This is a genomic window from Allobosea sp. Root670, from assembly GCF_001429415.1.
Lineage (GTDB): Bacteria > Pseudomonadota > Alphaproteobacteria > Rhizobiales > Beijerinckiaceae > Allobosea > Allobosea robiniae.
The window spans coordinates 208,991-323,566 of sequence record NZ_LMJU01000016.1; the positions used below are offsets into that span (position 1 = coordinate 208,991).

At 66.2% G+C, this 114,576-nt stretch carries 97 protein-coding genes and 1 riboswitch (1 of these 98 running past the window's edge); of the genes, 51 read left to right on the forward strand and 46 right to left on the reverse strand.

Annotation, left to right across the window (positions count from 1 at the left end; genetic code table 11):
• Nucleotides 1-21: 21 nt before the first annotated feature.
• Both ASE61_RS27425 and ASE61_RS16425 read left to right on the forward strand, forming a co-directional pair.
• On the forward strand, nt 22-156 hold the full coding sequence (locus ASE61_RS27425) for a hypothetical protein (RefSeq protein WP_274532877.1): 135 nt from the start codon (nt 22-24) through the stop codon (nt 154-156).
• A gap of 14 nt (nt 157-170) precedes the next feature.
• Nucleotides 171-1,085, forward strand: a complete 915-nt coding sequence (locus ASE61_RS16425) for an MBL fold metallo-hydrolase (protein WP_061968658.1) — start codon at nt 171-173, stop codon at nt 1,083-1,085.
• Nucleotides 1,086-1,146: 61 nt separating this feature from the next.
• Here ASE61_RS16425 and ASE61_RS16430 read toward each other — a convergent pair whose 3' ends face one another.
• The gene (locus tag ASE61_RS16430) at nt 1,147-1,923 is read right to left on the reverse strand and encodes a DUF1499 domain-containing protein (protein WP_061968660.1); all 777 of its coding nucleotides are present in this window, start codon (nt 1,921-1,923) and stop codon (nt 1,147-1,149) included.
• A 1,073-nt stretch (nt 1,924-2,996) separates the two neighbouring features.
• On the opposite strand from ASE61_RS16430, the gene ASE61_RS27600 reads away from it, so the two are divergent.
• Nucleotides 2,997-4,300 (forward strand): methyl-accepting chemotaxis protein (locus tag ASE61_RS27600; protein ID WP_413813545.1); only part of this gene is annotated, 1,304 nt, incomplete at its 3' end.
• A gap of 474 nt (nt 4,301-4,774) precedes the next feature.
• Here the strand turns inward: ASE61_RS27600 and ASE61_RS16440 are convergent.
• The gene (locus ASE61_RS16440) at nt 4,775-6,403 is read right to left on the reverse strand and encodes a long-chain-fatty-acid--CoA ligase (protein WP_061968663.1); all 1,629 of its coding nucleotides are present in this window, start codon (nt 6,401-6,403) and stop codon (nt 4,775-4,777) included.
• Between the two features lie 134 nt (nt 6,404-6,537).
• On the opposite strand from ASE61_RS16440, the gene ASE61_RS16445 reads away from it, so the two are divergent.
• The 3 genes from ASE61_RS16445 to ASE61_RS16455 all read left to right on the forward strand — a co-directional run bounded on the left by ASE61_RS16445 (nt 6,538) and on the right by ASE61_RS16455 (nt 10,005).
• Nucleotides 6,538-7,002 carry a MarR family winged helix-turn-helix transcriptional regulator gene (locus ASE61_RS16445; RefSeq protein ID WP_061968665.1) on the forward strand — a complete coding sequence of 155 codons (465 nt, stop codon included), beginning with the start codon at nt 6,538-6,540 and terminating at the stop codon, nt 7,000-7,002.
• 6 nt (nt 7,003-7,008) lie between these two features.
• Nucleotides 7,009-8,472, forward strand: coding sequence for an amidase (locus ASE61_RS16450; RefSeq protein WP_061968667.1), 1,464 nt, complete (start codon nt 7,009-7,011; stop codon nt 8,470-8,472).
• 156 nt (nt 8,473-8,628) lie between these two features.
• Complete coding sequence (locus tag ASE61_RS16455; RefSeq protein ID WP_061968668.1) at nt 8,629-10,005, forward strand: aspartate aminotransferase family protein; 1,377 nt, start codon at nt 8,629-8,631, stop codon at nt 10,003-10,005.
• 544 nt (nt 10,006-10,549) lie between these two features.
• Here ASE61_RS16455 and ASE61_RS16460 read toward each other — a convergent pair.
• Complete coding sequence (locus ASE61_RS16460; protein ID WP_061968670.1) at nt 10,550-11,146, reverse strand: L,D-transpeptidase; 597 nt, start codon at nt 11,144-11,146, stop codon at nt 10,550-10,552.
• A gap of 222 nt (nt 11,147-11,368) precedes the next feature.
• Between ASE61_RS16460 and ASE61_RS16465 the strand changes: the two genes are divergently transcribed.
• On the forward strand, nt 11,369-12,298 hold the full coding sequence (locus ASE61_RS16465; protein WP_061968672.1) for a histone deacetylase family protein: 930 nt from the start codon (nt 11,369-11,371) through the stop codon (nt 12,296-12,298).
• 16 nt (nt 12,299-12,314) lie between these two features.
• Here the strand turns inward: ASE61_RS16465 and ribB are convergent, their stop codons facing one another.
• Entirely contained in the window at nt 12,315-13,595 is a 1,281-nt protein-coding gene (gene ribB, locus ASE61_RS16470) for a 3,4-dihydroxy-2-butanone-4-phosphate synthase (protein WP_061968673.1), read from the reverse strand.
• Between the two features lie 104 nt (nt 13,596-13,699).
• The gene (aroC, locus tag ASE61_RS16475) at nt 13,700-14,818 is read right to left on the reverse strand and encodes a chorismate synthase (RefSeq protein WP_061968675.1); all 1,119 of its coding nucleotides are present in this window, start codon (nt 14,816-14,818) and stop codon (nt 13,700-13,702) included.
• 376 nt (nt 14,819-15,194) lie between these two features.
• Here aroC and ASE61_RS16480 point away from each other — a divergent pair, with 376 nt between their 5' ends.
• Nucleotides 15,195-15,980 (forward strand): pseudouridine synthase, encoded by a 786-nt coding sequence (locus ASE61_RS16480; protein WP_061968676.1) that lies wholly within the window; start codon nt 15,195-15,197, stop codon nt 15,978-15,980.
• Between the two features lie 13 nt (nt 15,981-15,993).
• Here the strand turns inward: ASE61_RS16480 and ASE61_RS16485 are convergent, their stop codons facing one another.
• Both ASE61_RS16485 and ASE61_RS16490 read right to left on the reverse strand, forming a co-directional pair.
• Entirely contained in the window at nt 15,994-20,004 is a 4,011-nt protein-coding gene (locus ASE61_RS16485; protein WP_200959649.1) for a Pls/PosA family non-ribosomal peptide synthetase, read from the reverse strand.
• Between the two features lie 248 nt (nt 20,005-20,252).
• Nucleotides 20,253-20,849, reverse strand: a complete 597-nt coding sequence (locus tag ASE61_RS16490; RefSeq protein WP_061968679.1) for a histidine phosphatase family protein — start codon at nt 20,847-20,849, stop codon at nt 20,253-20,255.
• Between the two features lie 150 nt (nt 20,850-20,999).
• Here ASE61_RS16490 and folP point away from each other — a divergent pair, with 150 nt between their 5' ends.
• The 3 genes from folP to folK are packed head-to-tail and all read left to right on the forward strand — an operon-like array spanning nt 21,000 to nt 22,718.
• The gene (folP, locus tag ASE61_RS16495; protein ID WP_061968681.1) at nt 21,000-21,842 is read left to right on the forward strand and encodes a dihydropteroate synthase; all 843 of its coding nucleotides are present in this window, start codon (nt 21,000-21,002) and stop codon (nt 21,840-21,842) included.
• Nucleotides 21,839-22,213, forward strand: a complete 375-nt coding sequence (gene folB, locus ASE61_RS16500) for a dihydroneopterin aldolase (protein WP_061968682.1) — start codon at nt 21,839-21,841, stop codon at nt 22,211-22,213. The genes folP and folB overlap by 4 nt, the downstream gene beginning before the upstream one ends.
• On the forward strand, nt 22,203-22,718 hold the full coding sequence (gene folK / locus ASE61_RS16505; protein ID WP_061968684.1) for a 2-amino-4-hydroxy-6-hydroxymethyldihydropteridine diphosphokinase: 516 nt from the start codon (nt 22,203-22,205) through the stop codon (nt 22,716-22,718). The genes folB and folK overlap by 11 nt, the downstream gene beginning before the upstream one ends.
• Before the next feature lie 53 nt (nt 22,719-22,771).
• Here the strand turns inward: folK and fabI are convergent, their stop codons facing one another.
• The 3 genes from fabI to ASE61_RS16520 form a co-directional block, all read right to left on the reverse strand.
• Nucleotides 22,772-23,611 carry an enoyl-ACP reductase FabI gene (gene fabI / locus ASE61_RS16510; RefSeq protein WP_061968686.1) on the reverse strand — a complete coding sequence of 280 codons (840 nt, stop codon included), beginning with the start codon at nt 23,609-23,611 and terminating at the stop codon, nt 22,772-22,774.
• Between the two features lie 150 nt (nt 23,612-23,761).
• On the reverse strand, nt 23,762-24,700 hold the full coding sequence (locus ASE61_RS16515; protein WP_061968687.1) for a DnaJ C-terminal domain-containing protein: 939 nt from the start codon (nt 24,698-24,700) through the stop codon (nt 23,762-23,764).
• Nucleotides 24,701-24,852: 152 nt separating this feature from the next.
• Nucleotides 24,853-25,323, reverse strand: coding sequence for an RT0821/Lpp0805 family surface protein (locus ASE61_RS16520; protein ID WP_082617482.1), 471 nt, complete (start codon nt 25,321-25,323; stop codon nt 24,853-24,855).
• A 124-nt stretch (nt 25,324-25,447) separates the two neighbouring features.
• On the opposite strand from ASE61_RS16520, the gene pdxH reads away from it, so the two are divergent.
• From pdxH to ASE61_RS16545, 5 genes are all read left to right on the forward strand, one after another.
• Nucleotides 25,448-26,062, forward strand: a complete 615-nt coding sequence (pdxH, locus tag ASE61_RS16525) for a pyridoxamine 5'-phosphate oxidase (protein WP_061968689.1) — start codon at nt 25,448-25,450, stop codon at nt 26,060-26,062.
• 67 nt (nt 26,063-26,129) lie between these two features.
• Nucleotides 26,130-26,852 carry an SDR family NAD(P)-dependent oxidoreductase gene (locus tag ASE61_RS16530; RefSeq protein WP_082617531.1) on the forward strand — a complete coding sequence of 241 codons (723 nt, stop codon included), beginning with the start codon at nt 26,130-26,132 and terminating at the stop codon, nt 26,850-26,852.
• 16 nt (nt 26,853-26,868) lie between these two features.
• Nucleotides 26,869-27,351, forward strand: a complete 483-nt coding sequence (locus ASE61_RS16535) for an NUDIX hydrolase (RefSeq protein WP_274532878.1) — start codon at nt 26,869-26,871, stop codon at nt 27,349-27,351.
• Nucleotides 27,348-27,791, forward strand: coding sequence for a TIGR02301 family protein (locus ASE61_RS16540; protein WP_061968692.1), 444 nt, complete (start codon nt 27,348-27,350; stop codon nt 27,789-27,791). Before ASE61_RS16535 ends, ASE61_RS16540 begins: the two co-directional genes overlap by 4 nt.
• 183 nt (nt 27,792-27,974) lie before the next feature.
• Nucleotides 27,975-28,244, forward strand: a complete 270-nt coding sequence (locus ASE61_RS16545; RefSeq protein ID WP_348521636.1) for a hypothetical protein — start codon at nt 27,975-27,977, stop codon at nt 28,242-28,244.
• A 9-nt stretch (nt 28,245-28,253) separates the two neighbouring features.
• Here the strand turns inward: ASE61_RS16545 and ASE61_RS16550 are convergent, their stop codons facing one another.
• Together ASE61_RS16550 and ggt are read right to left on the reverse strand one after the other, a co-directional pair.
• A complete protein-coding gene (locus ASE61_RS16550) occupies nt 28,254-29,267 on the reverse strand; it encodes a Gfo/Idh/MocA family protein (protein ID WP_061969141.1) in 1,014 nt (337 codons plus the stop codon).
• An 89-nt stretch (nt 29,268-29,356) separates the two neighbouring features.
• Nucleotides 29,357-30,952, reverse strand: a complete 1,596-nt coding sequence (ggt, locus tag ASE61_RS16555) for a gamma-glutamyltransferase (protein WP_061968694.1) — start codon at nt 30,950-30,952, stop codon at nt 29,357-29,359.
• A 190-nt stretch (nt 30,953-31,142) separates the two neighbouring features.
• On the opposite strand from ggt, the gene ilvA reads away from it, so the two are divergent.
• The gene (ilvA, locus tag ASE61_RS16560) at nt 31,143-32,669 is read left to right on the forward strand and encodes a threonine ammonia-lyase, biosynthetic (RefSeq protein ID WP_061969142.1); all 1,527 of its coding nucleotides are present in this window, start codon (nt 31,143-31,145) and stop codon (nt 32,667-32,669) included.
• A 22-nt stretch (nt 32,670-32,691) separates the two neighbouring features.
• Nucleotides 32,692-33,570, forward strand: coding sequence for a LysR substrate-binding domain-containing protein (locus tag ASE61_RS16565; RefSeq protein WP_061968696.1), 879 nt, complete (start codon nt 32,692-32,694; stop codon nt 33,568-33,570).
• Between the two features lie 3 nt (nt 33,571-33,573).
• Here the strand turns inward: ASE61_RS16565 and ASE61_RS16570 are convergent, their stop codons facing one another.
• On the reverse strand, nt 33,574-34,632 hold the full coding sequence (locus tag ASE61_RS16570; RefSeq protein ID WP_061968697.1) for an ornithine cyclodeaminase: 1,059 nt from the start codon (nt 34,630-34,632) through the stop codon (nt 33,574-33,576).
• Nucleotides 34,633-34,760: 128 nt separating this feature from the next.
• Between ASE61_RS16570 and ASE61_RS16575 the strand changes: the two genes are divergently transcribed.
• From ASE61_RS16575 to mgrA, 3 genes are all read left to right on the forward strand, one after another.
• Nucleotides 34,761-35,198 carry an Lrp/AsnC family transcriptional regulator gene (locus tag ASE61_RS16575; RefSeq protein ID WP_061968699.1) on the forward strand — a complete coding sequence of 146 codons (438 nt, stop codon included), beginning with the start codon at nt 34,761-34,763 and terminating at the stop codon, nt 35,196-35,198.
• Nucleotides 35,199-35,447: 249 nt separating this feature from the next.
• Nucleotides 35,448-36,878, forward strand: a complete 1,431-nt coding sequence (locus tag ASE61_RS16580) for an aldehyde dehydrogenase family protein (protein ID WP_061968701.1) — start codon at nt 35,448-35,450, stop codon at nt 36,876-36,878.
• 95 nt (nt 36,879-36,973) lie between these two features.
• On the forward strand, nt 36,974-37,996 hold the full coding sequence (gene mgrA, locus ASE61_RS16585; protein WP_061968702.1) for an L-glyceraldehyde 3-phosphate reductase: 1,023 nt from the start codon (nt 36,974-36,976) through the stop codon (nt 37,994-37,996).
• A 14-nt stretch (nt 37,997-38,010) separates the two neighbouring features.
• On the opposite strand, the gene ASE61_RS16590 is transcribed toward mgrA, so the two are convergent.
• On the reverse strand, nt 38,011-38,499 hold the full coding sequence (locus ASE61_RS16590; protein WP_061968704.1) for an Lrp/AsnC family transcriptional regulator: 489 nt from the start codon (nt 38,497-38,499) through the stop codon (nt 38,011-38,013).
• A gap of 169 nt (nt 38,500-38,668) precedes the next feature.
• Here ASE61_RS16590 and ASE61_RS16595 point away from each other — a divergent pair, with 169 nt between their 5' ends.
• Nucleotides 38,669-40,030 (forward strand): PLP-dependent aminotransferase family protein, encoded by a 1,362-nt coding sequence (locus tag ASE61_RS16595; protein ID WP_061968705.1) that lies wholly within the window; start codon nt 38,669-38,671, stop codon nt 40,028-40,030.
• 13 nt (nt 40,031-40,043) lie between these two features.
• On the opposite strand, the gene ASE61_RS16600 is transcribed toward ASE61_RS16595, so the two are convergent.
• From ASE61_RS16600 to ASE61_RS16620, 5 genes are all read right to left on the reverse strand, one after another.
• A complete protein-coding gene (locus ASE61_RS16600; protein WP_061968707.1) occupies nt 40,044-40,451 on the reverse strand; it encodes a DUF983 domain-containing protein in 408 nt (135 codons plus the stop codon).
• Between the two features lie 122 nt (nt 40,452-40,573).
• Complete coding sequence (lpdA, locus tag ASE61_RS16605; protein ID WP_061968709.1) at nt 40,574-41,971, reverse strand: dihydrolipoyl dehydrogenase; 1,398 nt, start codon at nt 41,969-41,971, stop codon at nt 40,574-40,576.
• 10 nt (nt 41,972-41,981) lie between these two features.
• A complete protein-coding gene (locus ASE61_RS16610) occupies nt 41,982-43,286 on the reverse strand; it encodes a dihydrolipoamide acetyltransferase family protein (RefSeq protein ID WP_061968711.1) in 1,305 nt (434 codons plus the stop codon).
• Entirely contained in the window at nt 43,286-44,302 is a 1,017-nt protein-coding gene (locus ASE61_RS16615) for an alpha-ketoacid dehydrogenase subunit beta (RefSeq protein ID WP_061968713.1), read from the reverse strand. Before ASE61_RS16615 ends, ASE61_RS16610 begins: the two co-directional genes overlap by 1 nt.
• A gap of 4 nt (nt 44,303-44,306) precedes the next feature.
• Nucleotides 44,307-45,566, reverse strand: a complete 1,260-nt coding sequence (locus ASE61_RS16620; RefSeq protein WP_061969144.1) for a 3-methyl-2-oxobutanoate dehydrogenase (2-methylpropanoyl-transferring) subunit alpha — start codon at nt 45,564-45,566, stop codon at nt 44,307-44,309.
• Between the two features lie 230 nt (nt 45,567-45,796).
• Between ASE61_RS16620 and ASE61_RS16625 the strand changes: the two genes are divergently transcribed.
• Nucleotides 45,797-46,294, forward strand: coding sequence for an Lrp/AsnC family transcriptional regulator (locus ASE61_RS16625; protein ID WP_061968714.1), 498 nt, complete (start codon nt 45,797-45,799; stop codon nt 46,292-46,294).
• Nucleotides 46,295-46,420: 126 nt separating this feature from the next.
• On the opposite strand, the gene ASE61_RS16630 is transcribed toward ASE61_RS16625, so the two are convergent.
• Nucleotides 46,421-47,452: an LLM class flavin-dependent oxidoreductase gene (locus ASE61_RS16630; protein WP_061969146.1), complete on the reverse strand. Its 1,032-nt coding sequence runs from the start codon at nt 47,450-47,452 to the stop codon at nt 46,421-46,423.
• A 209-nt stretch (nt 47,453-47,661) separates the two neighbouring features.
• Between ASE61_RS16630 and ASE61_RS16635 the strand changes: the two genes are divergently transcribed.
• From ASE61_RS16635 to ASE61_RS16665, 7 genes are all read left to right on the forward strand, one after another.
• Complete coding sequence (locus ASE61_RS16635) at nt 47,662-48,576, forward strand: LysR substrate-binding domain-containing protein (RefSeq protein WP_244492883.1); 915 nt, start codon at nt 47,662-47,664, stop codon at nt 48,574-48,576.
• Nucleotides 48,577-48,803: 227 nt separating this feature from the next.
• Nucleotides 48,804-49,280, forward strand: coding sequence for an NAD(P)H-dependent oxidoreductase subunit E (locus tag ASE61_RS16640; RefSeq protein WP_061968716.1), 477 nt, complete (start codon nt 48,804-48,806; stop codon nt 49,278-49,280).
• Nucleotides 49,277-50,857, forward strand: coding sequence for a formate dehydrogenase beta subunit (locus ASE61_RS16645; RefSeq protein WP_061968717.1), 1,581 nt, complete (start codon nt 49,277-49,279; stop codon nt 50,855-50,857). Before ASE61_RS16640 ends, ASE61_RS16645 begins: the two co-directional genes overlap by 4 nt.
• Before the next feature lie 10 nt (nt 50,858-50,867).
• Nucleotides 50,868-53,750, forward strand: a complete 2,883-nt coding sequence (gene fdhF, locus ASE61_RS16650) for a formate dehydrogenase subunit alpha (RefSeq protein WP_061968719.1) — start codon at nt 50,868-50,870, stop codon at nt 53,748-53,750.
• Nucleotides 53,737-54,579: a formate dehydrogenase accessory sulfurtransferase FdhD gene (gene fdhD, locus ASE61_RS16655; RefSeq protein WP_061968721.1), complete on the forward strand. Its 843-nt coding sequence runs from the start codon at nt 53,737-53,739 to the stop codon at nt 54,577-54,579. Before fdhF ends, fdhD begins: the two co-directional genes overlap by 14 nt.
• Nucleotides 54,576-54,848 (forward strand): formate dehydrogenase subunit delta, encoded by a 273-nt coding sequence (locus ASE61_RS16660; RefSeq protein ID WP_061968723.1) that lies wholly within the window; start codon nt 54,576-54,578, stop codon nt 54,846-54,848. The genes fdhD and ASE61_RS16660 overlap by 4 nt, the downstream gene beginning before the upstream one ends.
• Nucleotides 54,849-54,945: 97 nt before the next feature.
• On the forward strand, nt 54,946-56,604 hold the full coding sequence (locus ASE61_RS16665) for an OFA family MFS transporter (RefSeq protein ID WP_061968724.1): 1,659 nt from the start codon (nt 54,946-54,948) through the stop codon (nt 56,602-56,604).
• 89 nt (nt 56,605-56,693) lie between these two features.
• On the opposite strand, the gene ASE61_RS16670 is transcribed toward ASE61_RS16665, so the two are convergent.
• Nucleotides 56,694-56,990, reverse strand: a complete 297-nt coding sequence (locus ASE61_RS16670; protein WP_061968726.1) for an antibiotic biosynthesis monooxygenase — start codon at nt 56,988-56,990, stop codon at nt 56,694-56,696.
• A gap of 158 nt (nt 56,991-57,148) precedes the next feature.
• Between ASE61_RS16670 and ASE61_RS16675 the strand changes: the two genes are divergently transcribed.
• Nucleotides 57,149-57,580 (forward strand): OsmC family protein, encoded by a 432-nt coding sequence (locus ASE61_RS16675; protein WP_061968728.1) that lies wholly within the window; start codon nt 57,149-57,151, stop codon nt 57,578-57,580.
• 4 nt (nt 57,581-57,584) lie between these two features.
• Here ASE61_RS16675 and ASE61_RS16680 read toward each other — a convergent pair whose 3' ends face one another.
• The 7 genes from ASE61_RS16680 to ASE61_RS16710 form a co-directional block, all read right to left on the reverse strand.
• On the reverse strand, nt 57,585-58,589 hold the full coding sequence (locus tag ASE61_RS16680; RefSeq protein WP_082617483.1) for an ABC transporter ATP-binding protein: 1,005 nt from the start codon (nt 58,587-58,589) through the stop codon (nt 57,585-57,587).
• Nucleotides 58,582-59,571 carry an ABC transporter ATP-binding protein gene (locus ASE61_RS16685; protein WP_061968730.1) on the reverse strand — a complete coding sequence of 330 codons (990 nt, stop codon included), beginning with the start codon at nt 59,569-59,571 and terminating at the stop codon, nt 58,582-58,584. The genes ASE61_RS16680 and ASE61_RS16685 overlap by 8 nt, the downstream gene beginning before the upstream one ends.
• A complete protein-coding gene (locus ASE61_RS16690) occupies nt 59,568-61,031 on the reverse strand; it encodes an amidohydrolase family protein (protein WP_061969152.1) in 1,464 nt (487 codons plus the stop codon). Before ASE61_RS16690 ends, ASE61_RS16685 begins: the two co-directional genes overlap by 4 nt.
• 38 nt (nt 61,032-61,069) lie before the next feature.
• Nucleotides 61,070-62,266 (reverse strand): amidohydrolase family protein, encoded by a 1,197-nt coding sequence (locus tag ASE61_RS16695; protein WP_061968732.1) that lies wholly within the window; start codon nt 62,264-62,266, stop codon nt 61,070-61,072.
• A 32-nt stretch (nt 62,267-62,298) separates the two neighbouring features.
• Nucleotides 62,299-63,234, reverse strand: coding sequence for an ABC transporter permease (locus tag ASE61_RS16700; RefSeq protein ID WP_061968734.1), 936 nt, complete (start codon nt 63,232-63,234; stop codon nt 62,299-62,301).
• A complete protein-coding gene (locus tag ASE61_RS16705; protein ID WP_061968735.1) occupies nt 63,224-64,216 on the reverse strand; it encodes an ABC transporter permease in 993 nt (330 codons plus the stop codon). The genes ASE61_RS16700 and ASE61_RS16705 overlap by 11 nt, the downstream gene beginning before the upstream one ends.
• A gap of 131 nt (nt 64,217-64,347) precedes the next feature.
• Nucleotides 64,348-65,916, reverse strand: a complete 1,569-nt coding sequence (locus ASE61_RS16710) for an ABC transporter substrate-binding protein (protein ID WP_061968737.1) — start codon at nt 65,914-65,916, stop codon at nt 64,348-64,350.
• A gap of 243 nt (nt 65,917-66,159) precedes the next feature.
• Between ASE61_RS16710 and ASE61_RS16715 the strand changes: the two genes are divergently transcribed.
• The 5 genes from ASE61_RS16715 (at nt 66,160) to ASE61_RS16735 (ending at nt 70,403) form a co-directional block, all read left to right on the forward strand.
• Nucleotides 66,160-66,867, forward strand: coding sequence for a GntR family transcriptional regulator (locus ASE61_RS16715; protein ID WP_061968739.1), 708 nt, complete (start codon nt 66,160-66,162; stop codon nt 66,865-66,867).
• 269 nt (nt 66,868-67,136) lie between these two features.
• The gene (locus ASE61_RS16720; RefSeq protein WP_091858355.1) at nt 67,137-67,952 is read left to right on the forward strand and encodes an alpha/beta fold hydrolase; all 816 of its coding nucleotides are present in this window, start codon (nt 67,137-67,139) and stop codon (nt 67,950-67,952) included.
• Between the two features lie 133 nt (nt 67,953-68,085).
• Entirely contained in the window at nt 68,086-68,472 is a 387-nt protein-coding gene (locus tag ASE61_RS16725; protein WP_200959650.1) for a c-type cytochrome, read from the forward strand.
• 82 nt (nt 68,473-68,554) lie between these two features.
• Nucleotides 68,555-69,751, forward strand: coding sequence for a Na+/H+ antiporter NhaA (gene nhaA / locus ASE61_RS16730; protein WP_061968742.1), 1,197 nt, complete (start codon nt 68,555-68,557; stop codon nt 69,749-69,751).
• Nucleotides 69,752-69,953: 202 nt separating this feature from the next.
• Nucleotides 69,954-70,403, forward strand: coding sequence for an NUDIX hydrolase (locus ASE61_RS16735; RefSeq protein ID WP_061968744.1), 450 nt, complete (start codon nt 69,954-69,956; stop codon nt 70,401-70,403).
• On the opposite strand, the gene ASE61_RS16740 is transcribed toward ASE61_RS16735, so the two are convergent.
• Both ASE61_RS16740 and ASE61_RS16745 read right to left on the reverse strand, forming a co-directional pair.
• Nucleotides 70,400-70,873, reverse strand: coding sequence for a DUF6644 family protein (locus ASE61_RS16740; protein ID WP_061968745.1), 474 nt, complete (start codon nt 70,871-70,873; stop codon nt 70,400-70,402). The genes ASE61_RS16735 and ASE61_RS16740 overlap by 4 nt on opposite strands.
• Nucleotides 70,874-70,875: 2 nt before the next feature.
• Nucleotides 70,876-71,262: a DUF6152 family protein gene (locus ASE61_RS16745; RefSeq protein ID WP_061968747.1), complete on the reverse strand. Its 387-nt coding sequence runs from the start codon at nt 71,260-71,262 to the stop codon at nt 70,876-70,878.
• Nucleotides 71,263-71,874: 612 nt separating this feature from the next.
• Between ASE61_RS16745 and ASE61_RS16750 the strand changes: the two genes are divergently transcribed.
• The gene (locus tag ASE61_RS16750; RefSeq protein WP_061968749.1) at nt 71,875-72,372 is read left to right on the forward strand and encodes a GNAT family N-acetyltransferase; all 498 of its coding nucleotides are present in this window, start codon (nt 71,875-71,877) and stop codon (nt 72,370-72,372) included.
• A gap of 3 nt (nt 72,373-72,375) precedes the next feature.
• Here the strand turns inward: ASE61_RS16750 and ASE61_RS16755 are convergent, their stop codons facing one another.
• The 3 genes from ASE61_RS16755 to uvrB form a co-directional block, all read right to left on the reverse strand.
• Entirely contained in the window at nt 72,376-72,795 is a 420-nt protein-coding gene (locus ASE61_RS16755) for a DUF2267 domain-containing protein (protein ID WP_061968750.1), read from the reverse strand.
• A 17-nt stretch (nt 72,796-72,812) separates the two neighbouring features.
• Nucleotides 72,813-73,622: a DUF2971 domain-containing protein gene (locus ASE61_RS26035; RefSeq protein WP_162260111.1), complete on the reverse strand. Its 810-nt coding sequence runs from the start codon at nt 73,620-73,622 to the stop codon at nt 72,813-72,815.
• A 125-nt stretch (nt 73,623-73,747) separates the two neighbouring features.
• Entirely contained in the window at nt 73,748-76,450 is a 2,703-nt protein-coding gene (gene uvrB / locus ASE61_RS16760; protein WP_082617485.1) for an excinuclease ABC subunit UvrB, read from the reverse strand.
• Nucleotides 76,451-76,592: 142 nt separating this feature from the next.
• On the opposite strand from uvrB, the gene ASE61_RS16765 reads away from it, so the two are divergent.
• A complete protein-coding gene (locus ASE61_RS16765; protein ID WP_061968752.1) occupies nt 76,593-80,009 on the forward strand; it encodes a class I SAM-dependent DNA methyltransferase in 3,417 nt (1,138 codons plus the stop codon).
• Nucleotides 80,010-80,076: 67 nt separating this feature from the next.
• Here ASE61_RS16765 and ASE61_RS16770 read toward each other — a convergent pair whose 3' ends face one another.
• A complete protein-coding gene (locus ASE61_RS16770; RefSeq protein ID WP_156407145.1) occupies nt 80,077-81,300 on the reverse strand; it encodes an NAD(P)/FAD-dependent oxidoreductase in 1,224 nt (407 codons plus the stop codon).
• 195 nt (nt 81,301-81,495) lie between these two features.
• Here ASE61_RS16770 and ASE61_RS16775 point away from each other — a divergent pair, with 195 nt between their 5' ends.
• Nucleotides 81,496-81,816, forward strand: a complete 321-nt coding sequence (locus ASE61_RS16775; RefSeq protein ID WP_061968754.1) for a YnfA family protein — start codon at nt 81,496-81,498, stop codon at nt 81,814-81,816.
• A 9-nt stretch (nt 81,817-81,825) separates the two neighbouring features.
• Here ASE61_RS16775 and ASE61_RS16780 read toward each other — a convergent pair whose 3' ends face one another.
• From ASE61_RS16780 to ASE61_RS16810, 7 genes are all read right to left on the reverse strand, one after another.
• A complete protein-coding gene (locus ASE61_RS16780) occupies nt 81,826-83,547 on the reverse strand; it encodes a Na/Pi cotransporter family protein (protein ID WP_061968756.1) in 1,722 nt (573 codons plus the stop codon).
• Between the two features lie 168 nt (nt 83,548-83,715).
• Nucleotides 83,716-84,783, reverse strand: a complete 1,068-nt coding sequence (locus ASE61_RS16785; protein ID WP_061968757.1) for an ABC transporter ATP-binding protein — start codon at nt 84,781-84,783, stop codon at nt 83,716-83,718.
• 15 nt (nt 84,784-84,798) lie between these two features.
• Nucleotides 84,799-87,006 (reverse strand): ABC transporter permease, encoded by a 2,208-nt coding sequence (locus ASE61_RS16790; RefSeq protein ID WP_061968759.1) that lies wholly within the window; start codon nt 87,004-87,006, stop codon nt 84,799-84,801.
• A gap of 232 nt (nt 87,007-87,238) precedes the next feature.
• Nucleotides 87,239-88,276 (reverse strand): ABC transporter substrate-binding protein, encoded by a 1,038-nt coding sequence (locus ASE61_RS16795; protein WP_061968761.1) that lies wholly within the window; start codon nt 88,274-88,276, stop codon nt 87,239-87,241.
• Nucleotides 88,277-88,366: 90 nt separating this feature from the next.
• Complete coding sequence (locus ASE61_RS16800) at nt 88,367-89,149, reverse strand: inositol monophosphatase family protein (protein WP_061968762.1); 783 nt, start codon at nt 89,147-89,149, stop codon at nt 88,367-88,369.
• Nucleotides 89,149-90,159 (reverse strand): inositol 2-dehydrogenase, encoded by a 1,011-nt coding sequence (iolG, locus tag ASE61_RS16805; protein WP_244492885.1) that lies wholly within the window; start codon nt 90,157-90,159, stop codon nt 89,149-89,151. The genes ASE61_RS16800 and iolG overlap by 1 nt, the downstream gene beginning before the upstream one ends.
• A gap of 62 nt (nt 90,160-90,221) precedes the next feature.
• Complete coding sequence (locus tag ASE61_RS16810; RefSeq protein ID WP_061968764.1) at nt 90,222-91,022, reverse strand: SDR family oxidoreductase; 801 nt, start codon at nt 91,020-91,022, stop codon at nt 90,222-90,224.
• Nucleotides 91,023-91,466: 444 nt separating this feature from the next.
• Between ASE61_RS16810 and ASE61_RS16815 the strand changes: the two genes are divergently transcribed.
• The 4 genes from ASE61_RS16815 to ASE61_RS16830 all read left to right on the forward strand — a co-directional run bounded on the left by ASE61_RS16815 (nt 91,467) and on the right by ASE61_RS16830 (nt 97,137).
• Nucleotides 91,467-93,254, forward strand: coding sequence for a peptide ABC transporter substrate-binding protein (locus ASE61_RS16815; protein ID WP_061968766.1), 1,788 nt, complete (start codon nt 91,467-91,469; stop codon nt 93,252-93,254).
• Nucleotides 93,255-93,401: 147 nt separating this feature from the next.
• Nucleotides 93,402-94,361 (forward strand): ABC transporter permease, encoded by a 960-nt coding sequence (locus ASE61_RS16820; protein WP_061968767.1) that lies wholly within the window; start codon nt 93,402-93,404, stop codon nt 94,359-94,361.
• Nucleotides 94,327-95,268, forward strand: coding sequence for an ABC transporter permease (locus ASE61_RS16825; RefSeq protein ID WP_061968769.1), 942 nt, complete (start codon nt 94,327-94,329; stop codon nt 95,266-95,268). The genes ASE61_RS16820 and ASE61_RS16825 overlap by 35 nt, the downstream gene beginning before the upstream one ends.
• Before the next feature lie 18 nt (nt 95,269-95,286).
• Complete coding sequence (locus ASE61_RS16830; RefSeq protein ID WP_091858411.1) at nt 95,287-97,137, forward strand: ABC transporter ATP-binding protein; 1,851 nt, start codon at nt 95,287-95,289, stop codon at nt 97,135-97,137.
• 125 nt (nt 97,138-97,262) lie between these two features.
• Here ASE61_RS16830 and ASE61_RS16835 read toward each other — a convergent pair whose 3' ends face one another.
• From ASE61_RS16835 to ASE61_RS26565, 4 genes are all read right to left on the reverse strand, one after another.
• Nucleotides 97,263-97,697, reverse strand: coding sequence for a 6,7-dimethyl-8-ribityllumazine synthase (locus ASE61_RS16835; RefSeq protein ID WP_061968771.1), 435 nt, complete (start codon nt 97,695-97,697; stop codon nt 97,263-97,265).
• A 76-nt stretch (nt 97,698-97,773) separates the two neighbouring features.
• A riboswitch (FMN riboswitch) is annotated at nt 97,774-97,918 on the reverse strand.
• A 45-nt stretch (nt 97,919-97,963) separates the two neighbouring features.
• Nucleotides 97,964-100,003 carry an NAD(+) synthase gene (locus tag ASE61_RS16840; protein ID WP_082617533.1) on the reverse strand — a complete coding sequence of 680 codons (2,040 nt, stop codon included), beginning with the start codon at nt 100,001-100,003 and terminating at the stop codon, nt 97,964-97,966.
• Between the two features lie 109 nt (nt 100,004-100,112).
• Entirely contained in the window at nt 100,113-101,177 is a 1,065-nt protein-coding gene (locus tag ASE61_RS16845) for an NAD-dependent epimerase/dehydratase family protein (RefSeq protein ID WP_061968774.1), read from the reverse strand.
• A gap of 807 nt (nt 101,178-101,984) precedes the next feature.
• Entirely contained in the window at nt 101,985-102,185 is a 201-nt protein-coding gene (locus tag ASE61_RS26565) for a hypothetical protein (protein WP_156407133.1), read from the reverse strand.
• On the opposite strand from ASE61_RS26565, the gene ASE61_RS16850 reads away from it, so the two are divergent.
• From ASE61_RS16850 to ASE61_RS16875, 6 genes are all read left to right on the forward strand, one after another.
• On the forward strand, nt 102,184-103,554 hold the full coding sequence (locus tag ASE61_RS16850; protein WP_061968776.1) for a nucleotide sugar dehydrogenase: 1,371 nt from the start codon (nt 102,184-102,186) through the stop codon (nt 103,552-103,554). The genes ASE61_RS26565 and ASE61_RS16850 overlap by 2 nt on opposite strands.
• 36 nt (nt 103,555-103,590) lie before the next feature.
• A complete protein-coding gene (locus tag ASE61_RS16855) occupies nt 103,591-104,529 on the forward strand; it encodes a Gfo/Idh/MocA family oxidoreductase (protein WP_061968778.1) in 939 nt (312 codons plus the stop codon).
• Nucleotides 104,530-104,532: 3 nt separating this feature from the next.
• A complete protein-coding gene (locus ASE61_RS16860; RefSeq protein WP_413813541.1) occupies nt 104,533-105,135 on the forward strand; it encodes an acyltransferase in 603 nt (200 codons plus the stop codon).
• The gene (locus ASE61_RS16865) at nt 105,135-106,292 is read left to right on the forward strand and encodes a DegT/DnrJ/EryC1/StrS family aminotransferase (RefSeq protein WP_061968782.1); all 1,158 of its coding nucleotides are present in this window, start codon (nt 105,135-105,137) and stop codon (nt 106,290-106,292) included. Before ASE61_RS16860 ends, ASE61_RS16865 begins: the two co-directional genes overlap by 1 nt.
• Nucleotides 106,289-107,386, forward strand: a complete 1,098-nt coding sequence (locus tag ASE61_RS16870; RefSeq protein WP_082617488.1) for a glycosyltransferase family 4 protein — start codon at nt 106,289-106,291, stop codon at nt 107,384-107,386. Before ASE61_RS16865 ends, ASE61_RS16870 begins: the two co-directional genes overlap by 4 nt.
• Before the next feature lie 274 nt (nt 107,387-107,660).
• A complete protein-coding gene (locus ASE61_RS16875) occupies nt 107,661-108,773 on the forward strand; it encodes a glycosyltransferase (protein WP_162260112.1) in 1,113 nt (370 codons plus the stop codon).
• A gap of 130 nt (nt 108,774-108,903) precedes the next feature.
• Here the strand turns inward: ASE61_RS16875 and ASE61_RS16880 are convergent.
• A protein-coding gene (locus ASE61_RS16880; RefSeq protein ID WP_156407134.1) for an IS3 family transposase occupies nt 108,904-110,042 on the reverse strand; the annotation gives its coding sequence in 2 pieces (ribosomal slippage) (nt 108,904-109,784 and nt 109,784-110,042; 1,140 coding nt in all).
• A gap of 541 nt (nt 110,043-110,583) precedes the next feature.
• Here ASE61_RS16880 and ASE61_RS16890 point away from each other — a divergent pair.
• Nucleotides 110,584-112,230, forward strand: coding sequence for a calcium-binding protein (locus tag ASE61_RS16890; RefSeq protein WP_061968791.1), 1,647 nt, complete (start codon nt 110,584-110,586; stop codon nt 112,228-112,230).
• An 876-nt stretch (nt 112,231-113,106) separates the two neighbouring features.
• Nucleotides 113,107-114,576, forward strand: partial view of a type I secretion system permease/ATPase gene (locus ASE61_RS16895; protein WP_244492886.1) — the 5' portion only. 267 nt of this gene lie beyond the right edge of the window; 1,470 of the gene's 1,737 nt are visible here — the first part of the coding sequence; its start codon is at nt 113,107-113,109; its stop codon lies beyond the right edge, outside the window.

A 114,576-nucleotide genomic window follows, 5' to 3' on the forward strand; every position in this document is an offset into this window, starting at 1 on the left:
TCGAATCGAACGGTCGGGTCCATGAAGCGCATCACCCTCCTTGCCGGCATCCTCGGATTGGCCGTGTTTCTGTCCGGCTGCGACAAGTGCGGCAATTTCGGTCCGCTGTTCGGGGCGTCCGACACCAAGAGCTGCGGCGGCAAGTCGACGAGCTAAGGCCAGCGGGACAGATGGCCGACGAGATCGAGTTCGACAGAAGCGCGCCGACGGCGGCCGGCACGGTCGCCACCCTGTCGCCGCTGGTCCGCCGGATCATCGCCGGCAATGGCGGACCGATGACCTTCACGGGCACCTGCTCCTATATCGTCGGCCGCGGCACGGTCGCGATCATCGATCCCGGCCCCGACGATGCAGGCCATATCGAGCGCCTCCTGGCGGCGGTCCAAGGCGAGACGGTCAGTCATATCGTCGTTACCCATACCCATCGCGATCACTCGCCCGCGGTGCCCGCGCTGAAGGCGGCGACCGGCGCGACGGTGGTCGGCTGCGGGCCGCATCGGCCGTCGCGGGAGCTCGGACCGGGCGAAGGCCGCGTGCTCGATGCCGCCGCCGATACCGATTTCCTGCCGGACTGGGCGATGGCCGACGGCGACGCCGTCTCCGGGCCCGGCTGGAGCCTCGCCGCCATCGAGACGCCCGGCCACACCGCCAACCATCTCGCCTTCACACTCGCCGAAGAGGAGACGCTGTTCTCCGGCGACCATGTCATGGCCTGGTCGACCACGGTGGTCGCCCCGCCCGACGGCTCGATGGCCGCCTATATGGCCTCGATCGAAAAACTGCGCGGGCTGGAGCACGCCCGCTACTGGCCGGGCCATGGCGGCCCGGTCACCGAGCCGCAGCGGTTTCTGCGCGGACTGGTCCAACACCGCCGCCAGCGCGAGGCCGCGATCCTGAACCGGCTCGGCGCCGGCGACGACACCATCGCCGCGATGGTGCCGGTGATCTATCAGGGCCTGGCCCCGGCCCTGCACGGCGCCGCGGCGCTTTCCGTGCTGGCCCAGATCGAGGATCTCGTGCTGCGCAGCGCCGTCCAGTCCAGCGACGCGATTCCGGCCCTCGCCAGCCGCTACAGGCTCGCCTGAAGCCGCCACCTGGAGCATCGGCTTTTTCCAAAACCCGCGTTCCACTTTTCGAGCCGATGCTCTAGCGGCTCTCCATCAGCAATTCGATCTCGTCGGTGAAGGCCGCGACACGCGCCGCATTCGCGCCGAGATCATGGCGACCGAGGCGCGAAGCCGAGCGGATGTCGATCCGGCTGCCGTCGACACGCGGCCTGATGCGGATGGCGATGTCCTCGGAGAAATGCAGGATGCGGCCGCGGGCCACCGCCTCGACCCGCCCTGCGCCGCTGCGCCCGCCCGGCCGCGCGGTCTCCAGCACCTGCCAGCCCAGTCCCAATGTCGCTCGCCTGGCGAGATCGAAGGCGGCCTCCGCCGGCAGTTCGAGCAGGATCGGCACCGCCTTGGGATAGGCCTGACGCTGCAAGCGCCGCTGCAGCGCCGGCACGTCGGGCGGGACCCGGCCGGAACGCGCCGTCAACGCGGCCTGCGAACGGCTGAAGGCGGGGGGATCGTCGATATCGGTCGAGACATCGGCAAGAGCCGGCCTGGTCACGAGCCTGAGCACGATAAAGCCTGCCGGTGCGAGCAGGAGGAGCGAGAGCAGCAGCGCGCCGGCGGCCATGCCGGCGCCGCGATGGCCGGAATGCCAGATGCGGATGAAGGCGAGGATGGCAAGACCGAGCGCCGCGAGCACGAGAACATAGGCGCCGGCGACCGGGGCGAGCCCCTCGATGCTCGGCTCCCGCAAACGGACCCGCAGCAGCGACAAAAGCAGCACCGCGAACGCAAACCAGGCCAGTCGCCTGCTCCAGACAGCGGCGCGCGAAACCGGTTCCTCGAAGACGAGACGGCGGTGCATGGCCCTTTCGTGCCCGTGGCGAACCCGGAACGCAAGCCGGCGAGCGCGTGAAGCGCAATCTTAATCAAATCGGCAATAAGTGGGCAGGAAGAGGTTTCGTTGCTGCCTCTCGGCCTCCGCCACCGCCTTACCGCCGCATGTCTCGCTCGAGTCCCGCCGTGAAATTCTTCCCCTCTTCGATCCAGAACTATCTCGTCGCCACCATGGCCTGCCTGTGCGTGCCGGGCATCGGTGCGCTGGCCTACATGGCGCAACAATCCATCGTCGAAGTGCGCAGCAACATGCGGCTGGCCGAGCTGGTCGATGCCGACAAGGCCCTACTGCTCACCGGCAACGCGATCCGCACCGCGCGCGGACAGGCCCAGACCAGCATCCAGGTCGCCGACGATCCCGCCCCGGTGCTGAAGCAGATCGAGGACAGCAATCGCAGCCGCATCGCCGAGGCGATCACGCAGCTCGACGAAACCGACCTGCCGAGCCGCAAGGAGCTGATCGCCGGCATCCAGCAGCAGCAGAAGCTCACCGACGCCAGGATGGCCGATCTCTATGCCGAGGCGGCGAAGCCGAAGGCGCAGCGCAGCCTCGCCGCCACCATGCCCTGGTATAACGGCGTCGGCTCGATCGAAGGCGCGATCGTCAAGGCTTCCGACGAGACCTCCAATGCCGCCCGCCTCGCCGACCCGATCCTGGCAGACCTGCAGAGCTTCAAGTCGGCCGGCTGGGATGTCCGTTCGAACTACGGCACGCAATGCTCGGTGCTGCGCCCGGCCTTCGGCTCGGGCAAGGCGCTCGAGACGCCGCAGATCCGCAAGCTCGGCGAATTGCGCGGCATCTCCAACGCGGCCGGCGAGACGCTGAAGCAACTCGCCTCGCGGCCCGGCGTCGGCAGCGAGCTCGTCCGGAAGATCGGCATCATGTCGGCCGAGGTCGAAGCCTCGAACCGCAGGATGGACGACCTGATCGGCAAGCTCGGGCAGGGTTCAGGCCCCGTCATCGCGGCGGAAGAATGGACGAAGCAGTGCAACGCACCGTTCACCGCGATCGTCTCCGCCGTCACTCAGTCGCTCGACGACATGGTCACGCGGACGGAGAAGGAGCTCAACGCTGCCTGGACGAGGCTCGCCATCGTCGGCTCGTTGCTGGCCGTGCTGCTCGCGATCTGCGTCCTGAGCTGGCGCGGCGTGCAGCGCCGGGTGGCGCGGCCGCTGGTCTCGCTGAAATCCGCGCTGGACGAGATGCAGACGGGCAATTTCGCTCAGGCCATCCCGGCCGCCCCCTCGCCGGACGAAATCGGCTCGCTGAGCGGCGCCCTCGAAATCTACCGCGAGAACGCGCTTGCCCTCGAACAGAACCGGCGCGACCGCGAACTCGCGATGCTCGCCGATGCCGAGCAGGCTGCCCATGTCCAGAAGCTGCTCGGCGAAGTCGCCAACATCGTTGCCGATGCCCGTGACGGCAATTTCTCCGGCAAGGCGCAGGTCGGGGGCATGGAAGGCCCGCTCAAGGAACTCGTCGAGGGCATCAACGAGATCAACGCGGTTGTCGACGGGGCGACGACGGAGTTCGCCGGGGCCCTGTCGGCGATAGCGGGCGGAGACCTGACGAACCGGATCGAGACGGCCTATCGCGGCCGCTTCGCCGACCTGAAGGGCGCGATCAACGAGACGGTGGATCGCCTCTCGGACACGGTGGCGACGATCCAGACGACCTCGGCCGATGTCGGGCTGGCCGCCCGCGAGATCAACATGGGCGCCGACGATCTGTCGAAGCGCACCGAGGAACAGGCCTCATCGCTGGAGGAGACCGCCGCCACGACCGAGGAGCTCGCAGCCTCGGTCAAGGCCTCGGCCCAGGCCTCGAAGGATGCCGCGCGGATCGCCGACGAGGCGATGCAGGCAGCCGAGAGCGGCGGCGCCATTGCCGGCCAGGCGGTCGACGCCATGGCCAGGATCGAGAGCGCCTCGCAGAAGATCTCCGACATCATCCGGGTGATCGACGACATCGCCTTCCAGACCAACCTGCTGGCGCTCAACGCCGCGGTCGAGGCCGCCCGCGCCGGCGATGCCGGCAAGGGCTTCGCCGTCGTCGCCTCGGAGGTGCGCACGCTGGCGCAGCGTTCGAGCGAGGCGGCCAAGGACATCTCCGGGCTGATCTCCTCGTCCAATGTCGAGGTCGGCGAGGGCGTCAAGCTGGTGCGGCAGGCCGGCGACCAGCTCAGCCGCATCCTGGCGGCCTCGCAGAAGGTCGCGGCGACGATCGCCGATATCTCGGCGGCGTCCGGCGAGCAGGCCAACGGCATCGACGAGATGAGCCAGGCGGTGGCGCATCTCGACGAGATGACCCAGCAGAACGCGGCTCTCTCCGAGCAGAGCGCGGCNCGGCGAGCAGGCCAACGGCATCGACGAGATGAGCCAGGCGGTGGCGCATCTCGACGAGATGACCCAGCAGAACGCGGCTCTCTCCGAGCAGAGCGCGGCCTCGGCCAACGCGCTCTCAGGCCGGATCGAGCAGCTCAACGGACTGGTCGCCACCTTCCGCACCGGGCGCGAGCCCACCGGCCAGGCGGCTTATGCGCAACCGGCCACTACGGCCCGCGCGAAGGCGCCGATGCGGACCGCCAGGCCGGCTCCCGCCACCTCCGGCGAGCCGGAGCGGCTGCGGCAGCTCGCCGAGGCCGCCTTCGTCCAGTCCCGTGCCCCCGCCCCGCGCAAAGTCGCCAATGGCGGCCGGGCCAACGATTCCGGATGGGAGGAGTTCTGAGGCGGCACAGCCTCCGAACCGCTCGAACACGACACGAACGGCGCCCGAACGGGCGCCGTTGGCGTTTCAGGAATGCGGCGCTGGCCGCACATCACCCCGGCAGCCGGTAATCCCTGAACATCTCGCGCAGCGCCGTCTTCTGGATCTTGCCGGTCGCCGTGTGGGGGATCGCCTCGACCAGCACGACATCGTCCGGCAGCCACCATTTCGCGATCTTGCCGGTCATGAAGGCGAGCATTTCGTCCTTGCCTGGCGTGCGGCCGGGCTTCGGTACGATCACCAGCAGCGGCCGCTCGTCCCATTTTGGGTGGGCGACGCCGATCACCGCCGCTTCCACCACATCAGGATGAGCGATGGCGAGGTTTTCGAGGTCGATCGAGGAGATCCATTCGCCGCCGGACTTGATCACGTCCTTCGAGCGGTCGGTGATCTGCATGTAGCCGGCAGGGTCGATCGTGCCGACATCGCCGGTATCGAAGAAGCCCTCTTCGTCGAGGGTCGGTTCGTCCTCGCGCCGATAATAGGCTTTCGCCACGGCGGGCCCGCGCATCTTGAGCCGGCCGAACGTCTCGCCGTCCCAGGGGAGATCCCGCCCCGCATCGTCGGTCAGGCGAAATTCCACCGTGAAGCCGGGATGCCCCTGCTTGACCTTGAGATCGTAGAGCGCATCGCCCTCCAGATGCTCGTAGACGGGTTTCACCGAGCAGAAGGAACCGAGCGGACTCATCTCGGTCATGCCCCAGGCATGGGCGACCGTGACGCCGTATTTCCGCTCGAAGGTCTCGGTCATCGCGCGCGGGCAGGCCGAGCCGCCGATGACGACGCGCTTCAACGTCGAGAGCTTGCCCTCCGTCGCCTCCAGGTGCTGCAGGAGGCCGAGCCAGACGGTCGGCACCGCCGCCGTCATGGTCACGCCCTCGCCCTCCAGCAAGGCATGGAGCGAAGGACCGTCGAGCTTCGCGCCGGGCATCACCAGCTTGGCGCCGGTCATCGGTGCGGAATAAGCCAGAGACCAGCTGTTGGCGTGGAACAGCGGCACGACAGGCATCACCGAATCACGCGACGACAGGTTGAGATAATCCGGCGTCGCCCAGGTCATCGCATGCAGCACGTTCGAGCGATGCGAATAGAGCACGCCCTTCGGCCCGCCGGTCGTGCCCGAGGTGTAGCACAACCCCGACGCCGTGTTCTCGTCGAACCGGCCCCAGGCGAAATCGTCGTCGACCTCGGCCAGCCAATCCTCATAGGCGACAGCGCCCCTCAGGCTGGTCTGCGGCATATGCGCGGCATCGGTCAGCACGACATAGCGCTCGATCGTCGGCAGCTTGTCCTGGATCGCCTCGACCATCGGCACGAAGGTCAGGTCGAGGAAAAGCAGACGGTCTTCGGCGTGGTTGACGATCCAGGCGATCTGCTCCGGGAACAGCCGCGGATTGACCGTGTGCGTGATCGCGCCGATGCCGCTGATGCCGTACCAGAGTTCGAGATGGCGGTCGCTGTTCCAGGCCAGCGTCGCGACGCGGTCGCCCAGCGTGATGCCCTGTCGGTGCAGGCGCTTCGCCACGCTCAACGCGCGGCTGCGGATCTCGGCATAGCTGCGCCGTCTCAAGGAGCCATCCTCGACGGCGCGGCTGACCACCTCGCGGGTGCCGTGCTGGACGGCGGCGTGGTCGATGATGCGGTGGAGCAGAAGGGGCCAGTCCTGCATCAGGCCGAGCATGCGCTTATCCTCCCAAATCCGTTTGCCCGGAGGATAGCGGCGCGCTCCCGCGAAAGGGAAGTCATCCCATCGAAGGCTCGCCTGCGCCCGCCAGATGGTTTAGGCCTGATCCTTCAAGAGCGGGGGGAAACGCCATGACCGCACCGAAGATCGTGCAGCAGGCCGCGACGGAACCGGACCGGGTCTGGTTCCGCTTCATGCGGCTGCATCAGCGCATGCTCATGCAGATGACGGCCCGTATCCGCGCGCTCGGCCTCTCGATCCCGCAATTCGACCTTCTCTCGACCCTGACCGAGCAGGAGGGCATCAGCCAGAGCGAACTGGCCGAGCGGCTCTACGTCACCAAGGGCAATGTCTCCGGGCTGGTCGACAGGCTGGTGCAGGCCGGGCTGGTCGAGCGGCGCGCCATCGCCGGCGACCGGCGCTCCTATGCCATGCACCTGACGCCGGAAGGCCGCCGGCTCGCCGAAGCCGGCATCGCCGCCCAGCGCGATTTCGTCGCGAACACGCTCGGCAAGCTGGAAACGGACGATCTCGTCGAGCTCGACCGGCTGGTGCTGCTCTGGCGCGATTTCGCCCGCGCCGTCGATGCCGAGTGAGCGGCCATGGCTGACGGCATCGACCTGACCGCATCCGCCACGCGCTTGCGTGAGGCCCTGCTCGCCCGCCGCTTCAGCGCCACCGATCTTCTCGAAGCGACATTCGCCCGCATCGATGCGCTGAATCCGCGCCTCAACGCGATCGCGACGCAGGATCGCGAGGCCGCTCGTGCAATGGCGAAAGCCTCGGATGAGCGCATCGCCAGCGGTACGGCTCGCCCACTCGAAGGGCTACCGATCACGATCAAGGATGCATTCGACGTCGCCGGCCTGCCTTCGTCCGGCGGGTTGCCGGCCTATCGCGAGCGCGTGCCGACCGAGGATGCCGCCGCGGTCGCAAGGCTGCGGGCCGCCGGCGCGGTCATCATCGGCAAGACGAACGTCCCGGTCTTTTCCGGCGATTTCCAGAGCTACAACCCGGCCCATGGCGTCACCAACAATCCCTGGGACGAGACGCGCTCGCCCGGCGGATCGTCAGGCGGGGCGGCGGTCGCGGTCGCGACCGGGATGAGCGCCTTCGAGCTCGGCTCCGATCTCGGCAGCTCGATCCGCTGGCCGGCCCATGCCTGCGGCGTCTTCGGTCTCAAGACGAGCTGGGGGCTGGTCTCGACCTGGGGGGCGATCCCGCCACCGCCGGAGCGCCGCACCCTGCGCAATGTCGATCTGATGGTCGCCGGCCCGATCACCCGCGCCACCGAGGATCTCGACCTGATCCTGCCGGTGATCGCCGGGCCGCGCGATACGGCCCTGCCCGCGCCCGCGCTGCCTGAGCCGCGCCGGACCGACGCGAAGGGCCTGCGCGTCGCGCTCTGGGCCGACGATCCCTTCGCGCCGGTCGACCGGGAAGTCGCGGATGCCGTGCGCGAGGCGGCGCGCCGCCTGGCCGAGGCCGGCGCCATCGTCGACGAGACGGCGCGGCCCTCGATCCGCTTCGCGGACGCGTTCGAAATCTATGCGCTGCTGAACCATGCCGTCGTCGCCTATGGCCTGCCGCCGAAGGTGCGCGCCCGCATCCAGGCGCAGGCCGCACGCTTCAGCCCGAACGACCTGTCGCACCAGGCCCTGCAGGCCCGCGGCGCCCGGATGACGCCCGGCCTCTACCAGCAGGTCAGCCAGCGCCGCCTCGCCCAGAAGCGGCAATGGGCCAGCTTCTTTTCGCGCTACGACGTGGTGCTCTGCCCGCCGGCCCCCGTCGCCGCGATCCCGCATGATCACGGCCCCGACATCCATGCCCGCCGCCTGACCGTGAACGGCGAGCCGCGGCCCTATCTCGACTTCCTGCTCTGGGCCGCGCTTGCCACCGGGGCGGACCTGCCGGCCCTGTCGGCCCCGGTCATGCGGTCGCGCGAGGGCCTGCCGCTCGGCGTCCAGATCATCGCGCCCTTCGGCGAGGATCGCACCGCCATTGCCGTCGGGGCGATGCTGGAAGAACTGGGCGGCCGCTTCGCGTCACCGCCGCTCGCAAACTGAACCGCTCGGAGGGCGGTTGCACCCGCCTGAGGCGAGGCCTTTCCGTTTCCCCCGCCCCGCGGCAGAGTCTACTGTCCCCTGCGTCAAATTCGCTCAACATTTGCAACCATATCAGCGTATGTTGGCAAGAATATTAAACAGAACCGGGAGCCCATCATGCTGTCGAATGTCGCCGTCAGGGATATCGAGACCCTCGTCCATCCCTATACCAACCTCGCCACGCATCGGCAGACGGGCCCGCTGATCCTGGAGAGCGGCAAGGGCATCTATGTCTACGACTCCACCGGCAAGGAATATATCGAGGGCATGGCGGGGCTCTGGTGCACCTCGCTCGGCTATTCCAACCAGGAACTGGTCGAGACCGCCTATGAGCAGATGAAGAAGCTGCCCTTCACCCATATCTTCGGTGGACGCAGCCATGACCCGGCTATCGAGCTCGCCGAAAAACTCAAGGAGATCGCCCCGGTTCCGATCTCCAAGGTGTTCTACGGCGCCTCGGGCTCCGATGCCAACGACACCCAGGTCAAGATCGTCTGGTATCTGAACAACGCGCTCGGCCGGCCGCAGAAGAAGAAGATCATCTCGCGGCTGAAGGGCTATCACGGCGTCACCGTCGCCTCGGCCTCGCTGACCGGCCTGCCGAACAACCATATCGATTTCGACCTGCCGCTGCCCGGCATCCTGCACACCTCCTGCCCGCATCACTACCGCTTCGCCGAGCCCGGCGAGAGCGAGCAGGACTTCTCGTCGCGCCTCGCCGCCGAGCTTGAAGAGATGATCCTGCGCGAAGGGCCGGACACGGTCGCCGCCTTCATCGCCGAGCCGGTGATGGGCGCCGGCGGCGCGATCATTCCGCCGGAGGGCTATTTCGAGAAGATCAACGCCGTGCTCGCCAAGTACGACGTGCTGTTCATCTCGGACGAGGTCATCACCGGCTTCGGCCGCACCGGCAAGATGTTCGGCACCGAAACCTACGGCATGAACGCCGACTCGATCTCGCTCGCCAAGCAGATCACCTCGGCCTATTTCCCGCTCAGCGCCGTGATGATGAACGACAAGATCTATGACGTGCTCGTCGATCAGAGCCGCAAGATCGGTACCTTCGGCCACGGCAACACCTATGCCGGCCATCCGGTCGGCTGTGCGGTCGCGGTCAAGACGCTGGAGATCTACCAGCGCGACCGAATCGTCGAGCATGTCGAGAAGGTTTCGCCGACCTTCCTGCGCCGCCTGAACAAACTGAACGAGCATCCGCTCGTCGGCGAAGCCAAGGGCGTCGGCCTGATCGGCGGCGCCGAGCTGGTCAAGGACAAGCAGACCAAGGCCTCCTTCGAAGGCAAGAAGGGCGTCGGCGCCAAGGCCGTCGCCTATGCGCTGGAAGAGGGCTTCATCACCCGCGCCATGGGCGATCGCCTCGCCTTCTGCCCGCCGCTCGTGATCAACGAGGCCGAGATCGAGGAAATGTTCAATCGCTGCGAGCGCGCCCTCGACAAGACCCTGAACTGGGCCAAGGCGGAAGGCCTGCTGGCCTGACAGCCGTTCAGCGCTGAAACGACGGAAGGCCGGGCGGTGATGCCCGGCCTTTTTCATGTTCAGCAATGTGGCGGATCAGCCCGAAAACGCCACGAACAGATCACAGAGGCGCCCCGGCGCCGTCCCGATCCGCCGTCAGACAGGCAAGACCGGCCGGCGCGAGCCGCCGGCGTGAGGTCATCAGCTGAGTCAGGAGCCATGTTTCAACGCGACACGCACGCCCCGACACCGGCCCGCAAGGGTTTCCATGACGCCACGGCGCGGGCGACCTATGCCTCCCGCTTCCGCCCGATCGCAATTCGGGCGGTCGCCGCGGGAACCCGACAGGCCGCGCCTGCGTTGAAACAACACGGCGAAGCACGCAAGGCCGATTTGCCCGGCGTTCTCCGCCACGGTTTCCACGACTGAAACCTCCCCTTCGAGACCCATGACTTGGCCGGTGCGGAGCTTGCTCCCACCGGCCTTTTTCTTGGGCGGGAGGTGCCCCAACGAAAACGGGCGGCCCAAAGACCGCCCGCTGAAATCTCCGACATGTCCGATGCGATCAGACGACGATGACCTTCGCGCCGACCGGCACGCGGTTGAAGAGGTCGATCGCGTCGATATTGCGCATCCGGATGCAGCCGGATGAGGCCGAGCGACCGATCGTCTCCGGCTCGTTGGTGCCGTGGATGCGGTAGAGCGTGTCGTGGCCATTCTGGTAAAGATAGAGCGCGCGGGCGCCGAGCGGGTTTTCCGGCCCGCCATTCATCCCACCCGCAACCGGCTTCAGATGCGGCCAGCGCTTGACCATCTCGGCCGGCGGCGTCCAGCGCGGCCATTCCGCCTTGCGCTGCACCACAGCCTCACCGGTCCAGCCAAAAGCCTCGTCACCGGTGGCGACGCCGTAGCGGATCGCCTTCTTGTTGGGGAGGACGAGGTAGAGGAACTTCTCCTTCGTATCGACATAGACCGTACCGGGCGCCTGACCGGTCGGATCGGCGATCTCGTAGGGGAGATAGGGCAGGTAGGTGTCGAACTTGGGGACGAGCGCGATATATTCGGCATCGCGGGCTGACAGCTCCGGCGCGCTGACGCTCTTGTACTGGCAGGCGCCGAGCAGGGCCGACAGCGCCAGTGCTACGAAAACGGTCTTCTTCATAGTCCCCACCGAGCCAACCCGAAGGCAGCCTTTATGATGAATCGAACGTTAACGCTTCGTATCGGCCCAGCGCTTATCCAAAAGCGGCCGCTCGGCGAAGCACTAGGCCTCAAACGGCGATGGCGCAATCCGGTTCCCTTTCAGGCGTTCGGAAGGCGGCTTGGCGTGGCAAACCGGCCACGCATGACCCTTTGGCCCGCTCCAGCGCGCGGATAACGGCTCTTGACGACCCTGCTCTTCACCCACCCGGCAAGCCGTGCGCATGCAATGCCGGCGGGCCACCCCGAATGCGCCGACAGGATCAAGGCGGTCGAACAGGCGTTGGAAGCCGAGCGCTTCGCGGCACTGATTCGGCTGGAAGCGCCGCTCGGCACGCTCGACCAGGTGGCGCTGTGCCACCCCGCATCCTACGCGCAGGCGCTGATCGCCTCCGCGCCTGCGGCCGGGTTCGTGCAGGTCGATGCGGATACGCTGATGTCGCCCGGTACGATCGAGGCGGCGTTGCGCGGTGTCGGCGGCGCGGTCGCGGCCGTCGACGAGGTGATGGCCGGCAAGGCGCGCAACGCCTTCGTCGCGATGCGCCCGCCCGGCCATCATGCCGAGCGCGAACACGCGATGGGCTTCTGCTTCTTCAACCATGCCGCGATCGCGGCACGCCACGCGCAGAAGGCGCATGGGGCCGAGCGTGTCGCCATCGTCGACTGGGACGTGCATCACGGCAACGGCACGCAGGACATCTTCTGGGACGATGCCAGCGTGCTCTACGCCTCCGTGCACGAGATGCCACTCTATCCCGGCACCGGCGCGGCTATGGAACGCGGCACGCAAGGCACGATCCTCAACGCCCCCTTGCGGGCCGGGGACGGCTCCGACGAATTCCGCGAGGTCTTCGAGACCGCGATCCTGCCGCGGATCGATGCGTTCCGCCCCGATCTCGTGGTGATCTCGGCCGGGTTCGACGCGCATTGGCGCGACCCGCTCGCCGACCTCAACCTGCGCGAGGCCGATTTCGCCTGGGCGACCTCGAAGCTGATGGAGGCTGCCGACCGCCATGCCGGAGGCCGCATCGTCTCGGTGCTGGAGGGCGGCTACGATCTCGACGCTCTCGCGAAATCGGCGGCCGCCCATGTCTCGGCGCTGATGGAGGGCTGAGCGCCCGAAGCGCCGCCTATTCCAGCGGCGACGTCTCGGCGATCTCGATGCCGAAGCCGGAGAGGCCGACGAAGGAACGCGGCGAGGAGGCCAGATTCACGATCGAGCGGACGCCGAGATCGCGCAGGATCTGCGCACCGAGACCGACCTCACGCCATTGCTGAATCCTCAATTCGTCCGAACCTTCCTCGTCGACGCTCTTGATCGGTACGCCGGCGCTGCCGTCGCGCAGGTAGATCAGCACGCCCTTGCCTTCCTGCTGGAAGCGCCGCAGCGCGCACTGGATCGAGCCGGCGCCACCGAGCACGTCGGCCACCACGTCGGCGCGGTGCAGCCTGGCCGGCACCTTCTCACCATCGCCGAGCTTGCCCATGACGAAGGCGAAATGCTGGGTGCTGTCGAAAGGCGTGACATAGACATGGCCGGTGACATCGCCGAACTCGGTCTTGACCGGGAAGGAATGCACGCGCTCGACCAGCTTCTCGCGCAGCTGGCGATAGGCGATCAGGTCCGCGACGGTGATCTGCTTCAGCCCGTTCTTCTCGGCGAAGGCAGTGATCTGTGCGCCTTTCATCACCGTGCCGTCGTCATTGGCGAGCTCACAGATAACGCCGACCTGCGGCAGCTCGGCGAGCTTGCACAGGTCGACCGCGGCCTCGGTATGGCCGGAGCGCATCAGCACGCCGCCGTCCTTGGCGATCAGCGGGAAGACATGGCCGGGGCGGACGAAATCGGCGGCGCCCATATTGCCGTTGGCGAGCGCGCGCACCGTGTTGTTACGCTGCTCGGCCGAGATGCCGGTGGTCAGCCCGTGCTTGACGTCGACCGTGATGGTGAAGGCCGTGCCGAGCGGGGCATCGTTCGACGAGACCATCGGATCGAGGCGCAGGCGCCGGGCCTCGCCCGCGGTCAGCGGCGCGCAGACGATGCCGCAGGTGTTGCGGATGATGAAGGCCATCTTCTCCGGCGTGCAGAGCGAGGCGGCGACGATGAGATCGCCTTCGTTCTCGCGATCGTCGTCATCGGTGACGATGACGATCTCGCCACGGGCAAAGGCTTCGATGGTCTCGGCGACATTATTGGACATGGCAGCCTCGCGCGGCCCGGACAGGCCGAGGAAATCATTGGGAGTGACGGCGCCGCCGGTGGCGGCGGTGATGCGCTCGGCGCTTTCGCGGGAGATCCAGGCGGCCGGATCATTGCAGAGCGCGGTCACGCTGGCCGGCGACAGGCGGACCTGCCTGGCGAAGGCGCTGCGTGCGATCTTGTTCTGCCGGAGCCAGACGTCGAGCTTCATGCCGTAAAGCTAATACGGCGGCGCTTCACCTGCAATGAATGATCGATGCATTTTCAGTATTGCTGAAATGCAAGATGCGACGCAGCGGCGAAACCCGCTCCGCCTCACTCCTGGAATGGCCAGCGCGGCTCGACGACGCCGACCTGTGCGCGATGGCGCAGATACTGGTCGGCCAGCACGCAGGCGACCATCGCCTCGCCGACCGGCACGGCGCGGATACCGACGCAAGGGTCGTGGCGGCCCTTGGTGAACATCTCGGCCTCGCCGCCGGTGCGCGTCACGGTCGCGCGCGTCGCCAGGATCGACGAGGTCGGCTTCACCGCGAAACGCGCCACGATCGGCTGACCGGTCGAGATGCCGCCCAAAATGCCGCCGGCATGATTGGACAGGAACAGCGGCTTGCCGTCATTGCCGGCGCGCATCTCGTCGGCATTGGCCTCGCCGGAAAGCTCGGCCGCGCCAAAGCCCTCGCCGATCTCGACGCCCTTGACCGCATTGATGCTCATCAGCGCCGCGGCGATCTCGGAATCGAGCTTGCTGTAGATCGGCGCGCCCAGCCCCGCCGGCACGCCCTCGGCGACGATCTCCAGCACGGCACCGATCGAGGAACCGGATTTCCTGACACCGTCGAGATAGCTCTCGAAGAAGGCCGCGGCCTTGGCGTCGGGACAGAAGAACGGGTTGCGGCCGATCTCGTCCCAATCCCAGTTGGCGCGGTCGATCTTGTGCGGGCCCATCTGGACGAGGGCGCCGCGCACGATCATGCCCGGCACGACCTTGCGCGCGATGGCGCCCGCGGCGACCCGCATCGCCGTCTCGCGCGCCGAGGAGCGCCCGCCGCCGCGATAGTCGCGGATGCCGTATTTGACGTCATAGGTGTAGTCGGCATGGCCCGGCCGGTACTTGTCCTTGATGTCGGAATAATCCTTCGAGCGCTGGTCGACATTGTCGATCATCAGCCCGATCGAGGTGCCGGTCGTGACCTGCACGCCGTCGCTCTCGCGGGCGAAGACGCCGGAGACAATGCGGACCTGGTCCGGCTCCTGGCGCTGCGTAGTGAAGCGCGACTGGCCCGGCCGGCGGCGATCGAGATCGTCCTGGATATCCGCCTCGGTCAACGGCAGCAGCGGCGGGCAGCCGTCGACGACGCAGCCGATGGCAGGGCCATGGCTCTCGCCGAAGGTGGTGACGCGGAAGAGATGGCCAAAGCTGTTATGCGACATGGGAGCCCGATACGTTTCCTACCGGCTCTTAAGCCGGATCGGCGCGCGGCGAAACCCCGCATGGGCCGCCACGGCCGTTGACAAGGCCTGCCCTGGCCGCTTCAACGCAGCCATGAGCCGGACGTCCTGCCCCTCGCGCTCCTGGCGCCCCGGGAGCCCCATCATCGCGGGAGCCTAGCCCCGAGCCGCCCGGCAGGGCCGCTTCGGGGTCGATCCGGCCTTAGACCAGCCTGCTTGCGGGCGGCGAGCCACATGTTTTCCGACATAGACAGGCTTCCGCGACGAAGCCGCCCCGCTGCCCCAGCATTGGCCCGCCGCGACCACTCGAGCGCGGCCGGTCCTGTTCGCGGCACTGCGATCAACGGCCAGACTCATCATGAGATTTCTCCGCAGGCGCCCAGCGCCGGCATCGACGGCCAGCGTCAGCCTTGCCCGCGCGCTGTCCAAGCTCGGCTATTGCTCGCGGACACAGGCCGAGAAGCTGGTGCGCGAAGGGCGCGTCACGGTCGACGGCCGCAGCGTGCGGCAGGTCGAATTGCGTATCGATCCGCAGCGGGCGCGGCTTACGGTCGACGGCCAGCCGGTGACAGCGGTGCGGCGGATCTATCTGATGCTCAACAAGCCGCGCGGCATGGTGACGACCGCAAGCGACCCGGAAGGGCGCCAGACTGTCTATGCCTGCCTGGAGGGCAAAGACCTGCCGCATCTCGCCCCGGTCGGGCGCCTGGACATGGCGAGCGAGGGCCTGCTGCTGATGACCAACGACACGCGCTGGGCGCAGCGCATCCTCGATCCCGCCTCCGGGGTCGACAAGACCTACCATGTCCAGATCGACCGCGTGCCGGACGACGCCTTCATGGCCAGGCTGCGAGAGGGAGCGGTCGATGGAGACGAGGTGCTGTCGATCCGTTCGGCCGCCCTGCTGCGCTGCGGGGAGCGCAATGCCTGGGTCGAGATGGTGATCGACGAGGGCCGCAACCGGCAGATCAGGCGGATCGTCGAAGCGGCCGGCGCCGCGGTGCTGCGCCTCGTCCGGGTCAGGATCGGCGAACTCGAGCTCGGCGATCTCGCCAAGGGCGCCATCCGCGAATTGGCCCCTGAGGAAACCACACTGCCGCTTGCCGGCTATCCCGTCGGCAAGCTTCGCATCAACATGGCTTGAGCAGCCGGCTCCGTCAGTGCGCCGGCCCCTTCGCCGGCGCTGCCGGGGCGCCCTCCCAGCGCGTATGCGCCGGCAGGTTCTCGCCCTTCATGATGACGGTGAGCAGCCCGATCTGGGCGTAGTCGCCGACATGGGTGTCGTAGAGCACGGTCGCGCCGGCGCCGACGCAGACGCCCTTGCCGAGCCGCACGCGGCCGACCTTCATCACCCGATCCTCGTAGAGATGGGTCTGCAGCGCCGAATGGGCGTTCACCGTGCAGAAATCGCCGACCTTGATGCAGTCGAACTCGGTGATATCGGTCGAGTCGAGCCAGACGCCCTTGCCGTATTTGGCGCCGAACAGCATCAGGAACCAGGGCAGGAAGGGCGTGCCGCGCAGGTAATCGAACAGCACCTTGCCGCCGAGGCCCCAGTACATCACCGCAACCGCCTCGGTGCGCATCGCCCACCACGACCACATCGGCTTCATGACGGGCTTGTAGATGCCCATCATCAGCCATTTCACCGCAGCGCAAATCAAGGCCTGGACGATGGCGATCGCCATCGCGACACCCATGAAGGAGAGCACGAGGCCGAGCCAATCGCCCTCGTTGATCTTCTGCTGCAAGACCATGTCGACCGCGATCGTGCCGAAGGTGATGAACAGCATCGCCGGGAAGGAGGTGTGCAGCGCCTCGAAGACGCCGCGCCCGAACTGCTTGGCGAAGGAGGGCTTGTAGGTCCAGTCCGCCCCGAGATCGACCTTCTGCCGCGTCGGCAGACGGATCGGCGGCGAGCCGAACCAGGTGTCGCCGGGCTGCATGCGATCATTGGCGGGCGGCTTGGACTTGATGCCGATCAGCACACGATCGGGAATGACGGCGCCCGGCGGCACCACCGCGTCATTGCCGACGAAGACCTGATCACCGGTGCGCGTCGCGTCGAGGCGCATATAGCCGCGGCGCATATCCTCGTCGCCGAAGACGACCTCGTCGGCGATGAAGTTGCCGGCGCCGATGCCGGTCAGGTCATAGCGGCCGGAGAGGTTGGTCGAAATCTCCGCGCCCTTGCCGATGCTGGCGCCCATCAGACGATACCAGGCGCGCATATAGATGGTGGCGAAGAGCGAGGAGAGCGTCTCCAGCGTCACCTCGGTCGCCAGGGCGACCGTCCATTTGCGGGCGTAGAAGCCGGAATGGATCGACCAGGAGCCCGAGGTCACGCGCGGCAGGATCGCCCAACGCAAGGCAGCCATCAGCAGCACGGTGAAGGCGATCAGGCCGATCGCGGTCGGCCAGGTCAGGATCGGCAGGAACCAGAGATAGCTGATATCGGTCCAGCCGGCGATGAAGTAGTCGATCTTGTCGAACAGCCAGAAGGCCGGGAAGATCGGCAGCAGGCTGACCGGCGGCAGCACCACCAGCATCAGGATGTAGAAGGCCGTCATGAGCGCGCGGCGGCCGGCCGAGGCTTCGGCCTGCGGCGGCAGCGCGGCGAGATCGACCGTGCCGATCTTGCGGCCGGGCGTGCCGTCCCAGATCTCGGCTTCGCCGACATGGGCTCCGGGCCGAATGGCTGTCAGGTCGCCGATTTCAGCGTGGTTGCCGATTACCGAATCGTGGCCGAGCACCACGGAGGCGCCGGCCGAGACGTCCTTGCCGATGGTGATGCGGCCGATCACCAGCTTGTCGCCGATCGCCTCGCCATTGGCGAAGGTGGTCTTGGAGCCGAAGGTCGTGAAGTCGCCGATCTCGATCAGGTCGATGGCGCCGGCCTCGTAATCGGAGATGATGACATCGCGCCCGACCTTGGCGCCGAGCAGGCGCCAGTAGAAGCGCATCACCGGCGTGCCTTGCAGCCACTTGATGTGGACCAGCCCGGCGACGCGGGCGGCGAACCACCAACGGAAGTAATAGACACCCCAGAGCGGATAGACGCCCGGTTTCGTCCGGCCGAGCACGAGCCATTTCAGGGCGATGGCAATCAGGCCTGTCACGACGATGATCGCGACATAGACGCCGAGCAGCGCGAAGATCTGGCCGAGCAGCGGCAGGTCCTCGCCCGAGAGGATCATGTAGGTGACGAAGACGCCGAGCCATTGCGCGGTCGCCAGGCCGATGATGACCGGCAGCGCCACCGCCTGCGCAAGGCCGCAGAGGAAGCGCCGCAGGAAGGGCGGCGGCGTGAAGGACAGGTCCTCGGCTTCGGCGACGCCGCGCTCGTCGAGGAGTGCCGCCATTCCACGCAAAGTGCGGGCGGCATAGACGTCCTGCAGCGTGATGCCGGCATAGGCCGGGGTCTCGCGCACGATCGAGATGAAGCGGGCCGCGAGCAAAGAATGGCCGCCGAGATCGATGAAGAAATCGGCTTCGAGCGGCAGGCTCGCCGTGCCGAGCACGCGCTTGGCCGCCTCCAGCAGCGCGGCTTCCGTCGCATTGCGCGGCGGCTCCTGCTCGCCCTCGGCGCTCGGCGCCGTCAATGGCGCCGCCTTGAGCATCTTGCGGTCGACCTTGCCGGAAACCATGCGCGGCAGCGAACCGGCCGCCTCGAAATGCGCCGGCACCATATAAGGCGGCAGCTTCTCGCGCAGGGCCGCGCGCAGCGCCGGGCCGTCGACCGCGACACCGGGCTCTGGCACGACGAAGGCGACAAGCCGCTCGATGCCGTCATCCGTGCGCAGCACGACCGCGGCCTGCCCGACGCCGGGTTCGTCGGCGAGCTTCGATTCGATCTCGCCGAGCTCGACGCGGAAGCCACGGATCTTGATCTGGTCGTCGATGCGGCCGTGGAAGACGATATTGCCGTTCTCGTCGAGGCTGACCGCATCGCCGGAGCGGTAGAGGATCGGATCGCCTTCGCCTGCGATCCCTGCAAACGGGTTGGCGATGAACTTCTCGGCCGTCAGCTCCGGCCGGCCATGGTAGCCCTTGGCCACGCCGGGGCCGCCGATCAGCAATTCGCCCTGTTCGCCCGGCTGGACGAGGCGCAGGTCCTCGCCGACGACGTAAGCCGTGTAGTTCGGGATCGGCTTGCCGATGGTCACGGTCTCGCCGGGGACGACTTCGGCCGCCGTCGCGACGACGGTCGCTTCGGTCGGGCCATAGGTGTTGAGGATGCGCCGGCCGGGCTTCGACCATTTCTGCACGATCGCGGGCGGCAGCGCCTCGCCGCCGAGCAGGATCAGCTTCAGCGAGGGCACGTCGGCGGGCAGGATGCCGAGCAGCGTCGGCACAGTGTCGATGATGGTGACGCCGGCCTCGTTGAGGATCGCTGGCAGCTTCTCGGCATCGCCCATCATCTCTGGCGAGGCGACGAACAAGGTCGCGCCGACGAGATAGGGCGTCCAGATCTCCTCCATCGACAGGTCGAAGGCGACCGACGCCCCCTGGAAAGCGACATCGTCCGGCCCGAAGCCGTAGAGCGCGTTTCCGGAGCGCAGGAAATGGCAGATGTTGTGGTGGCTGATGACGATCGCCTTGGGCGTGCCCGTCGAGCCCGAGGTGTAGATCAGATAGGCCGGATGATCGGCGGTCAGGCCGGCCGGACGCGCCGGCGGCTCGGTTCCGTCAGCACCGGCGGCAAGGCCTTCAGGGGTCCAGACGGCGCGCTCCGTCGCCTCGGCCCGACCGGCCCAGCCGATGCAGGTGACGATGCCCTTGGCCTGGGCATCGTCGAGACAGGTCGCGATGCGCTCGACCGGCGCCTCTGCGTCGAAGGGAATCCAAGCCGCGCCGGCACGCGTGATCGCGATCTGCGCGACGAGAAGGTCGATGCCGCGCGGCATCCACAGGCCGACCATGTCGCCCGGGCCGATGCCCGCGAGCTGGAGGCCGCGTGCCTGCCGGCCAGCGGCAGCCCAGACCTCGGCATAGCTCAGGCGCCGCTCGAGATCCGTGAGGGCGGGATGGTCAGGGCGCAGCGCGGCGGTCGCCGCGAAAATCTCGGCCAGCACCTCGTCCCGAATCAGATCGGGACGCTTCTCGCCTGCCAGCATGGCGAGTGTGTTGGCAGCAGCCGCGTCAGACGCCGCCGACAGCTTCGTCATATCGTTCATCGCGCCCCGCTGCGCTGAAAGGCCCGTCGCTGATGCCGCGGCAGGTCCTGCCCTCGGCCCTCTGGCGCCTTATCACGCACCTCGTGAAGAAAACCGGAATCGTCGCCTGTGCATCGCGACATCCGCGTGAGCCCCCCGACCGGGCAGGCCGCCGCATCACGCTTGTCTCGCTAGCATATTCTCCCTGCAAAATCACGGGTGAACGGGCCATGAATGCCACGGCCCGGCTGCGTGCTAACTCAGAGCCAGTCGGCCTTGTTCCCGCTGACGACGAGCAGCTTGCCCTGCCAGATCTCGACCATCGAGGCCTCGCGCGGCGCCACCGCCCCGACCAGGGCGAGCACCGCCCGCGCCACGCCACCATGGCTGACGATCACCGTCTCGCGCTGCAATCCTTCGAGAACCGGCCGCACGCGCTCGGCCAGCATGCGGTAGCTCTCGCCACCCGGCGGCACGAAACCCCATTTGTCGCGCTCGCGCAGATGCGCCTGCTCGCGCTCGGCCTTGCGGACGTCGCGCCAGGTGAAACCTTCCCATTCGCCGAAGGTCAATTCGCGCAGGCGGTCGTCGATGCGGTATTCGCCGGCCGGCAGGGCGAGTTCGCGGCGGAGGATGTCCATGGTCTCGCGCGCCCGCTGCATCGGCGAGCCGATATAGGCGAGATCGGCGTAAGCCGGCTCCAGCGCCTTCAACCGACCGGCGGCCTCGGCGGCCTGGCGGCGACCGAGATCATTCAGCGGGATGTCCTGACCGCCCTGCAGCCGGCCTTCCCGATTCCAGTCGGTTTCGCCATGGCGGACGAGGATGAGACGGTGAGGCAGCGAGAGCGGGACCATGCGGGGCTTCTGCACGCTGCCGCGGACAGGGTCAAAGCCCTTGCGCCGCCCGCAGCCATGCTTTCAGCCGATGGCGACAATTGGCCGCTTTCTGTGGCCGAATTTACACGGCCTGTGTATAGCGCCCTTGCCAATCACCAGCGGAACCGCATGTCCCCTGCCCTCACCTTGCCCGACGGCCGCAGCCTCGCGCTTTCCGCGACGCCGCTCGTCATGGGTATCGTCAACATCACGCCCGATTCCTTCTCGGATGGCGGATTGCTGAAGAATGCCGAGGCGGCGATCGCCCATGGCGCGCGCCTCGCCGCGGAAGGCGCGGCCATCGTCGACATCGGCGGCGAGTCGACGAGACCCGGCCATGCCACCGTCGATGCCGCGACCGAGATGGCGCGCGTGCTGCCGGTCATCGCCGGGCTGAAGGCGCGGATCGACACGCCGATCTCGATCGACAGCTACAAGGCCGACGTGGCGGAAGCGGCGCTCGCGGCCGGCGCCTCGATCGTCAACGATGTCTGGGGCGCCCAGCGCGATCCGCGCATCGCCGAGGTCGCGGCGCGAGCCGGCGCGCCGATCATCCTGATGCATAACCGCGACACGATCGACGCCTCGCTCGACATCTTCGAGGAGGTGCTGCGCTTCCTCGAGCGCTCGATCACGATCGCCACGCAAGCCGGCCTGCCGCGAAGCCAGATCGTGGTCGATCCCGGCATCGGCTTCGGCAAGACCGCACGCCAGAATCTCGACCTGATCCGCCATCTCGACCGGCTCGCCGTGCTCGGCTGCCCGGTCCTGCTCGGCGCCTCCCGGAAATCGACGCTCGGGCGCATCACAGGCCGTGAGGTTCCGGCCGAGCGGCTCGCCGCCAGCATCGCCGCGCATCTCTATGGCGCGAGCCGCGGCGCCGCCATCATCCGCGCCCATGACGTTGCCCCGCATATCGACGCGCTCAAGACCTGGGCCGCCATCGAAGACAGCATGAAAGCAGACCTGTGAGCGAAACCGGCCGCATCCTGATCGAGAAACTCGACATCTACGCCTATCACGGCTTCTTCTCGGAGGAGGAGCGGCTCGGCCAGCGCTTCGTCATCGACCTCGTGCTCGATGTCGACCTGCGCGCCGCCGCCGCCAGTGATCGCCTCACTGACACCGTCGATTATGGCCGCGCCGTCGCGATCGTCGCCGAAGCCTTCACGGCCCGCCGCTACCACCTGCTGGAAGGCGCGGCGCGCGCCGTGGCACTGGCGCTGTTCGATGCCTTCCCGACGATCGAGGCCGTCGAGGTCACCCTGCGCAAGCCGGCGCCGCCGATCCCGGCGACGCTCGGCTCGGTTGGCATCCAGCTGAGGTTCCAGCGTGAAGGTTGAGGCCGCACTCGCCTTCGGCGGCAATATCGGCGACCCCGTCGCGGCCTTCGCCGCGGCGCTGAAGGGGCTGCGCGCGCATCCCGACATCACGCTCGGCCAGCTGTCCTCGATCTATCGCACGCCGCCCTGGGGCAAGACCGACCAGCCGGAATTCCTCAATATGGCCGCGCTGGTCGAGACCTCCTTGCCGCCGCAGGACCTGCTCGCCTTCTGCCTCGAGCTGGAGCGCGCCGGCGGCCGGGAACGCCGCGAGCGCTGGGGGCCACGCACGCTCGATATCGACATCCTGACCTATGGCGACGCAATCATCGACCAGGCGCGCTTGCAGATCCCGCATCCGCGCATCCCCGAGCGCGCCTTCGTGCTGACGCCGCTGGCCGAGATCCTGCCGCAGCGCCTGATCGGCGGGCGCAGCGTCACCGAGCTACTGGCGGCGGCCACAGACGAAACGATCCGCCGCGACGATATCGCGACGGATCGTTTGAAGACTCTGCTGGCCAGTTAACTCACCGCATCGGATCGATCAGACGGAACAGTCGGTCGATCCGATGAGCGGTCTCACTCGCCCTTGTCGAGGGAGATGTCCGGCGCAGTCGGCACCTTCATGCCGACGACATGGTAGCCGGCATCGACATGCATGATCTCGCCGGTGATGCCGCGCGACATGTCGGAGACGAGGAAGACAGCGGTCTCGCCGACCTCCTCGATGGTGACGGTGCGGCGCAGCGGCGAGTTGTACTCGTTCCAGCGCAGGATGTAGCGGAAATCGCCGATGCCGGAGGCCGCCAGCGTCTTGATCGGGCCGGCCGAGATCGCGTTGACGCGGATCTTCGAGGGGCCGAGATCGGCGGCGAGATACTGCACGCTCGATTCCAGCGCCGCCTTGGCGATGCCCATGACGTTGTAATGCGGCATCCATTTTTCGGCGCCGTAATAGGTCAGCGTCAGCAGCGAGCCGCCATCGGGCATCAGCTTCTCGGCGCGCTGGGTAATCGCGGTGAAGGAATAGCAGGAGATCAGCAGCGACTTCGAGAAGTTCGCCTCGGTGGTCTCGACATAGCGCCCGGTCAATTCGTCCTTGTCGGAGAAGGCGATGCAGTGGACGACGAAGTCGAGCTTGCCCCAGAGCCTTTCGACCTCGGCGAAGACCGCGTCGATGGTCGCGCCGTCAGTGACGTCGCAATGGCCGACGACATGGCCGCCGAGTTCCTTGGCGAGGGGCTCGACCCGCTTCTTCAGCGCGTCGCCCTGATAGGTGAAGGCGAGTTCAGCGCCCGCATCGGCCGCAGCCTTGGCAATGCCCCAGGCGATGGACCGATTGTTCGCGACGCCCATCACGAGCCCGCGCTTGCCCTTCAGGAGATTGGCGGTCGGCGAAACGGCGTTGGAATCAGGCATGGGAAACCCGCAGATGAACGATGAGCAGGTCTCTTAGAACAGTCGCAGGGAAACGGGAACCGCTTTGATGCCCGCCTCCACGGCTGAATCACGCATAAGACCGCGTTCCGTAGCCCGCGCGGCTCGTTTTCGGCTGGCGGCCGAGCCGGCTCAGTTCGCCCCGTCCCGCCCCTTCATCAGCGCCGTCAGCTCCGCGTCGCTCGCCGGCATCTCGATATCGATGGCGACGAAGAGATCGCCGACCGCGCCCTTCTCGCCCTTCAGGCCCTTGCCACGCAGGCGGAACTGCCGGGCCGTGCCGGTCAGCGGCGGGATGTTCATCTCGACCGCGCCGGTCAGCGTCGGCACATGCAGCGGCCCGCCGAGCACCGCCTTGGCCAGCGGCACCGCGACGCGGGTGCGCAGGTCGTTGCCATCGACCGTGAAGCGGGAATCCGGCTTGACCTTGATGGTCATCATCACGTCGCCGGCCTCGCCGGAATACGGATCGATCTGGCCGAGCCCCCGCAGGCGCATCACCTTGCCGTCGCTCACCCCCACGGGGATGGTGATCTCGACCTCGCGCCCGCCCGGCAGCTTGACCCGGCGCGTGCCGCCGGTCGCGGCCTGCGCCAGCGTGACCTCCAGCGTGAAACTCTGCTCCGGCGGCTTCTGCGGTTCGGGCTTGCCGCGCGCGCGCCGGCCGGCCTCGCCGAAGAGCGAGGAGAAGATGTCGGAGGCGTCGAAGCCGGCATCGCCCGCGCCCCCGCCCGGGCCGCCGCGACCGCCGAAGGGATGGCCGCCACCGCCCTGGCCGAAATTGAACTCGAAGCCACCGCTGCGCCCGCCCCGGCCGGCGCCCATGCCCTCGAAGCCCTGGAAGCGCGGCTTGCCCTCGGCATCGATCTCGCCGCGGTCGAACTGCTTGCGCTTGGTCTCGTCGCCGACGATTTCATAGGCGGCGTTGAGCTCGGAGAACTTGTCCTGCGCCTTCGGGTCGTCCCGGTTGCGGTCCGGGTGCAGCTCCTTGGCGCGCTTGCGGAAGGCCTTCTTCAGCTCCGCATCGCTCGCGCCGCGGGCAACGCCCAGAACCTGATAGGGATCGCGCATCCAAAACCTCTTTCAGACAAAGTCGAACGGCCGGCGCGAGAACCGCCAGCCGTCCGCCTCGCCCAATGTGGGGGCGGTGTGGCGTGTGCGCAACACCTGGCGGGGGCCGTTCTGCACCCGGCCTCGCGGCAAGGCAAGCCAGGTGAAAAGCTTCAGCCCAGGCCCTTCCAGGGCTCCATGTCCTTGACTGCCCACTCGCCGCCCGAAGGGCGGCAGGCCGTGCCCTGCAACTTGACCGGCCGGCTTTGCGTCTCGACGCTGGCGATGAAGGCGCGGCAGATTTCGTCAGAGCGCAGGAAAGGGCCACCGACCGGGATGAAGGAGCCCTTGATGCCACTTTGGGGGTTGTCCCAGGAAACGGGAGCGCCGTTGCCCTGGGGATCGAGCGCCACGCTCATCGCCCCGTCGGCGCGGCGCATGTCTTCCGGCCCGAGCTCGGAGGACAGGCCCGCGAGCGCACTGGCGCGGTCGCCGCCGCGCGCCGGCAGGACCGAGGAGGTCGTCATCCCCGAGGTCGCGGCGACCTCGTCCTCGCTCTTGCTCGACAGGCCGAGGATGGGGAAGGAGACCGAACAGCCGGCGCCGAACAGCCCCAGCAGCACCGCGGCAGCCAGCGGGCGCATGGGGGCTGCGCAACGGTTGAGGCTTTGGAACGCCCCCGCCCCTGCCCTATATAAACCAGCCGCCCGAATCCGGATCACTTCTGCGCTCGCCCGACGCCCATTTCCACTGACCGAGGATTAGAACGTGCAACCGTTAACGAGCGGTGACTTCACCGAGGAAAACGAGCCTTTCGCCTTGTTCCAGAAGTGGTTGGACGAGGCCACGAAATCAGAGCCGAACGACCCGACCGGGATGGCGCTCTCGACTGTCGATGCCGAGGGCATGCCCAACAGCCGCATGGTGCTGCTCAAGGGCCACGGACCGGACGGTTTCGTGTTCTACACCAACACCGAAAGCCAGAAGGGCCAGGAACTGCTCGGCCAGCCCAAGGCCGCCGCCCTGTTCCACTGGAAAAGCCTGCGCCGACAGATCCGCATCCGCGGCATGGTGACGCTCGTCAGCGATGCCGAATCGGATGCCTATTACCAGTCCCGCCCGCGCGACAGCCGCATCGGCGCCTGGGCCTCGCAGCAGTCGCGCCCGCTGGAAAGCCGTTTCGCGCTGGAGAAGGCTGTCGCGAGCTACACGCTGAAATTCGGCATCGGCGAGATTCCGCGCCCGCCCTACTGGCGCGGGTTTCGCATCACCCCGACTTATATCGAGTTCTGGCGCGACGGCGCCTTCCGCCTGCATGACCGCATCATCTTCCGCCGCGACGCGCCCGACACGTCCTGGACGAAGACGCGCTTCTACCCCTGAGGACACCTGCCCCATGGCGATGCCCAAGTTCGATTTCCCGAAGACCGAAGCCGGCAAGCGCCCGGTCATGCTTTTGACCGGGGCGAGCCGCGGCATCGGCCATGCCACGGTGATGCAGTTCGCCATGGCGGGCTGGCGCATCCTGTCCTGCTCGCGCCAGGCCTTCTCCGACAAATGCCCCTGGCCGTCGGGCGCCGACGACCATGTCCAGATCGATCTCGGCGACCCCGAGGACACGATGCGCGGCATCGCCGAGATCAAGAAGCGGCTGGCCGCCGAGGGCGGCAAGCTCAACGCGCTGGTCAACAATGCCGGCATCTCGCCGAAGGGCCCGAAGGGCGAGCGGCTGGGCGCCGCCACGACCTCCTTCAACGACTGGCACAAGGTCTTCCAGGTCAATTTCTTCGCGCCGATCATGCTGGCGCGCGGCCTGCTCGACGAGCTCACCGTGGCGAAGGGCGCGATCGTCAACGTCACCTCGATCGCCGGCTCGCGCGTACACCCCTTCGCGGGCGCCGCCTACGCCACCTCCAAGGCGGCTCTCGCCAGCCTCACCCGCGAGATGGCGGCCGATTTCGGGCCCTTCGGCATCCGCGTGAACTCGATCTCGCCCGGCGAGATCGATACCGCCATCCTCTCGCCGGGTACCGAGAAGATCGTCGCGACCCTGCCGATGAAGCGCCTGGGCAAGACCGACGAGGTCGCCAAGGCGATCTATTTCCTCTGCACCGACCAGTCGAGCTACGTCACCGGCTCGGAGCTTCACATCAATGGCGGGCAGCACGTTTGATGCGTGAGCCCGCGCCATGATGGGAGATGGCGGCCAGGTCATCCGCTTCCCGACGCCCGGCCGGGCCGCGGCGCGGCCGGTTCTGGCAGCCTCCGTCGCGGTTTTCCGCGACGGCAAGGTTTTGCTGGCGACGCGCACCAAGCCGCCGGCCGACCGTCTCTGGTCGCTGCCGGGCGGCAAGGTCGAGGCCGGCGAGACGCTTGAAGAAGCGGCCCTGCGCGAACTGGAGGAAGAGGTCGGCGTCGCCGCCCGCATCCTTGGCTTCAACCGCCATGTCGAGATCTTCGGCCGCGATGCAAAGGGCGCCGTGACGCATCATTTCGTCGTCGCCTCCTTCATCGGCGAGTGGCTCTCCGGTGAGCCGCGGACGGGGCCTGAGGCCGGCGCGGTGATATGGGCCGATCCGCTCAAGCTCGGCGGGCTGGCGACGACGCGCGAGCTCGGCGACGTGCTGCGCCGCGCCCACCAGCTCTTCATCGCGGGTATCCCCGCGCCATGAGAACCGGGCTTCGTCATTCGGCGCTTCTGGTTGCGCTCCTGCTGCTGCCGATGGCGGCCGCGGCGCAGCAGCGGTCACAGCCGGGCGCGAAGCCGCCCGCAGCCAAGCCTGCCGAGCAGCCTGCCCCGGAACCGGCCGCTCCGCCTTATGAGCCGCAGCTCCTGCAGCTCTCCGAGATCATGGGTTCCCTGGCATATCTCCGGACGCTCTGCGGCGGCCGGGAGGCGCAGGACTGGCGCGCGCGGATGAGTGCGCTGATCGAGGCCGAGGGCCGGACGCCGCAGCGCCGCGACCGGTTAACCTCAGCCTTCAATCGCGGCTTCAAGGCCTATTCCCTGACCCATCGCTCCTGTACCGAGGCAAGCCAGGAGGCTTCTTCCCGACTTGCAGCCGAAGGCGAGGTGCTGTCGCGGGCGCTCGCCGGGCGCTATGGCGGATAGGCAACAGCTGTTGCCGGAATGCGCACTTCCACCGGATTCTTCCGGTCGCGTTAACCTTTCTTAAAGGCCATGGTAGCGTGCCGCTCTGGCACGGCTTATGTCTTGGGCATCGCCCAACCGTCGCGATCCGGGGCAAAACCGCCGCGATTCGCGCCAGACAGAAGGCTGAAGAGTCCCGTTTCGATGCCGATCCAGCCAGACGACACGATGCTCGACCCGAATCTCGCCGAGGACCATGGCGACGTCCGCCGCGTTGCCTATGGCTATGTCGAGGACGCGTTCAACGAGGCGCAGCAGGACGGGTTAGATCCCGACGCCATGGCCCATGCAGCGCTGTTCGCGGCGCTTCGCACGCTGGTCGAGACCTATGGCGAGGACGCGACCGCCACCTTCGCCGAGACGCTGGCCGACAAGGTCCGCTGCGGCGCCTTCACCTGCGGCACGCGCCACTGAACAAACCGGTCAGGCCGCCCCCGCCGGCCCGGCCCTTACCGCCTCGATGATCCGCAGCACGGCCGCGCTTTCGCCGAGCGGCATCTGCGCGCAGGCGCTCTTCCCCGCACGCACTGCCGCCATCACGGCTTGCGCCTGGAACTGAAGGCCATTGCCGGGAAAGGCGAAGCTTTCGCTGAGCCGCCCTGACTGAGGCAAGCGGTCGAGCAGACGCGCCAGGCTACCAAGTCCGCGATCGTAAGCCGCGACTGCCTTGTCGGCATCGGCATACCACGACAGCCGCTGCACCTTCAGGAATGGCGCCTCGAGCATGAGCCCGCCAGCCTCGCCCTCGATCAGGAGCCGGTTCGCTCCGTTCCGGTCGAAACCGCAGGCGAGTTCCGCGACCGCCGTTGGATAGTCCAGCCGGAAGCTGCTGCGCCGGTCGACGCCGGTGCCGGCGGCGAACCAGCTTCCCCTCACGGCCTGCGGCTCGCCGAGCAGATGCAGGGCCAGCGACAGCGGATAGACGCCGAGATCGAAGGCAGCTCCACCCCCGAGAGCCGGATCGTAGAAGCGGCTGCCCGGTTCCTCGGGATGGAGATACGAAAGATCGGCCCGGATGCGCCGGATTGCACCGATACGGCCTGCGGAGATCTGCTCTCGCGCCCGGTGCACCGCCGGCAGGAAACGGCTCCACAGGGCTTCCATCGCGAAGACGCCGCGCTTGCCTGCCGCCTGCGCGATCGCCTCGACATCGACGCTGGCCAACGCGATCGGTTTCTCGATCAGCACCGCCTTGCCGGCGGCTATGGCCTTCAGCGCTTGCGCGGCGTGGAGATGGTTGGGTGTCGCGATATAGGCCGCATCGATTGCGGGATCGGCCAGAAAAGCGGCTTCGTCGTCGTAAGCCTTCGCCCCGTCGAAGCGCGCGGCAAAACTCTGCGCCTTCTCAAGGGAGCGCGAATGAGCAGCAACGATGCGCGCCTGCGGCAGCAGGCCGAGATCGGCGGCGAAGAGCCCGGCGATGGCTCCGGTGCCCATGATCCCCCAGCCGAATGGCTTGTCCTGCGCCAAGCGCCCCTCCGTTGCTGTCGACGAGCGATAGCGGAGGGGCGTTAAGGGCAGGTTCCTCAGACGGCGAGCGCGAAGCCGTCCTTGCGATGATCGGAGGCACCGAACATCACGCCGCGCTTGTGATCGACCCAGATCGCCTGGCAGCCGCCGAGCGGCTCCTCGGACCAGACCACGTCATGGCCGCGCGCCTTGAGATCGGCGGCGACGCTCGCGGGAATGGTCGTCTCCAGCGAGAGCTTGCCGTCATAGGCGAAGCTGCGCGGCGCATCCGAGGCCTGCTGCGGGTCGAACCCGCGGTCGAGGATGCCGGAGAGGAAATGGACATGGCCGGTCGACTGGTACTGGCCGCCCATCACACCGAACGGCATGATCGGCTTGCCATCCTTGGCCAGCATGCCCGGAATGATCGTGTGGAACGGGCGCTTGCGCGGGGCGATGGCGTTGGGATGGCCCTCGATCAGGCGGAAGCCCGAGCCTCGGTTCTGCAGCATCACGCCGGCCTTCGACGCATAGATACCGCTGCCGAAAGCGGAGAACAGCGAGTTGATGAAGGAGACCATGTTGCCGTCACCGTCGACGACGCAGAGATAGATCGTGTCCTTGTGCAGGGGCATGTCGAAGGCTTCGGGCTTCGCCGCCTTCTCCAGGCTGATCTGCTGGCGGATGCGGCCGACGAACGGGTCCGACAGGAAGGCGTCCGTGTCGAAGGGGCTGACAGCCGGGTCGGCGACCAGCGCGTCGCGCTGGCGATAGGCGGCCTTGCTGGCTTCGGCGAGGAGATGGATGCGGTCGGCCTCGCTGAGCTTCTCATCCTTCATGTCGAAGCCTTCAAGGATGCGCGCGATGAGGAGCGCGGCGATGCCCTGGCCGTTCGGCGGGCATTCCCAGAGGCGGTGGCCGCGATAATCGGCGCCGATCGGATCGACATAATCCGGCTTCGAGGCGGCGAAGTCATCAAGCCCGATCAAGCTGCCGGCGGCACGGAGCACGCCGACCATATCCTCGGCGAGTTCGCCCTCGTAGAAGGCCGAGCGGCCCTCGCGGGCGATGCGGCGCAGCATATTGCCGAGCGCCGGATGGACCATCTTGTCGCCGACGGCCGGGGGATTGCCGCCCGGCAGGTAGACGGCGTTGCCGAGGCCGTGCTTCTCGATGCGGCCACGGGCCTTGGCCCAGTCGAGCGCGACGCGCGGCGTCACCACGAAGCCCTCCTCGGCGGCGCGGATCGCGGCTGAGAAGATTTCCTCCAGGCTCTTGCTGCCATGGTCGGCGACGAGGCGGCACCAGGCGTCGATGGCGCCAGGCACCGTGACCGCATGGGGCGAATCCGCCGCGATCGACGTCATGCCCTGGCTGAGGAACCAGCCGAGATCGGCCTTGGCGGCCGAGCGGCCCGAGCCGTTGATCGCGACCATCTTGCCATTGGCCGGGGCATAGATCGCAAAGCAATCGCCGCCGATGCCGGTCATATGCGGATCGACCACCGCCTGGACGGCCACCGCCGCGATGGCGGCATCGATGGCGTTGCCGCCGGCGCGCAGGATATCGACAGCGGCCAGCGTCGAGGCCGGATGCGAGGTCGCCGCCATGCCGCGGTCACCGACCGTAACCGGGCGGCCCGGCACCATGAAATCGCGATTGCCCCAGCTCATGCTCGTCTCCACCTCTGCGGCACCATCGCTGCGCGGCGCCTTGTTTCGCTCAACGCTTTCGCGCGCCAGCCGGGGGCTTGGCAATCCCGCCTCGCGCATGGCCGACGCCACCTGCCCCTCGCCGCACGCAACTGTCGCGATTGACATCCCGGCGCGGAGGACTATCGCGACCGGGAAGGACGGGCCGGCCATGCAAGACTACATCCGCAAGATCATCGGGGCGCGCGTCTATGACGTCGCGATCGAAAGCCCGCTCGACCCGCTGCCGCGATTGTCCGCCCGCATCGGCGGCGGCGCCCTGCTGAAGCGCGAGGACCTGCAGCCCGTCTTCTCGTTCAAGCTGCGCGGCGCCTACAACAAGATCGCCGGGCTTTCCGCCATCGAGGCCGAGCGCGGCGTGATCTGCGCCTCGGCCGGCAACCACGCGCAGGGCGTGGCGCTGGCGGCGAAGAAGCTCGGCATCAAGGCGACCATCGTGATGCCGCGCACCACGCCGGACATCAAGGTCCAGGCCGTGCGCAGCATGGGCGGGCGCGTCGTGCTCCACGGCGAGAATTTCGACGAGGCCTATGGCCATGCCCGCAAGCTCGAAGCCGAGAAGGGGCTGACCTTCGTCCACCCCTACGACGACCCGGACGTCATCGCCGGCCAGGGCACGGTCGGCATGGAGATCCTGCGCCAGCATTCCGATCCGATCGAGGCGATCTTCGTGCCGATCGGCGGCGGCGGGCTCGCGGCCGGCGTCGCGGTCTACGCCAAGTTCCTGCGGCCCGAGATCAAGGTGATCGGCGTCGAGCCCGAGGATGCCGCCTCCATGGCCGGTGCGATCGCGGCCGGGGAACGCGTAGTGCTCGATCAGGTCGGGCTCTTCGCCGATGGCGTCGCGGTGCGGCAGGCGGGCGAGGAGACCTTCAGGCTCTGCCGCGAACTGCTCGACGAGGTCGTCACCGTTTCGACCGACGAGATCTGCGCGGCGGTAAAGGACATCTTCGAGGATACACGCGCCATCGCCGAACCGTCCGGTGCCGTCAGCCTCGCGGGCTTGAAGGCCTATGCGGCGCGCGAGGCCAAGCGCAGCGGCGCGCTGATCGCGATCAACAGCGGCGCCAACATGAATTTCGACCGCCTGCGCCATATCGCCGAGCGGGCCGAGATCGGCGAGCATCGCGAGGCGCTGCTGGCGGTGACGATCCCCGAGAAGCCCGGCGCCTATCGCGCCTTCATCGAATTGCTCGGCCGGCGCGCCATCACCGAGTTCAACTATCGCTATTCCGATCCGAAGGCCGCGCGCATCTTCGTCGGCGTGCAACTCTCCGAGGGCGATGCCGAGAAGCACCAGATCATCGCGATGCTGACCGAGCATGGATACCCCGTGCTCGACATGAGCGACAACGAACTCGCCAAGCTGCATATCCGCTACATGGTCGGCGGCAAGGCGCCGGGGCTCGGCGACGAATTGATCTTCCGCTTCCAGTTCCCGGAGCGGCCGGGCGCGCTGCTGAAATTCCTCAACAGCCTCTCGGCGGACTGGAACATTTCGCTGTTCCATTACCGCAACCACGGCGCCGATTACGGCCGCATCCTCGCGGGCATCCAGATCCCGCCGGCCCAGCGCGGGCAGCTCGCGAAGCGACTCGATGCGCTCGGCTATCCCTATTGGAGCGAGAGCGACAACCCGGCCTATCTGTCGTTCCTGGCGGAGATGCCGGCGGCGTGAATAATCGGCTTAAGGTGGAAGCATGACGCTCGAACAGCTGCGCATCTTCGTCGCCGTCGCCGAGCGCGAGCACCTGACGCAAGGCGCGCGGGCCCTCAACCTCACGCAATCGGCGGTGAGTTCCGCGATTACGACGCTGGAGGCGCGCTATGCTACCAAGCTGTTCGATCGGATCGGCCGGCGCATCGCCCTGACCGAGGCCGGCAAGCTCTTCCTGATCGAGGCGCGCGCCGTGCTGGCGCGAGCGACAGCTGCCGAAGCCGTACTCTCCGATCTCTCGGGGCTGGCGCGCGGCTCGCTTGCGCTGGTGGCGAGCCAGACCGTCGCGAATTACTGGCTGCCGCCGGTGATCCAGCGCTTTCGCCGGAAGCATCCCGGCATCGCCGTCTCGCTCGCGATCGGCAATACCGAAACCGTGAGCGCCACCATCCGTGACGGCGTGGCCGATCTCGGCTTCATCGAAGGCGAGATCGACGACCCGGCCCTCTCCATGACTGAGGTCGACGAAGACGAACTCGTTATCGTCGTGCCGGCTGGCCACCCCTGGGCGAAAAGCGCCCCATCAGCCGAGGAGCTCTCGCGAGGCGGCTGGGTCCTTCGCGAAGCGGGCTCGGGGACACGGGCGATGTTCGAGGCGGCGCTGCCGGGACTCGGCCTCGCGGCAGACGACCTCAGCGTGGCGCTGGAACTGCCGTCCAACGAGGCGATCTGCGCCGCGGTTGCGGCCGGCGCGGGCGCGACCGCGATCTCGCGGCTCGTCGCCGCCAACGCCATCGCCGCCGGACGCCTCGCCACCGTGGCGCTGCCGCTGCCGAAGCGCCGCTTCCTCGCGCTGCGCCACAAGGAACGCTACCTCGCCAAGGCGGCGGCGGCGTTCCTCGCGCTTAGTCAGGCTGGCTGAACCTCAGGCTGCCGCAGCCGAGCCCGGTGCGGCGCGCATCAGCATGCCGAAGAGATCGCGGGAATCATCGGGATCGGCGATCAGGTCGAGATCGACATAGGTGCCGGCCTCGCGGATGCGCTCGTAGACATAACGCAGTGCCGAAAAGTCCTCGATCGCGAAGCCGACCGAGTCGAACATCGTGATCTGGCGGGCATCGGTCCGCCCTTGAGCCGCTCCCGTGATGACCTTCCAGAGCTCCTCGACCGGATGATCGGCGTCGAGCTGCTGGATATCGCCTTCGATACGGGTCTGCGGCGGATACTCGACGAAGATCGAGGAGCGCAGCAGCACGTCGCGATGGATCTCGGTCTTGCCGGGGCAATCGCCGCCGACCGCGTTGATATGGATGCCGGCGCCGACCATGTTGTCGGTCAGGATCGTCGCGTATTGCTTGTCGGCCGTGACGGTGGTGACGATCTCGGCGGCCTCGACCGCTTCCATTGCGGTGGCGCAGCGCGTGATCCTGAAGCCGTGCCGCGCGAGGTTCCGGGCGCATTTCTCGGTCGCAGCCGGATCGACATCGTAGAGCCGCAGGTTCTCGATGCCGAGGATCGCGCGGAAGGCGAAGGCCTGGAATTCGGATTGTGCGCCATTGCCGATGATCGCCATGGTCGAAGCATTCTTCGGCGCAAGATGCTTCGCCGCCACTGCCGACATCGCCGCCGTGCGGAGCGCGGTCAGGAAGGTCATCTCCGAGAGCAGAACGGGATAGCCGGTCGCGACATCCGAGAGCAGGCCGAAGGCCGTGACCGTCTGCAGGCCGGCCTTCATGTTCTTCGGGTGGCCGTTGACGTATTTGAAGCCGTAGAGCTTGCCGTCGCTGGTCGGCATCAATTCGATCACGCCTTCGAGGCTGTGCGAGGCGATGCGCGGCGTCTTGTCGAAGATCTCCCAGCGCCGGAAATCATCCTCGATATAGCCGGCGATGTCGGACAGCATCCGCTCGATACCGATCGCATGGACCAGCTTCATCATGTGGTCGACGCTGACGAAAGGCACGACGTTGAGCTGCTGAATCATGGGTCCCCGCGCTGTTCTCGTTGAAGGAGCGATTGTCCCTGTTTTCGGCGGCAGGCGATAGAAGCCAAAACGACCAGATCGGCGCCAAGATTGATCGATATGACAAAGTCATCTATCCATTTCGGCTAATGGATGATCTCGACCGCAAGCTCATTACCCTGCTACGCCATGACGGGCGCCGCAGTATCTCGGACCTCGCCGCCGATCTCGGCCTGACGCGGGCGACCGTCCGCGCGCGGCTGGAGAAGCTGGAGCAATCCGGCGAGATCATCGGCTTCACCGTGATCCTGCGCTCGGACGCCATCGACTTACCCGTACGCGGCATCACGATGATCGAGATCGCCGGGCAGGCGGCGGATTCGGTGATCGATGCTCTCTCCGGCTTCACCGAGGTCTCCAACATCCACACCACCAACGGCAACTGGGACCTCGTGGTCGAGCTCGGCACCTCCGACCTGATCGCCTTCGACCAGGTGCTCAGGCATATCCGCATGATCCCCGGCGTGACCAACAGCGAGACCAGCCTGCTGCTGGCGACGCCGCGCAGCGTCAAGGCGCGGCTCTAGTCTCGACAAGAAGCGCCGCTGCATGGCGGCCATCCGCAAACGCGGCGCGGCGCCTCGTGACAGGCGCGCATCCGCCCCCTAACGTTATGCCTCGTCAGATACAGCGTTGGTGGCGGCCGGCGATGCATGATCGCGCAGGGCTGCCCGTTCGCGTCGGACAACCACAGTTCCCGCTCGGGGCATGGATGATCGGCCGTTTCCCGGCAGGCCGTCCGCGTCTTGGGCCAAGACCAAGGCAGGAGACCAGACATGGCGCATGAGCTCGAATTCTATATCGACGGCCAGTGGGTGAAGCCGTCCGGCAATCGCACGCTCGGCGTGATCGATCCGTCGAACGAGGAGGTCTTCGCCACGATCGCGCTCGGCGAGCAGGCCGATGTCGACAAGGCCGTCGCCGCGGCCCGCGCCGCCTTCCCCGCCTTCGCCGCCACCTCCAAGGCCGAGCGCCTCGCCCTGATGCGCCGCCTCGCCGAAGCCTACAAGAAGCGCTACGACGACATCGCGAACATCCTTTCTCGCGAGATGGGCGCGCCGAAGGAGCTGGCGCATCGGGCGCAGGCGGCGATGGGCACCGCCCATCTCGCCAAGATGATCGAAACTCTCGAAAACTTCGAGTTCGAGGAGCTGCGCGGCACCACCCTGATCGCCAAGGAGCCGATCGGCGTCGTCGGCATGATCACGCCGTGGAACTGGCCGCTGAACCAGATCATGTGCAAGGTCGCGCCTGCGCTCGCCGCCGGCTGCACGATGGTGCTCAAGCCCTCCGAGATCGCGCCGCTCAACGCCATCATCTTCGCGGAAGCGATGGAAGAGGCCGGCGTGCCGAAGGGCGTGTTCAACCTCGTCAACGGCGACGGCCCGACGGTCGGCGAAGCCATCTCGCGCCATCCGGGCGTCGACATGGTCTCCTTCACCGGCTCGACGCGCGCCGGCATCCTCGTTGCCAAGGCGGCGGCGGATACCGTCAAGCGCGTGCATCAGGAGCTCGGCGGCAAGTCGGCCAACATCATCCTTGATGATGCCGACCTGAAGAAGTCGGTGAAGCTCGGCGTCGAGAGCGTGATGCGCAACTCCGGCCAGTCCTGCAATGCGCCGACCCGGATGTTCGTGCCGGAGAAGCTGCATGAGGAGGCCCTCGCCATCGCCAAGCAGGTGGCCGAGCCGCTCAAGGTCGGTGCTCCCTCGGCGGATGGCGTCTTCCTCGGCCCCGTCGTCAGCGAGGTCCAGTACGACAAGATCCAGCGCCTGATCGAGGCCGGCATCAAGGAAGGCGCGACGCTGGTCACCGGCGGCGCCGGCCGTCCGGAAGGGCTCAACCGCGGCTACTATGTGCGCCCGACCGTGTTCGGCGGCGTGACCGACGAGATGACGATCGCCCGCGAGGAAATCTTCGGCCCCGTGCTCTCGATCCTGCCCTACAAGAACGACGACGAGGTGGTCTCGCGCGCCAACGACACGCCCTACGGCCTGGCTGCCTATGTCCAGTCCGGCTCGCAGGAGCGCGCCCGCAAGATCGCGGGCCAGATGCGCGCGGGCAATGTCTATATCAACTATCCGGCCTGGGACGCCGGCGCGCCCTTCGGCGGCTACAAGCAGTCCGGCAACGGCCGCGAATATGCCGATTTCGGCCTCGAGGAGTTCCTGGAGATCAAGGGCACGGTCGGTTACGCCGCGGCCTGATCGTATCGCGACCTGACGACAACGAGGCCCGGTGAACCAAAAACCGCCGGGCCTTCATTTTATTCTCCGTTTCAATCGATTGAGAGGGCCGATCCATGGTGAATCCGAACCGCTACGACGCGATGCGCTACAACCGCTGCGGCCGCAGCGGGCTGCAATTGCCGGCGCTCTCGCTCGGCCTCTGGCAGAATTTCGGCGAGACCGGCAACCATGCCAACATGCGCGATATCTGCCGCACGGCTTTCGATCTTGGCATCACCCATTTCGACCTCGCCAATAATTACGGCCCCCCGCCCGGCTCGGCCGAGACCGCTTTCGGCGAGATTCTGGGCCAGGATTTCGCGGGTTATCGCGACGAGCTCGTCATCTCGACCAAGGCCGGCTACCGGATGTGGCCGGGCCCCTATGGCGAATGGGGTAGCCGCAAATACCTGATCTCGAGCCTCGACCAGAGCCTGAAGCGGATGAAGCTCGACTATGTCGACATCTTCTATTCGCACCGCTTCGACCCCAACACGCCGCTGGAGGAGACGGTGGGCGCGCTCGACGCCATCGTGCGCCAGGGCAAGGCGCTCTATGTCGGCCTCTCCTCCTATAATGCGAAGCGCACGCAGGAGGCGGTCGCGATCCTGCGCCGGCTCGGCACGCCCTGCCTGATCCACCAGCCGAGCTATTCGATGCTGAACCGCTGGATCGAGCAGGACGGCCTGCTCGACACGCTCGACGCGGAGGGCATCGGCTCGATCGTGTTCTCGCCGCTGGCGCAGGGCATGCTGACCGACAAATACCTGAAGGGTGTGCCGGCCGGCAGCCGAGCCGACAAGAAGGCGCCCTCCTTCCGCGACGGCTTCCTCAGCGAGGCCAATCTCAGGAGCATCGCGGCGCTGAACGAGATCGCAGGGGCACGCGGCCAGAGCCTCGCCCAGATGGCGATCGCCTGGGTACTGCGCGGCGGGCGGGTGACCTCCGCCCTGATCGGCGCGAGCCGGCCGGAGCAGGTGACGGATTGCGTCGCCGCGCTGAAGAACCCGGAATTCTCGGCGGAGGAGCTGGCTGCGATCGACAGGCATGCGGTCGATGGCGGGATCAATATCTGGGCGGCTTCGGCGGAGCGGTAGACCGCTCCGCCGCCTTAATCTTCCTCCGGCACCGCCGCGATCGGCAGGGCGCTCGAGCGCTTCACCTGGCCTAGCGCGAAGCTCGACTCGATCGAGGCGACGCCGTCGAGGCGGGTGAGCTTGTCCTTGAGGAAGCGCTCATAGGCCGGCAGGTCGCGCACGACGATGCGCATGAGATAGTCGCGCTGGCCGGTCATCAGGTAGCAGTCGACCACCTCGGGCCAGCGCGCCACGGCCTGCGAGAAACGGTCGAGCTCATCCTCGCGCTGGCGCTCCAGCTTGATCGAGACGAAGACGCTGATTGGCAGGCCGACCTTGGTCTGGTCGATGATCGCGGCATAGCCGGTGATGACGCCCGCTTCCTCCAGGATGCGGATGCGGCGCGCGCAGGGCGAGGCGGAAAGCCCCACCCGCTCGGCCAGGTCCTGCACTGAGAGGCGCGAATTGATCTGCAATTCCGCGATAATCTTGCGGTCGAGCGCATCGATGCGCAGGCGTGCCATGCCTTGTCTCCGGTCCCGGCTGAAATCGCTCTATGACAGGAGACACCGCCCGCCACCACCGGCATCTCCGCGAAAGCGAGCGTCGGCGGCGCATAGCGCTGGCGCGCTGAGCTCGGTCGCGCTATGCGATACCTACAATCCAATGAATGTATGGAAATCAGGTTTGGCGATGGCCGATAGCGATGAGGCGCTCCATTGGACCGGCCGGCTCGATCCGGCAGCCGGGCCGCGCTACCTGCAGATCGTCGCGCAGCTCGAACAGGCCGTCACAACCGGACTATTGCGGCCCGGTGACCGGCTGCCGCCGCAAAGGCGCCTCGCCGAGCATCTCGCGGTCGACCTCACCACCGTGACGCGCGCCTTCGGCGAGGCGCGCGAACGCGGGTTGATCGACGCGGTGACAGGGCGCGGGTCCTTCATCTCGGCAAGGCAGGAGCGGGAAGGCCCGCCGCTCGATCTCAGCATGACCATACCACCGGCGCCGAAGGGCCTGCGGCTCGGCGAGTTCATGCAGCGCGGCATCGCCGAAATCCTGGCGCGCAGCGATGTCGACCAGCTGATGAACTATCATGGCGGCGCGGGCTCATTGGCCGAGCGCGCGGCCGGCGCGGCATGGCTCGCGCCTCTGATGGGCACGGTTTCCCCGCAGCGCATCGCCGTCGTTCCCGGTGCCCAGACCGGGCTCAACGCCTTGCTCTCGCTGCTGGCCCGGCCCGGCGAGACGATCCTGCTGGAGCGGCTGGCCTATCCCGGCCTGATCGGTGCGGCGCGGCAACGCGGGCTCGCGATGGCTCCGGTCGCAAGCGATGAAAACGGCCCGCTCCCGGATGCGCTCGACGAGGCTGCGAGCCGCTACGACGCAAAACTGTTCGCCCTGACGCCGACGCTGCAGAACCCGACCTGCACCACGATCCCGGAAAGGCGCCGCATCGACCTCATCGCCGTCGCCCGCAAGCGTGATCTCACCCTGATCGAGGACGACCCCTACAGCCTGCTCGCGGGCGATGCGCCCGTGCCGCTGGCAGCGCTGGCGCCCGAGCGAACATGGCATGTCGCAACCCTGTCGAAGGTGCTGACGCCCGGCCTGCGCACGGCTTTCATGGCGATGCCGGAGGGGGCCGACAGCACGCCGTTCCTCGCCGCATTGCGGGCGACAGCGCTGATGCCCGCCCCTCTGATGACGGCGCTCGCGGCGCATTGGATCAGGATCGGCGCGGCGAAAGACCTGCTGGATGGCGTGCGGCGCGAGGCGGCTGAACGGCAAACGCTGGCGCGGGGGATCCTGCCCGAGACGATGCAGGCTCATCCGCATGCGCTGCATGTCTGGCAGCCCCTGCCCACCCATTGGGCACGCGACCGGTTGATCGAGCGCGCCCGCGAGGCCGGGCTTGGCGTGATGGCCGCCGATGCCTTCAGCACGGGCGGCGTGGCGCCGGATGCGATCCGGATTGCGCTGGGTGCGATTCCGGAACGGGCGCGGCTGGCGGAAGCGCTCGGCCTGCTCGCCGCATTGATCCGCGACGGTGGCTGAGCGCCCGGCTGGCTCAGTTGGAGGCGACCGGCTTGTCCTGCGGCACCGCGCGGGCGAGCCGGCCCTCCTCCGCTTTGTGGAAATATTGCGAGGCGATCAGCCAGCCCTTGAGCGGCTGCAAGGGCGGGATGCAGGTCGCCAGGATCAGCGGCAATGTCGTGACCAGATGCACCCAGGTCGGCGGGTTGTAGCTCAATTCCAGCCAGAGCGGGAACGCCACGGCCGGGATGCAGAGGAACATCATCACGAAGAAGGCCGGGCCGTCAGCGGGGTCGGCGAAGGAATAATCCAGGCCGCAATTCTCGCATTTCGGCTTCAGCTTCAGGAAGCCCTCGAACATCTTGCCCTGCCCGCAGCGCGGGCAGCGGCCGCGCAGGCCGGTCTGGAGCGGAGAGAGTGGCGGCCAGTGCTCGCCGGACATGGAATGTCTCCTCGGGACGGCGCCGTTCATTTGGCGTCGTCCTTCAGATCGCTCTCGATACAGACAATGTCAAGATTGTATGCATCTTAGCTGACTGCCTGCGCGGATCGGTCGCGGGAGCGTCAGATATGCAGCGCGTGACCCAGCGCCTTCATCGCGGCTTCCGGGAAGGCCTCGCCCAGCGTCGGATGGGCGTGGATCGTGCCGGCGATGTCCTGCAGGGTCGCGCCCATCTCGATCGCGAGCCCGAAAGCCGCCGACAATTCCGAGACGCCCTGTCCGACCGCCTGGATACCGAGCACCAATTCGCTCCCCGCCTGCGCGACGACGCGCACGAAGCCGGCCTCGCCATGGCGAGTCATGGCCCGGCCATTGGCGGCAAAGGGGAACTGGCCGATCTTCAACTCATGGCCGGCGCGCTTGGCTTCGTCTGGCGAGAGGCCGACCGAGACGATCTCGGGATCGGTGAAGCAGATCGCCGCGATGCCGCGCTTGTCCCAGGCCCGCGGCAGGCCGGCGACGATCTCCGCCACCATCTCGCCCTGCGCCATGGCGCGATGCGCCAGCATCGGCTCGCCGGTGACGTCGCCGATGGCGTAGATGCCGCGCATCGCCGTCTCGCAGCGCTCGCCGATGCGGATGAAGCGCCCGTCCATGTCGAGCACGAGATTTTCGAGCCCGAGACCGTCCGTGACCGGCTTGCGGCCGACGGTGACCAGGATCTTGTCGGCCGGCAGGCTGCGCTCCTTGCCGTCTGCCGTCTCGATGCGCAGGCCATCGCCCTTGGGCGTCGGGCCGAGCGCCTTGGCCCCTAGCAGCACCTCGACGCCGAGCGCGGTCAGGCGCTTGGAGATGGGGCCGGTCAGCTCGGCATCGTAGAGCGGCAGGATCTTGTCCTGCGCCTCGACCACGGTGACCTTGGCGCCGAGCTTGGCGAAGGCGGTGCCCAGTTCCAGCCCGATATAGCCGCCGCCGACCACGACGAGACGCTTCGGAACCTCGGTCAGCGCCAGCGCGCCGGTCGAGGAGATGGTGTTCCCGCCGAAGGGCAGGAAGGGCAATTCGACCGGGGCGGAGCCGGTCGCGATGACGATGGCCTCTGCCTGGATCGTCTTCGGGCCGGTCTCGGTCTCGACCACGACGGTCTTGCCGTCGCGGAAGCGGGCCTTGCCATGGACGATCTTGACCTTGGCCTTGCGCAGCAGGCCGGCGACGCCGTTGTTGAGGCGCTGGACGATGCCGTCCTTCCAGGCCACCGCCTGTTTCAGGTCGAGCTTCGGCTCGGCCGCAGTCAGGCCGAGAGGCGTCTTGCCGGCGGCGGCTTCCACCGCCTTCTCGAATTCCTCGGCGACATGGATCATCGCCTTGGAGGGGATGCAACCGACATTGAGGCAGGAACCGCCGAGCTTGGTGCTCTCGACGATGACGGTATCGATGCCGAGCTGGCCGGCACGGATGGCGCAGACATAGCCGCCGGGGCCGGCGCCGATGACGAGGAGCTTGCAGGTGATTTCGGTCATGGCACGCTCCTCAGATGTCCACGAAGAGCGTGGCCGGGTTCTCCAGCAGCTCCTTCAGCCGCTGCACGAAGACGGCAGCGTCCCAGCCATCGATGACGCGGTGGTCGAAGCTGGAGGAGAGGTTCATCATCTTGCGCGGCACGAAGGTGGTGCCGTCCCAGACCGGGCGCACGACCATCTTGTTGACGCCGACGATGGCGACTTCAGGATAGTTGATCACCGGCGTGGTCGCGATGCCGCCGAGCGCGCCGAGCGAGGTGATGGTGATGGTCGAGCCGGTCAGCTCGTCGCGCGTCGCAGTGCCGTCGCGGCCGCGCTCGGCGAGACGAGCAAGCTCGATGCCGCAGCCCCAGAGATCGCGCGCCTCGGCATGCTTCACCACCGGCACGATCAGGCCGGTCGGCGTCTGCGTGGCGATGCCGATGTTGATCGCCGCATGCTGGCGCACGATCCCGGCATCATCGTCATAGAGCGCGTTCAGCGCCGGCTGTTCGGCGAGCGCCTTGACCATGGCGCGCATCAGGAAGGGCAGCAGCGTCAGCTTCGGCCGCTCCGGCGTCGGCCTCTTGTTGAGCGTCGCGCGCAAATCCTCCAGCGGCGAGACGTTGATCTCCTCGACGATAGTGATGTGCGGGATGCGCGATTTCGACAGCGCCATCTTCTCGGCGATGCGGCGGCGCAGGCCGACGATCTTGACCTCGGTAACGGCGCTCTGCTCGACGAGCCCGCCGCCACGGACCGGCTCGGGACCGCGCAGCAGGAAGGCGTCGATATCCTGATGGGTGATGCGGCCGGCAGGGCCCGTGCCCTGGACCTGGCGCAGATCGACCCCGGCCTCGCGGGCCTTGAGGCGCACGGCTGGCGAGGCCAGCGGCTTCTCGCCCGGTGTGCGGCGCTGAGCGGGGGCGGCGTCAGCGCGCATGGGCTTGGGAGCCGGCTGAGGCGGTGCTGTCGGCTTGGCAGGGGCAGCCGGCGCGGCTGGCTTTTCCGCTTTGGGCGCTGGGGCCGCGGAAGCAGCGGCCGGCTTCTCGGCGAGCGCTTCCTCAGCAGGCTCCTCGGCTGCCGCACCTTCGCCCGCAACCTTCAGCTTCACGATGGCCGAGCCGATCGCGACGGTATCGCCGACCTCGGCGCCGACCCAGGTGACCTCGCCCTCGACCGGCGAGGGAATCTCCACCGTCGCCTTGTCGGTCATCACGGCGGCGAGCAGATCGTCCTCGCGGACGATGTCGCCGACCTTAACGTGCCACTCGACGAGCTCGGCTTCCGCAATGCCTTCGCCGACATCCGGCAGCTTGATGATGCGCTCGGCCATCAGCGTGCCTCCATGATGTCGCGCAGCGCCTGTCCGAGGCGGGCCGGGCCGGGGAAATAATCCCATTCCTGCGCATGCGGATAGGGCGTGTCCCAACCGGTGACGCGCATCACCGGCGCCTCCAGATGGTAGAAGCAGTGCTCCTGCACCAGCGCCGTAAGCTCGCCGCCGAAGCCTGAGGTGAGCGTCGCCTCGTGCAGCACGATGCAGCGGCCGGTCTTCTGGACCGAGGCGACGATCGCGTCGAGATCGAGCGGGACGAGGGTACGCAGGTCGATGACCTCGGCGTCGATGCCGGTATCCTCGGCGGCCGCCAGCGCGACATGGACCATGGTGCCATAGGCGAGGATGGTGACGGCAGAGCCCGCGCGCCGCGTCACCGCCTTGCCGAGCGGCACGGTGTAATGGCCCTCCGGCACCTCGGCGAGCTCATGCTTCGACCAGGCCGTTATCGGCCTGTCGTGATGGCCGTCGAAGGGGCCGTTATAGAGCCGCTTCGGCTCCAGGAAGATCACCGGGTCGGGGTCCTCGATCGCCGCGATCAGCAGGCCCTTGGCATCATAGGGGTTGGACGGAACGATCGTCTTCAGGCCGGAGACATGGGTGAAGAGCGCTTCCGGGCTCTGGCTATGGGTCTGGCCGCCGAAGATGCCGCCGCCGGTCGGCATGCGGATCACCAGCGGGCAAGTGAAGTCGCCGGCCGAACGATAGCGCAGGCGGGCAGCCTCCGAGACGATCTGGTCATAGGCCGGATACATATAGTCGGCGAACTGGATCTCGATGCAGGGCTTGAGGCCGTAGGAAGCCATGCCGATCGCGGTGCCGACGATGCCGGCCTCGCTGATCGGCGCATCGAAGCAGCGGGACATCCCGTATTTCTGCTGCAGCCCGTGGGTGCAGCGGAAGACGCCGCCGAAGAAGCCGACATCCTCGCCGAAGACCACGACGTCGTCGTCGCGGCCCATGGAGACGTCCATGGCGGAGCGGATCGCCTCGATCATCGTCATGCGTGCCATCGCGTCAGACTCCGATCTGCTGGCGCTGGCGGCGCAGATGCGGCGGCAGCTCGGCATAGACGTCCTCGAAGATGTCGCGCGCCGAGGGCTTGCCGCCGGAATGCAGGGTGCCGAAGCTCTCGGCCTCCTTCTGCGCGGCGATGACGGTGGCGAGGATTTCGGCCTCCGCTTGCTTGTGGCGCTCTTCCGACCAGGCGCCGACCGCGATCAAATGCTGCTTCAAGCGGATCAGCGGATCACCCAAGGGCCAGTCGTCGGATTCGTGCTTGGGGCGATAGGCGGAAGGGTCGTCGGAGGTGGAATGGGCGCCGGCGCGATAGGTGACGTATTCGACCAGCGTCGGCCCGAGATTGCGGCGAGCGCGCTCGACCGCCCATTGCGCGACCGCATAGACCGCGAGGTAGTCATTGCCGTCGACGCGCAAAGCCGGGATGCCGAAGCCGAGGCCACGGGCCGCGAAGGTGCCGGAGCCGCCGCGCGCGATGCCCTGGAAGGTCGAGATCGCCCACTGGTTGTTGACGACATTGAGGACGACCGGCGCCTTGTAGGTCGAGGCGAAGACGAGCGCGGCGTGGAAATCCGATTCCGCCGTCGAGCCGTCGCCGATCCAGGCAGCGGCGATGCGGGTGTCGTTCTTGATCGCCGAGGCCATCGCCCAACCGACCGCCTGGACGTACTGCGTCGCGAGATTGCCGGAGATCGAGAAGAAGCCGTGCTCCTTGGAGGAGTACATCACCGGCAATTGCCGGCCCTTCATCGGGTCGCGCTCGTTCGAGTAGATCTGGCACATCATGTCGACGAGCGGATAGTCGTGCGCGATCAGGAGCCCTGCCTGGCGATAGGTCGGGAAGTTCATGTCGCCGGGCTGGAGCGCGATACGGAAGGCGCAGCTCACCGCCTCCTCGCCCGTATGCTGCATGTAGAACGAGGTCTTGCCCTGTCGCTGTGCCATCTGCATGCGCCCGTCGAAGGTGCGCAGTGTCATCATGTGGCGCAGGCCGCGGATCAGGTCGTCATGCGAGAGATCGGGCACCCAGGGACCGACCGCCTCGCCCTCGCGATTGAGCACGCGGATGATCGAATAGGCGAGATCGCGGATGTCCTTGGGATCGACATCGACGGGTGGCCGCGCGACGGAGCCCGCCTTCGGGATCACGACATGGGAGAAGTCAGGCTTTTCGCCCGGACGACTCGCCGGCTTGGGGACGTGGAACTGCAGTGGCTGGGTTGCTGCCGGCGCCTGGCCTGACTTGTCGCTGCTCATGAGCGCCTCCATCCCTGACGCCACCAGCATTCCGCCTTCGCGCGCATCCCGCAAGCGCCTGTGGCGCTCTTCAGAGATGCGGGCCAAGGCGCATAGCCGACCGGCGATCGTTCCCCTTGCAACCAACGCTAGCGGGGACGGTTCGGAGGTTCATTCCGAATTTGCGGGGAAGGGCGAAATCAGGCAGAAGAAATGTCTGCCATAGCCGCTTTTCTCAGAATGATATCCCGATGAACAAAAAGAGCCAGAATGGTCCTGCTCTCGATCTGATCGATCGCAAGATTCTCGCTGCGTTGCGGGACGACGGGCGGCTCACGACGCAGGCCCTGGCCGAAAAGGTCGGGCTATCCCCCTCCCCGTGCTGGACGCGGGTGAAACGACTGGAGGAGTCCGGCGCAATCGAGAAATATGTCGCGCTGCTCGACCATAAGGCGCTCGGCTACAACAACATCGTCTTCGTCGAGATCACGCTCGACAAGCATGACGACAAGGTGCTCGATCAATGCGGCGAGGCGCTGAGCCGCGCGCCAGAGGTGGTCGAGGCTCATCTGGTGACGGGCGAGTACGACTATCTCGCCAAGGTCGTGGTCAGCGGCACCGACCATTACGAGCGCTTCCTGCGCGGAACGATCTACCGCATTCCGGGCGTCCGCCAGACGCGCACGACCTTCGGGTTGCGGGCGCTGAAGCGGACGCTGTCCGTCGATCCGCTGAAGGTGGTCGGTTAAATGGCCGTCATGCTCGGGCTTGACCCGAGCATCTCCTGCCGAAAGAGGCTCCTTGAGCCTCATCCTGCCTGAGATTCTCGGGTCTCCACTTCGCTTCGCCCGAGAATGACGGCCTTTATGGATGCGTCAGGCCAGCATCTCCCGCACCAGCGGCGCGACCTTCTCGCCGTAGAGCCGGATGCACTCCATCGCCTTCTCATGCGCCAGCGGGCCGGCGCTGTACTTCAGCTGGAACCGCGCGATGCCCAGCCCCTTGGCTGTCGCGGCGATCTTACGGGCCACCGTCTCGGGCGAGCCGAGATAGAGCGAGCCGCGCGCGACCTCCTGCTCGAACTCGTCCCGACCCATCGGAGGCCAGCCGCGCTCGGCGCCGATGCGGTCGCGCATCTGCTTGTAGGCCGGGAAGAACTCCTCCCTGGCCTGCTCGTCGGTGGCCGCGACATAGCCGGGCGAATGCACGCCGACGGGCTTGGCCGGCTTGCCGATCTGGCCATAGGCGCGGTGGTACAAGTCCACGAACGGCTTGAAGCGCAACGGGTCGCCGCCGATGATGGCGAGCATCAAGGGCAGGTCGTAGCGCACCGCGCGCACCACCGATTCCGGGCTGCCGCCGACGCCGATCCAGGTCTTGAGCGAACCATGCTCGATCGGCGGATAGACCAGCTGGTCCTTGAGCGGCGGGCGGATCGAGCCCTTCCAGGTCAGCGGCTCCTGCGGCAGCAGGCCGGCGAACAGGTCGAGCTTCTCCTCGAACAGCTTCTCGTAATCACGCAGGTCCAGCCCGAAAAGCGGAAAGGACTCGGTGAAGGAGCCGCGACCCAGGATGACCTCGGCGCGCCCGTTCGAGAGCGCATCGACCGTCGCGAAACGCTGGAAGACGCGGATCGGATCGTCCGAGCTCAGCACGGTCACGGCAGAGCCGAGCTTGATCCGGCTGGTGCGCGTGGCCATGCCGGCCAGCACCGTTTCCGGCGAGGAGACCGCAAAATCGGCGCGGTGATGCTCGCCGACGCCGATGAAGTCGATACCGATCTCGTCGGCCAGGACGGCTTCGTCGACCAGATTGCGGATCACCTGCGCATGCGGCAGCGGCTTGCCGTCCGCCCCGTTGGTGACGTCGCCGAAGGTGTCGAGCCCGAATTCCAGTTCCTGTGCCATGATCATCCCGAGGCCGCGGCGCAGCCCTTTGCCTGCCGGCCATCCCGGCTTCCGGGAGTTAGGGTCGGGATTGCCGCAGCGCAATTCTCCAGGCGTTGCCCCGGCAGCAACAGCCTGTTTGCACGAATGCAACCGCCTCGCTTGCAACGGCAGCGAACTCTGCCGATGCTCGGATGCGCGGCGACCTCCGCCGCCTCCGAGCCGACGCCATGATCATTCGCCAGCTGGTCTATCTCGACGCGCTCGCCCGCGAGAAGCATTTCCGCCGCGCGGCCGAGGCCTGCCATGTCTCGCAGCCGACGCTCTCGGCCGCGATCGTGCAGCTCGAGGAGGAGCTTGGCGTGCTGATCGTCGAGCGCGGGCGGCGCTTCCAGGGCTTCACCAAGGAGGGCGAGGTCGTGCTCGCCCATGCAAGGCGCATCCTGGCCGAGGCCGAGGTGATGAAGGATTCGATCGCCGAACTGCGCGAGGGCGTCTCCGGCCGGATCCGGCTCGGCGCGATCCCGACCGCCCTGCCGATGATCGCCCATATCACCGCGCCCTTCTCGGAGCGCTATCCGGCGGTGTCACTGACCGTGCTCTCGCTGACCTCGCAGGAGATCCAGCAGGGCATCGACGATTTCGAACTCGATGTCGGGCTGACCTATCTCGACAACGAGCCGCTCGACCGGGTGATCTCCAAGCCGATCTATCAGGAATCCTATGTCCTGCTGACGCGCGAGGATGGACCCTTTGGCGCGCGCGATACCATCACCTGGGCCGAAGCGGCCGAGCAGAAGCTCTGCCTGCTCACCGGCGACATGCAGAACCGGCGCATCATCGACGGCATCTTCCGCTCGGTCGGCACCGCGCCGCGGCCGATGATCGAGACCAACTCGATCTTCAACCTGTGCTCCCATGCCGGCATCCAGGGCGTCGCCAGCATCGTCTCGCTGCAATTGCTGGAATTCTTCGGCGTGCCACTCGGCACGAGGGCCCTTTCGCTGGTCGAGCCGGAGGCGCAGCGCACGATCGGGCTGATCGTGGCGGACCGTCAGCCGGTGGCGCCGCTTGCCCGCAACCTGCTGATGATGACGAAGCCCGTGACCGATGCCGGGCTGCCGCGGCGGCCCATCGTACGATAGACTTCGCCTATCGTCGTAGAAGCACCGCAGCATTGTGCAGCGCAAAACCGGCGCTTGGTGCAACTTTCGAGGCGCTGCAAGCCATCCCCTGAGGAAAGGCAGCTTCATATCGCACCGATTGATAGTCATAAGCTATCATGCGGTTGAAAGAAACGATTTGAAATCATTCCAGTTTCAACCACGCTCCCCTTAACGAGCGCCCGGCGAACCGGGCCTATGGAGGAAAGATGGCGGGTTATCCGGCCTGGGATCAGGACAGCGCACGCATGATCGTCGCGGGGCTGGCGCATCTGGAAGGCGCCACGCTGCCGATGCTGCACGCCCTTCGGGACGAGTTCGGCTACGTCGATCCGCAGGCCGTGCCATTGATCGCGGAGGTGCTGAACCTGTCGCGCGCCGAGGTCCATGGCGCGATCTCCTTCTATCACGATTTCAAGACCGCCCCGCAGCCGGCCCGCATCGTCAAGCTCTGCCGGGCGGAGGCCTGCCAGGCTTTGGGCTGCGAAAGCGTCGTCGCAGAACTCTCCGCCAAGCATGGTATCGCGGTCGACGAGCACCATGCCGGCGACGCCATCGTCGAAACGGTGTATTGTCTCGGCAATTGCGCGCTCGGGCCTTCCGCCCTGGTCGATGGCGAATTGATCGGGCGCGTCGACGCAGCCCGCATTGCCGGGTTCTGCCAGCACGGAAGGGCGCATTCATGAGCGCCAACCCGGTTCGCATCTTCGTCCCCGTCGACGCCGCCGCCCTGTCGGTCGGCGCGGAAGCCGTCGCGCAGGCCATCGCCAGCGAAGCGGCGAAGCGCGGGCTTGCCATCGAGATCGTCCGCAACGGCACGCGCGGCATGCTCTGGCTGGAGCCGCTGGTCGAGGTCGAGACAGCCGAGGGGCGGATCGCCTATGGGCCGGTCGCGGCCAAGGACGTGCCCTCGCTCTTCGATGCCGACTTCGCCTCGGGCGGCGCCCATCCCTTGCGCCTCGGCAAGACCGAGGAGCTCGATTGGATGAAACGCCAACAGCGCCTCACCTTCGAGCGCGTCGGCGTCATCGATCCGCTCTCGATCGCCGATTATCGCGCTCATGGCGGGTTCAGGGGGCTGGAGAAGGCGCTCAGCCTGACCGGCGGCGAGATCGTCGACGCCGTGAAGGCTTCGGGCCTGCGCGGCCGCGGCGGCGCAGGCTTCCCAACGGGGATCAAGTGGAAGACCGTCCACGACGCCAGGGCGGAGCAGAAATACATCGTCTGCAACGCCGACGAGGGCGACAGCGGCACCTTCGCCGACCGCATGCTGTTCGAAGGCGACCCCTATCTGGTGATCGAGGGCATGACGATCGCCGCGATCGCGGTCGGCGCGACGCGCGGCTACATCTACCTGCGCTCGGAATATCCGCATGCCCATCGTACCCTCCAGCGCGCGATCCTGAAGGCGGAAGCCGCCGGGCTGATCGGCGCCTCGGTGCTGGGCTCGCAGCACGCCTTCCATCTCGAAGTCCGACTCGGGGCCGGCGCCTATATCTGCGGCGAGGAGACCTCGCTGCTCGAAAGCCTCGAAGGGAAGCGCGCCGTCGTCCGTGCCAAGCCGCCGCTGCCGGCGCTTCAGGGCCTGTTCGGCAAGCCGACCGTCGTCAACAACGTGCTCTCCTTCGCTGCCGTGCCCTGGATCATGGACCATGGCGCTCAGGCCTATGCGAATTACGGCATGGGCCGCTCGCGCGGCACGCTGCCGATCCAGCTCGGCGGCAATGTCAGGCGCGGCGGGTTGATCGAGCTCGCCTTCGGCATTTCGCTGCGCGAAATCATCGAGGATATGGGCGGCGACACGCTCTCGGGCCGGCCGATCCGGGCGGTGCAGGTCGGCGGGCCGCTGGGCGCCTATCTCACGGCCGAACAGCTCGACGTGCAGATGGACTACGAGGCGCTCGCTGCGATGCGGGCGATGCTCGGCCATGGCGGCATCGTCGTCTTCGACGACAGCGTCGACATGGCCCGGCAGGCGCGCTTCGCGATGGAGTTCTGCGCCAAGGAATCTTGCGGCAAGTGCACGCCCTGCCGCATCGGCGCAACGCGCGGCGTCGAGGTGATGGACCGCATCATCGCGGGCACCGAGGTGCCGAAGAACATCGCCGTGCTGCGCGATCTCTCGAAGCTGATGATCGATGCATCGCTCTGCGCCATGGGCGGCTTGACCCCGATGCCGGTGCTGAGCGCGCTCGACCATTTCCCCGAGGATTTCGACCGTACTCCCAGCCCACGGCAAAAAATTGCTCTGGCGGCCGAGTGAGGAGGCTGAGATGAGCCTGATCAAGGAAATCGACTACGGCACGCCGATCCGGCTTTCCGAGAAGACGGTGACGCTGACCATCGACGGCCAGAGCGTCACGGTGCCGGCCGGGACCTCGGTGATGGCGGCCGCGATGAGCCTGGGCACCAAGATCCCCAAGCTCTGCGCCACCGACTCGCTCGAACCCTTCGGTTCCTGCCGGCTCTGCCTCGTCGAGATCGAGGGGCGGCGCGGCACGCCCGCGTCATGCACGACTCCGGCAGAAGACGGAATGATCGTGCGCACCCAGTCGGAGAACCTCTCGTCCTTACGCAAGGGCGTGATGGAGCTCTATATCTCCGACCATCCGCTGGACTGCCTGACCTGCTCGGCCAATGGCGATTGCGAATTGCAGGATATGGCCGGCGCGGTCGGCCTGCGCGAAGTCCGCTATGGCTATGAGGGCGAGAACCACGTCTTCGCCAAGGGCAAGGACGGCGCGGTCAACGAGAACTGGCTCGCGAAGGACACCTCGAATCCGTACTTCACCTACGACCCGTCGAAATGCATCGTCTGCAATCGCTGCGTGCGGGCCTGCGAGGAGGTGCAGGGCACCTTCGCATTGACGATCACGGGCCGCGGCTTCGACTCGCGCGTCGCGGCGGGGCCGACCGATTTCCTGGGTTCGGAATGCGTTTCCTGCGGCGCCTGCGTGCAGGCCTGCCCGACGGCGACGCTGATGGAGAACAAGGTCATCGAGCACGGCCAGCCCGAGCATTCGGTGGTGACGACCTGCGCCTATTGCGGCGTCGGCTGCTCGTTCAAGGCCGAGATGCAGGGCGACCGCGTCATCCGCATGGCGCCCTACAAGGACGGCAAGGCGAACGAGGGCCATAGCTGCGTGAAGGGCCGCTTCGCCTGGGGCTATGCGACCCACACCGACCGCATGACCAAGCCGATGATCCGGGCGAAGATCACGGACCCGTGGCGCGAAGTGTCATGGGAAGAGGCGATCACCTACGCCGCCTCCGAATTCAAGCGCATCCAGGCGAAGTATGGCCGTGAATCGGTCGGCGCCATCACCTCCTCGCGCTGCACCAATGAGGAGGTCTTCCTCGTCCAGAAGCTGGTGCGCGCCGCCTTCCGCAACAATAATGTCGATACCTGCGCCCGCGTCTGCCACTCGCCGACCGGCTATGGCCTCAGGACGACGCTCGGCACCTCCGCCGGCACGCAGGACTTCAAGTCCGTCGCCAAGTCCGACGTCATCCTCGTCATCGGAGCCAATCCGACCGACGGTCACCCGGTCTTCGCCTCGCGGATGAAGAAGCGCATCCGCGAGGGCGCCCGCCTGATCGTCGCCGATCCGCGCCGGATCGACATGGTGCAGTCTCCGCATGTGAAGGCGGATTACCACCTGCCGCTCAGGCCCGGCACCAATGTCGCGCTGCTCAATGCGCTCAGCCATGTCGTCGTTACCGAGGGGCTGATCGACGAGGCCTATGTGCGCGAGCGCTGTGATCTCGGCGATTTCGAGCATTGGGCCCGTTTCGTCGCCCGCGAGGAGAACTCGCCGGAGGCAAGCGAGTCCTATACCGGCGTGCCGGCGGCGGATGTGCGTGCCGCGGCTCGGCTCTACGCCACCGGCGGCAATGGCGCGATCTATTACGGGCTCGGCGTCACCGAGCACAGCCAGGGCTCGACCACGGTGATGGCGATGGCCAACCTCGCCATGGCGACCGGCAATATCGGGCGCGACGGCGTCGGCATCAATCCGCTGCGCGGCCAGAACAATGTCCAGGGCTCCTGCGACATGGGCTCCTTCCCGCACGAGTTCTCGGGCTATCGCCACGTCTCGGACGACTCGACCCGGCAGGTCTTCGAGATGCTCTGGGGCGTGCCGCTCGACCCCGAGCAGGGCCTGCGCATCAACAACATGCTCGACGAGGCGGTCGAGGGCACGTTCAAGGGCCTCTATGTCCAGGGCGAGGACATCGCCCAGTCCGACCCCAACACCAAGCATGTCACGGCGGGCCTGGCCTCGATGGAATGCGTCGTCATCCAGGACATCTTCCTGAACGAGACGGCGAAATACGCCCATGTCTTCCTGCCGGGCGCCTCCTTCCTGGAGAAGGACGGCACCTTCACCAATGCCGAGCGGCGCATCAACCGGGTCCGGCAGGTGATGGCGCCGCTTTCCGGCAAGGACGAGTGGCAGGTCACGATCGAGCTGGCGCGGGCGCTGGGCTACGAGATGGCGTACGGCCATCCTGGCGAGATCATGGACGAGATCGCGCGGCTGACGCCGAGCTTCGCCGGCGTCTCCTACGACAAGCTCGACAAGCTCGGCTCGGTGCAGTGGCCCTGCAACGACAAGGCGCCGACCGGCACGCCCCTGATGCATGTCGACCGCTTCGTGCGCGGCAAGGGCAAGTTCATGATCACCGAATACGTCCCGACCGACGAGCGGACCGGGCCGCGCTTCCCGCTGCTGCTCACCACCGGCCGCATCCTCTCGCAATACAATGTCGGCGCGCAGACGCGGCGCACCGAGAACGGCGCTTGGCATGACGAGGACGTGCTCGAGATCCACGCCTTCGACGCCGAGAGCCGCGGCATCCGCGACGGCGACCTCGTCGCACTCGCCAGCCGCTCGGGCGATATCGCGCTCAGGGCCATGATCTCCGAGCGCATGCAGCCGGGCGTGGTCTACACCACCTTCCACCACGCCAAGACCGGTGCCAACGTCATCACCACGGATTATTCGGACTGGGCGACCAACTGCCCGGAATACAAGGTCACCGCTGTCGACGTCCGACGCACCAATGCTTATTCCGCCTGGCAGGAGAAGAATTTCGAGGAGGACGTGACCTTGCGCCGGATCGCGGAACGCCTGCCCGATGCCGCGGAATAACCGCGAAACCCAGCCGCCAGCCTCGGCCGCTGTCACGGCCGAGCCGCTGCGCTTCGGCGCGGCGCGGGAGGACGCACGCGAGATCGAGGTCGCCGTCGAAACGCCGATCAATATCGTCTACGGCAACATGCCCTATGCGGTGATGATGGCGAGCCCCTCCGACCTCGAGGATTTCGTCACCGGCTTCAGCCTGACCGAGGGCATCGTCCGGGAAGCCTCCGAGATCCGCGGCATCAACGTCGAACCGAAGGACGAAGGCGTCATCGTCACCGTCGAGCTTGCGCCGGGCCGCTTCCGCGAGCATCTGGCGCGGCGGCGCAACCTCTCGGGCCGGACCTCCTGCGGGCTCTGCGGCGTCGAGACCATCGAGGAGATCCCGATGGCCGATGCGGCGACGCGAGCGTCCCGCGCCGTATCCGCCGCGGCAATCGAGACAGCACTTGCTGAACTCGACAAGCACCAGCCGCTGAGCCAGCTCACCCGCGCCGTCCATGCCGCCGCCTGGTGCGATGCGAACGGCGTGATCCTGGCCGTGCGCGAGGATGTCGGCCGCCATAACGCGCTCGACAAGCTGATCGGCGCACGGCTCCGCGCCGGAGCGGATGCCAGCGGGGGCTTCCTGCTCGTCACCAGCCGCGCCTCGTTCGAGATGGTCGAGAAGGCCGCCATCTTCGGCGCCGGCACGCTCGTCGCGATCTCGGCGCCGACCTCGCTCGCCATCGAGCGTGCCCGGCATCTCAGCCTGACGCTTGCCGCGGTCGCGCGCCGCGACGGCTGCATCGTCTTCACCGGTGCGCTCGCGCCCGAATCCGAGACCATTGCCCGATGACGGAGGCCGGCCTGACCACAGAACCCACCGCGGCCGACCACCACGCGGAGAACGTCGCGAAGCTCCTGCGCATGGCCGGGCAGATCGCCGATTTCTTCAAGGCCTATCCGGAAGCGGAGGCCATCGCCTCCATCGCCGACCACATCAACCAGTTCTGGACCGGGCGCATGCGCGGGGACTTCCTCGCCGCCTTCGCGGACCGGCCGGAGGACCTCCCGCCCCTGCTGCGGCAAGCCCTGCTGCGGATCAGGCCGGGGCGCGGAGGATAGCGCGTAAGCCGCCGCCCTGGCGGCGCATCGAGAGAGTGCAACGAGCCAGGAACCTACCTGGCCCGAACAGCGAAGCCATGGGGAAAGGAACCGGGGAATGAGTGTCGCACAGGATATCGGACAGGCGGGAGGCGGCATCGGCCTGCTCGACCGCGAAAGGACCATCGCCAAACCGGGCTTCAACCGCTGGCTCGTGCCCCCGGCTGCGCTCTGCATCCACCTGTGCATCGGCATGGCCTATGGCTTCTCGGTGTTCTGGCTGCCGCTCAGCCAGGCGATCGGCATCACCAAGCCCGTCGCCTGCGCGGCGGATGTCGGCCTGATCGGCTCGCTGTTCACCACGGCTTGCGACTGGAAGGTCGCCGATCTCGGCTGGATGTACACGTTGTTCTTCGTGCTGCTCGGCTCCTCGGCCGCGATCTGGGGCGGCTGGCTCGAGCGCGTCGGCCCGCGCAAGGCGGCCTTCGTCTCGACCCTGTGCTGGTGCGGCGGCCTGCTGATCTCGGCGCTCGGCGTCTACTGGCACCAGCTCTGGATGCTGTGGCTCGGCTCCGGCGTCATCGGCGGCATCGGGCTCGGCCTCGGCTACATCTCGCCGGTCTCGACTCTGGTGAAATGGTTCCCGGACCGGCGCGGCATGGCGACCGGCATGGCAATCATGGGCTTCGGCGGCGGAGCGATGATCGGCTCGCCGCTGGCGGACATGCTGATGAACTATTTCAAGACGCCCGCCTCGGTCGGCGTCTGGCAGACCTTCGTCGCAATGGCCGCGATCTATTTCGTCTTCATGATGGCAGGCACCTTCGGCTACCGCATCCCGCCGGCCAACTGGCGCCCCGAGGGCTGGACCCCGCCGGCGACGCAGAACGCCATGATCACCTCCGGTCACGTGCATCTCCAGAACGCGCATAAGACACCGCAGTTCTGGCTGATCTGGTCGGTGCTGACGCTCAACGTCTCGGCCGGCATCGGCGTGCTCGGCATGGCTTCGCCGATGCTGCAGGAGATCTTCGCGGGCTCGCTGATCGGCAAGCCGGAGATCGGCTTTTCCGCGCTCGACGCCGGGCAGAAGACGCAGATCGCCACGATCGCGGCGGCCTTCGTCGGCCTGCTCTCGCTGTTCAACATCGCCGGGCGCTTCTTCTGGGCCTCGCTGTCGGACAAGCTCGGCCGCAAGCTGACCTATGCCACCTTCTTCGGGCTCGGCATCCTGCTTTATGCGCTCTCGCCCTGGGCGGCACATGCCGGGTCGCTCGCGCTCTTCGTCGCCTTCTTCTGCATCATCCTGTCGATGTATGGCGGCGGCTTCGCGACGGTGCCCGCCTATCTCGCCGACATGTTCGGCACGCAGTTCGTCGGCGCGATCCATGGCCGCCTGCTGACGGCGTGGTCGACGGCCGGCATCATCGGCCCGGTGGTGGTGAACTATATCCGCGAGGCGCAGATCAATGCCGGCGTGCCGCGCGCGCAGGTCTATGACCGCACCATGTACATCCTCGCCGGCATGCTGGTGCTCGGCTTCCTCTGCAACCTGCTGGTCCGCCCCGTCGCGGCCAAATGGTTCATGAAGGATGCCGAGGTCGCGGCCTTGCAGAAGCGATCGGCCAGTGTCGACGGGGCAGCTCACTACGGCTCCTACGGCATCGGCAAGGGCGGGTTCGACGGCACGGCCATGCTCGCCTGGGCCGTGGTCGGCCTGCCGATCGCCTGGGGCGTCTGGATCACCCTGTCCAAGTCGCTGGCGCTGTTCCGCTAAACCACGACATCCCTGCCCTACCCGAAGGCCCGCATCGAGCGATCGGTACGGGCCTTCGTCTGTTGCGATACAGCGTTCAAACGACGGCGCTATTTCAGCAACAAGGCAACCGTGCCGGCGATCGGATCGGTGACGCCGAGCCCGCCGCCGAGATCGTCGAGCGTATGGCGGAAGCTGTTGAGCGTGGCGATCATCTGCGGGCGCGCCGCCGCCATCGCGGCCATGCTCTCCCATTCTGCGATGATGCAATAGCGCCCCTCCCCGGCGGCGATGATGTTCGCGTGCCGCAGGCCCGGCCAGTCGGCAGCGACATTGCGATGGGCGTCGAGAAAGGCGGTCTCCATCCCCGGCTTGACCTTGAAACGAACGGCATTGAATGCGGTCATGGCGGCCTCCAGCGTTCGGAGAGATGACCTTACGGCAAGCGATGTACTTCTCCTCGTCACGATCACGTGCCGGTGAACCCAACGAGCACCGGGCCGTTGTCAGAGAGTAGCTTTCCAGGCGCAGGATAACCCACCCAACCAGAACGGGAGACAGCATCATGGCGATCAACAAGACCGGCGCGGCCCATTGGGAAGGCGGCATCAAGGACGGCAAGGGCACGATCTCGACCGAGACCAAGGCGCTCGACGCCTATCCCTACGGCTTCGCCAGCCGCTTCGAAGGCAAGCCCGGTAGCAATCCCGAGGAACTGATCGGCGCGGCGCATGCTGCCTGCTTCACCATGGCGCTCTCGCTGATCCTCGGCGAGGCCAATCTCAAGGCCGATGCGCTCGACACCACGGCGCGGGTAACGCTCGACAAGCTCGAGGACGGCTATGCCATCACCGCGATCCACCTGACGCTGAAAGGCAAGGTGCCCGGCGCCGACCAGGCGACCTTCGAGTCGCTGGCCGGCAAGGCCAAGGCCGGCTGCCCGGTCTCGAAACTGTTCAAGGCGCCAATCACGCTGGAAGCGACGCTGGTCAGCTAACGCTTCAGGCGAGGTGGCAGGAGACGCTGACCCCGCCCAGTCGTCGCAGCTCCGGCCGCTCGACGCGGCAGCGATCGGCGGCCTGGGCGCAGCGCGGATTGAAGGTGCAACCGGCCGGCGGATTGATCGGGCTCGGCACCTCGCCGGACATCGGCCGGCGCTCCCGGTTCGGCCGCTCGACATCGGGGATCGTGTCGAGCAGCAGGCGCGTATAGGGGTGCTGCGGCCGGGTGAAGACCTGCTCGGCCGGGCCTGCCTCGACGAAGCGGCCGAGATACATGATCGCCAGCTCGTCCGACATGTGCCGGACGACCGAGAGATTGTGGCTGATGAAGAGATAGGTCAGCCCGAACTCCTTCTGCAGCCGCACCATCAGGTTGAGGATCTGCGCCTGCACGGAGACGTCGAGCGCCGAGGTCGGCTCGTCGCAGACGAGGAAATCGGCCTCGGTCGCGAGCGCACGGGCAATCGAGATGCGCTGGCGCTGGCCGCCGGAGAAGGCATGCGGGTAGCGGCTCGCATCGGTGCGCGAGAGGCCGACCACTTCCAGCAGGTCGCCGACGCGCTGCTGGACCTCCGCCTCGTCGGACCTGAGCCTCAGTTCGCGGATCGGCTCGGCGATGATGTCGCCGACGCGCCAGCGCGGATTGAGCGAGGCATAGGGGTCCTGGAAGATCATCTGCACGCGCGGCGGGCCGATGGTGCGGTCGGCACGGCGAATGTCACGGAAGCTGAGCCTGCCCTCGGTCGGCCGCTGCAGGCCGACGACCATGCGGGCGAGCGTCGATTTCCCGCAGCCGGATTCGCCGACGATGCTGAAGGTGGTGCCACGCCTGACCGTGAAGGAGACGTTCTCGACCGCACGCAGGATGCGCCGCGGCTCGTGCGAGAACAGTCGGGACAAAGCCGGCGCCGACACATCGAAGCGGCAGCAGGCGGCGGCGACGTCGAGAATGATGTCGTCACCCGCTGCCTTGGCGGGGGCGAGCGTCGAAACCTGCTCAAGCATGGGCCGCCTCCTTCAGGGGGAAATGGCAGGCGGCGGCATGACCCGAGAGAGGCAGGCCGGGCTTGTGCTCGCGGCAGAAATCCTCCGCCCGGCCGCAGCGCGGATTGAAGGCGCATCCCGGCGGAATGGCGTTGAGGCGCGGCATGGCGCCGTCGATCTGGTTGAGATGCTCGTGGCGGACATGGACGCTGGGGATCGAGGCCATCAGCCCGGCGGTGTAGGGATGGCTCGGCCGGCGCGTCACCTCCTCGACCGGGCCGATCTCGACGATGCGGCCGGCATACATCACCGCGACGCGATCGGCTGTCTCGGCGATGACGCCCATATCGTGGGTGACCAGCATGATCGCCGTGCCGTGCTCGCTGCAGAGCCGCTTCAGCAAGGTCGTGATCTGCGCCTGGATCGAGACGTCGAGTGCCGTCGTCGGTTCGTCCGCGATGATCAGCGAGGGCTCGGCGCAGAGCGCGAGCGCGATGACGACGCGCTGGCGCATGCCACCCGAGAACTGGTGCGGGAAATGGTCGATCCGCGTTTCGGCGGCGGGGATGCCGACCTCCTTGAGCAGGTCGAGTGCGCGCTTGTGCGCTTCCGTGCGACTGACCGGCAGGTGGGTCAGGATAGTCTCGACGAGCTGATCGCCGACCTTGAGCAAGGGATGCAGCGAGGTCAGCGGGTCCTGGAAGATCGCGCCGATGCGCCGGCCGCGAAGCTTGCGCATCGCCTCCGCCGGGAGGTTGTCGATGCGCTGGCCGGAGAGATGGATCTCGCCGCCGGCGATACGGCCCGGCGGATCGAGCAGGCCGATCACCGCCGTGCCGGTCAGGGACTTGCCCGCCCCGGATTCGCCGACCACGCCCAAGATCTCGCCGGGCGCGATGTCGAAAGAGACGCCATCGAGCGCCGTCAACGCGCCATGCCGGCCGTCGAAGACGATGCGCAGGTCGCGCACGGAGAGAAGAGGCGCTGCGGCGGATGCAGTCATGCAGAGGCCTCGCTGCGTTCGATCGCGTAGCTCGACGAGAAGATCTCGCTCATCGGCGGGTGGCCGAGCGTGCGCTCGGGATAGCGCGCCATCACGCCCTCGAACTGCTTCTGGGCGCGGGCGTTGTCGGCGGCCTCGTCCTGGCCGGGGATCGCCCGGTTTTCCATGACGAAGCGGCCATCGATCACCACGGTCGCGAAGTCGCGGCCATGGCCGGTCAGCATCATCGTCTGGATGGGGTCGATGACCTGCCCGCTATGCGGCCGGTCGAATTCGAAGACGGTGATGTCGGCGCGCGCGCCCGGCTGGAGGCGGCCGAGATCGGGCCGCTGCAGCGCGTTGGCGCCGCCGATGGTCGCCGCATCGTAATAATCCTCGGAGCGCACCGCGCCGACATTGCCGGCCATAGTGCGGGCGAGGATCATGCCGGTCTGCAGGTTCATCACCATGTCCGGCGGGCTCGTATCCGTGCCCATGGCGATGTTGAGGCCCATCGCGCGATAGCTGCCGAGATGGTTGATCGTGTTGCCGTGCCGGCCCGAAACCAGCGGGCAATGCACGATGCTGGCGCCGGAATCGCGGATGATCTCGAGATCGCGGCCGGGGCGGTCGATCAGGCGGCTGCCGGAGACGACGGTGCCATGTGGCAGCAGGCAGCGCTCGTTGAGGAAGCCGAGGCTCTCCAGCCATTCCGGCGGGCTCATGCCGTGCTGGGCGAGGACGAGATCGTACTCGATCTTTGACTGGCAGCAATGCAGCCGGACGGGGATGTCGAGCTCGCGCGAGGCTGCCGCCGTGCGGCGCAGCAGCTCGGCCGTCGAAGTCTCGATGCGGTCGGGCGCGAACATCGCGCGGATCAGGCCGCCGGCTTCACCCTCATGACGCTTGGCAAAGTCGATCGCCGCATCGAGCTCGGCGAGGCCGCGCTCCTCCTCGTAGTAGGTGACGACGCGGCCGTCGCTTTCGACCACCTGGTTGCCGGTGCGATAGGCCGGGCCGAGATAGGCGCGCATGCCGAGATCGGCGGCGGCAACCGCAGCATCCTCGAACTCCTGCACCGTCTCGCCCCAGGCGCGGTAGAACAGAGAGGCGATCGGCAGCGCCGTGGTGATGCCGTTGCGGATCAGCTGGGAGAAGGCGTAGCGCTTCTGGAAGGCCAGTTCCTCGCGCGTGTACATCTCGTAGGGACCGGCATCGAGATAGCTGCGCGGCCAGACGCGGCCCTTCTTCCAGGCCGGCTGGTTGTCATAGCCGAGGATGGTGGTGTCGAGGTCGGAGAGCGCGTCGCAATCGATGAAGCCCGGCCCGATCAGGGCGTGGCCGTAGTCGATCCGTCTGCTGACCTCGCCGGGGAAGCCATGGCCGACGAAGACGACCTCGCCGTTCTCGAAGACGACCTCGCCATTCTCGTAGAGGCGATGGCGGCCATCCTTGTGACCGACCACCCAGCACGCGGTCATCAGGATGCGGCCTTCGGGCCGCTTCTTGGCCTCAAGGCTCACGGGGCCGTCCTCACCGAAACACCGTCACGGGCGACGATCCTGCCGCGCTTGATCACGCGGCGCCTGGGCGAACGGGTCACGACGATATCCGTCAGGCTCTCGCCGGGCATGATCACCAGATCGGCGGCCTTGCCCTCAGTGAGACCGTAATCGGCAATCTCCATCACCTGGGCACCGCCGGTCGTGCAGACGTGGAGGCCGAGTTCGACCTCGTCGTCGCGGCGGAAATTGTTGCGCAGGCCGATGAACATGGCGCGCTCGACCATGTCGGCATTGCCATAGGGGCCCCAGGTGTCGCGGATGCCGTCCGAACCCGAGCAGACGCGGATGCCGGCATCGAGCAGCTTCTTCACCGCCGGCGCCGTGTTGCGGGCCGGCGCCGTCGTCATGATCGCGATGTCGAGCGCGGCGAGCTGCGGGATGACGGGATCAACCAGTTGCGGATCGGTGCCGAGGCAGAAGGCGTGGCTGACCGTCACCTTGCCCTTCATGCCGAGCGCGCGGGTGCGCTCGATGATCAGGTCGAGCGAGAACAGGCCCATCTCGCCGGGCTCGTGCAGATGGATGTCGAGCGGCCGACCATAGGTCTGGCAGAGCCCGAAGATCGCATCGAGATGGCCCTTCGGATCGCGGTCGATGGCGCAGGGGTCGAGGCCGCCGACGATCTCGCAGCCGGCCTTCATCGCCTCGTGCATCAATTCCAGCGTGCCCGGCCGGCGCAGCAGCCCGGATTGCGGGAAGGCGACGAGCTCGATGTCCATGATGTCCGCGTAATCCTCGCGGGTCTTCAGGATGCCCTCGACGCCCCAGAGCCCGTGATCGGTGTCGACATCGACATGGCTGCGGGTATGGGTCGAGCCCATCGTCGAGGACTGGACGGTCTGGCGTGCCGACTGGCGGGCGGGGTCCATGTCGAGGCGGCGCTTGTTCAGGCGCTCGTTGTCGATCTTGTCGAGCAGCTTCGGGCCGACTTCGTTGACATACCAGGGCTGGCCCCAGAGGCTCTTGTCGAGATGGGCATGGGCCTCGACCAGGCCGGGAATGACGATCTCGCCGCGGCCATCCTCGACCGTCACGCCGGCGGGCGCGGCGATGTCCTTGGCCATCCGGTCGATGCGGCCATTCTCGATCAGGATGTCGAGGGCAGGCCCCGCGTTCGGGCGGACGTTGCGGATCAGGAGAGAGGCGGTCATCGCGGGCGTATCCTCGTGGTTTCTTGTGATGGTCAGCGCAGTTTCGGGTTCAGCGCATCGCGGAGCCAGTCGCCGAGCAGGTTGACCGAGAGCACGATCAGCCCGAGCTGCAGCGAGGGGAAGACGACGAGCCACCAGGAACCGGAGAACAGGTACTGGTTGCCGATGCGGATCAGTGTACCCAGGGACGGCTGGGTAATCGGCATGCCGACGCCGAGGAAGGACAGCGTCGCCTCCGAGAGGATGGCGAGGCCGAGGCTCAGCGTCGCCGAAACCAGCACCGGCGTCATCGTGTTCGGCAGGATGTGGCGGCCCATGATCCGCGTCGCCGGCACGCGGATGATGCGGGCGGCGAGCACATATTCCTTGCGACGCTCGACCATGGTCAGCGCGCGCACGGTGCGTGCATATTGCACCCAGCTCGTCAGCGCGATCGAGAGCACCAGCACCACGGCTGAAAAGGGCTCGCGCAAAGCCGGCGGCAGCATCTCGCGGAAGATCGCCGAGACCAGGATCGCCATCAGCAGCGTCGGGATCGAGAGCACGGTGTCGCCGAGCCGCATCAGCAGGTTGTCGATGCGTCCGCCATGGAAGCCGGCGATCAGCCCGATCGAGACCCCGATCAGCATCGAGACCATCACCGCCGCGAAGCCAATGATCAGCGAGATGCGCGAGCCGTAGAGAATGGCCGAGAGCACGTCGCGGCCCTGCGGATCGGTGCCGAGCAGGAAGGGCCATTCGCCGCCGGACTGCCAGATCGGCGGGATCTCGGCCTTGTCGATGAAGACCTGGCTGAGATCATAGGGGTTCTGCGGCGCGATCAGCGGGGCGAAGAGCGCGGTCAGCACGAGCAGCACCAGCACCAGCGCCGAGAGCCAGGCCACGGGCGTGTGGCAGAAGCTCCAGCCGATATCGCTGTCGAGGAAACGGCGCATGCGACCGGGCTTCTTCAGGGCATCAGCGGGCATTTGCACCTCCCGTCAGCGCGTCCTCGCGCAGGCGCGGATCGACCCAGGCATAGGTCAGGTCGACCAGCGTGTTGAGCGTGACGAAGATGAAGGAGACGACGATCAGATAGGCCGCCATCACCGGGATATCGACGAAGGTCACCGCCTGGACGAAGAGCATGCCCATGCCCGGCCACTGGAACACCGTCTCGGTGACCAGCGCGAAGGCGATCAGGTTGCCGATCTGCAGGCCGGTGACGGTGATGACCGGCATCAGGCAGTTGCGCAAAGCATGGCCGAAATGGACGGCGCGTGCCGGCAGGCCGCGCGCCCGGGCGAAGCGGATGAAGTCGGTGCGCATCGTCTCCAGCATCTCGGCGCGGACGAGCCGCATCACCAGCGTGATCTGGAAGAGCGAGAGCGTGATGCCGGGCAGGATCAGCGCCTTGCGGCCCGACGCGGTGAGCAGGCCCGTGCTCCACCACCCGATCTGCACGACCTCGCCGCGCCCGAAGGCCGGCAGCCATTGCAGCGTCACCGAGAAGATCAGGATGAAGAGGATGCCGAGCGCGAAGCTCGGCAGCGAGACCCCGAGCACAGAGACGAATTGCAGGGTCTTGGCGAGGAGGCTGTCTCGCCGGATCGCGGTGTAGACGCCGAGGGGAATGCCGACGGCCAGCGACAGGAAGGTCGCGACCAGCACCAGTTCGAAGGTCGCCGGGAAGCGCTCCGAGATCAGCGTGAAGACGTCCTGCTGGTTGCGGTAGGAAATGCCGAAATCGCCGCGCACGGCATTGCCGACGAAGGTCGCGTATTGCAGCACGAAGCCCTTGTCCAGGCCGAGGCGGACGCGCAGTTCGTCACGCTGCTGCTGGCTCGCCTGTTCGTTCAGCATCAGCTCCACGGGGTCGCCGACGAAGCGGAAGATCAGGAAGGCGAGAAAGGCCACCGCCAGCATGACGCCGGCAGCGTTGAGCAGTCGCTTGAGGAGAAAGGCCGGCATGGGAACTCCTGCGTTCCGGCGTCATTCCCGGGCTTCGCGCGACGAAGACCCGGGAACTTCAGGAGAAGAGGCACTGGTTTCCGAGATGACCGAGGGTCAAGCCCGGCCATGACGGCAGAACCGCATCAGCCTCACTTCATCATGGTCAGCCAGAGCCGCGGCTTGTTGTCCGAGGCCTGCACGGTCGAGACGATCGTCGAGCGCATCGCCCAGGCCATCGGCTGCTGGTGCAGCGGGATGAAGAGCTGCTCCTGCTTGGCGATCTTGAGCGCCTCCTTCATCATCTCGATGCGCTTGGGCGTGTCGAGTTCGACGCCGGCCTTGTCGATCAGCGCGTCGATGCGCGGATCGCCCCAGTTGCCCCAGTTGAAGACACCGCTGGTGCCGTTCTTGGAATGCAGCACCTGCACCAGCAGGGAATAGGCGTCGATCATCGGCTCGTTGGCCCAGCCGAAGGAGATGACGTCGAAATCGCCCTTGACGCGCTTCGGCGTCTGCTGGCTGCGCGGGGCCATGCTGAGGTTTGGCTTCAGGCCGGCGCGCGACCACATCGCCGCGATCGCCTGGCAGAACTCCTCTTCGTTGACGAGGGAGTCGCTCTGGCAGTTGATCTGGAAGGAGAAGCCGTTGGGATAGCCTGCATCGGCCAGCAGCTTCTTGGCGCCGTTCAGGTCGAATGGCAGGCGCTCGTCCTGCGAGGGATCGTAGCCGGGGATCGCCGGGGCGACGAGCGCGCCGGTGTTGCGCGACAGGCCGCGCATGGCGCGCTTCTGCACCGCGTCGATGTCGATGGCCCGGTAGAGCGCCTCGCGGACCCGGATGTCCTTGAAGGGGTTCTTGTCCTTGACGTCGCTCTCGGTGAGCTTGTCGCCGAGGTTCAAGGCGAAGAAGACCGAGCGCAGCTCGTTGGTCTGCAGTACCTTGACGTCCGGCGAGGCGGAGAGGCGCGGCAGGTCCTGCAGCGGCGCGACGTTGGTATAGTCGATCTCGCCGGAGAGCAGCGCGGCCACGCGGGTCGAGGACGAGGTGATCGGCGAGAATTCGATCACGTCGATATTGTGCTTCGGCTTGTCCCACCAGCCGGCATTCCTGACGAAGACCGTCTTGGAATCGGCGCGGCGACTCTCGACCTTGAACGGGCCGGTGCCGTTGGCATTGTCGGTGGCGTAGCCCTTCACGCCCTTGCCGGAATCGGTGGGCAGCAGCGAGTTGTTCGCCTCCATCCATTCCTTGTCGAAGATGAAGATGTTGGTCAGGTCGTTCAGCAGCAGCGGGTAAGGGCCGTTGACCTCGATCTCGACGGTCAAGTCATCGATCTTCTTCGAGCTCTTGTAGGCCGGCAGATTGCCCTTGAGCGGCGAGGTCTCGTGGGTGACGCGGGCCAGCGAGGCGATGACGTCATCGGCGGTGAAAGGGTTGCCGTTATGGAACTTGACGCCCTGGCGCAGCTTGAAGCGCCAGACGGTCGGCGACACGGTTTCCCAGGACTCCGCCAAAGCCGGCTCGATCTTGAGGTCGCCGGTATAGCGAACCAACCCCTCATAGACGTGATTGAGCACCGCGAGCGTGAAGGTCTCGCCGTAGGAATAGGGGTCGAGCGAGGCAATCTCGCGTGACGCGCCCCATTTCAGCGTCTTGGCTTCCGCCGCGCCGGTGAACGCGAAGGCGGCGACGGCCGCCAGCAACCAGGCCTTCTTCATCGACTTCTCCCCTTTTGCATCGACGTGCCGCGGCCCCGCCGAACCTCGATCGCTTGTTGCCGTTCCGTTATGCACCTGACGCTTTGCGCGCCAATTTCGTGTGCGATTATCAGGCATACTTGCATACGATACTAGAAGCGTATTGTATGCGATTATTGAGCACAAGCGGAAACTGGCGCGGAGCCCGCGATCGTGACATTGACGCCCCCGGACAAGACCATTCCAGCACGAGGGACAGCCACGATGGGCGAGAAGCGAACCCCGGTTCTGCGCGCCGAATCCGTCTACCGGGCGCTGCGCCGGGCGATCATCGAGCAGGCGCTGAAGCCCGGCATGAAGCTGCCCGAGGATTCGATCGGCGAGCAGCTCGGCGTCAGCCGCACCCTGGTGCGGGAGGCCTTCGGGCGCCTCGCCGTCGAGGGCCTCGTCGAGCTCAAGCCCAACCGCGGCGCCTCGGTCGCCTATCCGACACTGGAAGAAGCACGCGACGTCTTCGAGGTCCGGCGCGGCCTCGAGCGGCTCGTCGCCGAAAGCCTGGCCGGGCGCATCACCCCCTCCCAGGTCGCGGAGCTGGAAGCCCATGTCCGCCAGGAGGAGAAGGCGCATGAGCAGGACGGCCCGGAATCGATCCGCCTCTCCGGCGAGTTCCACATCAAGCTCGCGAAGATGACCGGCAACGCGCTGCTACTGCGCTATGTCCAGGAGGCCTCGTCGCGCTGCTCGCTGATCCTGGCGATCTACGGGCGCCCGCACTCGACCGAATGCGCCGTCTCCGAGCACCGCCAGCTGATCGACGCGCTGCGCGCCGGCGACGCTGCCCGCGCAGCCGACCTGATGGACCACCATCTGCGGGCCGTCGTCACCCGCGCCCTGCTGACGCCGCGCATCGAGCGCGACATCCGCGACGTGCTCGCGCCCTACGCTCTCAGCGAAGGGCTGAACCCCTCCTGACCCTGAGGCACCGCGCACAAAGATATGCGCCACACGCAGGCCAATTAGTCTTTGGTCTATTTGATCTGCGTCAAGAACATTGCTCCCCCTGCACTCAAGCCATGGCGGGGGCGGGCCCGATGCGCCATCCTGCCACGAAGTGATCCCATCGGCCAAATCAAGACCGAGCGATCAGGGCGGGCGACCTACTATTCCAGGGAGGATGGGGCCATGGACGACATCAAGCGCCGGCAGCGCAGCATTCGGCATCTTCATCCGCGAGGTGATGCATGACGGCCACCACGGACATCATCGATTTCAAGATCGAGACGCCGGACGGTGCGACGCTCCACGCGTTCAAGGAAGGTCACGGCCAGCCGCTGCTGCTCGTCAGCGGCCTGAGCGGCAGTGCCGCCTTCTGGAGCGAGATCGCCGCGACCCTCTCGCGCTCCTTCCAGGTCATCCGGTTCGACCAGCGCGGCATCGGCGCCAGCAGCCGCGGCGAAGTGCCCTGTTCCATCGACCTGCTGGCGCAGGACAGCCTCGCCGTGCTCGACGCCGCGGGTGTCTCGCGCGCCGTGGTGCTCGGCCATTCCACCGGCGGCTGCATCGCGCAGGCCATCGCCAAGCAGGCCCCCGGCCGCCTCGACGGCCTGATCCTGAGCGCGAGCTGGCTCAAGCCCGGCCGGTATCTCAACGCGGTCTTCGGTACCCGACGGGCGATCCTGGGCTGCGATCCCCATGCCTATGCCGCCACCTCGGTGCTGAACGGCTACCAGCCGCGCTGGATCGAAGCCAACTGGCATATCTATGACGCCGCGATCGAAGCCGCGCCGGTGAGCGAGCATGCCCGGACGATCGCCCGCGAGCGCCTCGACGCGTTGCTCGCCTTCGACGGCACCGCCGATATCGACCAGCTGCTGATGCCCGTGCTTGTCCTCGGCACGCGCGACGACATGGTCGTGCCCGTCTATCATCAGGAGGAGCTCGCCGCCGCCCTGCCCGGCTGCCGCCGGGCGATCATGGAAACCGGCGGGCATCTTTTCCCGATCTCCCGGCCGGACGCCTTCACCGCGACCGTGGCGGAATGGATCGGCGAACTCTGAGAATCGCTTCGGAATTCCCCGAGCTCTCATTTTCCAGCTGAAAGGACAGCGCGCCGCGCGTCGAAATGGCTCATGCCATCGGCACCCGGCCCGGCGCTAAGCTGAGAATGCCTCCAAGTCGAAAGACGTGATCATGCGAGCCATTCTCTCCAGCCTTGTTCTCCTTCTCCCCTTCCTCTCCCAACCGGCCGCGGCACAGGATGCTTCGGCAGGCGAACGCTCCTTCGCAAAATGCCGCGCCTGCCACCAGATCGGCGAAGGCGCGCGCAATCTCGTCGGCCCCGAGCTCAACGGGCTGATCGGCCGGCATTCCGGCGCCGTCGAGGGCTACAGCTACTCGGCCGCCAACAAGAATTCCGGCCTGACCTGGGACGAGGCGACCTTCGCCGAGTACATCAAGGACCCCAGGGCCAAGATCCCCGGCACCAAGATGATCTTCGCCGGCATCAAGAGCGAGAAGGAGATCAAGGACCTGACCGCCTTCCTCAAGCAGTTCGACAAGGACGGCAAGAAGTCCTGAAGCCGCCTGCGGCATCGGCAAACTTGGTCATCGGCGGCTGCCCGTCGTATCTCTCCGCGTCTGATCGACGAAGGAGAGCTTGATGGCCGCCGCTGCGACCCGGACAAAACCCCTTTCCGCCTTGCGGGACTTCCTGCACGGCGAGGCAGCGGGCGGCATCGTCCTGATGGTCGTCGCGGCCCTTGCCCTCGTCGTCGCCAATTCGCCGGCGGCACCGCTCTATTTCGGCGTGCTGAAGAGCTATGTGCTGGGTCTGTCGATCCTGCACTGGATCAATGATGCGCTGATGGCGGTGTTCTTCCTGCTCGTTGGGCTCGAGATCAAGCGCGAGATGCTGGACGGGCAGCTCTCGAGCTGGAGCCGCCGCGTCCTGCCCGGCTTCGCCGCGCTCGGCGGCATGGTCGCGCCGGCGCTGATCTATGTCGCCTTCAATCTCGGCGCGCCCGAAGGCCTGCGCGGCTGGGCCATCCCGACAGCCACCGACATCGCCTTCGCGCTCGGCGTGCTCTCGCTGCTGGGCTCGCGCGTGCCGGCCTCGCTCAAGATCTTCCTGACGGCGCTCGCCATCCTCGACGATCTCGGCGCGGTGATCATCATCGCGGTCTTCTACACGGCCGGTCTCTCCGGCCTGCATCTCGGGCTCGCCGCGGCGACGCTCGCGGCGCTCGTCGCGTTGAACCGGCTCGGCGTGATGCGGCTGGCGCCCTATCTCTTGCTCGGCCTGGCGCTCTGGTACTTCACTCTGAAATCCGGCGTGCATGCGACGCTCGCCGGCGTCGCGCTGGCGCTGACGATCCCGCTCACCCCCTCGCCGGCGAAGCCCGACGATGCCGGCTCGCCGCTGCACCGGCTGGAGCACGGGCTGCACCCTTGGGTCGCCTTCCTGGTCATCCCGGTCTTCGGCTTCGCCAATGCCGGCGTCTCCTTCGCCGGGCTCGGGCTTTCCACGCTCGCCGCCCCCGTTCCGTTCGGCATCATGCTCGGGCTGTTCCTCGGCAAGCAGATCGGCGTCTTCGGCTTCAGCTGGCTGGCGATCCGCACCGGCTTCGCCGACCTGCCGGCACGCGCCTCCTGGGCGCAGTTCTACGGCATCGCCCTGCTCTGCGGCATCGGCTTCACCATGAGCCTGTTCATCGGGCTGCTCGCCTTCCCGGATTCGGAAGCCCTGCAGAGCCAGACCAAGATCGGCGTCATCGCCGGCTCGCTGCTCTCCGGCATCTGCGGCTGGCTCTTGCTGCGGCTGGCGAGGCCAGAGGATATGCGCGAATCGAAGGGCTGATGCGATTCGACGGAACGCCTCTTCCATTTTTCCGGATCGATGCAATATTTATTCGTTCCGGCGAACATCTGTGATTCGAAGCCGGACGAATGTGCAGCCGCTCGATCGCCTATGGCGATCCAGCTCTTTGGTGATGGCATCGGGTTTCTCCGAAAAGTGCACTCCACTTTTCGGCCCGATGCGGAAGGAGCCTCCAGCGTCGATGAAGAAGGCCAAGCGGAAACCGGGGGAGAAGCGGTCGCAGATCGCCGCCATGCCGATCCGTCACGCCGCCGACGGCTCGACCGAAATCCTGCTCGTGACCTCGCGCACCACGCGCCGCTGGATCGTGCCCAAGGGCTGGCCGATGAAGGGCCTCAAGGACCGCGACGCCGCGGCGCGCGAGGCCTATGAGGAGGCCGGCGTGATCGGCCGCGTCAGCGAGAAGCCGGCCGGGCGCTATACCTACTGGAAGCGGATGAACGACCATTTCGCGCTCTGCGAGGTGAAGCTCTATCTGCTCGAGGTCGAGCAGCAGCTCGACAGCTGGGCCGAGCAGCACCAGCGCGACCTGCATTGGTTCAAGCTGGCCGACGCCGCCGATATCGTCGACGAGCCCGAGCTCAGCACCGCCATCCGCAAGCTCGACACCCAGCTCGCCGTCGCGGCCTAGACAAAACCGATCCAGCGCCCCGCCAGCAGCACCGCAAGCCAGAGCGTGAAGGAGGCGAATGCACTCGCCCGCGCGGGCCATGGCACCCGCTCCGTCGCCAAGGTTTCCGCCAGCGCCCTGCCCCGATGCTGAAGCGCGATATTGCCGAGCGCCAGCGCGAGCAGGGCGAGCTTGGCGAGGAAGGCCGGGTTGCCCGCATATTCCGCCGGCTTCACCGTGAAGAGCCAGGCGCCGGTCAACAGCGCCAGCGCGAGGCCGAAGGCGGCGGCCCGCGTCAGGAAGGGCGCGAGCACGGCGAGCGGCGCGCCGCGCAGCAGGCCGATCAATCGGAGATCGAGCGGCAGGATCGCGCCGACGAGCAGGCCGATGCCGAGGATATGGGCGGCGTTGACGACGAGATAGGCCGTGCCGGAGCGCTGCAGCCACAGCGCGCCAGGCCAGTGCCCCAGCGCTTCGATCAAGCCGGGCACGCTCAGTTCGTGCGGATGCGCTCCGGATATAGGTCGTAATCCTTGCCGGCGAGGGTGATGCGCACGGCCTTCATGTGCAGCTTGGTCTTGTCGAGATGCCGGTTGCCGAGCGCGGTGATGGCATCGCCCGGCTTGGCCGTGTCGCCGCGGAAACCGGAGCGCTCGGTCTGGTTGGGATTGCCGAGATCGACCTGCCAGAGCTTGCCCTCGGACTCGACCATCAGCATCGGATGCGGCGGGGCCATCGAGATCTTGCTGATCTTGCCCTTGAGCGTCATCTGCTCGCCCTCGGCCCAGGCCCAGCCGTGATGCGCCAGTGCCGGCAGCGCGACGGTGGCGGCGAGGCCGGCGAGAAGGACGGGAAGGCGGCGGCGGTTCAGCATCGTCATGCAACGTCTCCCTGTTCGGGCGCGCGAGCCGCGCGCCTCTCGACAACCAGCCTGCCACGGCCGGGTTGCAGCCGGGCCATCACATCTGCGTTGGCGGGGTCAGGAGCCATGCAAGCGCCTGCGGCCGCCCGCGTCGCCGCGTGCGGGGAGAATGAGGGGCAGCGGAGCGCCGCGAGGCGCGGGGTATCGGGCCGCTTCCGTTGAGCCAGGATGCGGCGCGGATGAATTGAGCCACCATCCGCACGCCCCGTGGCGCTCCGCTTGCCGGCGATTTGAAAGCCACGGGCCGCGCTTATCGGGCTGGGGGTCCTCATGCCCGGCGCTTCACGGATCAGTTCGGCTCATCGCCTCGTCATCCATTCCGCGTCCGGCCTCGGATATCCCGAGCCTTCCAGCGAGCTCCTCGCACAGGCGCCGTAGTACGCCCAGGGCGGTGCCCCGCAGCCTCCCGAGTCCGGGGTGCAAACCCGGCCGCAGGGCGCCGTCCCCGCCCCGCCATGCAGCATGCCTCCGGATGGCTGCCCCTCGGGGTGAGGTGATCAGAGAATAGGCACGGGTCGCGCAGGCGGGGATTAGTTTTCATCGGCGACGCCGGCATGGCATAAGCTCCTCATGGATATTCGCACTGAACAGCCCGCAGATTCCGACGCCATCCACGCCCTGACCACGGAAGCCTTCGCGACGGCGCCGCATAGCAGCGGCACCGAAGCGGCGATCGTCGATGCCCTACGCAAGGCCGGGGCGCTGACGCTCTCGCTCGTCGCCGTCGAGGGCAACGAGATCGTCGGCCATGTCGCCTTCTCGCCGGTGACGATCGACGGGGCGGAGCGCGATTGGTTCGGGCTCGGGCCGGTCTCGGTGCGGCCGGGCCGGCAGCGCGGCGGCATCGGCTCGGAGCTGATCCGCGAGGGCCTGCGGCGCCTGCGCGCGATCGGCGCCGGTGGCTGCGTCCTGCTCGGCGACCCCGCCTATTACGGCCGCTTCGGCTTCGCTGCCGATCCGGCGCTGGTGCTGGAGGGCGTGCCGCCGGAGTACTTCATGCGCCTCGGTTTCGGCGCGGAGCTGCCGGCCGGTACGGTGCGCTATCACGCGGCTTTCGATGTGACCTGAGGCTCAGATCGCCCAGAATTCCCGCGCGCCCGCCGGCAGCTTGGCCAGCGCGCGCTCGAAGGCTTGCGGCTCGACATGCCGGCGCAGCGCCCGTGCGACATCAGCGATGCCGCTTTCGGGCAGAATGCTGTGGTCGCCGCGAAACGCCATCGCCTCCCGCGCCAGCGCCGCGCGCTCGGCGAAGGGTTTTGGCGGCTGGCCGAGGTCCCAGTCCTGCAGGAGCATCGCCGCGAGCAGCGGCGGCAACGCGTCGGCGAAGACCAGCCCCTCGGCCGGCGTCAGGCGCGCCCGGAAAGTGACGAGCACGGCCAGCACCGACTGCCAGGTCTGATGCGTGGTGGCATGGCCGAGCTCATCGCGCGCATCGAGCAGGAAACGTTCGAGATCGCGCGAGGCATGGACGAAGGCGGAGGGGACGGTCATGGCGACTGAAAGGCCGTCTACACGATACGGTCAAATGTTAGTGCATACGCGTCTTTTGCGAGCTTTATCTGGAAGATGGCCACGTCCTTATTCAAAGACTGCGCAGCGGAAATCATTTCACCTCGACATCCAACGTCAAACCGATGACCTAGATACAGCTCCACCAGCTCATGAGGATGAAAAGGCAAGAAAGTCGCTGATTGTCCCCTTGGAACGAAAGACGGAACAACGAGGCGTAGCTCTTCTTCATAAGACCATTCGGGGCTTTTTGTTGCAGTCAGATACCGGTTGAAAGCCCGCATATCCTCCGGCTTCGGACGAGCCCCCTTGAGGGGATCGACGGGGTCGTAAAAGCTGGGCCGAACTGTGCTATAGGAAACGGGCTCAAGCAAACATAGAAACGAGTCCACAGCAGAATCCGGTTTGAAGCCGAAGACAACTCCTCGATGCTGCTCTGCATAATGCGCCCACATAAGAAGATTATCTTTGCGACGCGTTGCACAAAAAATTCCGCTGTCGCGGAATTGCGCAATTAGAGCGGTACGTCTGACCTCCAAGACATCAAGCTCAGCTTTCAACTGCGGGCACGATTCTTCGAAAGCTGGCGAGGCAACCAGCGCAAGACACTCATCACGCTGCTTCTGAGTACCCGCCCTCATCATCGACGATACCGCTGCTACTTCTTCCAACGGCAACCCTAAGCGGCACGAGAGCGCAGCAGGGTCATTTTCGATCATGTCAACGATGGTGAGAGCAGCATCTCGATGCTGCTCCTTCAATGAGCGGTCAAATAGATCATCGATATACGCATCAAAAGGGTCGTTCATTTCGGTTGGTCTGCCGAAACGCAGAGAACGATTCCTTATGATTAATTCAGCCGAACTATGGCTCGTATACTTATAAACGACGGGAAATTCACTCGGCGGCATCGCATCCCTCGAAAGCAATTTAACTAGGAACGTCGACGCCTTCTCTCCCCCGCCCCCTTAGGCCGCGATTCCGGCACTGGCCCCATCTCGTCGAGGGTCGGCTTCCGCACCCGTGAGGTGCCGGTCAGCAGCGGGTTCGGTTTCTCGCCGGCTTTCGGCCTGCCCTCGCCGCCGCCGAGATTATGCGGGCCCATATCCGCATCCGTCGGCTTGCGGGCGCGGGTCGGCGGCAGGTTGGCGCTGGAGCCGTAGCTGCGCTCGCCCTTGTACTTGCCGGCGGAGGCCTCGACATCGCCTTGCCGGGCGAGCGGATCGTCCGCGATCGCCAGCTCCGTCGCCTGCAGGCGCTTGATCTCGTCGCGCAGGCGGGCCGCCGCCTCGAATTCGAGATCGGCCGCGGCCTCGCGCATGCGCTTCTCGAGATCGGCGATCGCGGCCTTGAGGTTGTGGCCCGAGGCCGGCGCCACCAGCCCCTTGTCGACCGTGACATGGTCGCGCTCATAGACCGAGCCGAGGATGTCGCCGATGGCGCGCTTGATCGTCTGCGGCGTGATGCCGTGCTCGGCATTATAGGCGAGCTGCTTCTCGCGGCGGCGATTGGTCTCGGCCAGCGCCCGCTCCATCGAGCCGGTGACGTGGTCGGCATAGAGGATGACCTTGCCGTCGACGTTGCGGGCGGCGCGGCCGATGGTCTGGATCAGCGAGGTCTCGGAGCGCAGGAAGCCCTCCTTGTCGGCGTCCAAGATGGCGACGAAGCCGCATTCGGGGATGTCGAGGCCCTCGCGCAGCAGGTTGATGCCGACCAGCACGTCGAAGGCGCCGAGGCGCAGGTCTCTGAGGATCTCGATGCGCTCGATCGTGTCGATGTCCGAGTGCATGTAGCGCACGCGCACGCCGTTCTCGTGCAGGTATTCGGTCAGGTCCTCGGCCATGCGCTTGGTCAGCACGGTGACGAGGGTGCGATAGCCCTTCTCGGTGACCTCCTTGACCTCGTCCAGCAGGTCCGCGACCTGATGCTTGGCGGGGCGGATCTCGACCGGCGGGTCGATCAAACCTGTCGGACGAATGACCTGCTCGGTGAAGACGCCGCCGGTCTGCTCCATTTCCCAGCCGCCGGGCGTGGCCGAGACATGCACCGACTGGGGCCGCATCGCGTCCCATTCCTCGAAGCGCAAGGGCCGGTTGTCCATGCAGGAGGGCAGGCGGAAGCCGTATTCGGCCAGCGTCGCCTTGCGGCGGAAGTCGCCCCGGTACATGCCGCCGATCTGCGGCACGGAGACATGGCTCTCGTCGGTGAAGACCAGCGCGTTGTCGGGCAGGTATTCGAACAGCGTCGGCGGCGGCTCGCCCGGCTTGCGGCCGGTGAGATAGCGCGAATAGTTCTCGATGCCGTTGCAGGAGCCGGTGGCCTCGATCATCTCGATGTCGAAGGTGCAGCGCTGGTCGAGCCGCTGTGCCTCCAGGAAGCGGCCCATGCGGTTGAGCTCGTCGAGGCGGGCTTTCAGCTCCTCCTTGATCGACTTCACCGCCTGGGTCAGCGTCGGGCGCGGCGTGGTGTAGTGCGAATTGCCGTAGACCTTGATGAATTCGAGCTCGCCGGTCTTCTGGCCGGTGAGCGGATCGAATTCGGAGATCGACTCGACCTCGTCGCCGAACAGGCCGATGCGCCAGGCCCGGTCCTCATAGTGCGCCGGGTAGAGCTCGATGACGTCGCCGCGCACCCGGAAGGTGCCGCGGGCGAAATCGTGCTGGGTGCGCTTGTACTGGAGCGCGACGAGATCGGCGATGAGCTGGCGCTGCTCGATGCGCTCGCCAAGCTTCACCGAGAAGGTCATCGCCGTATAGGTCTCGACCGAGCCGATACCGTAGATGCAGGAGACCGAGGCGACGATGATCACGTCGTCGCGTTCGAGCAGGGAGCGCGTCGCCGAATGGCGCATGCGGTCGATCTGCTCGTTGATCGAGGATTCCTTCTCGATATAGGTGTCCGAGCGCGGAACATAGGCCTCCGGCTGGTAATAGTCGTAGTACGAAACGAAGTACTCGACCGCGTTGTCGGGGAAGAAGCTCTTGAACTCCCCGTAAAGCTGCGCCGCCAGCGTCTTGTTCGGCGCGAGGATCAGCGCCGGGCGCTGCGTCTCCTCGATCACCTTGGCCATGGTGAAGGTCTTGCCCGAGCCGGTGACGCCGAGCAGCACCTGATCGCGCTCCTGCCGGCGGATGCCGTCGACGAGATCGGCGATCGCGGTCGGCTGGTCGCCTGACGGGGAGAAGTCCGACTTCATCGTGAAGGCGATGCCGCCCTCCGATTTCTCGGGGCGCTCGGGCCGGTGCGGCGTCCAGGGCTTGCCGGGCTGGATGAAGGGGCTGCCGGTCTCCAGCAGATGTTGCAGCGAGGTCGCCGTCGCGGCGGCCGCGCCCTCGGCACCGATGAAGGCGGAATCCGCCTTCTTGGAGAGCTTGCGCTTGGGCCTCTCCTCGCCGCCCGGCCGTTCCAGCGCGTAGTCCGGCTTGGCCTCGTACCCGGCCTGCGGCCTGTCGCTGAAGCCGGAGGCACCGCCGGGCACCGCCGTGCCGCGATTGATCGCGGGGTTCAGCAGGTCGGCGAGATAGCCTTCGAGCGGCTTCAGCTCGGGCTTGGTCGCCTTGGAATTGGGCGTGCGGGCCGAGGACGGCTTCTTCGCCGCCTTCGGCTTGGTCGCGGTGGTGTCGGAGCTTTTCGGCATGGCCGCAATATGGGGCGGAATGCGTGATGATGCGAGGGGGTGCGGCGCATCGCAGGGCTGATTGGTGACAGGAGTTGACAGGAACGCTTAATGCAACTTTAGATTGCATATATCGGTTAATGACAACCTATGGAGATGGACCATGTCGGGGGGCGGGTCCGAAGCCGAGGCGGCGGTCGAAGCCTTCATCGCCCGCTGGCGCCTCTCGGAAGGTGCGGAGCGGGCGGCCTATGCCCAGTTCCTCAGCGAGTTCTGCGGGCTGATCGGGGTCGAGCCGCCGCAGCCGCCGACGAGCGATTCCGATGCCGTGACCTATCGCTTCGAATATCCCGTGCGATTTCCGGATGGGCTGGGCGGGCACAGCACCGGGCGCATCGACCTCTACCGGAAAGGCGCCTTCGTCCTCGAAGCCAAGCAGAGCCGCCTCAAGGGGCAGGCCAAGGAGGTCCTGCCGGCGCAAGGCGCCCTGCCCTTCGCCGAGCCGGCCGGACCGCGCGGCCGGCGCGGGGCCGATCGCGCCTGGGACGTGCTGATGCTCAATGCCAGGCGCCAGGCGGAAGACTATGCCAAGGCGCTGCCGGCGAGCCATGGCTGGCCGTCCTTCCTGATCGTCTGCGATGTCGGGCATTGCTTCGAATTCTACGCCGACTTCACCGGGCAGGGTAAGAACTACGTTCAGTTCCCCGACCGCCAGAACTATCGCGTCTATCTCGACGACCTACGCGATGCGGGCCTGCGCCAGCGCCTCGCGGCGATCTGGACCGAACCGCTGGCGCTCGACCCCGCCCGCCACGCCGCCCGCGTCACCCGCGCCATCGCCGAGCGGCTGGCCGCCGTCTCCCGGGTGCTGGAGCGCGCGCATGACCCGGAGGAGGTCGCGCTGTTCCTGATGCGCTGCCTGTTCACGATGTTCGCCGAGGATGTCGGGCTGATCCGCAAGGACGCCTTCAAGGCCCTGCTGCGCGAGTGCCGCGACGCGCCGGATTCCTTCCTGCCGCTGGTCTCGGAACTGTGGCAGGCGATGGACAAGGGCGAATATTCGACCTCCGTGCGCGAGCGCATGAAGCGCTTCAACGGCAAGCTCTATGAGGATGCCCGGGTCTTTCCGCTCGGCCGCGAGGAGATCGGCGAGTTGCTGGCCGCGGCCGAGCACGACTGGAAGGAGGTCGAGCCGGCGATCTTCGGGACGCTGCTGGAGCAGGCGCTCGATCCGCAGGAGCGAGCCCGGCTCGGCGCACATTACACGCCGCGCGCCTATGTCGAGCGGCTGGTCGTCGAGACGGTGATCGGGCCGCTGCGCGACGACTGGCGCGCGGTCCTCGGCGCAGCGCAGCAGGCCCGCGATGGCAGCGATACCCGGCGGGCGCTCGCGCTGGTCGAGGACTTCCACGAGACGCTCTGCACCACGCGAATTCTCGATCCGGCCTGCGGGACGGGGAATTTTCTGCACGTTTCACAAGAGCTTATGAAAAAGCTGGAAGGAGAGGTTCTCGACGCCGCCAGCGAACTCGGCCGCAACGAGGAGCTTTCCGGTTTCGCGACCCATCAGGTCGGGCCGCATCAATTCCTGGGCCTGGAGACCAATCGCAGGGCGGTCGCCATCGCCGATCTCGTCCTCTGGATCGGCCATCTGCAATGGCATTTCCGCACGCGTGCCCACGCGCCGCGCGAGCCTATCCTCGAAAAGCTCGACCATATCTACAAGCAGGATGCGGCGCTGAGCTGGGACGGCTGGCCGCTTCCGCACTGGCGCGACGGCCATGAAGTCCTGCCGAACCCGCGGCGGCCGGAATGGCCGGAGACCGAGTTCATCGTCGGCAACCCGCCCTTCATCGGCGGCAAGGACCTGCGGACTCGCCTCGGGACCGTCTATGCCGAAGCGCTCTGGGCCGCCCATCCGCAGATGAACGAGAGCGCCGATTTCGTGATGTACTGGTGGGACCATGCCGCCGAACTGCTGACGCGGCCGGGCACGCGCCTGCGCCGCTTCGGTTTCGTCACCACGAACTCGATCACCCAGCTTTTCCAGCGCCGGACGGTCGAGCGGCATCTCGGCGGCAAGCGACCGCTCTCGATCGTCATGGCGATTCCGGATCATCCCTGGACGAAGGCCGGGCGGGACACCGCCGCCGTCCGGATCGCGATGACGGTCGCGCAAGCGGGTTATCATGAGGGCAAGCTCTGCACGGTCCTGTCCGAAGCCGAACTCGACACCGACCAGCCCCAGATCGAACTGCGGGAGAGCGAGGGACGGGTCAATTCTGACCTCACGATCGGTGCCGACACTGCTCAAGCCTCGGGGCTTCAGGCCAATAGCGGACTCAGCTCGCGCGGCATGATGCTGTTCGGGAAGGGCTTCCTCGTGTCGCAGGAGGAAGCGCAGATGCTGGGTCTCGGCCGCAGAGCCGGGCTGGAGAAGCATATCCAAACCTACCGCAATGGCCGGGATCTGATGGCTCGCCCGCGTGGCGCCATGGCCATCGATCTGTACGGACTCCAGCCCGATGAAGTTCGGGAACATTATCCCGAGGTCTATCAACATCTGCTTCGCACCGTGAAAGCGGAGCGGGATCGCAACAGGGATGCCGATATCAAGGCAAGGTGGTGGCTCTTCGGCCGAACGCGCGACGAGATCCGCCCAGCCCTCGCTCCTCTCCAGCGCTATATCGCCACGGTCGAAACCGCCAAGCACCGCATCTTTCAGTTCCTCGATGCCTCGATCCTGCCGGACAACAAGATCCTGGCGGTCGCCCTCTCCGATGCGCACACGCTCGGCGTCCTGTCATCCCGCATCCACGAGACCTGGTACCTGGCCAGCGCCGGCAAACGCGGCGTCTACGAACGCGATGCGGTCTATGTGAAATCCCGCTGCTTCGACCCATTCCCCTTCCCCGATGCGACCGAGCATCAACGCGAAGCGATCCGCCGCCCGGCGGAAGCGCTCGATGCCCTGCGCAAACAGGTTCTGACGGAACATCCCGACCTGACGCTGACCAAGCTCTACAATGTGCGCGAGGCGCTCCACGCCGGCTACGCGCTGACGGCTGCGGAGGCGGATATCCGCGATCGCGGCCTCGTCATGATCCTCGACGAACACCACAAGGCGATCGATACCGCCGTGGCCGCAGCCTATGGCTGGCCGGCCGAGCTCGGCGAGGAAGAGGTGCTGGCCCGGCTCGTCGCCCTCAATCGGCAACGCGCGCAGGAGGAGGCTCAAGGGTTGGTGCGCTGGCTCCGGCCGGACTATCAGCGTCCGCGCTTCGGCGCCCCGGCCAAAGTCGGCGAGCAGATCGACACGCTGCTGCCGGAACCGCTATCGGCCGCCGCCGGCAAGCCCGTCTTTCCGGCCGAGGCCGTGGAGCGGGTCGCCGCCGTACTCGCGGCACTGGCGGGGAACGCGGCGCCGATCGATGCACGGGCGATCGCGGCGCGCTTCCGCCAGGGCCTCAAGGTGGAACGCGCGATCCGCGACATCCTGGTTTCGCTGGCGCGGGTCGGGGAGATCTCGACCCTCGATGGCGGACAGAGCTTCGCGCGACGACTGACCGGCACGGGATGAGCGGAAACTTCAGGCCGGCTCCGCCCGCGTCGACCGATGCGGGGACGCGAGGCCGACCAGCACAGGTTCAGGCCCGGCCGGCCAGCCAGGCTTCGATGCCGGAGGCAGCCGCGACGCCCGTCGCGAAGCTCGCCTGGAGCAGATAACCGCCGGTCGGCGCCTCCCAGTCCAGCATCTCCCCGGCCGCGAAGATACCCGGCAGGCGTTTCAGCATGAAGCCGCCATCGCATTCGTCACTGATGATGCCGCCGGCCGTCGAAATGGCACGCGCGATCGGCATGGGAGCGCCAAGGCGCAGCGGCGCTGCCTTGATCAGTGCCGCCAGCGCATCCGGCTCGGCCGGGAGGGTTGCGCCGGCCGCGTCCCGCAGCAGGGCGATGGCGACCGGTGCGAGGCCCGCAGCCTTGCGCAGGTGATTGCTAAGCGTCTCGCCCTTGCGCCGCTTCGCGAGGCGAGTGGCGAGCTCCAAGGCCGAGAGATCGGGGCGCAGGTCGATATCGATCGTGGCGGCGCCATCGCGCCGGATCTCCTCGCGGATCGTTGCCGACAGCGCATAGATCGCACCGCCCTCGATGCCATCGGCATCGATCATCGCCTCGCCCGCGGCTTGCTCGCCGGCGCAACGGATGACGATCCGCTTCAACGGCTGGCCGACGAAGCGCTCCTTCATCTGCGGCGACCAGGCGACCGTGAAGCCGCCATTGGCAGGCCGGAGCGGCGAGACCGCGACATCGCGTGCCGCCAGCAGCGGCACCCAGCCACCGTCGGAACCGAGCCGCGGCCAGCTCGCGCCGCCCAGCGCCAATAGCGTCGCATCGGGGCGGATCGTCTCGGCTTCACCGTTCGCGAGGCGGAACATCAGGGCTCCATCGGTATCCCAGCCGGTCCAGAGCCGACCAGAGGCGAGCCGAACGCCTAATCCGTCGAGCCGGCCGAGCCAGGCGCGCAGCAGCGGCGAAGCCTTCATTGCACGCGGAAATACACGGCCGCTGGAGCCGATGAAGGTCTCCGCACCGAGCTCGTCGGCCCAGTCGCGCAGAGCCTGCGGCGGGAAGGCGCGCAGGGCCGGTTCCAGCCAGTCGCCCGCCTCGCGGTAGCGCCCGAGAAAGGCGTCCAGCGGCTCGGAATGGGTGAGGTTCAGGCCTCCGCGCCCGGCGAGCAGGAACTTGCGGGCGGGCGAGGCCATGCGCTCGTAGACCGTGACGCGATGCCCGGCGCTCGCCAGCCGCTCGGCAGCCATGAGGCCGGCCGGGCCAGCGCCGATGATGGCGATTTCACGCGTTTGCACGATGCACTCCAAGGCCGATGCCGTCGTTCCGGGCGTAGCGAAGCGCAGACCCGGAATCCATCATAGAGCGCATCGCCTTTCGATGGTTTCCGGATCGGTGCCGCGAACGCGGCTTGTCCGGAATGACGATGTGTTTCATTCGCTTCGATGCACTACCCTACCCGCCTCAGAGCGGAAACTGCCCAGAACATCAAATCGATGCCGACCATCGCCGCCTATATCGGCGCCGCGCTCTTCGAGATCGCCGGTTGCTTCGCCTTCTGGGGCTGGCTCAGGCTTGGCAAGCCGATCTGGTGGCTGGTGCCGGGACTATTCTCGCTCGGGCTCTTCGCCTGGCTCCTGACGCTGGTCGAGAGCGCGGCGGCAGGGCGCGCCTTCGCCGCCTATGGCGGGGTCTATATCGCCGCCTCGCTCGGCTGGCTCTGGGCGGTGGAAGGCATCAGGCCGGATCGCTGGGATCTGACCGGCGGCATCATCTGCCTCGCTGGCGCCGCGATCATACTGGCGGCGCCGCGCTGATGGAGAGCTTCAACCGCCCGAATGCGCGGCGGGAATGAGCACGGTCGGCATCTCGCGCTGCTCGGCGGCGGCCTTCGTCTCGCGCAGACGGCTCTCGCGCAACTCGTTGGCGCTCTCCAGGATCGGATAGGCGATCGAGACGATATGGCCGTGGATGCGCTTGAGATCGCGGATGATGTCGAGATGGATCGCGCTGGTCTCGATCGATTCCGACCTGCCCGAGCGCAGGCGCTGGAAATGGCTGTCGGTGGCGCGCCGCTCGGCATCGCGCATCGCCGCCTTGTCGGCGAAGAGCTGGCGGGCGAGATCGAGATCGCGCGTCGCGAAGACGTTGAGCGCCAGTGCCAGCGCGGAGGCGACGCGATGATGGAAATCGCGGATCTCGGCCAGGCCCTCCGGCGAGAACGAGTAGCGCTTGCGGATCTTCTTCTCGGCAAGCTCGCGCAGGTTCTTGTCGATGACGTCGCCGATATGCTCGAGATTGGTGATCAGGGTGATGATCTCGAACAGGCGCCGGCTTTCCTCCTCGGACAACTCGTTGCGCGAGACCTTGACCAGATAGAGCTTGATCGACTCGTGAATGGTGTCGACGCCGTCATCCGCCTGGGCGATGGCGCGCGAGAGCTTGAGCTCGTCCTTCTCCAGCAGTGTCATGGTATCGCGCAGCATGGCCTCGACGCGATCGCCGAGGCGCAGCGCCTCGCGCATCGCGCCGGCAAGCGCCTCGGTCGGGCTGTCGAGCGCGTTGGGATCGAGATAGCGCGGCGTCACCGCTTCGGCCTTGTCCTGCTTGCCGGGCATGAAGCGCTCGACCAGGCCTGAAATCGGCCCGACGAAGGGCAGGAAGACCAGCGCGCCGACAACGTTGAGCACGACATGGAACTCGATGGCGAGCCGGGCCTCGGACGAGGAGAAGCCGATGAGCCAGGTCGAAAGCGGGCCGACGAAGGGCAGCACCGCGAGAGCCAGGATCAGGCGCGTCAGCAGGTTGCCGACGGCGGCACGGCGCTGGGCAGCGGGCGCGCCGAGCTGGTCGAGCACCGGGATCACGGCATTGCCGAGATTGGCGCCGATGACCAGGGTGAGCGCCGTCGCCGGCGGGAACAGGCCCGACGCCGCGAAGGTCGCGACGAGCAGGATGATGGCGATGCTGGAATGGACGAGCCAGGTCGCGGCGATGGCGGCGAGGATGCCGAGCAGCGGCTCGGAACCCATGGCGCTGAGGACGACGCGGAAGGTCGGCGACTGCGCCAGCGGGGCGGCGGCGGCGTTGAGCTCGATCAGCGAGAGCAGGATCAGACCGATGCCGACCAGCACGCGGCCGATATTGCGCGGGCGCTCCATCGCCTCGCTGGAGAGATACATGGCGACGCCGATGGCGACGCAGAGCCCCCAGAGCCAGCCCAGGTCCATCGAGATGACGAAGGCCGCGAGCGCCGTGCCGAGATTGGCACCGAGCAGGACGGCCAGCGCCATGGCCGGCACGATCAGCGCCTGACCGGCGAAGGAGGAGACGAGCAGCGTCGTCGCCGTCGAGCTCTGCAGCACCATGGTCACGGCAACGCCGCTGCCGAAAGCGGCGAAGCGATTGCGCGTGAAACTCTGCAGCGCCTGCCTAAGCTGCGAGCCGAAGGCGCGCATAGCGCCGGTTCGCACCAGCCTGACCGCCCAGATCAGCAGCGCGACGCCGCCGGCAAGGTGGATCAGGATATTGGTAGCGCTCTCGCCCATGGCCATTTTCGTGCGGTCTTTCCCCGATTCAGGCGTTGATCTTCGGCCAAATCTATCAATTTTTGATTAGCCAACTCAACAGAAATACACACTGAAAGTGCTGATATTTGGGCGGCACTTTCAGCCCTGGTGGCTCCACGAAGGGAGATGCCTGGTTTTCGTCGGCACTCAGGCTGGCGGAATCAGCGTCACGCCGGATTTGGCGAAGGAAACCGAGACCGCGGTACCGGGCGTCAGCATCTCACGCCCGCCATATTGCACGACGAAGAGCTCACCGACCTCGCTCTCGACCATGATGTCGAGATGGTTGCCGAGATAGGCGCATTTGCGGATCGTGCCCGGCAGCGAACCGCCCAGCCCCGGCTCGCCCAGCAGCAAAGCCTCCGGCCGGATCGCGACCTTGGCGGATCCCGGCCCGATGCCGCGCGCCGGCAGGGTGACCGTGGCGGAGCCGATCGCGACATCGGCGCGATCGTCAGTCACAGCCTTCACCGTGACGTCGATCAGATTCGCATCGCCAATGAAGTCGGCGACGAAAGCGTTGGAGGGCTGCTCGTAGAGGTCGCGCGGCGCGCCTTCCTGCGCGATCCGGGCATTCGACATTACGATGATGCGGTCGGAGACGGCGAGCGCCTCCTCCTGATCATGGGTGACATAGGCCACGGTCAGGTTGAGGTCCTGCTGCAATTCGCGGATTTCCTCGCGGACGCGGCGGCGCAGCTTGGCATCGAGATTGGAGAGCGGCTCGTCGAAGAGCAGCACCTGCGGCTCCAGCACGAGGGCACGCGCCACCGCGACGCGCTGCTGCTGGCCGCCCGAGAGCTCTGACGGGTAACGGTTCTCGAATCCCTTGAGGCCGACCAGCGCCAGCTTCTCCAGCGCCATCTGCTTCGACTGCTCCTTGCCGAGGCCCTTCACGGTCGGACCGTAGGCGGCGTTGTCGAGCACGCTCATATGCGGGAAGAGCGCATAGGACTGGAACACCATCGAGACGTCGCGATCGGCAGCCGAGAGCTTGGTGACGTCCTTGCCGCCAATCAGGATCTGGCCGTCGCTGGCGATCTCGAGGCCTGCGATCATGCGCAGGGTCGTGGTCTTGCCGCAGCCGGAGGGACCGAGCAGGGTCACGAGCTTGCCGGCTTCGATGGTGAAATTGATGTTGTCGACCGCCGTCACCGCGCCATAGCGCATCGAGACGTTGCGGAATTCGACGGAAGCGGGTCCGGCCTTGGCCATCTTGAGTCTTTATCCTTATCCGATCGCGGGAGCGGGCGCCGGGGCGGCAATCGTGGCGGTGCGGCCACGCCGGCCGAGCTTGCGCTCGCCGACGAAGAACTGGATGAGGACGATGCCGAGCGCCATGAAGACGATCAGCACCGAGGAATAGGCGATGGCGAGGCCGAACTCGCCGGCCTCGACGCGCCCGACGATATAGGCGGTGGAGAGGTTGTATTCGGCCGAGACCAGGAAGATCACGGCGCTGACCGCCGTCATCGAGCGCACGAACGAGTAGACCAGCGCCGAGACCAACGCCGGCTTGAGCAGGGGCAGCACCACGCGCCAGAGCGTGGTGAAGCTGCGGGCGCGCAACGTGGTCGAGGCCTCGTCCAGGCTCTTGTCGATCTGCGAGAGGCCGGCAATGCCGGAGCGCACGCCGACCGGCATGTTGCGGAAGACGAAGGCGATGACGAGGATCAGGCCAGTACCGGTGATCTCCACCGGCGGCACGTTGAAGGCCAGGATATAGGCGACGCCGAGCACCGTGCCGGGAATGGCGAAGGAGAGCATCGTCGCGAATTCGAGCCCGGCCCGGCCGCGGAAACGCTGGCGCGTCAGCAGATAGGCGGTGAGCAGGCCGATCACCGCCGTCAGCGGTGCCGAGATCGCCGCCACCTTCACCGTGGTGAAGAAGGACGACCAGGCCGAGCCCTGGAAATAGATGCCGTCGCTGAAATCGATGGCGAAGCCGGTGATGTAGTGCTGCAGGGTCGGGGTGTAGTCGCGGCCCATGTTGCGGACGAAGCCGCCGACCAGGATGACGATGTAGATCACCACGGTCAGCGCGACCCAGGGCACGATCACGGCCGCAGAGAGCCAGGTGATGCGACGCGGCAGCGGCGTCGGCAGCCCGGCATCGCCCTTGCCGGTGACCGTCGTGTAGGATTTGTCGCCGAGCCAGCGCTGCTGCACCCAGAAGGCGCCGAGCGTGAAGGCGAGCAGCACGATGGCGAGAACCGCCGCCTGCCCCTGGTTGTAGGAGGCGCCGACCACCGCGAAGAAGATCTTGGTCGAAAGCACCTCGAAATTGCCACCGAGCACCAGCGGATTGCCGAAATCGGCCATGCTCTCGACGAAGCCGAGCAGGAAGGCATTGGCGATGCCGGGCCTGAGCAGCGGCCAGGTCACGGTGCGGAAGGTCTGCCAGCGCTTGGCACCGAGCGTCTGCGAGGCCTCCTCCAGGCTGGGCGAGATGCCCTGCACGACGCCGATCAGGACGAGGAAGGCGATCGGCGCGAAGGCCAGCACCTGCGCCAGCAAGACGCCAGGCAGGCCGTAAAGCCAGCGCGAGCGCGGGATGTCGAACCATTCGTAGAGAACGGTCGAGACCGCGCCGGCGCGGCCGAAGAGCAGGATCAGCGCGAGGCCGATGACGAAGGGCGGCGTGATGATCGGCAGCACGGTCAGGGCGCGCATGACGCGCTTGCCGGGCATGCCGGTGCGCAGGATCAACAGCGCGCAGGCGAGGCCGAGAAGCGTGGTGATGACGCCGCAGAGCACGGCCAGGACCAGCGTGTTCCAGGCGACGCCGCAATTGACGTTGGCACTGAGGCAGCCCAGCCCCCAGATCGAGGAATCGAGGAAGCGCTCGAAGAATGCCGCGGGCGCGAAGGCGCCGTTCTGGTCGACCAGCGCGCTCTTCAGGATGATCGCGACCGGGAAGAAGATGAAGATGCCGATCAGCAGGACAACGAGGCCGATCGTCGAGGTCGTGAAGAGGTCGCCGCGGCAGACGCCGCGATAGGCCAGCCCGTGGCAGAGCAGGAAGAGCAGCGACAGAAGCGTCAGGAAGGCACCGCCGCCGATGCCGCGTTGCGAGGCACCTGCGCCGCCGAGCAAGGCTGCAAGCCAGGAAATGCCCTGGTCCTTCAGCACGATCGAGAAGGCCTGGGCGAAGAACAGGACCATGCCGAGAAGGCCGGCCCAGACCAGCACGGTCGCCGTACGCTGGCGGTCAGCGCTGCCCCAGAACATCGTCGCAGCCGCGAGCGCAATGCCGACCGGCAGGAGCCAGGGCGCCTGGCCGGAAAGGGAAAGCGCCAGCGCGCTGCCCGCCTTGCCGAACGGATATTCGGCGAGCCAGGCCCAGTTCGTCAGGCTCATGCCCTCGACGAGATACCAGGGCATCAGCGCATAGCCGAGCCAGCCGATCAGCAGCACGAGTCTCGTCGCTGGCGCCATGGTTGCCCTGCCCTCACATTCCTTGTCGGTCCGAACCGGTTGCCCCGGCTTTCACGGCCCAGCCTTTACCCTGCACCCGAACCACCAGCGTCATCCCGGACGCAGCGAAGCGGAGATCCGGGATCCATGCCGGAGCGTATCCGACGGAGGTTCAGGCATGGATCCCGGGTCAAGCCCGGGATGACGGCGTGTTTCCGAGGTTGCCCGGGAAACAAGCCGGAGGAACGCAGCCTTACTTCGGCAGCGCCTTGACTTCCTTGTCCCACTTGGCGAGCAGGCGATTGCGCTCGGCCGAGGAGCCGTATTTCACGAAGTCGTAGTTGATCAGCTTCATCTGATCCATCTTCGGCGACTGCGCCGGCACCGGCGAGGCCTTGTTCGACGGCACCTGATAGGACTTCGCCGGAGCTGCCAGAGCCTGCGCGGCCGGGGTCAGCGCCCAGTCATAGAACTTCTTGGCGTTGTCGAGATTGCGCGCGCCCTTGACGATCGACATCGAGCCGATCTCGTAGCCCGTGCCCTCGCAAGGCGCGACCGGCTTGATCGGGTCGCCCTGCACGGCGAAGACCACCGCGTCATGGATGAAGACGATGCCGACGGCGGTCTCGCCGAGGCTCGCGGCCTTGGCCGGCGCCGCGCCCGACTTGGTGTACTGGCTGATGTTCTTGTGGAGGGCCTTGAGGTACTCGAAGCCCTTGTCCTCGCCCATCAGCTGCACGACGGTGGCGAGCAGGTTATAGGCGGTACCGGACGAATTGGGATCGGCGACCTGAACGTCGTCCTTCAGCTTGGCGTTGAGCAGGTCGGCCCAGCATTTCGGCTCGGGGATGCCCTTGGCCTTGATCTGCTCGGTGTTGAAGCCGAAGCCGAGCGCGCCGGCATAGATGCCGACCGAGCGCTGCTTGGCGGCCTTCCACTGGTCGAGCGCCCAGGGATGAAGCTCCTTGTTCTTCGGCGATTCATACTCCTGGGTCAGCCCCTCCTCCGCCGCCTGGAGATGCGGATCGCCGGTGCCGCCCCACCAGATATCACCGCGCGGATTGGAGGATTCCGCCTTGAGCTGGGCATAGATCTCGCCGGCCGACTTGCGGGTCATCGCGACCTTGATGCCGGTCTCCTTCTCGAAGGCGTTCGACATGGCGCGGCACCACTCCTCCTGGACGCCGCAATACATGACGAGCGACCCCTGAGCGCGGGCCGGGGTGGCGGCGAAGGCCGCCGTTGCGAGCGCGGCGAAAAGCCCCGCCTTGAGCCAGGATTTCGACTGCATATGAACCTCCCTGATCGGATCTTTTGTTTTTTGCCGCTTGCGACGAAGCTGTGATGACTTCGCCGAAAGATCAATTGAATATCGTGCTGGCTAAACGATTCCGGTGATCTCCTTCAGCACCGGTGCCAGTTCCGGGGTGCAGCACAGGATCGGATTGCCCTTGGCGATCCCCTCGCCGGCGAAGAAATCATTGATCCGGGCGCCCGCTTCGCTTGCGATGACGATGCCGGCAGCGACGTCCCAGGCGTTGATATGGAGCTCGGCATAGGCGTCGCTCGAGCCATTGGCGACATGGCAGAGGCCGAGCGTGCCCGAGCCGCCCCGTTTCATCGCGGCGCCTGCCGTGTAGCCGCGCTCGATCACCTTGAGGTAGTTCGCGGCCCGCACGCGGGTCGACCAGCCCAGCTCGACCGAGGCGCGGGCGATATCAGCCGCGCCGGACACCTTGATCGGATCGCCGTTGAGCGTCGCGCCGGCACCGCGGCGGGCGGCATAGACCTCACCCAAGGCCGGGGCCGTGACGACGCCGATCTCCGGCTTGCGATTGGCCAGGAAGCCGATGGAGATGCACCAGTTGCGGTCGCCATGGGCGAAATTCGCGGTGCCGTCGATCGGATCGAGAATCCAGACCGCGTCGGAGGCCTCGCCGCCGCCCTCCTCGCCGATCACCGTATCCTGCGGGAAGAGCTCCGAGAGGCGGCGGCGCAGGAAATCCTCGACCTTGCCGTCGGCGACGGTCAGCCAGTCCTGCGCACCCTTCATGGTGATGCCGAGGGATTCACGCTTGATGAAATAGCCCAGCGCCAGATGGCTCGCCTCGGCCGCGAGGCCGAGGGCCGCATAATAGCGCAGGTCGCGCTCGGCCGGCGTCATCACTTACCCCCGAGATCGACGCGGACGGGCTTGCCGGTCTGCGCGGATTCGGTCGCCGCATCGGCCAGGATCTGCGCCTTCAGGCCGTCGAGACCGGTCGGCGAGGCCGCTGCCTTGCCCTGGCAGGCGGCGATGAACGCGTCGAGCTCGGCGCGATAGGCCGCGGCATAGCGCTCCAGGAAGAAGTTCTGCACGGGATCGGCGCGGAAGCCCTGCCCGGTCGCGATCTCGACCGTCGTCTCGTGGATGTTGCCGGCGCGCAGCATGCCCTTGGAGCCGTGGACCTCGATGCGCTGGTCATAGCCATAGGTGGCGCGGCGCGAATTCGAGATCTGGGCGATCCGGCCCGAAGCCGTCTTCATGACGACGGCAGCGGTGTCGACATCGCCGGCCTCGCCGATCGCCTTGTCGACGAGGGCGGAGCCGAGCGCGAAGACCTCGACCGGCTCCTCGGCCAGCAGGAAGCGCGCCATGTCGAAATCATGGATCATCATGTCGCGGAACAGCCCGCCCGAGCGCTTGACGTAATCGACCGGCGGCGGCGCGGGATCGCGCGAGATCACCGTGACGATCTCGATCGCGCCGGCCTCACCCGCGCGCAGACGCTTCTCCAGCGCCGCGAAATTCGGGTCGAAGCGGCGGTTGAAGCCGATCATCAGCGGCTTTCCGGATTTTTCCACCGTGGTGAGGCAGCGGTGGATGCGGGTGGCGTCGAGATCGACCGGCTTCTCGCAGAACACGGCCTTGCCGGCGGAAACGGCCTGCTCGATCAGGTCGGCATGGGTATCGGTCGGCGTGCAGATCAGCACGGCATCGATCGCGGCATCCGCAAGGATCGCCTCGGTGCTCGTGGCCTTGGCACCTGTCGCGGCGGCGATCGACGCGGCGGCCTCCGGCATCGCGTCGGTGACGGCGACCAGCTCGGCATCGCCGCGCGCGGCGACGTTCAGCCCATGGATGCGCCCGATACGGCCGGCGCCCAGCAATCCGATCTTCATGGTCTTCGTCATTCCCGTCGTCGCGTCTCTTAAAGGCAGTCATGCGGCCGGTACGCCGCAGCGAAATCCGGCGGCTAGTCGTGCGCACCCATAATGGTCTGGTCGAAATCGATATTCGAGCCGGTCATCAGACCGGATTCCGCCGAGGCGAGATAGGCGACCGCCTTGGCGACCTCGCGCGGATCGATCAGGCGGCCGAAGGGCTGGGAGGCATTCGCCTCCTCCAGCCAGCCGTCCCTGGCGTCATGGCGCAGCTTCATGATCGCGTCCTCGCCCGGCGTCGCCATCCAGCCGATATTGAGGCCGTTGACCCGAATGCGGTGCTTCAAGAGCCCATAGGCCGCATTCTTCGTCAGCGCGGCCAAGGCCGCCTTCGAGACGCTGTAGGCGGAGAGGAAAGGCTGACCGCCATGGGCCGACATCGACTGGATATTGACGATGGCGCCCGGGATATCCTGCCGGCGCATCAGGTCCGCCGCATCCTGAATCAGGAAGAAGGGCGCGCGCAGGTTCACCGCCATGATGCGCTCGTAGAGCGCGGGCGAGGTATCGAAGATCGTGCCGCGATCGGTGTCGCCAGCGGCGTTCACGAGAATGTCGAGATGGCCGAAGGCCTGCCCGGCCGCCGGCACGACCTGCCGGACGGCATCGAGATCGGCGAGGTCGACCTGATGGAAACGGGCCTCGCAGCCCGCCGCGCGCAGGCTTTCCGCGACAGCCTCGCCGCGCGCCGCATTGCGCCCGGTCAGCAACAGCCCCCGCGCACCGCGTTCCGCGAATTCGCGGGCAATCGCCTCGCCCAGGCCCTGGCTGCCGCCAGTGACGACAGCGACCTTGCCGTGGAGATCACGGCTGAACGAACCGGCTTGCGACAACGACCCGCCTCCCGAAGCGAAACGGCAGGAATTTTTTAAACATCCCGCTAGTTGGAATAAACATTCCATTCTTGGCATAAGCGAGTCAAGACGACGCGAGGCCCCGCCTTGTCAAAAACACGCGCAGCGCCGCTGCACAGGATGACGACATCGACGGGGACGAGGACGGCCGGCTTCACGAAACGCGGAAGACGGCTCCTTCTCAACGGAAAGAAAACTGTCGTCTTCAGAGGGCGATCGGCATAATATTGCGTTCTGTGAATAAAATTCGACATATTCATGCAATGATCGCCGTCAAGAAACTCTTACCCTCGCGGCAAACGCGCATCTGCCCTGCGCCGCACAGTTGACGCTTTCGTTGGCACATGCCTTGCTGCGCCGATCAACGAGAACACGGTGCGAAGGCGCCGGGGATGAATTTTGTTTGAAGGTGGAGGCTATTCGATGAAAGAGCAGGAAATCCGCGGCCTGGTCGCGGATGTGAAGGAAGGCACGCTGTCGCGCCGGTCCTTCATGCAGAAAATGGCGGCCGTCGGCATTGCCGCGCCGCTCGCAACCCAGATCCTGATCTGGAACGACGTCGCGATGGCGAATGCCACGCTGCAATACAAGCCGACCAAGGCCGGCGGCGGTGGCCCGCTGAAGATGCTGCTGTGGCAGGCCCCGACCCTGCTCAACCCGCATTTCGCCTCGGGCACCAAGGACCAGATCGCGTCGCGCATCTTCTACGAGCCGCTCGCCGGCTGGGACAAGGAAGGCAACCTCTTCCCGCAGCTCGCCGCCGAGATCCCGAGCAAGGCCAATGGCGGTCTTTCCGCCGACGGCAAGACCGTGACCTGGAAGCTGAAGCAGGGCGTGAAATGGCATGACGGCAAGCCGCTGACCGCCGACGACGCCGTCTTCACCTGGGAATACGCCGCCGACCCGGCGACCGCCGCCTACACCACCGGCTCCTACAAGGACATCACGGTCGAGAAGGTCGACACCCACACCTTCAAGGTGATCTTCAAGGAAGCGACCCCGTTCTGGGCCGACCCCTTCGTCGGCGTCGCCGGCATGATCATCCCGAAGCATCTCTTCGGCGAGTACAAGGGCGCCAAGTCGCGCGAGGCCCCGGCCAACCTGAAGCCCGTCGGCACCGGCCCCTACAAGTTCGCCGAGTTCAAGCCGGGTGACATCCTGACCGGCGAGCGCAACGCCGACTATCACGTCAAGAACCAGCCGCATTTCGACACGATCGAGGTCAAGGGCGGCGGTGACGCAGTTTCGGCGGCCCGTGCCGTGCTCCAGACCGGCGAATACGACTATGCCTGGAACCTGCAGGTCGAGGATGAGGTCCTCAAGCGCATGGAGACCGGCGGACGCGGCAAGATCAGCGCCGTCCCCTCGGGCGATATCGAGTTCATCATCCTGAACACGACCGACCCGTGGACCGAGGTCGACGGCGAGCGCTCGAGCGTCAAGACCAAGCACCCGACCCTGACCGACCCGGCCGTGCGCCAGGCGATCAACCTGCTGATCGACCGCGATTCGATCCAGAAGTTCATCTATGGCCGCGGCGGCACCGCCACGGCGAGCTTCGTCAACGAGCCCAAGCAGTTCAAGTCGACCAAGCTCAAATACGAGTTCAACATCGAGAAGGCCAACAAGATCCTCGACGACGCCGGCTGGAAGAAGGGTTCCGACGGCATCCGTGAAAAGGACGGTAAGAAGCTGAAGTACGTCTACCAGACCTCGATCAATGCCCCGCGCCAGAAGACCCAGGCCATCATCAAGCAGGCCTGCCAGCGCGCCGGCATCGATCTGGAGCTGAAGTCGGTCACGGCCTCGGTGTTCTTCTCGTCGGACGTAGCCAACCCCGACACCTACACCAAGCTCTATACCGACATGGAGATGTATACGACGACGCAGCCGCAGCCCGATCCGGAGCGCTTCCTCAACCAGTTCACCTCCTGGGAGATCGCGACCAAGGAGAACAAGTGGCTGGGCCGCAACGTCTCGCGCTACTCGGACCCAGCTGCCGACGAGGCCTACAAGGCCGCGCAGAAGGAACTCGACCCGGCCAAGCGGGCGGCCTACCTGATCAAGGTCAACGAGATCTTCTGCGAGGCCAACGTCATCCTGCCGATCCTGTCGCGCACCCGCATCGCGGCGTCGCTCAACAACCTGTCGCACGATCATAGCGGCTGGGACGTCGACAGCTGGAACATCGCGGCCTGGTATCGTAGCTAAGTCCCCGATTCCCCCTCACGGCAGCTTCGGCTGTCGTGAGGGGCGACAGGCGCGCCGGCCCGCTCCTGCGGCTCCACCAGCCACAGGGGCGGGCCGGCCGTCATCAACACCAGTCCGCGGACGTGCCGCGCGCACAGAGACTATTTCATGGCGACATATCTTATCAGGCGGCTCTTGATCGCCATTCCAAGTTTGCTTGGCATCAGCGTGATTCTGTTCACCATCCTGGCGCTGGCGCCAGGCGATCCGTTTTCGGAAATGGCGACGAATCCGAACGTTCCGCCTGAGGTGCGCGAGGCGCTGCGCGCCAGCTTCGGCCTCAACGACCCGATCATGGTGCGCTACCTGCGCTGGCTGTCGAACATGGCCCAGGGCGACTGGGGCTTCTCCTTCGCCAGCCGCATCAATGTCGACGATCTGATCCTGCAGCGTTTGCCGACCACTCTGTTCGTCGTCGGGTCGTCCCAGATCCTGGCGCTGTGCGTCGCGCTGCCTGTCGGCATCTACGCGGCGACGCGGCCCTATTCGGTTTTCGACCAGATCGCCAATACGCTGGCCTTCGTCGGCTTCTCCCTGCCGACCTTCTTCACCGGCCTGCTCTTCATCCTGATCTTCTCGGTCACGCTCGACTGGTTCCCCTTCGTCTATCGCTCCGACATCGCCGCCACGGGCTGGCGCTGGTATTGGGAGATGTTCCGCCAGGCGATCATGCCAATCACCGTGCTCGGCCTGTTCCAGGCGGCTTCCTATACGCGCTATGTCCGCTCGGCCGTGCTCGACGTCATCCGGCTCGACTACGTCACGACGGCGCGCGCCAAGGGCCTGAGCGAGCGCCGGGTCACGATCCGGCACATCACGCGCAACGCGCTGATCCCGGTCGTGACGCTGGTCGCGCTGCAGATGCCCGCCGTGTTCGGCGGCGCGCTGGTCACCGAGCAGATCTTTCGCGTGCCGGGCATCGGATCGCTGCTGATCGACGCTATCCTGGCCAACGACACGCCGGTCATCATGGCGGTGACCTTCGTGTTCTCCTGCCTGGTCGTTCTTTTCAACCTCATCGCGGATATTCTTTATGGCTGGCTCGACCCTCGCATCTCCTTCAGCTGATCCGGCTGCGGGCGCTGCCGTGAGCCAGGTCTCGGTCTCGCCCGGGCGCGAGACCTGGCGCCGCTTTCGCCGCCACCGCCTGGCCATGGCGAGCACCTTCGTGCTCGGCCTGCTCGTGCTGGGCGTCATCGTCGGCCCCTGGCTGTGGCCGGTGGCGATCAACGACATCGACTTCTCGGCGCAGCTCCAGGGTCCGTCCTGGGCGCACCCGCTCGGGACCGACGATCTCGGCCAGGATATCCTGGCGCGGATGATGTATGGCGGACGCATCTCGCTCGCCGTCGGCCTCGCGGCGATGATCGTGGCAACGATCGTCGGCGTGCTGATCGGCGCGCTGGCGGGCATGTCGCGCAAATATGCCGACCCGATCCTGATGTGGGTGACGGACCTGTTCCTGTCGCTGCCGCAACTGCCGCTGCTGCTGCTGATCATCTATCTGTTCCGCGAGCAGCTCAAAGCCGTGTTCGGCGTCGAAGGCGGTGTCTTCGTGCTGATCGTCGTCGTCATCGGCGGCCTGCGCTGGATGCCGGTGGCGCGCCTGGTGCGCGCGCAGTTCCTGTCGCTGCGCGAAAAGGAATTCGTGGAGGCCGCCCGCGCCCAGGGCGCGACCAAGATGCGCCAGATGTTCCGGCATATCCTGCCGAACGCGGTCGGCCCGGTCATCGTCGCCTCGACGATCGAGGTGTCCTCGGCCATCATCGCCGAATCGACGCTGTCCTTCCTCGGTCTCGGCTTCCCACCGGACATCCCGACCTGGGGCCGGCTTCTGTTCGACGCCAAGGACCAGCTCGACACCGCGCCGCACTGGGCCCTGTTCCCAGGCGCCGCGATCTTCCTTACCGTGCTCTCGATCAACTTCATCGGCGACGGCCTGCGCGATGCGCTCGACCCGCGCCGCGTCATCTAATCCAGCGAAGGGCTAGACATGACCTCACCGATCCTGACCGTCTCGAACCTCACGACCTCCTTCCGGGTCGAAGGCCAATGGAAGTCGGTCGTCCGCAACCTCTCCTTCGACATCAAGCCGAAGGAGACGCTGGCCGTCGTCGGCGAATCCGGCTCCGGCAAGAGCGTGACCGCGCTGTCGATCATGCGCCTGACCCCGCCGCAGTCGAGCAGGATCGAAGGCTCAGTCAAGCTCAACGGCAAGGAACTGCTGACGCTGCCGGATGCGGAGATGCGCCATATCCGCGGCAACGAGATCGCGATGATCTTCCAGGAGCCGATGACCTCGCTCAACCCGGTGCTGACCATCGGCTTCCAGATCGCGGAAGCGCTGATCCTGCATCGCGGCCTGTCGCGTTCGGAGGCTGAGGCCGAGACGGTCCGCCTGCTGGAGAAGGTCCGCATTCCCGCGGCAAAGTCTCGCTTCCACGAGTATCCGCACCGCTTCTCGGGCGGCATGCGCCAGCGCGTGATGATCGCGATGGCGCTCGCCTGCAAGCCCAAGCTCCTGATCGCCGACGAGCCGACCACCGCGCTCGACGTGACCATCCAGGCGCAGACCCTGGAGCTGATCAAGACGCTGCAGGACGAGGAGGGCATGTCCGTCCTCTTCATCACCCACGACATGGGCGTCGTCGCCGAGATCGCCGACCGCACGGTCGTGATGTACAACGGCGACGAGGTCGAAACCGGCGCGACCGAGGACATCTTCGCCAGCCCGAAGAAGCCCTATACCAAGGCGCTGATCTCGGCCGTGCCGAAGCTCGGCTCGATGATCGGCAAGGGCCGCCCGATGCGCTTCCCGGTCGTCGACCGCAATACCGGCGAGTCGGACGTGCCGACCGAGACGCCCGACACCGTCAAGGCGGCCGAACGCCCCGTGCTCGAGGTCGCCGGGCTGACGACCCGCTTCGAGATCCGCGGCGGGCTGCTCTCCTCGGTCAAGGGGCGCGTGCACGCGGTCGAGAACGTCTCCTTCAGCCTCAAGGCCGGCGAGACGCTGGCGCTGGTCGGCGAATCAGGCTGCGGCAAGTCGACCACCGGCCGTTCCGTGATGCGGCTGATCGAGCCGCTCGAAGGCTCGGTCCTGCTCGACGGCGTCGACGTCCTCAAGCTCAACCAGCATGACCTGCGCGAGCAGCGCAAGCGCATGCAGATGATCTTCCAGGACCCCTTCGCCTCGCTGAACCCGCGCATGAACGTGGGCACCGCGATCGCCGAGCCGCTGCTGATCAACAACCTCGCCAGCCGCTCGGAAGCGCGCGACAAGGTCGCCGACCTACTCAAGCGCGTCGGTCTGCTGCCGGACATGGCCAACCGCTTCCCGCACGAGTTCTCGGGCGGCCAGCGCCAGCGCATCTGCATCGCGCGCGCACTCGCCGTCGAGCCGCGCCTGATCGTGGCGGACGAGGCGGTCTCGGCGCTCGACGTCTCGGTCAAGGCCCAGGTGGTCAACCTGATGCTCGACCTGCAGGCGCGCATGGGGCTGGGCTATCTCTTCATCTCGCACGACATGGCGGTGGTGGAGCGCGTCAGCCATCGCGTCGCGGTGATGTATCTCGGCGAGATCGTCGAGATCGGCCCGCGCGAGGCGATCTTCCAGAACCCGCAGCACCCCTATACCAAGCGGCTGCTGGCGGCGGTGCCGATCGCCGATCCGGCCCGGCGCCTGCAGAAGCGCCCGGTCTCGAACGACGAGATCAAGAGCCCGGTCCGCGCGCCCGACTATGTCCCGCCGGTGCGCCAGTATCGCGAGGTCTCTCCCGGCCATGCCGTGATGATCTGGGGCGAGGAGTGGGAGAAGAAGGATCCGGCCGCGATCGCGGCCTGAGCCTTCCGAAGCTCGAAACAATCGGCCCGCGGCGCAAGCCGCGGGCTTTTTCGTCGGGCCGGCATGATCAGGCCAGGAACAGACTGCCCTCGACGAGGCGAGACCAGGCAGGCTTCCGATCGAGATCAGGCGGCAAGGCGGGCGCGCGTCCGCCCGATCATCAGCGCCGCCTCCGCGGCTTCCCGCCCCTTCGTGACGAAATGCGCCCGATAGATCTCACCGTGATGCGCGCCCTCGCGGTAATGATGCGGGGTCAGCGAGACCGACAGCACCGGCACGCCTGTGTCCAGGCCCGCACGCATCAGGCCGTCGACCACGGCCTGCGCCACGAATTCGTGACGGTAGATGCCCCCGTCGACGACCAGCGCCGCCGCAGCAACCGCGGCGTAGCGACCGCTGGCAGCGAGATCGCGGGCCAGCAGCGGCATCTCGAACGCGCCGGGCACGTCGAACACATCGACCTGGTCGGCGGGAATAACCTCGCAAAAGCCCTTGAGCGCCTGATCGACGATATCGGCGTGCCAGGCGGCTTTGACGAAGGCATAGCGGGCGAGTGTCATGGTGATCTCCTTTCGCGACAGACACGTCACCCAAGGCGATCACGGGCCAGCGCCGCGCAGGGATGCACGGACGGCGACACGTTCTCTTTCATCCGGACTGTGACCGTCGGCTCAGGCCTCGCACCTGATCTGCTGACCCCTCCGCAAGGAGGGCGCTCGCGGGCTCGCGGCCGAGGCCGCATACCGCCGGTGGGGAATTCCGCCCCGCCCTGAGAACGCGGTCACGGTAATACGTTCGCGGAGAAGGCGACAAGAGCCCCCGGCGTTCAATCCGGAATCCGCTCCCAGTCCTTCAGCCACGGGGCAGCGGACGCATCGCTGGGCGCACGCCAGTCGCCGCGCGGCGAGAGCGACCCGCCGGAGGAGACCTTCGGCCCGTTCGGCACGGCCGAGCGCTTGAACTGGCTGGTCTCGAAGAAGCGGCGGATGAAGACGCCGAGCCAGCGCTTGATCACCGGCAGGTCATAGGCGACGCGCTTGGCCGCCTCCATGTTCGGCGGCCAGTCCCCGGCCCCGGCATCGCGCCAGGCCCGTTCCGAGAGGAAGGCGATCTTGCTCGGGCGGAAGCCGTAGCGCGTCGTGTAGAACAGGTTGAAGTCCTGCAGCGCATAGGGGCCGACGAAGTCCTCGGTCTTCTGCGCGGGCTTGTCGCCGTCGCCGGGCACCAGCTCCGGCGAGATCTCGGTCGCGAGAATGTCGAGCATGACATCCGAGGCCTCCGTCCCGAAGCGGCCGGATTGCGCGACCCAGCGGATCAGGTGCTGGATCAGCGTCTTCGGTACCGAGCCGTTGACATTGTAATGCGACATGTGATCGCCGACGCCATAGGTGCACCAGCCGAGCGCCAGCTCCGAGAGATCGCCGGTGCCCATCACCAGGCCATTGTGCCGGTTGGCCAGGCGGAAGAGTACGGAGGTGCGCGCGCCGGCCTGCACGTTCTCGAAGGTGATATCGTAGACCGGCTCGCCCTTGGCGAAGGGATGGCCGATATCGACCAGCATCTGCCGGCAGGCCGGCGTCATGTCGATCTCCTCGGCGCTGACGCCGAGCGCCCGCATCAGACGCCAGGCATTGTCCTTGGTGTCCTTGCTGGTGGCGAAGGCCGGCAGCGTATAGGCGAGGATGTTCTCGCGGGGCAGCCCGAGCGCGTCGAAGGTATGGGCCGCGACGAGCAGCGCCTGGGTGGAATCGAGACCGCCGGAAATGCCGATCACCACCTTGTCGAGCCGCGTGCTTTCCAGCCGCTTGCGCAGGCCGTGCGACTGGATGTTGTAGGCCTCGAAGCAGAGCTCGTTCAGCCGGGCATCGTCGCTCGGCACGAAGGGAAAGCGCTCGACCTCGCGGGCGAGCCCGAGATCGCGGTCGCGGTCCGGCTCCAGCGCGAAATCGACGCGGCGGAAACCGAGCCGGTCGCGGTGCAGATCGGCGCTGTCGCCGAAGGTGTTCTGGCGGATGCGGTCCATCGCCAGCCGCTCGAGATCGATATCGGCGAGGATGAGCTGGGGCTCGGCGGCGAAGCGTTCCGCCTCGGCCAGAAGCGCGCCGTTCTCATAGATCATCGCCTGCCCGTCCCAGGCGAGATCGGTGGTCGATTCACCGGTGCCGGCGGCGGAATAGGCATAGGCCGCGATGCAGCGGCCGGAATGGGCCTTGCACAGCGCGTGGCGCCAGTCCGACTTGCCGATGGTGACGTTCGAGGCGGAGAGATTGAGCAGCAGCGTCGCGCCGGCAAGCGCCGCGTAGGACGAGGGCGGGATCGGCGTCCAGACATCCTCGCAGATCTCCATATGGACGGTGAGATCGGGGATATCGGTGGCCGTCAGCAGGATATCGGTGCCGAAGGGCACTTCCTGACCGCAGAGATCGATATAGAGCACCCCCGCCCTCTCGCCCGAGGCGAACTGGCGACGCTCGTAGAATTCGCGGTAGTTCGGCAGATAGGTCTTGGGGACGGCGGCGAGGATGCGGCCGCGATGGATCGCGACGGCGCAGTTGAACAGCCGCCCTTCGACGCGCAAGGGCGCCCCCACCACCGCGACGCAGCGCAGGCTGCGGCTTTCCGCAACCAGCCGCGCCAGCGCTTCCTTGACCGCATCGAGCAGCGCGTTCTGCTGCAGCAGGTCATCGATGGCATAGGCGCTGATGCCGAGCTCCGGGAACAGGCAGAGCGAGGCACCGCCCTCGTCCGCGCGCCGCAGCATGGCGATGGTCTCGGCCACGTTGAAAGCCGGATCGGCCACCTTGAGCCGTGGCGCGGCGCAGGCGATGCGGACGAGACCGTGGGCGTGGATATTGCGGAAACTCATCGAGACTCCGTTCAGCCGGATGCTGCCGTTGCGGCGCATCGCTTATCGCGCAGACGGAGCCTGCCGGGCAAGGCTTGCCTGGGCTGCCGGGACGGCATGCGGTTGCGGTTCAGACGCGATAGAACGCGCGGTACCAGGCGACGAAGCGCGCAATCCCGGTCTCGATCGGCGTATCGGGCCGGAAATCGACCGCAGCCGCCAGATCCGCGACGTCGGCATAGGTCGCCGGCACGTCGCCCGGCTGCGCCGGCAGATGGCGCCGGACCGCCTTGCGCCCGCAGGCGGCCTCGACCACGTCGATGAAATGCGAGAGCGCCACCGGGGTGTGATTGCCGATATTGTAGATGCGCCAGGGCGCCGCGGATGTCGCGGGATCGGGATGCTCGCGGTCGAAGGCCGGATCGGCTGCCGCAGGGCGCGCCGCGAGACGTATGATCGCCTCGCAGATGTCGTCGACATAGGTGAAATCGCGGCTCATCTGCGCTTGCGCATAAACGTCGATCGGATCGCCTGCGAGGATCGCCTTGGTGAACTTGAAATAGGCCATGTCCGGCCTGCCCCAGGGCCCATAGACCGTGAAGAACCGCAGGCCCGTCATCGGTATCCCGTAGAGATGGGCGTAGGAATGCGCCATCAGCTCGTTGGCCCGCTTGGTCGCGGCGTAAAGGGAAATCGGGTGATCGGCGCCGTCATGCTCGCTGAACGGCACCTTCGCATTGGCACCGTAGACGGAGCTCGAGGAGGCATAGACGAGATGCCCCACGGCATGCCGACGACTGGCTTCGAGAACCGATAGAAAGCCGTCGAGATTGGCGCTGGCATAGGCGCGCGGGTTCTCAAGCGAATAGCGAACCCCCGCCTGCGCCGCCAGATGGATGATCGCGTCCGGACGGAACGCGCCGATCGCGGCATCGAAGGCATCGTGATCCGCGACATCGATCTGCTCGAACGCGAAGCCGTTGCGGCCGGTGAGCCGGGCGAGGCGCGCCTGCTTCAGCGCCGGATCATAATAGGGCACGAGCGCATCGACACCCATGACCTCGATGCCGCGCTGCAGCAGCGCCTCCGCGACGTGGAGACCGATAAAGCCCGCGGCTCCCGTCACGACGACACGGTTCAACGATAGGCTGTGAGTCAATGGGGCACCAGACAGAGATATTGCGACTGTTGTCATCGCAACTCATCGGGGACAGCGGCAAGAGGCTGGAAGATAATAACCTGCCCGGCCCGGCCTGGCAAAGCCGGGGGCGCCCGGCACCCGGCACGGACTTCTGCCGCGGCAGTCATCGAACGCATAGCCGTTTGAAATTCCTTTTGGCCCTGACCCGCCCGTGGCGCAGCAGGGAACCGTTCAGAATCGCGCGCGTACCTTAGATTCCAAAGGAGTCCTGCCATGCGATTTTTCCTGCGAAACATCGCCCTTGCCGCGTTTGCGCTCTGGGCTTCACATGCGAATGCCCTGCCGATGACGTCGATACAGGGGGCTTCCGGCGTCACGCAGATACAGCTGCAGTGCACGACCGCGAGCTGCATCGACCCGCGAACCGGCGTCTATACGCAGTCGACATGTGATCGCTATGGCTGCCGGCCGAGCAGCGGGCCGGTGGGACGTCTGGGCTCTGGCGGCGGATATCGTAACGGGCCTCCCCTCGAGCCTCCTCCCTCCTATTACGGACGGCAATATGGCCGGGGCGATTACGGCGGCGGCGGTGGCGGTTTCGACTGCAACGCGAGCCGCTGCATCGACGGCAATGGCAGGGTCTGGGAAAGCACCTGCAACCGCCGTGGCTGCCGGCCTCTCCGGCCCGCCCGCGGATCGCGGTGGTAGTCGCAGACATGTCCGCCATTGCTGCCAGGACATCGACGGCTCGGCCCGAATCGACAAGCTCAAGGGCTGAACTCGGGATATCGACCTGAAGCGGCGGCCCGAAAGGCGGCATGCGGTTTTCGGGAAAAGCCGGTGCAAGATCAGAGACCTGGATCATCGGACCGAATACGGTATGCGGCCCGATGATCCGACGGCCGAATATTCCTGGAAACGCGTCCATTTTTCGGCGACGCCGCGTTGCTTCGGCTTGTTAGCTGCCTTCGCGGGTTGACATCTTTCCAATGCAGCGGCAAAGCCAGCCGCAAATCCCGCTTGCCGCGCCCAGAGCGCCTTCCCACGCAGAAAGCCGGTCATGTCTTCATCACCGACAGCGCCGCTCGTTTCAGACAGGCCCCAGCCCCTGACCGAGCAGCTCGCGCGCATCGCCGCGAAGAACTATCGGGTCGGCATCATCGGCCTCGGCTATGTCGGCATTCCGCTGGCGCTGACCGCCTGCAACGCCGGTTTCCCGGTGGTCGGCTTCGACATCGACGCGAAGCGCGTCGCGCAGATCAACCGCGGCGAGAGCTTCATCAAGCATATCCCGACCTCGGCGATCGCCGCCGCGATCAAGGAAGAGCGCTTCCGCGCCACGACCGACTTCGACGAGCTGCGCGATGTCGACGCCATCATCATCGCCGTGCCGACGCCACTGACCAAGCATCGCGAGCCGGACCTGAGCTATGTCGAGGCGACGGCCCGGGCGATCGCCCCGCGCCTGCGCAAGGGCCATCTGGTCGTGCTGGAATCGACGACCTGGCCCGGCACCACCGACGAGATCATGCGCCCGATCTTCGAGAAGACCGGCCTGAAGAGCGGCGTCGATTTCTACCTCGCCTTCTCGCCCGAGCGCGAAGATCCCGGCAATCCGGATTTCGGGACCTCGACGATCCCGAAGGTCGTCGGCGGCGATGGCGCGGATGCGCTGGAACTGGCCAATGCGGTCTATGGCGCGCTCGTGGTCAAGACCGTGCCGGTCTCCTCCTCGGCCACGGCCGAGGCCGTCAAATTGACCGAGAACATCTTCCGCGCCGTCAACATCGCGCTCGTGAACGAGCTCAAGGTGATCTACGGCAAGATGGGCATCGATGTCTGGGAAGTGATCGACGCCGCCAAGACCAAACCCTTCGGCTTCATGCCGTTCTATCCGGGCCCCGGCCTGGGCGGGCACTGCATCCCGATCGATCCGTTCTACCTGACCTGGAAGGCGCGCGAGTTCGACGTCACCACCCGCTTCATCGAGCTTGCCGGGCAGATCAACACCGCCATGCCGCATTGGGTGGTCGACCGCGTCGCCGAGGCGCTCGACCGCCAGCAGGGCCGCGGTCTCAGCAAGGCGAAGATCCTTGTCATGGGCATCGCCTACAAGAAGAACATCGACGACATGCGCGAGAGCCCCTCGCTGCGCCTGATCGAGCTTCTGGAAGAGCGCGGCGCCGTCGCCGACTATCACGACCCTCACGTGCCGGTGATCCCGCCGACCCGCGAGCATGCCAACCTGACCGGCCGCGCCTCGGCAGCACTGTCGCCCGAGACCCTCAAGGGCTATGACGCGGTGCTGATCGCCACGGACCATGACGCGGTCGACTACAAGGCGCTCGTCGCTGCCGCCCGCCTCGTGGTCGATACGCGCAATGCCTGCGCCAAGGCCGGCCTGACCGGCGACAATATCGTCAAGGCCTGAGCCAGGACGCCCCGGAAAAAGTCAGAGATCAACGCCATGACGTCATTCGCACTGATCGGTGCCGCCGGCTACATCGCGCCGCGCCATATGAAGGCCATCAAGGCCGTCGGCGGCGATCTCAAGGTCGCCTTCGACCCCAATGATTCCGTCGGGATCATCGACAGCCATTTCCCGCAGGCGCATTTCTTCACCGAGTTCGAGCGCTTCGACCGGCATGTCGACAAGCTGCACCGCCGTGGCGAGCACATCGATTTCGTCAGCATCTGCTCGCCGAACTACCTGCACGACGCCCATATCCGCTTCGGCCTGCGCGCCGGCAGCGACGTGATCTGCGAGAAGCCCCTCGTCCTCAACCCCTGGAACATCGACGGGCTGATCGAGATCGAGCGCGACTCCGGCCGCAAGGTCAATACGATCCTGCAACTGCGCCTGCATCCGGCGATCCAGGCGCTCAAGGAGCGCATCGCCACCTCCAACGAGCGCCATTCGGTCGACCTGACCTACATCACCTCCCGCGGACGCTGGTATCACGCCTCGTGGAAGGGCGACGATGCGAAGTCTGGCGGCGTGGCTACCAATATCGGCGTCCATTTCTTCGACATGCTCGCCTATGTCTTCGGACCGCTGCAGTCGCAGACCGCGAACCTGCGGGAGGGCGAGCGCGCCAGCGGCCTGCTCTCCTACGAGAAGGCGGATGTGCGCTGGTTCCTCTCGGTCGATGCCAACGACTTGCCCGAAAGCGTCAAGGGCCAGAAGACGACCTATCGCTCGATCACCATGGACGGCGAGGAGGTCGAGTTCTCGGAGGGCTTCACCGACCTGCACACCCGCAGCTACGAGGAAATCCTCGCCGGCAAGGGCTATGGCCTCGAGGATGTCCGCTTCTCGATCGAGGTCGTCTCGCAGTTCCGCAATGCGCCGGTGGTGACCGGCGGCGAGACGCATCCCTTCGTCGCCAAGTATCTCAAAGGCTGAACCTTGGCCGGCGCGTCGCAGATGCGGGAAGACCCGCGCTTTCCCGGCGCGCTCGTCCATGAGAGCGCCTATGTCGACGAGGGCGCGACGCTCGGCGCCGGCACCAAAATCTGGCATTTCGTGCATGTGCTGGGCCAGACCACAGTCGGCAAGGATTGTGTGCTCGGCCAGAATGTGATGGCCGGGCCGCGGGTGACGATCGGCGACGGCTGCAAGATCCAGAACAATGTCGCGCTCTATGACGGCGTCGAGCTGGAAGCGGACGTTTTCTGCGGCCCGTCATGCGTCTTCACCAACGTCAACAATCCGCGCGCCTTCATGAACCGCAAGGCCGAGTTCCGCCGTACCCTGGTCAAACAGGGCGCGAGCATCGGCGCCAATGCGACCATCGTCTGCGGACACACGCTCGGAGCGTATTGCTTCATTGCGGCCGGTGCGGTGGTGACGAAGGACGTGCCGGACTACGCTCTGATGGCGGGCGTGCCGGCACGCCGGATCGGCTGGATGAGCAAGGCGGGCGAGAGGCTCGGGTCTGACCTGATCTGCCCGCTGACCGGAACGCGCTATCGGGAAGTGGGCCCGGAGCAGCTTGAGGAGATTGCCTGATGAGCGAGCGTCCCGTGATCGAGTTCATCGACCTCAAGGCCCAGCGCCAGCATATCGGCAAGGCGATGGACGAGGCGATCCTCAAGGTCGTCCATGACGGCAACTACATTCTCGGCCAGCAGGTCCAGGAGTTCGAGACCGGGCTCGCCGCCTTCTGCGGTGCGAAGCATGCGATCGGCGTCGCCAATGGCACGGATGCGCTGATTCTCGTGCTCGAAGCACTTGGAATTGGCCCCGGCGATGCCGTGATCTGCCCGAGCTTCACTTTCGCCGCGACCGCGGAAGTGGTCGCCTGGATGGGCGCGACGCCCGTCTTCGCCGAGATCGACGAAGCGACCTACAATATCGACCCGAAGAGCCTCGGCGCCGCGCTGGAGACGGTGAAGCAGCACAAGCTCACCCCGCGCGCCCTGATCAGCGTCGATCTTTTCGGCCAGGCTTGCGACTACGAGCCGATCGAAGCCTTCTGCAAGCAGACCGGCCTCGTTCTGATCTCGGATTCGGCTCAGGGCTATGGCGCGCGCTACAAGGGCCGGGTCGCCGGCGCGATCGGCGATTTCGCGACCACGAGCTTCTTCCCGGCCAAGCCGCTGGGTTGCTATGGCGATGGCGGCGCTATTCTCACCGATAATGACGAGCATGCGGCGCTGCTGATGTCGCTGCGCTTCCACGGCAAGGGCTCGTACAAATACGACAATGTCCGCGTCGGCGTGAACTCGCGGCTCGACACCATCCAAGCGGCCGTGCTGATCGAGAAGCTCAAGGTTTATGCCGAGGAGCTCGAGAAGCGGCAGGTCGTGGCCCAGCGCTACACCGCTGCGCTCAAGGACGTCGTGGCGACGCCGCATGTCATGGCCGACTGCGTCTCGACCTGGGCCCAGTACACGATCCGCGTCGCCGCCGACCGTCGCGACGCCTTCCAGGCGGCGCTGAAGGCCAAGGGCGTGCCGACCACGGTCTACTACCCGAAGCCGCTGCACCAGCAGACCGCCTACAAGCACTATCCGGTGGCCGGAAACGGCCTACCGATCTCGGAGCGCGCCGCGCAGGAGGTCGTCGCGCTGCCGATGCACCCCTATCTCGACGAGGCGACGCAGGACTATATCATCGCGCAGGTGCTTGAGGCTTTGGCTGCTCCGGCGGCCTCGGTGGCATGAGCCGGCCGTTGCGGCTGGCTTATCTCTCCCTCGAGACGCCACGGCCGGGCCAGGCGTCACAGACCCATATCGACGAGATCATCGCCGGCCTGCGCGGCGCCGGCTGGCAGGTCGAGCTGTTTGCGACGAACAGCGGCGGTGCCAGCACGCGCTCGTCGTTCCTCCGCCGGCTGATCGGCTATGGGCGAACGCAGATCGCCCTCGGCACACGCCTGCGAGAATTCGATGCGGTCTTCATCCGATCGCACTTCATGGCGCTGCCGCTGACACTGTGGGCGCGCTGGCGGGGCGCTCCCGTGATCCATGAGATCAATGGAACCCCCGCCGATGTGGGCGTAACCTATCGCTGGCTGAAGCAGTTCTCCCCGCTGTTCTCGTGGCTTTACCGCAAGCAATATCGGCAAGCTGCGTATCTAGTTGGTGTAACGCCCGGGCTCGTGGAATGGGCCAAGACTTTTGCCGGCCATGGTCGCGTCAGCCTCGTCTCGAACGGCGCCAATACCGATCTTTTCAAGCCGGATGGCCCGGAGAGCCCCGTCGAAGGGCGATATGTGGTCTTCGTCGGCGGGCTCGTCGCCTGGCATGGCATCGACACCATGCTGGCGGCTCTCAAGGAGCCGGACTGGCCGGCTGATTTGCGGCTGGTCATCGTCGGCGATGGTATCGAGCGCCGCAAGGTCGAGCAGGCGCTCTCCGATCGGCGGCTGCTTTGGTTGGGCCGACAGCCTTATGATGCCGTTCCAGCCATCGTGCGCGGCGCACTGGCGTCCCTTTGCGTCATCGAGAATCAGGACGGGCGCTCAGCTTCGGGCGTGGCGCCGCTGAAACTGTTCGAGGCCATGGCCTGCGGTGTTCCCGTCATCGCGAGCGACCTGCCGTTCCAGGCCGATCTCGTCCGAAATGCCGACGCCGGGTTGATCGTGCCGCCTGCGGCGGCACCAGCCATCGCATCGGCTGTGAAAAGCCTCGCCGACGACCTTGAAGGAGCCCGGCAGCTAGGCTGCAATGGCGCAGCCTATGTCGCCCGCGAGGCAAGTTGGCACCATCGCGGTCAAGAGATCGACCGTATTCTGCGCTCGGTCGTCTCGCAATAATTCGCGAGCGCGACCCGGTCCGTGCAGGATGTGGATTTCTTGAGACATTGTCCAACTTCGACGACTATTCTGCGGATCAGGATTGCATTGCGCCCCGGACCTGATAGCGCCAACTCACCTTGCTCAAGAACGTCAGAACAGTGGACTGAGGGAACGGCCGCGCCGACATGATCGCCCTCGCCTCGATGCCGGCGCCTTCCACCGAACGGACCCGGTCTCAGCCATGACACGGATTGCACTCGTCTGTGTTTCGCCTCTGCAGCACGATTCACGCGTGCTGCGTCATGCCGCGCTTCTCGTCGGGGCGGGTTACGACGTGCGCATCTTCGCGCAAGCTCCCTTGCCCGCAGTGCCGCCCGCACCAGTCACCGTAATCCCCGGCCCAGGCAGCGACACGCGCGTACGCCTCGGCATGGTGCTCCGGCAGGCGCCCGCGTCCCTTGTCCCAGCCAGTGCGGACCTCCTCTATTGGCTGTCCACAAGCCGGCTGACGACGCGCAGCGACTTACTCCGCTTCAAGCCCGACCTCGTCATCGCCAACGATTGGCGAGCCCTCCCGCTCGCCGTCGCGGCCAAACGCGGTTGCGGCGCCCGCATCATCTACGACAGTCACGAATTCGCTCCGGAGGAGTTCGCGGATAGCTGGCGCTGGCGGGTTCTAGCCCGGCAGCATGTCGTCAGGATCGAAGATCGCTATATCCGCGAAGCCAATGCCGTCGCGACAGTCAGCGACGGCATTGCCGACGCGCTCGCCCAGCGCTATGGCCTGGTGCGACCGACCGTGATTTCAAATACGCCTGCCTGGCAGGAGACGGCCTTCCGCCCGACGACACGGCCCGTCACCGTCCTCTATCACGGCGCAGTGGTGCCCCGGCGCGGCCTTGAAACCCTCATCGAAAGCGTTTCGCTTTGGCCTGATGATTTTCGCCTCGTTATCCGCGGCCCTGCCCAAGGTGGCTTCGATCAGCATCTGCGCACCCTCGCTATGCCGTTCGGCGAGCGCATTGCCCTGGAACGAGCGGTTCCGCCCGACCGCTTGATATCCACCGCCGCGCAAGCCGATATCGGCATCTTCCTGCTGTCGAACAGCACCACGCATGCGCGCTTCGCGATGCCCAACAAGATCTTCGAATACATGCAGGCAGGGCTGATGGTAATCAGCAGCGATTTGCCGGAGGTCCGCCGGATGGTCGATGCTTCCGCCTGCGGCGTCTTGCTGTCGAGCGATACGCCGCAAATTATCGCTGCCTGCCTGGCGAGCCTCGACCCGGCTCAGATCGACGCCTACAAACGTGCAGCCCTTGCACGCGCACGCGATCTCAATTTCGAGGCTGAAGGTACCAAGCTCCTGGCGCTCGTGTCGAAAGCTGCGGGTCTAGCGGTCTAGAGTATCCGTTTTGATCAAGGGAGTGTTGGCTTCCAGGCCGTTCATCTCTGAGGAGAGCGTTGGCGAGCAAGAGCTGGCTCAGTTGATCTGAACAGTTTTGGCGCTGTCGCTAAGTGGGTTTCCGCCTTGGTTATGCCGCGGCCGGGATTGGCAGCAGCGCGTTGAAGTAAGCCTGGTCGGGCGTCTGCCGGGCCAGCCCCTGATGAGGCCTCCGGCTGTTATAGAAGTCGAGATACCGGCCGATCGAGGCACGAGCTTCCGACACGCTGGCATAGGCACGCAGATAGACCTCCTCGTATTTCACCGATTTCCAGAGACGCTCGACGAAGACGTTGTCGCGCCATGCGCCCTTGCCGTCCATGCTGATCCTGATGTCCGCTGCGATCAGCAGGCCGGTGAACTCGCGGCTGGTGAACTGGGAGCCTTGGTCGGTATTGAAGATCTCCGGCTTGCCGAAGCGGGCCATGGCATCCTCGACCGCCTCGATGCAGAAGGCGGTGTCCATCGTGATCGAGAGCCGCCAGGCCAGAACCTTGCGGCTGAACCAGTCGACGACGGTGGCGAGATAGACGAAGCCCCGCGCCATCGGGATGTAGGTGATGTCCATCGCCCAGACCTGATTGGGACGCGTCACCGGCAGCTTGCGCAGCAGGTAAGGGAAGATCGCGTGCCTCGGAGCCCGCTTCGAGGTTCTCGGTCTGCGATAGAGCGCCTCGATCCCCATGCGCTTCATCAGCGTGGCGACGTGCAGGCGCCCCGCGACATGACCCTCGGCATTGAGAAGCCCCTGCAACATCCGGCTGCCGGCGAAGGGATAGTCCAGGTGCAGCGCATCGATCCGGCGCATCAGAGCCAGATCGGCGGCCGGGACAGCGCGGGGCAGATAGTAGACGCTGCCCCGGCTGATCCCCAGAACCTTCGCCTGCCGGCTGAGCGGCAGATCGTGATGACGGTCGATCATCGCTTTACGCTCAGAAGGCCGGCCTTCCCGAGCGCGCCGGACAAAAAATCATTCTCCAGCGTCAGTTCCCCGATCTTCGCATGCAACGTCTTCACGTCGATCACCGGAGCCGGCGCCGCGGCCTTCGCCTCGCCGTCGAACACGCCCGCAGCCCCATCGAGAAGCTGATTGCGCCATTGCGTGATCTGGTTCGGGTGCACGTCAAACTGCTGCGCCAGCTCGACGATCGTCTTCTCGCCCCTCACGGCTGCAAGGGCCACCTTCGCCTTGAAAGCCGGCGTGTGGTTCCGCCGCGGTCGTTTCGCCATGGTCTCTCCTGTCGCGGCCATCATGCCGCCTTCAGGCAGAAACTCCACTTATCCAACCTGTCCAGTTTTCCCGAGCCTGCTCTCAACAGCCTGATGCTTAGTGGAACAGGTAAACCCGGTGGGTTAGACCTTCACGTTTCGGCGGTGGCGCGGGAGGCTCCGGATTTCGCCTTTCGCGACGTCCAAAAGAGGACCCTTAAAGAAATTCCCCATAAGGAACCGGCTATCCGAGACCGGGGCAATCGCAGTGATGCTGGGAAAGCGTCCTGAGGCATCTGCATCGATAAATTGCTGGGTAGGCGCGTCTGCCAGTTGCTGCGGGACGTCGGCCCGGCGGCAGTTGTCAGAGCGAAAGAGGCCGTCAACAGGAGAAGGCCAGAAACCAATAGGCGCCTATCGATCTCGCAGGGCCCTTCGCCTCCAAATAGGTTTTCCCGATAGGGCGATTAAACGTCCTTGACGGGGCGAGCTGCCGCGGGGGGATGGTTGCATTCTGTTGAGCCAAGTAATATCCCGAGTGGAGGTGAGGTGAGGCGCCCCAATGGCATATCTAGCGCAGTTCGCTTACGACGAGATCAGGCAAGATTCCTCTAATATCGTCACCTATTACGCTTCGGTCCGCGACCAGTTTGCTGCTGACCTCGGGATGGAAGGCCTCTCCGAGGAGGCGCGTATAGCGGCGTTTTGCACTGTGGTAGCCTATGGCATGGCGCCCTATGGGGATAGCCCTCAGACATACGACCTCGATACGCTTCTGGCTTCGCCGACGCTTTCCTGTGCGCACTACGTTGCCGTCGCGTGGCAGTTTATCGAGGAATTCGGCATCGCCACTGATGTTCAGGCTGCCGTTGGCTGGGATGGAGGTGCAGTCGGAAACCACGCTCAGATGTTGTTCTCGGATGGGACAACCGACCTGCTATTGGACCCGACGATCGGTCTGATCGTTAAAGACGTCACCTATGAAGGGCTCATTGCAGGGGTGGCTTATGACGAGATGACGTCGTTCTATAGCCGCGACGACATAAGCAGCTTCGACTATCTGGTTAAGAATGCGCTCTCCACGGGAGCGTATGAGGTGCGCGACACCATCTACTATGTGCCGTCCCTCGACGATTGGATGACTCATCAGGCTGACTACATGGGCATTGTGCTCGATGATGGCAGCACACAGACGATCGTCGGCTATCTCACCGACGATGTCATAAGTGGCAGCGCCGGCGTGGATATCATCTACGGCGGCAAAGGGAATGATACGCTTCACCTGCTTGGCGGGAATGATTTCGGGTATGGCGGCCTGGGCGACGATATCATTTATGGCGGCGACAGTGATGACTTCCTCTACGGAGAAGAAGGAAACGACTATCTGTATGGTGGTCAGGGCGTAGATAGCGCCGTCTTCTATGGCCCGCGGAGCTACTATAAGGTGTTCGATGTTGGCTCCGGATCGGCTACCGTCATCGGCGCTCACGGCACCGATTTCCTGTTTGGCATGGAGATGGTCGTATTCGATGACCAGATCGTGCCCCTGACGATGTCCCAGCGAATTGAGACGGATACCACAGGTCAATTCGCATGGTCGTCGATCACATACGGGTATGACTGGAAGAGCCGCCCCCTCACTGTTAGCTATGATTATGACGATGGCCAGTCGACAATTTATTCATACGATACAATGTCCCAGCATGTCTGGGGGAGCATCATTTACAAGTACAACGCGAATGATTTACCCGTAAGCGTTCTCTATAACAACGACAATGGAAGCCGTGTCCTCTATGAGTACGACACGACCTACTCACAAAGCTGGTCGCGCATTGAGACCCGCTACGACGATCAGTGGAACCGCTCCAAACTCATTTACACAAATTATGACGGAACCCTCGATGTATATCTTTATGATGTAGATAATACTGGCTCCTGGTCATCTGTTGTGCAGCGCCATGATGCTTCTCAGCAGAAAATTACGGAGCTGTACACGATGGATGATGGGACAAAATTCCTGTATAACTACGATGTGAATAACGAATTCCAATGGACGAAGGCAGAACGGTGGTTCGATGAATCTCTCCGAGTTTTGAGGGATGTCATTACGCTTGACGATGGAAATTATAGTGTCACGTACTATGACCCGGCCGACGGTCATATCATTAGTAATGGATTGTATTCGAATAATTGGGATCAGATCGCCTAGTCTCGCCGAATCCAGCCTCGCAAGCGGCATCTCCACCACGAGCGATTCTCGCATTCGTGCTTGCATTCTCCGACCAGTCGGCACCTCACGGTCGGCAAGGGCAGAATAGAGATAACGCGGATTGTCCGGCGGATAGGGTATGAGCCCTTTTGGCAGATTCGCGGGAGGCGATACCTGCCGGCATCCGACCAGCGTCGTGTCGTCCATGCTGATGGTCGGCTTGTCGTCATAGGTCGAACGCGCGACCTCCATCAGCCGGCATCCTTCTCCGACGCAGATGGCCCGGGGCCGATGACGACGGATGTCGTCGCACCTCTCGGTCGCGGTCCGTGCTTCAGAGCCCCTTTAGGAACTCGATCTCCAGGGCCTGCCTATCGGCCAGTCGCTCCAGCGCGGCGATGCGTGCCTCGTAGGCTTCGATCGCATCAGCGACGGCCGCCTCGTCGTCGAAGGCACCGGCTTCGAACTTCTAGATCCGGATGCGGATAAGGTTGCGCGACAGATCATCGGTGGGCGAGACTGTGGAGTGTCTTGCCTGCCAGATAATCCTGCGCCATCTGGCACTTGAACTCGATGCTGTGAGCGCGGTGTCTGGCCGTGGGCTTTCATCCTTCGAAAGCCCGGCTCTTCGGTCAATTGCTGGGCGTTACCAAATCCAACTCAAGGGGCGTACTTCAAATCGAGGAGCAATTTTGCGAGCTGTTTGACAGGTGGGGGCCAACACGGTAATCACCTACAGCGCCTATAACACGATCACGCTTGAAGAACGTGACGATGTCGAACCTCTACTAGGGCGACTTGGCTCGCGTGATGTGCATGGCCGGCGTGGCATTCTGCGCCGGCTTTTCTGTTCCCTTCTACCTTTTGAGCTGTGCCTTGAGCCGTTCAGCTGTCGCCCATCCGCATTCCATCGCCGCCAAGGCGCTAGCGTCCTGCCGTGGTGCCTTCACAGTCGTTGCGGTGTTCTCCGGGCTGATCAACCTGCTGACGCTCTCTGGCTCGTTCTACATGCTGCAGGTCTATGACCGTGTGCTGAGCTCGCGCAGCGTTCCGACCTTGATCGGCTTGTCGCTGCTCCTGCTGGCTGCCTACGTACTGTATGGTTTTCTCGATGCCGTGCGCGTCAGGATGCTGACGCGGATCGGGGCGCGTTTCGACGATCAGGTCTCTCCGGCCGCCTTCGCAGCGGCGCAGCGCCTGCCTTTGATGGGCTTCCGCGCTGATCAGGCGATGCAGCCGATCCGCGATCTCGACCAGATCAGGACCTTCCTGTCGTCGCTCGGGCCAACGGCCTTGTTCGACATGCCGTGGATGCCGATCTTTCTGGCCGGCTGTTTCATCCTCCACCCCTATCTCGGCTGGCTCGTCGTCGGTGGCGGTGTCGTCATCCTGCTGCTGACCCTTCTGACCGAGCGCAACAGTCAGGCGGCGACCAAGGCTCACACGGTGAGCTCGGGAGCGCGCCAGACCATAGCGGAAGCGAGCCGCCGTAATGCTGAGGCTCTGACGGCGATGGGCATGGCGCCGGCCTTCCAGCGGCGCTGGCGCGAAGCCAATCTTCGTCATGTCGGCGGCTGGCTGGCGAGCTCGGATGCGACGAGCGGTATCGGTACCTTCGCGAAGGTCTTCCGCATGGTTCTGCAATCGGCGGTCTTGGGTATGGGCGCCTATCTATCGATCCATGGCGATGTCTCAGGTGGTGCGATGATCGCCGCCTCGATCATGACGTCGAAGGCTTTGGCGCCGATCGAGACCGCCGTCGCGCATTGGAAGGGTTTCGTCGGCGCCAGGCAGGGGTATGCCCGTCTCAAGCAGGTGCTGGATTCCCCTGCCTTCACCGAGGAGCGCAAGACAGCTCTACCGGTGCCGACCCGGCATGTCGTGGCCGAGAACCTGATTGTGGCCGCGCCCGGCCGGCAGAACCCGATCCTGCAAGGCGTTTCCCTTAAGCTGGAAGCCGGCCAGGGGCTAGGCATCATCGGTCCAAGCGCCTCCGGCAAGTCGACGTTGGTGCGGGCTCTCGTCGGCGTCTGGACGCCGCTCAAGGGCGATGTCCGGATCGACGGCTTCGCGATTCCGCAATGGGATGCCGTCGAGCTCGGGCGCCATATCGGCTATCTCCCGCAGGATATCGAACTCTTCGACGGAACCGTTGCGCAGAACATCAGCCGCTTCCTGCCGGACGCCTCCGACGAGGCGATCATTGCGGCGGCACAGGCGGCGGGTGCTCACGACCTGATCGCCAAGCTGGAGAACGGCTACGACACGGTGATTGGCGAAGGCGGCGCGGCTCTCTCCGGTGGCCAGCGTCAACGCGTCGCTCTCGCCCGCGCACTTTTCGGCAAT

Excerpts from the sequence above, each read along its gene's own strand:
- ASE61_RS27425 (WP_274532877.1), top strand. The coding sequence starts at position 22 with ATGAAGCGCATCACCCTCCTTGCCGGCATCCTCGGATTGGCCGTGTTT.
- ASE61_RS16425 (WP_061968658.1), top strand. The coding sequence starts at position 171 with ATGGCCGACGAGATCGAGTTCGACAGAAGCGCGCCGACGGCGGCCGGC.
- ASE61_RS16430 (WP_061968660.1), bottom strand. The coding sequence starts at position 1,923 with ATGCACCGCCGTCTCGTCTTCGAGGAACCGGTTTCGCGCGCCGCTGTC.
- ASE61_RS16440 (WP_061968663.1), bottom strand. The coding sequence starts at position 6,403 with ATGCTCGGCCTGATGCAGGACTGGCCCCTTCTGCTCCACCGCATCATC.
- ASE61_RS16445 (WP_061968665.1), top strand. The coding sequence starts at position 6,538 with ATGACCGCACCGAAGATCGTGCAGCAGGCCGCGACGGAACCGGACCGG.
- ASE61_RS16450 (WP_061968667.1), top strand. The coding sequence starts at position 7,009 with ATGGCTGACGGCATCGACCTGACCGCATCCGCCACGCGCTTGCGTGAG.
- ASE61_RS16455 (WP_061968668.1), top strand. The coding sequence starts at position 8,629 with ATGCTGTCGAATGTCGCCGTCAGGGATATCGAGACCCTCGTCCATCCC.
- ASE61_RS16460 (WP_061968670.1), bottom strand. The coding sequence starts at position 11,146 with ATGAAGAAGACCGTTTTCGTAGCACTGGCGCTGTCGGCCCTGCTCGGC.
- ribB (WP_061968673.1), bottom strand. The coding sequence starts at position 13,595 with ATGAAGCTCGACGTCTGGCTCCGGCAGAACAAGATCGCACGCAGCGCC.
- aroC (WP_061968675.1), bottom strand. The coding sequence starts at position 14,818 with ATGTCGCATAACAGCTTTGGCCATCTCTTCCGCGTCACCACCTTCGGC.
- ASE61_RS16480 (WP_061968676.1), top strand. The coding sequence starts at position 15,195 with ATGAGATTTCTCCGCAGGCGCCCAGCGCCGGCATCGACGGCCAGCGTC.
- ASE61_RS16485 (WP_200959649.1), bottom strand. The coding sequence starts at position 20,004 with ATGACGAAGCTGTCGGCGGCGTCTGACGCGGCTGCTGCCAACACACTC.
- ASE61_RS16490 (WP_061968679.1), bottom strand. The coding sequence starts at position 20,849 with ATGGTCCCGCTCTCGCTGCCTCACCGTCTCATCCTCGTCCGCCATGGC.
- folP (WP_061968681.1), top strand. The coding sequence starts at position 21,000 with ATGTCCCCTGCCCTCACCTTGCCCGACGGCCGCAGCCTCGCGCTTTCC.
- fabI (WP_061968686.1), bottom strand. The coding sequence starts at position 23,611 with ATGCCTGATTCCAACGCCGTTTCGCCGACCGCCAATCTCCTGAAGGGC.
- ASE61_RS16515 (WP_061968687.1), bottom strand. The coding sequence starts at position 24,700 with ATGCGCGATCCCTATCAGGTTCTGGGCGTTGCCCGCGGCGCGAGCGAT.
- ASE61_RS16520 (WP_082617482.1), bottom strand. The coding sequence starts at position 25,323 with ATGCGCCCGCTGGCTGCCGCGGTGCTGCTGGGGCTGTTCGGCGCCGGC.
- ASE61_RS16530 (WP_082617531.1), top strand. The coding sequence starts at position 26,130 with ATGCTTTTGACCGGGGCGAGCCGCGGCATCGGCCATGCCACGGTGATG.
- ASE61_RS16535 (WP_274532878.1), top strand. The coding sequence starts at position 26,869 with ATGATGGGAGATGGCGGCCAGGTCATCCGCTTCCCGACGCCCGGCCGG.
- ASE61_RS16540 (WP_061968692.1), top strand. The coding sequence starts at position 27,348 with ATGAGAACCGGGCTTCGTCATTCGGCGCTTCTGGTTGCGCTCCTGCTG.
- ASE61_RS16545 (WP_348521636.1), top strand. The coding sequence starts at position 27,975 with ATGCCGATCCAGCCAGACGACACGATGCTCGACCCGAATCTCGCCGAG.
- ASE61_RS16550 (WP_061969141.1), bottom strand. The coding sequence starts at position 29,267 with ATGGGCACCGGAGCCATCGCCGGGCTCTTCGCCGCCGATCTCGGCCTG.
- ggt (WP_061968694.1), bottom strand. The coding sequence starts at position 30,952 with ATGAGCTGGGGCAATCGCGATTTCATGGTGCCGGGCCGCCCGGTTACG.
- ilvA (WP_061969142.1), top strand. The coding sequence starts at position 31,143 with ATGCAAGACTACATCCGCAAGATCATCGGGGCGCGCGTCTATGACGTC.
- ASE61_RS16565 (WP_061968696.1), top strand. The coding sequence starts at position 32,692 with ATGACGCTCGAACAGCTGCGCATCTTCGTCGCCGTCGCCGAGCGCGAG.
- ASE61_RS16570 (WP_061968697.1), bottom strand. The coding sequence starts at position 34,632 with ATGATTCAGCAGCTCAACGTCGTGCCTTTCGTCAGCGTCGACCACATG.
- ASE61_RS16575 (WP_061968699.1), top strand. The coding sequence starts at position 34,761 with ATGGATGATCTCGACCGCAAGCTCATTACCCTGCTACGCCATGACGGG.
- ASE61_RS16580 (WP_061968701.1), top strand. The coding sequence starts at position 35,448 with ATGGCGCATGAGCTCGAATTCTATATCGACGGCCAGTGGGTGAAGCCG.
- mgrA (WP_061968702.1), top strand. The coding sequence starts at position 36,974 with ATGGTGAATCCGAACCGCTACGACGCGATGCGCTACAACCGCTGCGGC.
- ASE61_RS16590 (WP_061968704.1), bottom strand. The coding sequence starts at position 38,499 with ATGGCACGCCTGCGCATCGATGCGCTCGACCGCAAGATTATCGCGGAA.
- ASE61_RS16595 (WP_061968705.1), top strand. The coding sequence starts at position 38,669 with ATGGCCGATAGCGATGAGGCGCTCCATTGGACCGGCCGGCTCGATCCG.
- ASE61_RS16600 (WP_061968707.1), bottom strand. The coding sequence starts at position 40,451 with ATGTCCGGCGAGCACTGGCCGCCACTCTCTCCGCTCCAGACCGGCCTG.
- lpdA (WP_061968709.1), bottom strand. The coding sequence starts at position 41,971 with ATGACCGAAATCACCTGCAAGCTCCTCGTCATCGGCGCCGGCCCCGGC.
- ASE61_RS16610 (WP_061968711.1), bottom strand. The coding sequence starts at position 43,286 with ATGGCCGAGCGCATCATCAAGCTGCCGGATGTCGGCGAAGGCATTGCG.
- ASE61_RS16615 (WP_061968713.1), bottom strand. The coding sequence starts at position 44,302 with ATGGCACGCATGACGATGATCGAGGCGATCCGCTCCGCCATGGACGTC.
- ASE61_RS16620 (WP_061969144.1), bottom strand. The coding sequence starts at position 45,566 with ATGAGCAGCGACAAGTCAGGCCAGGCGCCGGCAGCAACCCAGCCACTG.
- ASE61_RS16625 (WP_061968714.1), top strand. The coding sequence starts at position 45,797 with ATGAACAAAAAGAGCCAGAATGGTCCTGCTCTCGATCTGATCGATCGC.
- ASE61_RS16630 (WP_061969146.1), bottom strand. The coding sequence starts at position 47,452 with ATGGCACAGGAACTGGAATTCGGGCTCGACACCTTCGGCGACGTCACC.
- ASE61_RS16635 (WP_244492883.1), top strand. The coding sequence starts at position 47,662 with ATGATCATTCGCCAGCTGGTCTATCTCGACGCGCTCGCCCGCGAGAAG.
- ASE61_RS16640 (WP_061968716.1), top strand. The coding sequence starts at position 48,804 with ATGGCGGGTTATCCGGCCTGGGATCAGGACAGCGCACGCATGATCGTC.
- ASE61_RS16645 (WP_061968717.1), top strand. The coding sequence starts at position 49,277 with ATGAGCGCCAACCCGGTTCGCATCTTCGTCCCCGTCGACGCCGCCGCC.
- fdhF (WP_061968719.1), top strand. The coding sequence starts at position 50,868 with ATGAGCCTGATCAAGGAAATCGACTACGGCACGCCGATCCGGCTTTCC.
- fdhD (WP_061968721.1), top strand. The coding sequence starts at position 53,737 with ATGCCGCGGAATAACCGCGAAACCCAGCCGCCAGCCTCGGCCGCTGTC.
- ASE61_RS16660 (WP_061968723.1), top strand. The coding sequence starts at position 54,576 with ATGACGGAGGCCGGCCTGACCACAGAACCCACCGCGGCCGACCACCAC.
- ASE61_RS16665 (WP_061968724.1), top strand. The coding sequence starts at position 54,946 with ATGAGTGTCGCACAGGATATCGGACAGGCGGGAGGCGGCATCGGCCTG.
- ASE61_RS16670 (WP_061968726.1), bottom strand. The coding sequence starts at position 56,990 with ATGACCGCATTCAATGCCGTTCGTTTCAAGGTCAAGCCGGGGATGGAG.
- ASE61_RS16675 (WP_061968728.1), top strand. The coding sequence starts at position 57,149 with ATGGCGATCAACAAGACCGGCGCGGCCCATTGGGAAGGCGGCATCAAG.
- ASE61_RS16680 (WP_082617483.1), bottom strand. The coding sequence starts at position 58,589 with ATGCTTGAGCAGGTTTCGACGCTCGCCCCCGCCAAGGCAGCGGGTGAC.
- ASE61_RS16685 (WP_061968730.1), bottom strand. The coding sequence starts at position 59,571 with ATGACTGCATCCGCCGCAGCGCCTCTTCTCTCCGTGCGCGACCTGCGC.
- ASE61_RS16690 (WP_061969152.1), bottom strand. The coding sequence starts at position 61,031 with ATGACCGCGTGCTGGGTGGTCGGTCACAAGGATGGCCGCCATCGCCTC.
- ASE61_RS16695 (WP_061968732.1), bottom strand. The coding sequence starts at position 62,266 with ATGACCGCCTCTCTCCTGATCCGCAACGTCCGCCCGAACGCGGGGCCT.
- ASE61_RS16700 (WP_061968734.1), bottom strand. The coding sequence starts at position 63,234 with ATGCCCGCTGATGCCCTGAAGAAGCCCGGTCGCATGCGCCGTTTCCTC.
- ASE61_RS16705 (WP_061968735.1), bottom strand. The coding sequence starts at position 64,216 with ATGCCGGCCTTTCTCCTCAAGCGACTGCTCAACGCTGCCGGCGTCATG.
- ASE61_RS16710 (WP_061968737.1), bottom strand. The coding sequence starts at position 65,916 with ATGAAGAAGGCCTGGTTGCTGGCGGCCGTCGCCGCCTTCGCGTTCACC.
- ASE61_RS16715 (WP_061968739.1), top strand. The coding sequence starts at position 66,160 with ATGGGCGAGAAGCGAACCCCGGTTCTGCGCGCCGAATCCGTCTACCGG.
- ASE61_RS16720 (WP_091858355.1), top strand. The coding sequence starts at position 67,137 with ATGACGGCCACCACGGACATCATCGATTTCAAGATCGAGACGCCGGAC.
- ASE61_RS16725 (WP_200959650.1), top strand. The coding sequence starts at position 68,086 with ATGCGAGCCATTCTCTCCAGCCTTGTTCTCCTTCTCCCCTTCCTCTCC.
- nhaA (WP_061968742.1), top strand. The coding sequence starts at position 68,555 with ATGGCCGCCGCTGCGACCCGGACAAAACCCCTTTCCGCCTTGCGGGAC.
- ASE61_RS16735 (WP_061968744.1), top strand. The coding sequence starts at position 69,954 with ATGAAGAAGGCCAAGCGGAAACCGGGGGAGAAGCGGTCGCAGATCGCC.
- ASE61_RS16745 (WP_061968747.1), bottom strand. The coding sequence starts at position 71,262 with ATGACGATGCTGAACCGCCGCCGCCTTCCCGTCCTTCTCGCCGGCCTC.
- ASE61_RS16750 (WP_061968749.1), top strand. The coding sequence starts at position 71,875 with ATGGATATTCGCACTGAACAGCCCGCAGATTCCGACGCCATCCACGCC.
- ASE61_RS16755 (WP_061968750.1), bottom strand. The coding sequence starts at position 72,795 with ATGACCGTCCCCTCCGCCTTCGTCCATGCCTCGCGCGATCTCGAACGT.
- ASE61_RS26035 (WP_162260111.1), bottom strand. The coding sequence starts at position 73,622 with ATGAACGACCCTTTTGATGCGTATATCGATGATCTATTTGACCGCTCA.
- uvrB (WP_082617485.1), bottom strand. The coding sequence starts at position 76,450 with ATGCCGAAAAGCTCCGACACCACCGCGACCAAGCCGAAGGCGGCGAAG.
- ASE61_RS16765 (WP_061968752.1), top strand. The coding sequence starts at position 76,593 with ATGTCGGGGGGCGGGTCCGAAGCCGAGGCGGCGGTCGAAGCCTTCATC.
- ASE61_RS16775 (WP_061968754.1), top strand. The coding sequence starts at position 81,496 with ATGCCGACCATCGCCGCCTATATCGGCGCCGCGCTCTTCGAGATCGCC.
- ASE61_RS16780 (WP_061968756.1), bottom strand. The coding sequence starts at position 83,547 with ATGGGCGAGAGCGCTACCAATATCCTGATCCACCTTGCCGGCGGCGTC.
- ASE61_RS16785 (WP_061968757.1), bottom strand. The coding sequence starts at position 84,783 with ATGGCCAAGGCCGGACCCGCTTCCGTCGAATTCCGCAACGTCTCGATG.
- ASE61_RS16790 (WP_061968759.1), bottom strand. The coding sequence starts at position 87,006 with ATGGCGCCAGCGACGAGACTCGTGCTGCTGATCGGCTGGCTCGGCTAT.
- ASE61_RS16795 (WP_061968761.1), bottom strand. The coding sequence starts at position 88,276 with ATGCAGTCGAAATCCTGGCTCAAGGCGGGGCTTTTCGCCGCGCTCGCA.
- ASE61_RS16800 (WP_061968762.1), bottom strand. The coding sequence starts at position 89,149 with ATGACGCCGGCCGAGCGCGACCTGCGCTATTATGCGGCCCTCGGCCTC.
- iolG (WP_244492885.1), bottom strand. The coding sequence starts at position 90,159 with ATGACGAAGACCATGAAGATCGGATTGCTGGGCGCCGGCCGTATCGGG.
- ASE61_RS16815 (WP_061968766.1), top strand. The coding sequence starts at position 91,467 with ATGAAAGAGCAGGAAATCCGCGGCCTGGTCGCGGATGTGAAGGAAGGC.
- ASE61_RS16820 (WP_061968767.1), top strand. The coding sequence starts at position 93,402 with ATGGCGACATATCTTATCAGGCGGCTCTTGATCGCCATTCCAAGTTTG.
- ASE61_RS16825 (WP_061968769.1), top strand. The coding sequence starts at position 94,327 with ATGGCTGGCTCGACCCTCGCATCTCCTTCAGCTGATCCGGCTGCGGGC.
- ASE61_RS16830 (WP_091858411.1), top strand. The coding sequence starts at position 95,287 with ATGACCTCACCGATCCTGACCGTCTCGAACCTCACGACCTCCTTCCGG.
- ASE61_RS16835 (WP_061968771.1), bottom strand. The coding sequence starts at position 97,697 with ATGACACTCGCCCGCTATGCCTTCGTCAAAGCCGCCTGGCACGCCGAT.
- ASE61_RS16840 (WP_082617533.1), bottom strand. The coding sequence starts at position 100,003 with ATGAGTTTCCGCAATATCCACGCCCACGGTCTCGTCCGCATCGCCTGC.
- ASE61_RS16845 (WP_061968774.1), bottom strand. The coding sequence starts at position 101,177 with ATGACAACAGTCGCAATATCTCTGTCTGGTGCCCCATTGACTCACAGC.
- ASE61_RS16850 (WP_061968776.1), top strand. The coding sequence starts at position 102,184 with ATGTCTTCATCACCGACAGCGCCGCTCGTTTCAGACAGGCCCCAGCCC.
- ASE61_RS26565 (WP_156407133.1), bottom strand. The coding sequence starts at position 102,185 with ATGACCGGCTTTCTGCGTGGGAAGGCGCTCTGGGCGCGGCAAGCGGGA.
- ASE61_RS16855 (WP_061968778.1), top strand. The coding sequence starts at position 103,591 with ATGACGTCATTCGCACTGATCGGTGCCGCCGGCTACATCGCGCCGCGC.
- ASE61_RS16865 (WP_061968782.1), top strand. The coding sequence starts at position 105,135 with ATGAGCGAGCGTCCCGTGATCGAGTTCATCGACCTCAAGGCCCAGCGC.
- ASE61_RS16870 (WP_082617488.1), top strand. The coding sequence starts at position 106,289 with ATGAGCCGGCCGTTGCGGCTGGCTTATCTCTCCCTCGAGACGCCACGG.
- ASE61_RS16890 (WP_061968791.1), top strand. The coding sequence starts at position 110,584 with ATGGCATATCTAGCGCAGTTCGCTTACGACGAGATCAGGCAAGATTCC.